Here is a 115,343-nt window from a genome sequence, read left to right as displayed (position 1 = left end):
GTCTGCCCCAGGACGACGCCGCTTTCGAGCGCATCGTGAATATCCCTCCTCGTGGTATCGGCGCAAAGACGCTCGCTCAGATTCGCTCCGAGAGTGCTGCCGGTGGGGGGTCGCTGTGGCAGGCGAGCATCGACCTGCTGCAGCGCGGCGAGATCAAGGGCAAGGCTCAGAAGGGCCTTGCACAGCTGGTTGAGGTCATTATCGAATTACAGCAGTTGTCTACCGAGGTCAGCCTCAAAAAGCTGGTCAAGGCGGCGCTCGACAAGACGGGCCTGCTTCAGTTTCACGCGACAGAAAAAGGTGACAAGGGCGAGATGCGCCGTGAAAACCTGGAGGAAATGGTGAACGCGGTAGCTGAATATGACGAAAGTGCGGACGAGCCGCTGGCTGAGTTTCTCGCCAACGCGGCGCTCGATGCCGGCGAGCAACAGGCCAATGAGGAACAGGATGCTGTGCAGCTCATGACCCTGCATAGCGCGAAGGGCCTGGAGTTTCCGCTGGTCTTCCTGGTAGGCCTGGAAGAGGGTCTGTTTCCTCATGCCATGTCGCTTGAGGAGGTCGGTCGGCTGGAAGAGGAGCGTCGTCTCTGCTACGTCGGCGTGACCCGTGCCATGAGCAAGCTGGTGCTGACCTTTGCTGAGTGCCGACGCTTGTACGGTCAGGACAAATATAATCCGGTATCGCGTTTCGTTCGTGAAATACCCACGGAATGTTTACAGGAAGTCAGACTTCATTCTCTGGTGACCAAGCCGATGTTCGGCCAGCGTACCCGCTTCGACAGCCTGCCCGGTCAGGCTGCGCACATGAGGCCAAGTGTGGATTCGGGCATCTTCGTTCCCGGGCTGGGGAGTCGTGTGCGTCATAGCAAGTTCGGAGAGGGGACCGTACTCAATTTTGAAGGCGACGGTGCTCATGCCAGGATACAGGTGAAGTTCGAGCAGCTGCCCGACGACCAGTCGCGCACGAGCGCGACGAAATGGCTCATTCTGTCGATGGCCAAGCTGGAGCCGGCCTGAGCCAGTCTTCAGCTAGAGCGGGGAACCTGGCGAATTCGCCCGTCTTCGTCAATGGCCACGATAATGAATACACCCTCAGTGACCTTTCGGAATTCCTGCCGATGTTTGTCTCTGGTCCAGGCTTCAACGGAAATGTGAATCGAACTCTTGCCAATTTCAATGACATTGGCGTAGCAGGAGAGTTCACCACCTTTTCTGACTGGCGAAAGAAAATCCGTCTGCTTGATGGCTACCGTGGCGGTTCGACCTCGCGATACCCGGCCTGCGAGACTGGCTGCTGCCAGATCCATTTTCGAAACAACCCACCCCGCAAAAATGTCGCCGTCCTGGTTGGTGTCGCCATCCGTCGCTGTCACCCTGAGGGCGAGATTGTGTTCTGATCTGCTTTGGTCGTGAGGGGCCATTTTATTATCCACTTGTTGGGCATGCTCTAGGTTGCCCGCAGTTTAACCGTCAGACCGGACTACGGCTATGCTGATAAGCGCTCACAGAAAGATCATGGCTTCCGACCGGACTCGCGCAGTTTATGAATAAAAGGGAGTACGGCAGGATTTTTTGTTAGCATGGGCAGCAAACAATTAGCGTGGATTATTCGATGAAAGTTCTCAAAATTCTTGGCTATGTTCTTGCTGTGCTCGTTCTGCTTATTGTGCTGGCACTGGTCTTTATTGATGTCATCGCGAAGTTTGTCGTAGAGCGCGAGGGCAGTAAGCAGGTGAAGGCCAAGGTGGAGGTTGATTCAGTCGATGTCCGTTTCTATCCGGTAGGGGCCACACTCAACGGTCTTGTCGTCACGAATCCCGGTACACCAATGCGCAACGCCTTTCAGGCTGAATTCATCGACGCCAATCTCGATCTGTCTGCGCTTCTGAAAACCAAGATCATTGTAGATACGGCTAACGTCGACGGCATGCGTTTCAATACTGCTCGCGAGACCAGCGGCGCGATTCCTGGCCTGACCCCACCACCGGATGAGAAAGGCTCCCTCGTCGAACAGTTGAAGACAGACTTCAAACTGCCTGTTCTGGAAATGCCGGATCCAAAAGCGCTATTGGAACGAGCCGATTTGCAGACGCCGAAGCTTGCCGAAGCTTTCAAACAGAATCTCGAAGCCAAAAAAGCCGCCTGGCAGGCACGAATCGACCAGCTTCCGGATCAGGAAAAGGTAGACGCCTACAAAGCCCGCCTGAAAGGGGTCAAGAAGCAGAAAGACCCCCTCGGCTTTCTCAATGCGGCTGGTGACGCGCTCGCTGTGAAAAAAGAGGTCGAACAGGATCTTTCACAGATCAAGAACGCGCGCGGTGATTTCAATGCAGATCTTGCGGAATTGCAGGCTCAGTTGAAGGTATTGCGACAGGCGCCTGCGAAGGATGTCGAACGAACCATGGCGATGGTCGGACTGGATCAGGCGTCTGTACAGGACCTGGCAAAAACGCTCTTCGGTGACGATCTGGCCCGCTGGGTTCAGAGTGGTTACACCTGGTACGGCAAGCTACAGCCTTATCTGAATGGTAGCGCGGCTCCAGAGGACACGGGACCTGCGACACCTGATACTACTGATTACAGTGATGGCCTGCCAAAGTTCCTGGTGAAAAAACTCAATATTTCAGGGGAAGTGCCTGCGCCAGGTCAGGCGATCCCATTCTCGGGTGAGTTCACCGATTTGACCGACCGCGCTGACATCTGGGGCAAGCCCGCAAAGCTCTTCCTCGAGAGTCAGCAAAACGCAGCAGGCGGTGTGACCTTTACTGGACTGCTCAATCATGTCGACCCGCAGAACTTCGTCGATACCTTTGGTCTGAAAATGGCGAAGCTGCCGATTTCGGATATCACGTTTTCAGACAATGAAGATTTCCCGCTTACCCTGGCCGAGGCTTTGCTTGAAGTGGCAAGCAAGGCGGAAATACGAAATGGTCAACTGAATCTCGACGTCGACACCGAGTTCTTCGAAGTTCAACTGTCCAATCTTCTGGAAAATGAAAGTGCGCCGCTCAAGGCGGCACTGCTTGATGCGCTGAAGGGACTGGATCGCTTCAGTATGTCGATGCAGGCGACTGGCGATCCGGCCAATCCTCAGGTGAGTCTGCAAACAAGTCTCGACAAGTTGTTTGGCAGCGCCATTCAGGGTCTCGTCGGAAAGAAACAGGCGGAAATTCAGCAGCGGCTCAGAACCGAAGTTCAGGCTCGCCTGGGCAATACGGTGCCGGCACTTGAGGCGCAGCTCGGCGGGTTCGTCGACCTGCAGTCGCTGCTCGGTGAACGTGCAGGCAGTTTCGAGAAGCTGCTTTGACGCTGAAGTGAGCCATATACACATAGCCGGAGTAACGAGAGAAGGTTGAGCGCCTCCGGCTAACTATAGATTGCTTATCCGATTGGCTTTGTCGCTCATAATTTGCAGCAAGCCGGCTGTGTCTCGGACTATACTGCGTTCATGTACAGCAGAGCGCTGAACGAGCTTGGCGTTTCCAATATACGCTTTACCAGGCCAGCTTTTAGACAAACTGAATCCTATGAAGCCTGGCGCTACGGTTAGCCGGACCAACAAAGATAAGGGAGTAACAAATGCCCCATAGCGGAACTGATCACCAGCACCATATTTCACAGCAATTCAACAAGGATTTGACGATGCTGAGGGAGCACCTCATGCAGATGGGCGGGCTGGTTGAGCAGCAGGTTTCTCAGGCGATTACCGCCATGACCGCGAGGGATGTCGAACTTGCTGAAAAAGTCCGTGACCAGGACAAGCAGGTCAATGCTCTGGAAAAGACGATCGACCGTGAGTGGGTCAATGTGATCGCCATGCGGCAGCCAGCCGCGAGCGATCTTCGTCTCGTGGTGGCGTCTGCCAAGATCGTCAACGACCTCGAGCGGGTAGGCGATGAGGCCAAGAAGATCGCCAAGATCAGCATCGCGCTGGCTGGCCTGGATGTCTCGGACTCTGCCAGAGGTTTCGTGGAAGTCCGCAACATCGGTCGTCAGGTGCACGGCATGCTGCATAATGCACTCGATGCCTTTGCCCGTTTTGATACCGAGACGGCCTTTCAGGTCATCAAGGAGGACGAGGTTGTCGATTCGGAGTACAAGTCAGCCATGCGTTCACTGGTCACCGTGATGATGGAAGACCCCCGCACGATTACTCATATTCTGAATATCATGTGGGTGCTCAGGGCACTTGAACGTATCGGGGACCACGCCTGCAATGTTTCACAACACGTGATCTACCTCATCAAGGGGCAGGATGTCAGGCATATCTCGATCAGTGATACAGAAAGCCTGATCGTCAAGTAAACCGTCGCCGGTCAGCCCTGGGATTTAGGGTGGTCGGTGAACGGCGGCCAACCTAGCATCCTGCCTCCAAGCATGTGGAGGTGGATGTGATAGACGCTTTGCCCACCAGCTTCGTTGCAATTCATGACCACCCTGTAGCCATCGTCCGCCACACCTTCGTCTCGCGCAATTTTCCTGGCGATGCTGAACAGGTGGCCGACCAGCGCCTCATGCTCGGGCTCAATGTCGTTGATAGTGGCAATTCTCAGTTTGGGAATGATCAGGACGTGCAAGGGCGCCTGCGGATTGATATCTCGAAAGGCGAGCGCTTGCTCGTCTTCGTAGACGATGTCAGCCTTGATGTCCCGATTGATGATCTTGTCGAATATGGTGTCTGCCATAGGATTGTCTCCTGACGCTAATGGTGGCGAGCAAACAGGCTCGCTAGTGTTCTGTCATTCCGGATACAGCCTGGCCGGTTCCGTTTCGCCCGCTCTTGGTCCAGTGCCTGCAGGCTCGCCCGCCTGGTCGAGCCCAAGCGCATGCTGCAATACCCGGCGCTTTAAGGGGCCAGCCCTGTCGGCAATGGACAATCCAAGTCGTCTGAGTGCCTTCAGTGGTCCTATGTCGTTGCTGAAGGTGTAGTAGAACGCATCGACAGTAGCGGTCATCAACAGGTTCTGAGGCTTGCGCTGGCGCTCGTAGATCGCCAGGGCTCTCTGCAGTCCACCACTGCCTGGCAGCGAGGGGCTTGCCAATTCCGCTCGTAGCGAAGTCGAAAGGGCTTCGGCGTCCTGCAATCCCATATTGAGGCCCTGACCTGCCAGCGGGTTGACAGTATGCGCAGCGTCACCAACAAGCACCACAGAGCCTCGGCTATAGCTGGTGCAGTGCGACTTCACCAAGGGAAAGGCGGCACGACCATAAATCTTTCGAACGCGGGGTAGGCTGGCAGGAAATGTCGTGAGCACCTGCTGGAGAAGCTCTTCAACATCCAGTTGCATGAGCGCCTGTATGCGTTGAGGCGCGTCATACCACACCAGCGACGCATAGGCAGCACAGTGCTCCTCCCCCGCCTCCGTGCAGTCAAACAGAGGCAAGTAGGCAACCGGCCCCTGTGGTCGAAACAGTTGCCAGGTCTTATCCCCTGCCAGTTCATCGAGCTCGACACCGATGACGAGTGCCTTTTGGGCATACCCCTCAGCCATCTGTCGGATGCCTGCCTTGACCCTCACCGAAGAAGCGGCACCGTCGGCGCCGATGAGCAACCTGGCTTTTACAGTTTCTCGCTCGCCGTCGCCACTCTTCAGCTTTGCTTCCACACCCTCCGGCATCAACTGGGTCAGATCGAGCAGCTCAGCCTGCCTGAGTGTGAGGTTTGGCAATTTCGCCATCGCCTGCCAGATCCCGCGCTGAAGCCGATCGTTTTCCAGGATGGTGCCAAGGTGTTGGATGCCTGGATCCTGTAGGTCCTCAATAGAAAAAGTGGTGCCACCGAGCGATTGTTCAGCCGTGGCCTGAGTACCGGAGTCGGGGTTTTCTGCTACCTGCAGGGCCCTGTAGGGCTTGAGTCGGTGTGCCTCGAGGTGAGGCCAGACCCCGATGCTGCGAAGAAATCTTTCTGATTGAAGATTCAGTGCGCTGACTCTCAGACCAGGCGCAGAAAAATCAGGCTCCGTGGCCGGTGAAGTGCTAACAGGCTCGTGAGCCTCTACCAGAATGATTGCGGAGGCCGGGCAGGCGAGGGCAAGGGCCAGGGCTGTAGTAGCACCAGTGATACCGCCACCTATGACCAGCACATCGCATACCGCGACACTTGAAGCTTGATGGGGTTCTGAGGACACAGGGTAATCATCTCGGGCTGGTATCATCGCCCGATTGTAGGGAATGCAGCAGTCAAAATCGACTACTGCTATGTGAGAAAGCCGACTCTAGCCAGTCTGTGCAAGCGGTGGAGCATCATCTGTGGGAATATGGGCACTTCGGATGAACCCCGCATCGAGGATGATGGGTTTGGCTAATCGCTTATAGTCCTGCATGGACATTCTGATGATTTCATCGTGAGTCCCGGCACTGAAGGCAATTTCCGATTGTGCGGCCAGTGACTGGTCAAGGTAGACCGTCATACCAAACAGGGTGCCAAATGGTGGAATTGCTCCCAGCTCACAGCCTGGGAACTGTTCTGCGAATTCCGACTCATCGGCGAGTTCGATAAAATCGGTGCCCATCACTCGGCAGAGCTTGTCCCACCGTATTTTCGCACTGGCGGTCATGACAGCCAGGGCCGATACGCCATCGACGTGCAAAACTACCGTTTTAGCGAGTATGTCTGCTTCGATACCTGTGGCGGCGAGCAAGGTCTTCGCAGTATATGCCGGTTCATGCTGAATCGAGCTATAGTCGATCAGGTGAGAACGCAGCATCTTCTTCAAACATGATGCGGGCATGAGCGCCTCCAGTACATGTCAATAACGGCTGAAGCGTGCCTTGCCGACTTACCAGGCTCTACTAGGGTTCCTGGAAGTAAGGGCACTTAAGTCAGCATAGTCCAGATGACGCCAATGCTGACCCTCTTTTCGGGTTACGAAGTGTATTGAAATGTTGCTCTGCCCATCAATCCATCCAATGGAAATTATTGAGAATCAACCGCATCCCGCAAGGCCATATAGTATCTGCGCCCCATTTCCCTGGCGGCTGACGCGCCAAAGTGGATACAGTCGCCCGCACCGCATGGATAGCCCGGTGGGACAAGGTCATCAAAGTTCGCGAAAGTTGCGTATGAGAGCAGACCCGAGATATTTCTGTGAACACCATCCACCACTGATTTTGCCGGACTGAACTGACTGTAGTCGTTTCGCTCGTCAGCGCCTCGGGACATGGTGCCCATTACAAAGGGGATAGCCGCCTCCGGATCACGCCACTCCGGACCGCGAACGTCTTCAGTAATATTCGTGCGCAGTTCACTGACAAGCAGTCTGATATTCTCGGCGTAGTACTGCACGCAGTCGCGGCCTTTGAATTCATCCGATGCATCTTTTTCACCTTGATGCATGATGATGCCGCGTAAAATTCCGCCACTCTCTTCAATGGCGACCGCTGTTCGCAGCAGTGCGCGTTGATAGAGCAGGGTCTCATTCGAAAGATCTCCGACATTGCGTACTACAGCATTCCAGCTGCCGCGAGGTCTCAGTTCGCGGCAGAACCCTGTGTCACCCCAGGCCGCTGGCACAAGGATGATATTCTGAGTGGTATCTCCAAGTGCGGCTTTGGCAAAGGACAGTCCGGGGCCAATACTGACGCCATCTTTCGATGAGGCGCCTGCCGGCAGAGGTTTGTGGAGGGGGTCCTCCGCACGGACGAAGACTTCAGGCATGACATTGAGCGAACGACTGGTGTGAGCGCCAGGGGTTTCATCGTCACCCTTCACATTGAGCTGTCGAATTCTTGGATGCGGCTCATCGAGCCCGCCCGGGCCTGCATCTTTTCCGCCGCCACTGGAGCCAGACATATTGCTCTGTCCTATCAGCAGGTAAACGTCGGGCCTTGGAACTGGTATGACGTCGATATCGAGTTGCAGACGCTTGGTTGTGGCGCCACTCACCCCTACTACAGTAACACTGCGCTGATGCGGCATGATCGGCAGGGCGCCGACGGCAAGTCGCAGCGTAAGCTCCAGGTTACGTACTTGATTCTCCGAGGTGCCCGGAACGATAGTGGTTTCGGAGAGGGCCAGTGAAAGATCTTCGAGATCGACTGCTCGTCCCTCGACGCTCAAGGATACAGAGCGATCGAAGCCATTGAGAAACTGGGTGCTGACGCCGATCTTGCTTTCAGCGCCTTCGGTAATAGCTAGCGCTGACCCCGGCTCAGCTGAAGCAAGCGCCAGTGTGAAGTCGGGCTCTCCTTCAGGCGCGGCAGGCGTAGACGGCTGCAACGGCGCGTTGGGTTGCTGGGGAATGGCTGGCGTTTCGGGCGTATTTGGAGTGGGACTATCAGCGGTCCTGTCGTTGACACTCGAGCTTCCGTCGCAAGCCGCGAGAAAGAGGGCCATAATCATCGCTAAGAGCGAACGAGCCTGGCTTGGAGCAAACATTTGGTAATCTCGCTGAAACTGCATCACTTCAGTATTCATCCTGGTTATGGAGAGAGGCTGTCACCTCCTAAGTGCCGGTTTTCCTGTTCCGTGCACGCTAGCGCCGCCGAACGCCTGTTCGGATGGCGGGATTCTACCTGATTGTGTGTAAAACGTACAATTATGGACAAATCCTTACGCATTTTCACATTCCAGAGGTGGTCTGTCTCTCGACCTTTCGGCGTAAGGTGGTACCGCAGGAAAGCCGAGACGAAAAAAAGGGCCGCATGGCGGCCCCTGTAACCGCGCCTGCGAGGCGCGATCGTTTACTCGACTTCTTTTTGAATACTACCCTGAGCCGTCACCACAACCCTGCGGTTTGCAGCTCTACCAGCATTTGTGCTGTTATCGGCTAGCGGTCTTGCTTCGCCATAGCCGACTGAAGTGACGCGCGAGGGCTCGATGCCATAGTCCTGAACCACGCGGTCACGTACGGCCTTGGCTCGACGCTCCGACAGTTGCTGGTTGTAGTCTGCCTCTCCCGTGCTGTCAGAATGACCCTCAATGGTCACCTTGGCATCTGGATAGCGCTTCATGAACCTCGCCAGCGCCTCTATTTCAGGCAGATCGGCATCAGCCAGAATGGCCGAGTTGAGCGGGAAGGTTACTCTCAACTGGGTCTCGACGCCCTCTACGGCGAAGATGCGGCAGCCTGTCTCATCTACTTTAGAGCCTTCAACTGTGTCTGGACACTCGTCCTTGCCGTCAGCAACGCCGTCGTTATCCTGGTCCAGAGGGCAGCCCTTATTGTCGACTTCGACGCCTTCAGGCGTGTTGGGGCACTCGTCATCCTCATCCTTTACACCATCGTTATCGCTGTCATCCGGAATGGCGCAGCCTTTCTCGTCAACATCGGCGCCTGCTTCGGTGTCAGGGCATTCGTCGACATCATTGGCAACGCCGTCGTCGTCGTCATCACCGATGACTTCACAACCAACTTCATCGACCTCAGTGTCGTATGGGGTATTGGCACATTCATCTTCGGTATCCACGACGCCGTCGCCATCACTATCCTGCATGGCTCGGGACTTGGCTCCAAACAGATAGTTCAGCGAGACAGTGACCGCGGCATTCATTGATTCAGTGCGCTCGGTATAGATGGTGCGTGCGTCCATCCTGAGATCAGTGAAGTCATCAATTTCATGCTTCACGCCGACGCCGGCGTTGTACATGGTTTCATGTTCGTTATCCGCATTCTTGATCTGATAGGCCTGGTGCCCTGCACCAAGGACCAGATAGGGCTTCATGCTGTCGTAGCCGCTAAAGGTGTAGAGCGCGTCGAGCCGCAACTGGTTCCGGTCGATATCTTGGTTAATGTCATCTCGACCTGTATCCATAGCGCTGCCCACCAGTTCCAGCGCCCAGGTATTGCTGAAGTTGTAGCCAAAACCAAGACCATATTCAGGTCGATTTTCCAGATTCAACTCGTCGTCGAACCAGTAGTATCCGACCTGACCTGTCAGGTAAGCGCCCACATCAGAGTCGCGTGCCTGAACGGCAGGCGCTAGAGAAGCCATACAGGTGGAAAGGGCGACTGCAGTAACGGCAGTCTTCATGCGTATGCTCATGGCGAGTTCCTTTGTTGTTGATTTTCTAATGTACTGCAGCTTTACGCTACTACTTGCGAGCTATGTAGCCCGCGGCCCTATGTCAGGCCGCCGACTGTTTCTGATAGATGTGAACATCTCTCTGGGGATACGGAATGCTGATGTCCATCGCATCAAATGTCAGCTTCACATCTTCCATCATCGAGAAGTAAACGCCCCAGTAATCTGCCGTATTGACCCACACTCTGACGGTAAAATTGACCGAGCTGTCACCAAGTTCAGACAGCACCACGACAGGCGCTGGGTCCTTGAGAATGCGCTCATCTGCCTCGATGAGTTTAGTGAGCTGTTGCTTCGTAAGCGGTATGTCGTCGTCATAGCTGATGCCGAACTTGAAATCGACGCGCCGCGTTGGCTCTGCATTGATATTGACAATAGGATCGGTGACGAGCGATGAATTGGGAATGATGACACGGCGGTTATCGAAGGTGGTCATTACCGTGGTGAAGATCTGTATTTCCTTGATGACGCCACTGTGTCCTGCGCCTTCAATAACGTCGCCAACCCGAAATGGTTTGAAGATCAGGATGATGACGCCGCTGGCAAAATTCGACAGATTTCCCTGCAGGGCCAATCCGATGGCAAGACCTACGGCGCCGAGCACAGCGATGAAGGACGTCGTCTCGATGCCGATCATCGAGGCTACGCTGACCAACAGTAGTGCCTTGAGGATGACTGAACCAAGCGACAGCACGAATTGGCTCAACGTAGGGTCGAAGCGTTTGGCGAGACGAGTTCTGAACAGACTTAAAACGTGGCTGATGATCCAGAGGCCGACGATCAACGTCAGAAGTGCGAGAAGGAGCTGCGGAATGTACGCTATTGCCAGCTCGATGGCATGATCGAGATGCGGTTGAATATTGTCCATGTTTTCCCAGAGATGCTTGAGGTCACTAGACAATATAGACGCTGTTCACAAAAAACGTAATGAATTCAAAGAAAATATATTGATGGTCTACAATCAGGCAATTTTAGACACAACGGAAAAGGGGATGCCGTAGGCATCCCCTCAGAAGTCATTCCCTCAAGCGCACATCCCTGATCCTTGCCTCCCCCCGCTATCCATTTGCATACTCTTTAGAGTTTGCGTGGTGAAACACCTTGCGGGGCAACCATCCTGGCTCTTCCTTATTCCCTGTCGTCCTGACAAGAGACATATTACGCCAATTGCGATGACATTTTCGCGACAAAACTTATGCTTTCCACGAAAAATGTGGCTCAGGAAAATGGCTGAATATTTAATTTTATATAAATCAAATGGTTAGCTAAGAATTTCGAGTGATGACATCTGATTTGAAGGGGCAAAATTTCAGTAATGACCTACAGCGCTGTAAGAGATCTCTTACAGCTTGTGGCTCGGTCGCATCAAGCGTCCGGCCAAAGGAAGGCCGGCGAGGATGCCAGCGGCATCGGCCAGGAGATCGCCGGCACTGGCCATCCGCCAGCTGGTCATCCCCTGCATCAGCTCCATCAGGCCGCCATATGCTAGCAGCGCCAGCGCCAGATAAGCTACGGGAACACTTTGATGGGTCAGTCTGCCGGCAAGGGCAATCAGTAAAAAAAGTAGAAAATGCATGAGCTTGTCGGCGTGCGCGAATCCCTGTTCGCCACTTTGTGGCAGCAGGGCCAGTGTCAGAATGACTGTCAGCGCAATATAGAATCCGTAGCGACTGGGAGGCTTCTGGCCCAGGGCAGTCAGTCTGTCTATCATGTGCAACGAAATTCTCCTCAGTTGTCGCCACAAGGCGGTTACTTTCTGTGCTTACCAAGGGGCGATCAGTTTGAATTCTTCATTTTCCCGCGGCGCCGGTTACATCAGTAGCGGCTTCAAAATCATTCGGCGGCCAGGCCTCAGGCTTTATGTGTGGCTGCCAATCTTTCTCAACCTCATCGTGTTTTCCGTGCTCACCTATGCTGCTGTGACCTATACGGATCTTTGCTTTGCCTGGCTAATGGGGTTTATGCCTGAATGGCTGCTTTTCCTGGAGTGGCTATTGTGGCTGGTGTTCGGCGTTCTATTGTTGCTGGTGTATTCCCAGACCTTCGTATTGTTGGCCACCCTCGTTGGCGCCCCTTTCTACGCCATTCTGGCCGAACGGGTTGAACAGCAGGAGCGGGCCGCTCGAGGTGGTCCAGTTGAAAAGAGCATTACGCAGCCGAATACTGTAGCGCAGTTGGTAAAGGTGTTGCCTCTGGCGCTGGCGAGGGAGACGCGAAAGCTGATGTATTACCTGCCCAGGGCGCTACTCCTGCTGATCGTATCTTTCATACCCGGCATCAATACGGTGGCCCCTCTGTTATGGCTTGCTTTCTCAATGTGGATGCTGGCGGTGGAGATGGTCGATTATGCCGTTGATCAGAATGGTCTTCCCTTCATACGTGTGTTGACGGTGCTGAAGCGAGCCCGGATGACGAGTTATGGCTTTGGAGGCACTGCCTTGGCAGCGACCTATGTGCCGATACTGAATCTCTTCATACTGCCGGCAGCAGTTGCCGGTGGCGTGCTGTTCTGGCTGGATAGTCAGGGTGTGACCGATACCACTCCGGCGACGCCAGCTAGTGCACCTCCAGAGCGACTTCGGGCTCCCTGATACGCTCGATGGGGAACAGACAGGCAAAACAGCTGCCTTCACCAGGGCGGCTGCTGATATCCAGCCTGGCATCGTGGTTGAGCAGTACGTGCTTGACTATGGCCAGGCCCAGACCCGTGCCACCGGTGCCCGTGTGCCGTGATGGATCGGCACGGTAGAAGCGTTCGGTCAGCCGCGGAATATGGATGCTGTCGATGCCTATGCCGGTGTCTGTAACGCTCAGCACCGCATGGCGTTTGGTCAAATGCCACCGGATATCGATACATTTACCCTCGGGCGTGTATTTGACGGCGTTGAGTACCAGGTTCGAGAATGCGCTGTGAAGCTGGGTTTCGTTACCGTACAACCTGGCATCGCTCTCCACCGCCAGGCTTATCTTCAGCACCTTGTCTCCGGCTACCACCTTCGCCGAATCGAGAATACGCAGGAGCAGGTCATGCATGTTCACTGGCAGTTGACGAATTTCGCCGCCTTCATTCTCGATTTTCGACAGCAGCAGCAGGTCGGTCACCAGTGCCTCCATACGTCGTGCCTGGGTCTGCATCTGTGAGAGCGCACGTTGCCGGCGAGGGGCAAGATCGGCCCCGGTATCGATGAGCGTTTCGAGATATCCGCTGATAACGGTGAGGGGTGTCCTGAGTTCATGCGACACATTCGAGATGAACACCTGGCGTACACTTTCAAGTTGCTTGAGCTGGGTCACATCCTGAATCACGATCAGCCGGTCGTCTTCACCGAAGAGGGTGATGTGCACCTTCAGCTGCATCTGTGGTTTTTTGGGTGCGCTGAGCAACAAGGGATCGTCGTAGGCTTTTGAAAAGAAATACTGCTTGAAGCTGGGGTCCCTGACCAGATAGTGAATGGTCTGGCCGGTATCGTTTGGCTTGCGAAGGCCAAGCATGTCTGCCGCAGCGCTGTTCCACCAGTCCATGACACCGTCGCTGTTGGTCAGAATGACCCCGTCTTTCAGGGCATTGGTGGACTGCTGGATACGATTGAGCAGGGCCTGTAATCGGGCCTGCGCTTTGGAGTGTTCGGCCTGAAGGCGAAGGATCGAGTCGAAAATCCGACCCCAGAGGCCGTGACTTTCAGGAGGCTCGGATTCACCTGGCTGCTGAAGCCAGCTAGCCAGGCGATACACCTGGCGCAAGCTCCAGAGCAAGTAGAGCACTATTGCAGCGAAGGTCAGTGCCAAAGGCTGCCCGATGAGCAGGCCCAGTGGCAGGATGACCAGGAAAAAAATGACCAGAGGCTGAACGATCAGCTCAGAAATTTTCAATCGTTACTACCCATAGCCATCGCTGTCCTCATGCCGCCTTTGTCGAGAAGCGATAGCCTGTGCCGCGAACCGTCTGTATCAGTGAATAGTGGTTGGGTTCAAGGGCCTTGCGAAGTCGTCTGATATGCACATCGACCGTGCGTTCCTCGACATACACATTGCCACCCCAGACCTGGTCCAGCAGCTGGCCACGGGTATACACGCGCTCCTGGTGCGTCATGAAGAACTGCAGGAGCTTGTATTCGGTTGGCCCCATCGCAACAGCCTGATCATTGATCGTCACCCGGTGACAGACCGGATCGAGCTTGAGATCATTGATCTCGATCGGAGTTTCCATGCCAGCCACAACGGTGCGGCGCAGTACCGCCTTCAGACGTGCTACCAGCTCACGAGGAGAAAAAGGCTTGGTGATGTAATCATCCGCACCAACTTCCAGCCCCTGAACCTTGTTATCCTCTTCGGTCTTGGCGGTGAGTATGATCAGGGGAATGTCCGCCGTTCCCCCGTCCCGTTTCAACCGGCGCGCAAATTCGATACCGCTCGTTCCAGGCAACATCCAGTCGAGCAGGATGATGTCCGGCCGATGGTCCACGATAATACTATGGGCCTCAGCAGCATCGCCGGCTTCCCAGTAACCGTAATCGGCCATTTCAAGTGCAACAGCAATCATCTCTCGAATTGCAGGTTCGTCGTCGACAATCAGAACATTCTTGTTTGGCATTCCTCGCTCCAGTCAGGCAAAGCAGCTGGGGACCATTACAGCGAGGAAGTATGACACTTTAATGACAGATGCGCCCGTCAGGTGCTGAAACATGGAAAATCATTGCCGTGATCAGCTGAGTGCCACTAGTGTTCCAGCAAAAATAGCGAGACCGACAAAATTATTGTTTTTGAAGGCCTTGAGACACATGTCCCGTTCCCGATAACGTATTAGATGCTGCTGATACACGAACAGGGTGGCCGCGATCACTACCGCGAGGAAATAGGCGGCGCCGAGCGCATTGGTGACACCAATGATGATCCAGACAAGCACGCAGAACGATTGCAGGGCGGCGATGATCATCTTGTCTGCTTCAGCAAACAACACCGCCGTCGACTTCACGCCAATGCGAAGATCATCGTTCCGATCCACCATGGCATATTCTGTATCGTAGGCGACCGTCCAGATGATGTTGCCCAACATGAGCCAGATAGCAGTTTCACCGACAGGGACGCCTTCTGCAGTGAAAGCCATGGGTATGCCAAACGAGAAAGCGATGCCAAGCACCACCTGGGGAAAATGGGTGTAACGCTTCATGAAGGGATACAGCATGGCGACTCCGAGCGCGCCAAAAGCCAGCTTGATGGTGGCTGGGTTGGTCAGGAGCACGAGCAGAAACGCCAGCGCAATGAGCGCGAGGAAGCAGGCCCAGGCGTGATAGCTCGTCAACCGACCTGTGGCCAGAGGGCGTTCTGTCGTGCGCGCCACGTGGCCATCAATGTTGCGATCCGCAAAATCGTTGATGACACAGCCTGCAGATCGCATCAGCGCGACGCCTGCCGTGAAAATCAGGATGTTGGCCAGGGTTGGCTGCCCGTCGCCAGCGAGCCAAAGGGCTGTCAGAGTGGGCCAGAGCAACAGCAGGATCCCCACTGGCTTGTCCAGGCGCATAAGCTGAACAAAGGCCAGGGCCTTGTCACGATTCACAGACGGCTACTCCTCTGTTGTGCAAAAGTTGAAATCCCCGGCGAAGAACTCGGCTACTAAAATAGGTTTCTGGTTCGGGAAAAACAAGGACCTGCGAGCGTGTAGCCTCTCCGATCCTGGCATCGACGTACGGACCTGGGCTACTTCGATGTCGCCTCGTGCCACGCCGCAGCCGCTGAACAACACATCGGCCAACGGTCTTTCATTCAGCGTGAGCAAACGACGATTGCTACCGGCCAGGCTGCTCCAGGGAATGACGGTTCGAGCATAGACGGCTGCGTGACCATCGCAGCAGAGGATGACCTCCCTGACGATGGCCGTATGCACCCGCACATTGCAGGCGCTGGCAAAGATACGGCGCTCATGGTTATAGATACTTCGGGTTTCGGAGGCGAGCCTGATCACCCTGAACGTTTCGGCGCGACGCTTGAGTCTTGCCGTCAGTGAGCCCCGGTCCAGCAACCATCGTAATTCATCGGGGTAGCGATTCCGGTTCGTGATTTGCTGGCCCTGTCGCCAGCGAACGCCAGCGAGGGCCAGCGGAAGAGATGTCGTCAGTTGCAAGTTTCGGCCCCGGAAACAGCGTTAGAGATCGTCCGGATGCACCGCATGGATGCCGCCCGTATTTCGCCAGTAGCCACGATAATCCATACCCGAGCCGAATACATAGCGGTCTGGCACCTGCAGGCCAGTAAAATCACAGCGCTGCCCTGGAAAGGCCTTGCGGTCGTGAGTCTTGTCGACCAGAACAGCGGTATAGACGGCCTGAGCTCCAAGCTCCTGAAGATGTCTCTCCACTTCAGCGAGGGTATGTCCTTCATCGAGAATGTCATCGATAACAACTACGGTGCGATCTTTCACATCCTGCTGCGGCGGCACTTTCCACTGCAGGGTGTCGCCCGAGGTGGTATTGCGATAGCGGGTGGCATGGAGATAGCTGATTTCGAGTGGAAAATCGAGATGTGCGGCCAGTCGGCCAACGAAGACGACAGCGCCGGTCATGACGGTCATCAGCAGCGGGTTACTGTTCGCCAACTCTGCGGTCATCTCGGCAGCAACCCGGACGATAGCCTGTTCGGTTTCGTCGAAAGTAAAAAGACACTCCGCCCTCTGACGTATTGCCATGAAGTGTTCAAGATCTGTCATGATGTGGGCCTGTCGATTGATGTCGAAAACGACGGATTTAAAATGTAGGATTGTCCTACGATTTCGTCCGGGTCTTCTCTGCCTGTCCTGGCTCGGGGCAGTGTAACCAGAGTCACCGGTTAAATACATGATGAAAGCCAACCCTGAATTGAAGAGGGAATGGCAAGTACGGGAGAAACCATGCGTAAGTGGCAGTGTGTCGTATGTGGATTGGTCTACGACGAGGCTGAAGGCTGGCCAGATGACGGAATAGCGCCGGGCACAACCTGGGAAAATGTGCCGGAGGACTGGATTTGTCCTGACTGCGGCGTTGGAAAGGAAGATTTCGAGATGGTGGAAATGTGAACGACCTGCAACGCCAGCAAAGCCCGAGTGACAAGCCGTTGGTGGTGATCGGTAGCGGCCTTGCCGGCTATACCTTTATCCGCGAATTCAGAAAGCTGGATGCCGACAGAAAGATTCTTCTTCTGACCGCAGATGATGGCCATTCCTATTCGAAACCTCTGCTCTCAACTGGCTTTGCGAAGGGTAAGAATGCGGAACATCTATCCATGGCCGATGCCGGCAAGATGGCTAGCCAGCTCGACATAGACATCCGTACGCATACCCGGGTCACTGCCATCGATCCGGAAGCTCGGCGTCTGGACGCAGGTTTCGAAGGCAGCAGCTCATCGGCTGGTGAGACCATTGAATTCACCGAGTTGGTCTTGGCGCTCGGTGCTGAAGTCGTACGTCCGCCTCTGTCAGGATCGGCGGCCGATGAGGTCCTGAGTGTCAACAGTCTCATGGATTATCGCCGTTTTCGCGAGCGGCTCGTGACTGTGGCGCAACAGCGATGTGCGGAGGGAGCTGTCGATCGGCCCATAAGAATCGTCATCATGGGGTCGGGCCTGATTGGTTGTGAATTCGCAAATGATCTGCTGGCTTCAGTAGACACGAAGTTTACCGTCGATGTGATTTCCCCGGATAGCCGGCCTCTGCAGCGCGCCTTGCCAGAGCAGGTGTCATTGGCGCTTGGGCAAGGCCTGGAAGAGGCTGGGGCACGCTTTCACTGGCAAAGTACAGTCGGTTCGGTGGACCATGTCAGCGAGGCTTCTGCCGGTGGAGGGTCAGCATACTTGGTCTCTGTCGACGGCGGCGAACTGCGCACGCTGCAAGCCGATGTGGTGCTGAGCGCTACCGGGCTTCGGCCACACTCCGCATTGGCCGCGGCAGCCGGGCTGGAGGTCAGTCGAGGTATTGTGGTGGATCGGCAACTGCGAACGTCAAAGGCCGATATTTTTGCGTTGGGCGATTGTGCCGAGGTTGACGGCCACCTGTTGCTGTACGTGCAACCGTTGATGCAGTGCGCGCGTCTGTTGGCCGCCAACCTGGCCGGGGGGCATAACGCCGACCTCAGTTACCAGGCCATGCCGGTTATCGTCAAGACGCCGGCCTGTCCACTGGTGCTGGCGCCGCCCCCTGAAGGGCTGGCTGGTGAGTGGACGGTGGCCGAGGCCGACAGGCTTGATGTGAGGGCACTGTTTCACGACACCGAGGGGAGTCTGCGAGGTTTCGCCCTCAGTGGGCGTCATGTCATTGAGAAGCAGACACTGCTGCGGGACCTGCCCCCGCTCCTTGCCTGACGAGCACTTCGATTCGGCGATTGAAGCGCCTCGCATCTGCGGTGTCATTAGCCGCGAGGGGGGCATCCTCGCCGAGGCCTTCTACCTGAATCCGGGCTTTGGCTATACCGGCCTCGCGGCCAACGAAGTCAGCGACGGCCTGAGCCCGTTCGAGCGACAGTCGCCTGTTGTGGTTGGCTCCACCGCTGCTATCAGTATGGCCTGAGAACACCAGCTCACTGGTAGGGAACTGTTCGATGGCATCGATGAGCTTGTTGAGAAGATTCAGGTTGCTACTGTCGAGAATGGCGGAGTCGTCGTCGAAATTGAAGCCATGTGCTCGAATCAGCAGGCTCCCATTCTGAAGCAGAACGACATCAGCTTCGGTGGGTGAGAACAACGATTCGAGCGCCGCCAGTCGATCAAGGGTGATGCCCCTTGGGGCAAGCATATCGAAGCGCTCAGGCGCGGCAGGTGCCCGGGTGGCAGGTGTGGGGGATGAATCCACGGCTACCGAGTTCGTCACTTCCGCTGTGGCGGGGGCCTGTGCGGCCTGTAGTGTCTTGAAGGCATCTGTAAAGCTGGCAATGGCGCCGGTGAGGCCCTTGCTCCAGTCGAGATCAACATCGACGACTGCGCCTGCGCGTTCGAATCCATCTTCGTAGTAGCGCATCACGTCCTCCAGGCTGGCGTCACGCTTGCGCCAGATCTGAATTTGCTGAGCCATCGTCCTGGCGTGGGCCAGATGCCTCATCGCGTTGTCGGCATGAACCCTGGCTTTGCCTTCGCGCGTCCGGTCTGCCTCCAGCGTAGTCGACGCCAGCAGCAATTCTTCTTCGGCGAGACGCAGTGTCCTCGGCGCGTAATTGTCGATATCATCTCGTCGAGCCTTCTCGAGCGCCTGTTCGACTGCCAGCACAATACTGCTTTTCAGGCTCGAAACGGCGAGGCCCTTATATTTGGCGATCAACAGGCCGACGCTGCCAGGACTAAGCGTTGTCGTTCTGTAGAAGCCATCAGCCATGGACTGCAACTGTTTCTCGGCGGCGTCAAATTCAGCCTGCTTCGTGGTGTTTGCCCCGGCCTTCAGTGCGAGCAGGCGTTGGTCGATGAGGGCAGGCGCTGCGGCTGCAAAACTGTCTGCCTTCTGCCGGGCGTTGGACAGATCCGTCAAACCCCGTGTTGCGAGTGACTCTCTTTCGGCGCTGGTCCTGGCTTTCTGGGCCATGACGTATTTCGACTCGGCCTCTGAAAATTGTCCGGCTGCCATGACGGAAGCCTGTGTGGCCGAGGGTTCACGCGCAGCTTCGAGTTCACGATATAGCTGTGCAATCGCAGAGTCGGTCGCGCTGGTCACCGGGGCGGTCGTTGACAGATCTGGTGCTGTGGCGCAGCTGGCAATGAGCAGGGTCAAGCCAAGACAGGCTGACCGAATCGTGATCAGCGCCGCGCGGAGCAGGACGCTGGCGTTCAGTATGAACGCTCCTTCACGGCGGCCTCTTCGACAACGCGCGACGCTTCAATGACCTTGTGCAGACAGGCTTTGCACAGGCAGAGTGGACGCTCAACGACATTGTCTCTGGAGAGGTCCCGTGGCAGCGTGGGTTCAGAAAAGCACCAGCAGACCGAGCGGCCTTCTTCGATCTCACAGCGACTCGCCTTGCTACATTCCGGACAATTGTGCATCACCGACCTCCACGATTATGAACCTGGCAGAACTCGGGCGGGTCGCCGGCCAGAATCCCGTCTGGAGCATGCCTGAGCGCTGGCGCGTCAACCCTTCAGTATAGCGCCACCTTGCTGCACTGCTTGCGTCGCAGTCCCTTCATTATGCATTATGTGACGCTTTTGGCCTAATGGCGAAAGCCATCGCCAGGGCCGTCAAATCAAACCTTGCCAGGATAAACGCCATGACTCACGTCGTAGAGCAGCTGCTCGAACTTCTGGAACTTCGCAAGCTTGATGACTATCTCTATCAGGGCACCAGTGAAGATCTCGGCTTTCCCAATGTCTTTGGGGGGCAGGTGGTGGGCCAGGCGCTCATGGCTGCTTATCGCACAGTCGACTCCGAATTGTCGGCTCACAGCCTGCACGCCTACTTCCTGCGTGCGGGCGATCCCGCACATGACATTATTTATGAAGTCACGCAGCTCAGGGATGGACGAAGTTTTTCGGCGCGACGAGTGGTCGCAAGACAGCACAATCAGGAGATTCTCACGCTCACGGCCTCATTTCAGCGTGAAGAAGCAGGATTCGAGCACCAGTTCGACATGCCCGATGTGGTTGCCCCGGATGGCCTGAAGTCCGAGCTGGAGATGCGGCGTGAGCATGCCGAGTGTATTCCCGAAAGCAAACGCGCGCAGCTGACCAGGGAATCACCGATAGAAATCCGACCGACCTGGCCGATGAACTACGTCAAGCCAGAGCCGCGTCCGCCTTACAAGGACACCTGGTTTCGCGCCATTTCGAATCTGCCGGATGAGCAGTACTGGCACCACTGTCTGCTGGCGTACGCTTCGGATTTCGGCTTGCTGGGCACGGGACTTCTGCCACACGCGAAGTCGTTCTACCAGCGGGACATGCAGGTCGCGAGTCTGGACCATGCGGTCTGGTTCCAGCGCAGCTTTCGCTTTGACGACTGGCTGCTCTATAGTACCGACAGCCCGAGCGCTTCAGGCGGTCGATGCTTCAATAGGGGCACCGTATTTGACAGGCAGGGCCGGCTGGTAGCCACTACGACGCAGGATGGTCTTGTTCGCCACCGGCCGCAAAAGGGCTAGGCTATCACCACGCTAGCTCGCAGCAGCTTGGCGAAAGCTGCCGAGATGCGCCTGCAGCCACTGCTGAGCCTCTTCTGCTGGATCAGTGGACATCATCGCGTCAATCATCAGCATCGGTGCGATCTCAGTAGCCGCGATATCCAGCAGCGCCGCTTGCAGCTGGCGGCCACCACCACAGTAGGTGTCGCCATAGCTGCTGTCACCTAGCGCGACCACGGCGAACGGATAACCTACCAGCATGGGCGGCTCATTGATGAGCCCTGACAGCAGCGGCTGCAGTGGGTCAGGCACGTCGCCGGATCCTGTGGTAGAGCTGACGATGAGCAGCATGGCATCTGGTACGCGAACCACATTCAGGGCGCTACGTTCATGCAGAGTGCACTCGAAGCCTGCCTTCTCCAGCAGTGTTTGTAGCGCGGCCGCCACATCGAGTGCGGCGCCATAGACGCTGCCAGCGGCAATCTGTATCGATTTCATGGTATCCCTTTGAAGTTCTGGCTGTTCTGTAGGCTATAGCAGGTCGTCAAAGCCCTTGAGTTCCAGATCCGAAGCCTGACTCTTTCTGCCAGGTTCGCTGAATTCTGGCGAAACCCGCCGATCTCTGGTCACTTGTGGAATGACGATGTTACGGCCACGCAGCTTGGCCTGATACAGGCTGACATCGGCCTGTCGCAGCAGCGCGCTGAGATCCTTGGCCGAATGAATGGAGCAGACGCCGCAACTCGTGGTGAGTCGAATCGTCTGCTGGCCATAGGTGACCTCCATGCGCGAAATCTTGATCCGCAGGCGTTCGGCCATGGCCAGGGCCTCGAGCAGCTTTGTATCCGGCAACAATATCAGGAACTCTTCACCACCCCACCGTGCGGCTGTATCCATCTTGCGACAGACGTCTCGCAGCGCATCTGCGAATTTTGTCAGCACCACATCGCCCGCATCGTGCCCATAGTTATCATTGATCTGCTTGAAGTGATCGATATCGAGCAGAATGACCGAAAAATGATGGCCATTTCTCTGGTAGCGGGAAAATTCGCTTTCGAGCTGATCGCGCATATCCCTGCGGTTCGGCAGTTTCGTCAGCTCGTCAGTGCGGGCCGCGTACTCATAGAGCTTGCCGATGGTGACCAGCTGACTGATGGCATCGCGTCTCTGCTTGTCTACGATGTAGGAAAATACGATGACGAACATGACCGTGCTGAAAAAACGAATCTGAAAATCGGCACTGTAGCTGGCTACCACGATCGAGAGATTCTCGAAATTGAAAATCAGCAGCATGCCAATCATCAAGGTGGCGACCAGCGACAGACCTGTCTTGAGTCCGGAGATGTAGAAAACGAAGGGCGGGAACACGTAAAACCAGAGAATGCCGGTATTCGACTCGCCACCACTCGCTGCAAGATACAGCAGGATCAGCCCGATCGACCAGAGGAAGAACGACTTGTAAAGATCGTCATCCCTGCTGAAGAACAGTATGAATTCGTTGACGAGCATGGTGGCCGCAAAACTGAAGAGAACAGCTGCGTGTAGCAGGTGATCCAGCATCAGCGAGCGTAAGCCAATCATTACCGCCACCACCGCGCCGCTGGCGGCAATCCAGCGCACGACACGCTTCACAGAAGCCTCGTTACTGGCAATTCCTACGAGCGTCTCGCGTTGCTGGTCGCTCATCGACTAAGCAGAGCCCTGCTTGCGCCTACCTGCCACGGCAGTGCGCTTCTTGTGGCCTGCCGGAGCAGGAGTTCCCTTGCGCGGCGGTAGCCCGGTATGCTGGGTCAGGATGGCACCTTTCGCAGGCTTCCTGGCAGACGTCGGTTTACCAGTACGCTTGGTCTTCGGCGACCAGCCAGCTGGCTGCGTCGGCGGGACCAGATGGCGCTTGCCGAAGCCGATGAGATGGGCTCGCCCCATACTCTGCAAGGTTTCTCTCAACAGGGGCCAGTTGTCCGGATCGTGATAGCGTAGAAAGGCCTTGTGCAGTCGCCGCTGTTTCAGACCTTTGGGAACCACCACGTCATCACTATCTCGTCCGATCCTGTGCAGTGGATCCTTGCCGGTATGGTACATGGTTGTGGCGCTGGCCATGGGTGAGGGGTAGAAGGCCTGGACCTGATCTGCCCGGAAGCCATTGGTCTTGAGCCAGAGCGCCAGGTTGAGCATGTCCTCGTCCCGCGTGCCTGGATGGGCCGCTATGAAATAGGGGATGAGGTATTGCTGCTTGCCGGCCTTGCGACTGAAATGCTCGAACATTTCCTTGAAGCGATGATAGGTCTCCATCCCCGGCTTCATCATTTTCGACAAGGGCCCGGCTTCAGAATGCTCAGGCGCAATTTTCAGATAGCCGCCGACGTGGTGCGTCACCAGTTCTTCGACATATTCGGGATCGCGAACGGCGAGATCGTAGCGCAGCCCCGAAGCAATCATGACCCGTTTCACCCCAGGCAGCGCCCGCGCCTTGCGATAGAGCTGGGTCGTCGCACTATGGTCTGTTTTCAGATTCTTGCAGATGGTAGGGAACACACACGACAGCCGCCTGCAGCCAGCATGAATCTCCTCGGATTTGCAGTTTAGGTGATACATGTTCGCAGTTGGTCCACCGAGATCCGAGATCGTGCCGGTGAAGCCCGGGGTCATGTCACGGATCTTCTCGATCTCTCGCAGCACCGATGTTTCCGAGCGACTCTGGATCCAGCGCCCTTCATGCTCAGTGATCGAGCAGAATGAGCAACCACCGAAACAGCCACGCATGATATTGACCGAGAAGCGGATCATGTCGAAGGCCGGGATCTTCGCGTCGCCATAACTTGGGTGCGGTACCCGCTGAAACGGTAACTCGAACACGTCGTCGAGCTCTTCGGTCGTCAGGGGTATGGCTGGCGGGTTCACCCACAGCCAGCGCTCGCCATGGCGCTGCAACAGCGGTCGTGCGTTGGCCGGATTGGTTTCGAGGTGCAGAACCCGCGAGGCGTGGGCGTAGAGCACGGGGTCATTCTTGACGACTTCGTACGCCGGCAGCTCGATATATTCAGGCTTTGAGGTCGGCGAGGGCAGCAAGCGCAGAATCTGGGCTTCCACCTGCTTGCCAGCCTCGCCCGACACATCAAGCGCCGCCATGGCATCGCTGCGCTTGCCACAGCCACTCGACACATTCAGCCCGAGTTCAGTTTCTGGCGCAGGCGAAATGCCGTCCACCACCTCATTGGCGGCGGTGTCCTGTTCATAGACGTAAGGATTCTTCGGCGCCTCGACCTTGCCGGGACGATCGATATGTGTGGAGTCGCGCGATGCCCAGGCCTGGGGCGGCTGCTCGAGCATTACCGCCGTGCCGCGAATGTTCGACATGGCCCTGAGCGATTCGCCACGTGCCGCACGCTCGGCGATTTCAACGATGGCGCGTTCGGCATTTCCGTAGACCAGCAAATCGGCTTTCGAGTCTGGCAGGACCGATCGCTTCACTTTCTCCGACCAGTAGTCGTAATGTGCAATTCGTCGCAGACTGGCCTCGATACCGCCTAGCAGCACCGGTACCTCGGGATAGGCTTCCTTGCAGCGCTGGCTATACACGGTGGCCGCGCGGTCCGGCCGCTTGCCACCTTCGTTGTTTGGCGTGTAGGCATCGTCATGGCGAATCTTCTTGTCCGCCGTGTAGCGGTTGATCATGGAATCCATGTTGCCCGCGGAGACGGCGTAGAAAAGATTCGGTTTGCCAAGGCGGCGAAAATCGACAGCCGAATGCCAGTCGGGCTGCGCTATGATGCCGACCCTGAATCCCTGGTTCTCCCAGGTTCTGCCGACCACGGCCATGCCAAAGCTCGGATGATCGACATAGGCGTCACCACAGACAATGATGATGTCACAGCTATCCCAGCCGAGTTCAGTCATTTCAGCGACCGACATCGGCAGGAAAGGGGCGATGCCGAAGCATTCGGCCCAATATTTATTACCAGAAAACAGCGGCTTGGCTGCTTGCATACAGGCGTCCAGTTGAAGCGATGCTTCAGAATAGCTGATGGCCATGCGCGCGAAAACGAGCCCGAAGGCACGGCGCTAAACGATCCTGGTTGCCGATCAGCAGAGACTAACGCATTCTATAAATGAATGAACGCGGCATGATAACCTAAAGCAGCTTATTTTTCGACCGTATTCATGGTGTCTCGTCAGGCCCGAAACCCTTGGTTCACGCTACGTTGACGTCCGGTCGAAAAGATCATCGTTTTAAGAGGACAGGTCATAATGAGTTCAGGAGATTCAAAGGAAATCAGCCGCCAGGCCAGAATGATCTCGGAGATGCGGGGTTTCATCAAGAAGGTGCTGGCCGATCCGACCATCACTGCCCGCTGCATGGAGATTGCCAGGCAGCACAGAAACGAGCGAGACGCCGATACGCTCATTGCGCAGGAAATCAGCGCAACCACTACGATCAGGATTCCTGAGGAAATGAGCGATGCCGACCGCTTGTTTATCGAGGTGATCAACGAAGTGCTCGAGGATGAAGAGGCGCTTTATTGAGGTGACGTCCGTCACATTCCGTTACTTCAACTTACGAAGTAAGGCCTTGAAATCGTGAACTTTTACACAGAAAGACAAAAGCGTCACTGATTTTTGCCCTGGTGCCCAGTAAGCTTTCGCCCATTGTTGCGTGTCCGCGCGGCTTCTGGAGATCCTGGGACTCATGATGCTTTATTTAAGATTCGTTCAACTAGCCGCAGTCTGTCTGGCTGCAGCCATGGGTCAGGCTGGTGCGGAAGCTCTGGCAGCTGCACCCCTGAACGCCGTATTGCTATTGGCTGCTTTGCCGCTGGTGCTGTTTGCTCTCGCCATGTTTGGGCAGCTTGGCAAGAACGCTGATCTTGCTGCCACGCTGTTCGGCATCATCGCTGCCGTCGTTGTGCTGCCCAGTCTCATCATGCCGGTGCTGTGGAGTTCAGAAGCTTCTGGTCTTGCAGATCCTATGGGTATGCTGGCGCCGCTGCTGGTGGTACAGACCTTCCTCATCGTTTCAGCAGCCGCCATGGCACATCGTGCGTCGACGAAGCTTGTAGCGCTCGCGCGCTGATCACCTCGCCGGCTATCGGGTCGGCAAGCCTGCTATCAGTCGGCAGTCGCCTTGATCACCAGGAGCGGCTGCAAACCCATAGCGCCATCCGGCGAATCGAGAAGTTCAATATGCACTCTGCTGCCAGACAGCAGTGTCAGTTCGGTACGCGTCTTTTCGCCAGGCAACAGTACGCTGGCCATACTCAGCAATCGCCTCCCCATCATCGACCCCACCAGTGACCGGCCAGGCAGTTCACTGAGGGCTCCGTGAATCAACAATTCCCCTGCGCCTGATGTCTGTTCTGCCGCCTTGATGAACAATCTGGTCGACTCGTTCGTTCCAGCTTGCAAGGTACACCCCTGCAACTCGCTCCAGCTCCGCTTCAGGCGCCAGCCGGGCATTGTCGAGTCCAATAGCTGACCGGGTAGACCAAAACTCTGTAGCCAGGGACGGGGGGTATCAGGCACAGTGCCGGCGCCCAGTTCATGGTAAGCCAGCGCTGCCTTTCCGGCTGGAAACTGCGCAGGCAAACAAAGCGTAAGTACCTGCAGCCGGCCCTTTTCGAGATACTGCAACAGCGTTCGCAGAATGAGAGCTGCCTGCTGTTTCGTCTCGTCAGTCGCCGCCTCGATTTCGTCAGCTTCGTGAGCAAGGAAGAAAAAATGGTATTCAGTGACTGATGGCGTCATGCTATCTGGACTTCATGCCTGCGGGCCTGAAGCTTCCCCCGTGAATTAATGACTGGTAATGGAACAAACAATGACATATTGCGTCGCCATCGCGGTAGACAAAGGTCTCGTCTTCGCGTCCGATTCGCGCACCAATGCCGGTGTTGATCATATCAGCGTCTACCCGAAAATGAACACGTTCGAGATTCCTGGACGTGCCTACTTCGTGCTGTGTTCGGCGGGAAACCTGGCGACCACACAGGCCGTGGTCAAGGCGATTCAGCGCGATCTGGACCATGAGGTCTCCGAGTCTCTGGCCACCTGTCGTGACATGAGTGACGCGGCGCGTTATATCGGTACGCTGAGTGTCCGTCACCGCCTGTATTATCAGAAGGAGCTCGAGCAGAAGGCGACTTTCGATGCCAGCTTTCTGCTGGGCGGGCAGGTGCGCGGTGAGTCACCTGACCTCATGATGATCTATCCTGAGGGTAACTACATCACGTACTCACCCTATAGCCCCTACATGCAGTTGGGCGAAACGAAGTACGGCAAACCCATTCTCGACCGGGTCATCAAGTGTGCAACCTCGCTGGAAGATGCCGCCAAGTGCGCGCTCGTCTCGCTTGATTCCACCATGCGCAGTAATCTCAGCGTCGCGCCACCGATAGACCTGTTGATACTCGAAAAGGACGCTTTCGAGCCGGCTCATCGCTGGCAGCTGAAGCTCAATTCCCCCTATTATGCCTCGTTGCGGAAGCGCTGGGGGGAAGGGCTGCTCGACCTCTTCAACAATCTGCCAGCATTCGACTGGGAAAAGGAATGACAGTCATGCGGCGTTTGCGAACGGGAGCGATATAGGTTTTGAATGAAAGGATACCTGGTCCGCGCCTGCCAGAGCTGAAAGGCCAGCAGCAAAGTCAACAGATGCTCGACCTTCAGGCCTCGGCGTACGCTGGCACGGCTGATGGTTACGACGAGATGGTGGCCGCCGATGGCAGCGTTCGTCCGCACTGGTCGAATCTGGCCAGTCTGCTCACGAAGAATTCGGCCGAGCAGTGGCGAGCGCTGCGACGGGAATCCGAGCGGCGTCTGAGAGACCAGGGCGTCTATTACAACGTCTATACCGATCCGGCGGGTGCTGGTCGAACCTGGCGTCTCGATCCATTGCCAATGATCATCGCGCCGAATGAGTGGGATGTGCTGCAGCCCGCCATACAGCAACGAGCCCGCCTGTTCTCCCATATCCTGCTGGACCTGCAGGGGGAGTCACGCTGTCTTCGCAATGGCCTGCTGCCGCCGGAGCTCGTCTACCTGCATTCCGGTTATTATCCGGCTCTGTTTGGCGGCGCGGCGCAGGCCATGACCCTGTTTGCCTCTGACCTGGCGCGTGGCCCTGATGGCAACTGGTGGGTCGTCAGCGATCGGACCCAGGGGCCTTCGGGTATTGGCTACGTCATGGAGGCCCGGCAGGTCAGTAACCGGGTCATGCGGCCGGAAGTACGTGATATTCAGCCGGCCAGCCTGCTGCCATTCCTGCGCAAGGTGAAAGCGCATCTGGCCGCGCTGGCCCCTCGCAAGACTGAAGATCCTGTCATCGTGCTCATGTCCTCGGGCGTGGGCAACGAAGTGTATTTCGAACATGCGTATCTGGCCAATCACCTGGGTATCACCCTGGCCGAGGGTGGCGACCTCACGGTTCGGGATGGCAACGTCTTTCTGAAGACAGTGGATGGCCTCAAGCAGGTTGACGTCATCATTCGGCGGGTCGACGATTCCTTCTCTGACCCGCTTTATTGCCGTGGAGACTCGGTGCTTGGCGTTGCTGGACTCGTTCAGGCGCAGAAGCTTGGTCGCATTGGCCTGGCCAATCCCATCGGTTCAGCCATTCTCGAGTCGCCGGGTATTCTGCCTTTTCTACCGCGACTCGCGCGCTATTTCCTGAATGAATCCCTGAAAATCAACAATGTGGCTACCTGGTGGTGTGGGCAGCCTGCGGAGCGCCAGCATGTCTGCAGCCGCATCGACGATATGGTCATCAAGCATATCGACAGGGGCAATACCCCTATATTCGGCGGCGCGCTCACGAAAGCCGAACAGGCTTTGCTTATCGGGCGCATCAAGGCCCAACCCTGGCAATATGTCGGTCAGCAGCGGCTTGCCTTTTCGACGGTGCCGACCTTCAATGGCGACGAGCTGATTCCGCGCCATCTGGTGACGAGGCTCTTCACCGTGGGCAATGGCGCGGAGTACGACGTCATGCCTGGTGGCTTGACCCGAGTCTCTGGCGCATCGTCGCAGCCCTTCGTCTCAAGTCAGAAGGGCGGTCTCAGCAAGGATACCTGGGTCATCAGTGAGCAGACCGAGCCTACCGCTGCGCTGATGGCGGAACAGAGCTATCGGCATGAGCAGGCTGAACGTGGGCGCAACAGCCCGCCAGTCCCACTCACCAGCCGGGCTGCTGAAAACATCTACTGGATGGCGCGATATCTCGAACGGTCGCAAACCATTCTTCGGCTCATGAGCAGCTACAGCGAGCTCTATGACCGCCGCTACGAAGAGGATGTGCAAGTTGAAGCCAGGCTGTTGAATACGCTGGCCATCTGCATCTACCAGCATCTGAGCTTTTCGATGGTAGCCTTCGAAAACGAGAGCAAGGCCCGGCTGAGCAAGCCACTCACGGTCGAAAAGCTCGCGCGATGGGTCTATGCAGAAACCGTCAACGGTAGCATCACGAACAACCTGCGATCAGTCATTCGCAGTGGCTATGAGGTGAGGGATCTTTTCTCCGGCGACGGCTGGCGCAGTATCGAGAACCTGGAGCAGACGCTCAAGACGATCGCCAAGCGCTTTAGCGCCGCCGAAGAGGGGTATGGTCTCGATCGCAGCGATATTGACGATATGCAGCGCACGCTGTCCAACACGTCTTTTGCAGTCACTGGCGCCACGGGGGACAGCCTGCCGCTGGATCAGGGTGGACTGTGGCTCAAGCTTGGCCGCGATCTCGAGCGCGCTCATTGCCTGACCTTCCTCGTGGCAAGGTTCATCGGTCAATATCAGATCGAGGGTGAGCATCGTCAGCTTGAAGAGCTGCTGCGCGGCAATGATGCCTACGGCAGTTATCGTCGACGCATGGGGACGCTCATTGAATCTTCCGCTGTGTTCTATCACCTGCTGCTGGACCCTAGAAATCCTCGATCGCTCTACGCCATCATCGACGGTATGGAGCCGCTGACACAGTCGCTCGATGCCAGAAGAAGCAATGCCGCCAGTGGGCAGGATCAACTGGGTGACGCCCTCTTTGCGGCACTCGCCCAGCTCCGGCTGGCGCCCCAGGCGGTCTGGTCCGATCTCCGACATCAGCGCCTGAACGTCGTTGATGTGGTCTTCAGAACGAAGCAGAATCTCAACTTGATCGGGCAGGAAATCGATCAGCGCTTCTTTGCCCAGGTCAAACAGACTTCAAGACGTTAGGCGAGCCAATGACAGTTCCACAGATTTCAGTCAGACACGACACCACCTACGCCTACTTTGCGCCGGCCTCGCTGTCTTATTACCGGGCCTGTCTGCAGCCGCTGAGCCAGGTGCGCTGCAATCATTTCATGCAGAAGCTGGAAAGCTTCACCCTGCATGTCGATCCGGCGCCCCGGCTGACCCTGCGTGAACGCGACGTCTTCGCAAACGTGCAGGCCTACTTCGAAATAGATCAGCCACACGACAGATTGCTGGTGCGTTCTGAGGCAAAGATGTCGCAGACGCCCATCGGCGCGGTGCCACTTGCTGAAACGCCTGAGCTTTTGAAGCCATGGGAATCCCTGCTGCTTCCCGAACTTCGGGCCACGCTGCCAACGAGCGGCTTCATCGCCTGTATCTATCCCAGCCAGCGCGTGCCTGATGCCGCCGATGCTGCTGATATCGTTGAATTCGCCAGGGAAAGTTTCACGCCTGCCCGCTCTATCATTGAAGCGCTGATGGACTTTACCCATCGTATACACGAAGCATTCAGCTACGAAGGCGGCAGTACCCACGTCGATACGCCTGTCACCGAGGCCTGGTCGAACAAGAAAGGCGTGTGTCAGGATTTCAGTCATTTTGGACTGACCGGATTGCGCGGGCTTGGCCTGCTCACTGCCTACGTCAGCGGCTACATGCTGACGGAAGCTCCGGAGGGTGAGGAAAAGCTGGTTGGCTCCGACGCCTCGCATGCCTGGATCGCGCTTTGGGTGCCTGGGTTCGGCTGGTTGCACGCCGATCCCACCAACGATTGCCTGGTTGATGATCGCTATATCGTGACGGCCATTGGCAGAGACTACAGCGACATACCGCCACTGCAAGGTGTGAGTTATGGCGCCGACAGTCAGCCGCCCGTGGTTGGCGTAACGGTATCTAGGGACGGTCTGACCTGATTAGTGAATTGAGGTATTCCGGCCGATCTGGCATGGTTGATGAACTGAATTCCGAATGAAGAACAACAGAGGCAGCAAGCGGTCTCACAAAATTGAGCGGTTTAAGGAAGCTAAACGCTATGGGCATAGACTGGAAGAAGTACACTTATCCTGATTTGTACGACGAACTCATCGATGCGAACGGCAAGCCACGCACCATCGCTGAGCCGCTCGCCAGACAGCTTGCCAACATGGACCCGGAAGACCTTATTCGGCTGAAGCAGACTGCCGAGCTGGCCATCAAGGAGATGGGGGTGAGTTTCACCGTCTATGATGCCGAGGGTGGCTCAATAGACAGGCAGTGGCCCTTCGATATTCTCCCGAGAATCATGGGGAGTCGTGAGTGGACGGTGGTCGACAAGGGCCTGAAGCAGCGTGCCAAGGCCTTGAACATGTTCATCGACGATCTGTACCACGATCAGCGCATCATCAAGGACAAGGTCTTTCCCAAGGAAGTCATCGCCAAGTCGAAGAACTTCAGGAAACAGTGCATAGGCATGAATCCGGCTCACGGCATCTGGGCGCATATCTGCGGTTCGGATCTCGTGCGGCATTCCGACGGTAACATCTATGTGCTCGAAGACAACCTTCGTGTGCCTTCCGGTGTGTCCTACATGCTGGAAAACCGCCAGGTCATGAAACGGGTATTCGCCGATCTATTCAGTGAGTATTCGATTCTGCCGGTTGATGACTATCCATCGCAGCTCTTCGATACACTCGCAGCGCTCTCGCCTCGGCCTGCTGCATATCCTCAGGTGGTCGTCATGACGCCTGGCATATACAACTCAGCCTATTTCGAACACTCCTACCTTGCGCAGCAGATGGGTTGTGAACTCGTGCAGGGCAGTGACCTGATCGTCGACGATGACGACTGCGTCTACATGAAGACCATCGATGGCCTCGAGCGTGTGGATGTCATCTACCGACGGGTAGACGATCTGTTCCTCGACCCCGAGGTCTTCGACAAGACCTCAATGCTCGGAGTCCCTGGCCTCATGAGAGCCTGGTTGGCGGGAAATGTAGCGCTGGCCAATGCGCCCGGTGCAGGCGTCGCCGATGACAAGGTCGTCTATGCCTTTGTCCCGGACATGATCAAATACTACCTGTCTGAAGAGCCGATTCTGCCGAATGTTCCCACCTATCTCTGCATGCGTGATGATGAATGCAAGTACGTGCTGGAGAACCTCGAGAAGCTGGTAGTCAAGCCAGCGAATGAGTCTGGTGGTTATGGATTGCTCGTAGGCCCACAGTCTACGAAGAAAGAGCGCGAAGCCTTTGCCAAACTGATCAAGGCAGATCCGAGAAACTTCATCGCCCAGCCCACCCTTAACCTGAGCACCATTCCCACGCTGTTCGACGGCAAGCCCGAGCCACGCCATGTCGACATGCGGCCGTTCATCCTGTCCAGTGATCAGATTCACGTCACGACTGGCGGATTGACCCGTGTAGCCCTGACCAAGGGCTCCCTGGTGGTGAACTCATCGCAGGGCGGTGGCAGCAAGGATACCTGGATCATTGATGAGGAGAGCATCTGATGTTATCGAGAGTCGCAAGCAATATTTACTGGATGGCACGCTATCTCGAACGAGCAGAAGGTGTCGCCAGGCTCATCAATGTCAATTCGAATCTGTTGCTGGATTTGCCGAAGGGCATTTCGCCGAAGTGGGGACAGCTGGTGTCGATCACCGGCGCCGACGAGCTGTATTCGCAGGAGGCCGATGATAGCGATCGTGATGGTCGTCAAGCCTTGAAGATACTCATCACCGACGAAAAATCGCCAGTCTCGCTGGTGACATCCATCGTCAATGCGCGGGAAAACGCACGTACTGTTCGCGATGTCATGCCCCGTGAAGTCTGGGAAGCGATCAATAGCCTGTTCATCTTTGCAAAGGACGGCTCTGCGCAGGCCCTGGGCAAGCGCGGGCGTTATCAGTTCCTGTCGGATGTCATCGAACAGTGCCAGACCATATCAGGTATCCTGGCAGGCACAATGAATCGTGATGCCGGCTATATGTTCCTTGAAATGGGTCGCCTGATCGAACGGGCCGACATGACGAGTCGCATCATCGACACCCGGTCGGCCAATCTGCTGCCGAACGACCACGAGATGGATGAAGAGTCGCCAGCGTTGCTAGAGGCTGTAAAGCGCCGGACTTACGACAGTCTGCAGTGGATGAGTGTACTGAAATCGCTGACTGGCTATCAGATGTACCGATTGGAAATGCAGGTGCGGATTCAGCGTCAGGAAGTGCTGAAATTCCTTATGCAGTCCACTGTGTTTCCACGATCGATTACACGCTGCATGCTCGAAATCGAAGCGACGCTGGAAATTCTTGAGAACGGTGAGCGGGCTCTGCTGGTGATCAATCGCCTGAAGCGACAGCTGGACCATGCCAACTTCACCAAGCTTAAGCAGACTGAACTCCAGCATTTCGTGGATCAGCTACAGGTCGGCTTCAGCCAGCTGCATGACGAGCTCGGTTACGCCTACTTCGGGCAGATACAGGACGCCAAGCAGACTCAGGCTGCTGGATGAGTCAGCTGGCCGGGTCCATAAAGGCCCGGCCGACACTGTTAAAAGCCTGAGCTAGCCGTTGTGTAGGGCTGCTCAGGCAGCCTTTCTGATAATGACTTCGATCTGTTCCACCAGTTCACGCACTTCAGGTTCGGCGGCTATACCGGACTGTTCCTCAAGCACGCCTCGCAGAATATCCCTTGTCGTCAGTGGGTTCGCCAATACTACCCGAAACACGATGCAGTCCTGATAATCGTACTGCGGCGGGTTAAGACGTGTGCGCGATACAAAGGCCTTGCCACGGTTGCGCTGCGTTTTCTGAATCCGCTTGGTAATCTTGCTCAGCAGTTCATTGATCTCCCTGCATTGCTGCGGTGTACAGTTTCGCATTTGCCGCCTTATGGATTCCGGTGCAAAGCGATAAGTCAGCAGATTGAGTTCAGGCTCCGATATCAGTTCGAATTCAGAGGTCTTCTTGATCTCGGCAGCGAAATACCTCGCTTTCTCAATACCCTGATCGATAAGAATCTCATAGCCGGTACGGCCAATGATCTTGAGCGCCGATTGAATCAGCATGGCCATACCCGGGCGGGAGCCTTCGAGCGTTTTGCTGCCCAAATCCCTTGAACCCTTGCGAATAATGTATTGTGCGTGATGCTCGATGGCGTTCGGTGTCAACGGATCCCTGAACAGGACCAGACCGGAACCCATTGGGACATAAAGCTGCTTGTGGGCATCCAGCGTGACCGAGTCCGCGAGTTCGATACCCTTCAGCAGATGTTTGTGCGTTGAGGAGAACAGGGTAGGGCCTCCCCAGGCAGCATCGACATGGAAATGAATACCGAAACGCTTGGCGATGGCTGCGACTTCAGCAAGATTGTCCACGTTGCCGGTTTCAGTTGTACCGGCCACACCGACGATGGCAATGACCCGTGTGCCCGCCGCCTTCATCTCTTCACAGCGACCGATCAGACGATCCGGACGTATGCGATTGCTGTCGTCGGTGTCTATGGCAATGACCTGGTCGCTGCCGAGTCCCAGCAGGTCTGCTGATTTGCTCAGGCTATAGTGGCCTCGCTTCGAGACCAATACGGCACAGTCATCATAGCCATAATGCTTGAGGGCACGCGCCAGTCCAGCCTTGCGAACACCCTTGAAATCTCCGTCCGCCGGAAAACACTGGTTTCTGGCGACCCACAAGGCCGTCAGGTTGGCAATAGTGCCGCCTGAGCACATGCTGCCGAGCGCAATCGAGTGGTCGTGCAGATTGCGCTCGTAGAAGGCATCGCTGGCGCCATAGACCAGCCGGTGAAGCATGCCGAGCACCTGTCGTTCGAGCGGCGTGAACGCCTTTGAGGTCTCGGTTTTGACGAGGTTCTGGTTCAGCGCGATCATGATGCGCGAGAGTGGCAGCATGAAATAGGGGAGTGCCGACGTCATGTGGCCAATGAAGCTGGGCGAGGCCGTATGCACGGAATGGGCAACGAGCTTGTCCAGAAGATGCTGCGTCTGCTCAGATACGAAAATCGGCTGTTCTGGAATCTCGGAACTGCTGAAGTCCTTTTCGACCTCATCCAGATCCTTTTCGACCGCTACGATATGGTCCTGCAGGAACCCCGCAAGATTGTGCGAGATCTGCTGGTCGATTCGCCCCAGTGTCGATTCGGGCGCTTCGGCGACGGTAAACACCCGGTACATGCTCTCGATGCTGGCACTGGCGGTTTTTTCCGTAGCCATTTCAATGAAATCCTGCTTTGGCATAGACTACCTTGATATTACGCCTGACGTTTTCACAGTGGCGACGAGTGTCCCGTCACGCAGTGCGTGCATCCATGGTACGCGCGCCGACTCACTTTCGACACGCGTACCTAGTATAGCGGAAGTCGGTCCCAGAAAAAGGGCCGGGTTCAGTCTCGGCCGTGAGGCAGTCGGCAATGCCGTGCTCGATTTCAGGGCTTGCCGCTCAATTGGCCAGCAAAGGTCAGCTCGCCAGCCTGCACCAGTTCCCTGATCACCGCTGTGGAAGCTTCGGTACGCCGATTGGCCTCCAGCGCTCGCTTCAGCTCACTTCTTATCTCGGACAGTGGTGCCTTCATCTGTTCTGAATTGTTGTCGTAGAAGCGTTCAACATCGTCATCATTGATCTTCTTGGCGCCGACCCTCGCCATGAGCTCGCTGAATTCTTCGGCACGACTGTCCAGCGTAATGTTTACCGACTGCATTAAGCCGCGCTGATACTGTTCCAGAGCAGCGCGCCAGGCATCATGGAAAACCTTGCGCGCCTCGGGTGGGAGCGTGGCCGGGGTGTAGATGATCCCCTTGAGCTCGAAAAGCGCGATATCCGGATCTGGCAGGGCTTCGGTGGCGAATGCCGGGGGCGCCGACTGCCGTTCCGGACTCTGGGTGTGAATGAGCGTAGCTATGAACATACCCAGCGCAAAAGCACAGAACACGAAGAGACCGGTCGGCAGCCTGGCAAAGGTGCTCGCATGATCTTTCGAACGGAAGAGCATGATCCGGATCCTTTGGGCTGGTGGGTAAATTTGCGAGAGCAGGATTTTACAGAGCAGCTACAATTAAATCCAGAAGCCAGCAAGCGTAGTGTCAAGCTGTCGCAACTGGTCTGACTCCCATCGATCCGGATTCCAAATGGCCCGCACAGACCAGCGCGCGCACCATCGCCACACGATCTCTCGTGATGTTCTCCTTGTTCTGCCCGGACTGGCCCCAGCCAGCGCCCGAATGCTCAATACCTGCATCGGCGGCTGTCTGCTGGGCAACATTCGTGATCGATCCGTCATTGGCGCGCTTCAGGAAGACCCAGGATCACTGGTGGAAGTCTGTCTCTTTGACGAAAACGAAAACATGATTCGCTTGCTCGGACAACAGAGGCGAGCAGCAGACAGTACCCTCGGGGTTCAGTTTCTGGAAGCTCAGGAGCGCTTGGTAGACTACCTCTTGGCGGCGTCTGCCAGGATCAGTCATGACGATCCGGACGGCCAGCGGTCTTCGCCAATATTGGTGAAGAATGGGGGCGCGCAAGCGCAATCGGCTGCCGATCGCAAGTGGTTGCTACAGTTTGGGCGGCAGTTCTTTGCAACCCTCATAGATAATTTCCTGGTGCAATGTTTCGAGCATAAACAGAAGCTTATCCTGCGGGGGGTACACGATGCGCTGGCTCAACGAATCGAAGCAACATACAGGCAGCTGCTGAAACACAAGCTCATGCTGGCGGAAGGTCTGCAGGACAGTTTCGAGGACCTCCTGAGTGGACTCGATAGTCAATCGCCGGTGGCGGCCCGGCCCACCGAAAAGCCATCGGCTGCATTGTCGGATCTACGCCTGCTCGAGAAAGACGAGTTTGAGAACTGGCTGGAGTTTCAGCTGATTGCCGCGGCGCTCGCCGGTTCGCATAATCGTTATCTGTACACGGTTCAGCAGAGGCTCTCCGCCATGCTCGACTCGCCGGTGACTCCTGAAAACAATCCCTTTGGGCCGGCAATGATCGGTCATCTGATGCGGGAGGTTATTCAGCGACTGGACCTCGTATTGGACGCTCGCAGTTTCATGTTCAGCTCGTATCAGGATGCGCTCTCGGCACAGTTGCGCGATGAACTCCCCGTGCTTGACAGCTATCTCAAACGTCAGGGCTATCTCGCCCTGTCTCCAGACCAGATCCGAACCCAATGGCCCCGACCAGCTTCAGGTGGCCCGAATCGGCCGGAAGATGGTTCGGGTCAGATGACGCAGCAGGGGACTACCTATCGCGAACGCGAGATCGCTGAGGCCAATCATTTTAGCTTCGACGACGATATCGTCATTGACAGTCCTCGGCAGATGACCGGAAACAACACCGCTGGCGCCCTGTTCGAGATGCTGTCGCTGTCTCAGAACATGGCTGGTCGTCATGCCGGCATGGATGTGCATCTGATGGCTGCGACCGGCCGCTCCGAGGCCCAGGCCAGAAACGAGACGACGCAGCAGGACATCGACAGTTGTCAGCGCTATCTGGAGCGCCATGGGCCGCGGCTCGGACGAGAGCTGGAAGATTACGATGCTGTGCTGACTACCGTCCTGGAAAACCTGCCGCGCGACGGGTTGACGACGAAGCAGTATGCACTGGTGCATACCAGGGCGCGGCTGGTAGAAAAGCTGTTCGAAGCCATCGATACGCTCGAGCAAGTGCCGCCCAGGCTTCGGCCTCTCATGGCCAGGCTCAAACTGCCAATGCTGAAGATGGTGCTGCAGGACGTTACCTTTTTCGAAGATGCGCAGCATCCCCTCCGCAAGATCATGAACAATTTCATGTCGCTCGCGATCAACGATCGTACTGCGGGCGAAACCCTGCCCGCGCTGCTCGAAGATATCGTCGGGCGGTTGGAGGCCAGCGGTGATAATCAAGGCACCGATCTGGAAGCGATTAACCAGCGACTCAATCAGCTGGTCATTCGACAGGCCCGCGCATTCGAGCGCACCGTCGATCGGGTCGCGAAATTGCACGAGGGCCGGGAGAAGATGCAGCTCGCGCGCGAGTGGGTCCAGCACCAGCTCAGTTCGCTGCTGCAGGATCGCAAGGTGCCTGTGCTGGTCTTGAATATCCTGGCTGCGGGCCTCGAACAGATTATCATTCTCTGCTATCTCCGCCATGGCCCGGCGAGTGCTGAAGTGGCGAAGAAGCTTGAGATCGTGGCGCAGCTTCAGCTGTGGCTGTCGGCCTTGCCTGATGACAAGCCAGCTCTCTTCGAGATGGAACTGGAAGGCCGCAGTCTCGTCGATACCATAGAGCATGCTTTCGAGGATTTCGGGCTGCAGCATCAGGGCAAGGCCGTTATCGATGAGCTGCACGAGCGAATCTTTCGCGGTGGGCGAAGCGAACTGCTGCATATGCAGCAGTATCGGCTGGTGAGTCAGGATTCGCTGTCACGATCGGACGCTTCCCTCCTGCAGGACAAGCCTCTGCCCGCAGCTGGTCCAGCCCTGCCCAAGCGCTGGCATGATCGACTCGAGGAGCTCGAGGTCGGCCAGTGGGTGTCGTACGCCACCGCGGGCTGCGGTGCACAGAAGCTCAAGCTGACATGGATGGATCGCAAGCGCAGTACATTCATTTTTCTGTCGCCCCGAGGAATGACCGAAAAACAGTTCAGCCGAACGGCTGTTCTGAACATGCTGCACACAGGTGAACTGACCCTTCAGCGTGAAGCCGGGCGACCTTTCTCCGATCAGAGCCTGTTCAAGGTTATCGAAGATCTCTATCAGCGCAATGTCAGCGAAGCGGTTCACGACCCGCTCACCGGCTGTATGACGCGTACAGAGTTCGCCAAGCAGCTGGATCAGAAACTGCTGCAAATCAAGAAGGGCGCTGGTCGCGAAGGCGTTGTCATCTTTTTCAATATTGACGCTTTTTCGCTGCTGAACGACAACTTTGGCCTGGAAGTCGGGGACGCCGTGCTCAAAGCCATTCCGAACATCGTTGATGCGGCGGTCTCGGACACAGGCACTGCGGAAGACGCCTCGGGCGGCGAGCGTTTTCTGATGGGTCGTCTCGGTAGCGATGAGTTCTCAGTGCTGATCGCCCCCTGCTCGGTGGCAGAGGGCGAGCGCGCAGCCGATGAGATACTCGAGGCCCTGGCGGCACGCAGTTTTGGCGGCGCCAATGACGGCGCCAGTTTCCACATCGGTGCCAGTATCGGCTTGCTGCCATTGAATCGGAGCAGTGGCGATTCGGCCAGTGTGCTGCAGAACGCAGCATTGGCTTGCAAGACAGCCAAGGCAGCCGGCGGCAGCAGAGTCCACCTGTTTCAGGAAAGCGATGTCGGACAGATTCATCAGCGCACCGTGATGGGCTGGGTCTACAAGATCGACAATGCTATTGCTTCCAACAGCTTCTGGCTTCGCGGCCAGAAAATCGCTGGCATTGGCAGCAATGCCAGAGCCAAGCCCCTGTATGAGCTACTGCTTGGCGTTCGTGACGAGCAGGGGAAGCCGATCTCACCAGGGCCGCTGATAGAAGCCGGTGAGCGCTTCAAGAAGTCGTCACTCATCGATCGCTGGGTGGTAGAGCAGGCCTTGCAGTTCATGGAAAGAAATCCGGCAGCGCTGGAAGCTGCGTCTGGCTATCATATCAACCTGTCCGCACATTCCCTGAACGACGATGCCTTTCTCGACTTCCTGGAACAGCGCCTCGACCATTACAGGCACATCTGCACCAAGATCGTATTTGAAATTACCGAGACGGCGGCCGTGGCTAACACGCACTACACCGCCGATTTCATGTTGCGGTTGAAACGTCTTGGCTGCCGCTTTGCTCTGGATGACTTCGGCACGGGATTTTCCTCTTATACCTACTTGCAGAATCTGCCTGTCGATTACCTGAAGATTGACGGCACCTTCGTCACCGATATTACCCACAACATGGTGAACTACGCCATGGTGAAGTCGATTTCCGAGCTGGGTCGCTTCCTTGGCATGGAAGTAATCGCTGAGTGCGTGGAAGACAAAGCTACTATCGATGCGCTGAAGAACATCGGTGTCGAGTGGGTACAGGGTTATGCCATCTCAGCACCCAAACCGCTCGAACCTGAGAATAACTAGGCCTTTTCGTACCCTCCGCAATACAGAACACTCGTCTCCTTACACGCTGATAACCTCACCGCAAATCTGCAACATCTGCTTACGATCCACTACAAATCTGTATGAAAATACTGCTGGCCTCAGCCCCAACATGATCTATAAATATCGCATACGGAAAGGCCAGCCGTAATCCTCTTGATGAACATGAATGACAGGTGCGAGATGAACGACGAAAAAATGATGGATGACGACGATAATGATGTGGTCGGTTTTGCGGCAGATTCGGCCGAACACGAAGAAAGCAGTAGTGAAGCCGTTGCAGCTTCCGTTATGGCGAAAGTCAGGGCGCGAGCTCAACTCAGCGCAGACATTGAAGCCTTTCTGCAGGCAGGCGGTCGCGTAACACTGGTCGATGACAATGTCCGTTCAGATCCGCCGAAGAAGCCGGACCTGAATTACGGTGCGTCGCCTATCTGATTTGTAAGGGGCATCCAGGCCCAGAGTTCAAGCCTCAGCCACCGATCAGTCTTCGACTCCTGATCGGTGGCTTTTTTGATGAGGGCTGCTGGACTTGAGTCCACTTGATCACCTTGCCGTACTATCTGTCGTTAATTTTGCATAAGTTTGTGAATCAGGTCACACTAATATGCTGTCATCCAGACGGGCTTTGCAGGCAATCGAAAGAGCGAATGTCATGAAGATCTTTGATGGATCAATTCGCTATGCAATAATTCAGCCCGCTGGTCCCCTGAATTTGCAGTGAGGCGTCTTATTTGATCGATTTTCTTCTTTTGTTGATGGGTCTGGCTCTGGTGACATCCGGCTGGTTCCTGTTTTCAGAATTTACCCGGTTTCTGCATTGCATGTACCGCAGCAGAGCCAGGGTTGTTTCCATGGAGGCCGGCGTTGAGCGATGGATGCTCACCTACGATGGCGAATATCGTTCTTTCAGCTTTTTCCCTGTCATTGAATACCGCTATAACGGCGAACCAGTCCGCTTCACCTCGCTAGATCTTGTCAGCATGGGCCAGTTGCAGGTTGGGGAGCAGCTCATGGTGTCCTTCAGCCGTTCACGCAGAAACCGCACCCGTCTTGGTAGAATCGCGCTGTTCCTTTGCGGCTTTGCCTGTGTGTTGCTCGTCGCGGTCATGAGTACCAATGCCCTGGTTCAGAAAACCGGGAGTATGCTTGAAGTGACCTTCGCGTCCTTTGTCGTGGCTTTGAGCCTGTTCATCATTGCGATTTATATGAAGCAACAGGATGAGGCTGCCATAGGTGGGCTCGAAAGCGTGAGAAAGTCGAACATGACCTGTCTGTTTCTGCAGGAACCGACCAATGTCTCGCACTGGCGAGCGATGTTCACCAACGCGAGACAGAAGCGCCGAATCTTCATGAGTCAATTCCTGGGCTGCAGCTTTTTCATAGCTGGCTGCGGGCTCTTCATCATGTCCTTCGGCGTCAACCTCTAAGCCAGCCAGCCCAGTTGAATGACGGTCTGTTGCCAGTCCTGGGCTGGACCCGTGCCGGATCAGCTTCGGCGCCAGGTATGAAACTTCTCCACCCAGGCCAGCAACTTCTCGGGAGCATGAGCCCGCTTCCACTGACCAGCCGCCATCTTGTTAGCCTCTGACATGGTCGGATAGATATGGATGGTGCCGAGCACCTTGTTGAGGCCGATCTTGTGCTTCATGGCCGTGATGTATTCGGTGATGAGGTCAGCAGCATGATAGCCTACGATCGTCACACCCAGGATGGTGTCCTTGCCGGGCACGGTGAGTATCTTCACGAAACCATGGTCTTCGCCGTCCGCAATCGCCCTGTCCAGATCATCGATACCGTAGCGAGTCACCTCAAACTCAATGTCCTGAGCCTTGGCTTCGGCCTCGCTCAGTCCTACCCTGGCCACTTCAGGATCAGTAAAGGTCGCCCAGGGGATGACGCGATAATCGGCCTTGAACCGCTTGGCAAAGCCGAAAAGGGCATTCACCGAAGCGTACCAGGCCTGATGTGAGGCCACGTGAGTAAACTGATAGGGGCCAGCAACATCGCCACAGGCGTAGATGTTGGGCACACTGGTCTGAAGATATTCGTTCACTTCCAGGGTGCCGTTATCTTCGATCCGAACGCCAATGTCTTCCAGTCCGAAGCCCTTTGAGTTCGCAGCTCGCCCGACGGCCAGCAGCAAGGTATCGAACTCGATGTCATGCGCCTGCCCCTGCTGCTCGTAGGTGAGAATCTGGCTGTTGGCATAGGCCGAACCACCCTGGCGTATCGACTTTGCATTAGCACCAAGAATCAACCTGACGCCATCAGCCTCGAGCGCAGCCATGACCAGTTTTGCCGCATCATCATCTTCGCGCGGCATGAGCCTTTGGTCCCTGTCGATCTGAGTGACCTTGACGCCTAGCCTGACGAAGGCCTGGCTGAGCTCGCAACCGATGGGGCCACCCCCGACGATCAGCAGATGCTCGGGCTTTTTGCGAAGCCCCCAGATGGTATCCGAAGTGTAATAGGTCGCTGAATCGAGGCCAGGGATGGGCGGAACAAAGGGACGGCCGCCTGTGGCTACTACAATGTTCTTGCAGGTCAACAGCTGGTTGCCCACCTGCACCCGATAGGGGTCGATGATACGAGCATCACCGGTCACACAGTCGACGCCTAGCTTGGTGTAACGCTCTATGGAGTCGTGCGGCTCGATCATGGTGATCTTGTCCTGAATGCGATTCATTACCGCTGCAAAATCAACCTCGGGCGCCTGCGCAGCAATACCGTAGTGGTCGGATTTACGGATATAGCTGGCGACCTTGGCTGAGCGTAGCAGTGCCTTACTGGGCACACAGCCGGTGTTCAGGCAGTCGCCACCCATCTTGTGTCGCTCGATCAACGCTACCTTGGCTTTCACAGCAGCAGCGATATAGGAAGTGACCAGACCACCCGAGCCAGCACCGATGACGACAACGTTGTAATCGAAACTGCTCGGCTTGTCATACCGGCTCAGCATCTTTCTGCTTTTCACGAAATCGACCAGGAAGCGTGCGATGAACGGAAAGATCGCCAGCAGCACGAAGGACCCGATGAGGGCAGGCGAGAGGATGTCGCCGGTGGACTCGATGCTGGCCAGTTGGGTGCCGGCGTTGACGTAAACCGCCGTGCCCGGCAGCATGCCCAGTTGGCTTACCCAATAGAAAGTACGGGTCTTGATCGGCGTCAGTCCCATCACCAGGTTGATGACGAAGAAGGGGAGCGCAGGTACGAGACGGAGGCTGAACAGGTAGAAGGCGCCGTCTTTTTCAACACCGTTGTTGATAGTTTTCAACCGGCGTCCGAATTTCTTCTGAACCCAGTCCTTGAGCAGCAGTCGGGATATCAAAAAGGCGATGGTCGCGCCGATACTGCTGGCGAAAGACACCAGTACAAGACCAGTCCACAAACCGAAAATGGCGCCAGCGGCCAGCGTCAGAATGGCGGCCCCGGGAATGGAAAGAGCGGTGACCACAACGTAGACTGCGAAGAACCCAGCAATCATGGCAAGCGTATTGTCACGGTAGTAGGCAACGAGCGCATCCTGCCGCGCACTCAACGCATCCAGCGTCAGATACTGCCCCAGGTCAAATATGAAGAAGCTGCCGATGAGCGCGGCGATCACGGCGATGATGACGATATTTCTGGTTTTTACGGAATTACTGGACGACATCCCCTGATCCTTTTTCGATGACGGGTCATAAAGCGTTAACATAGCGGCAGGATACTAGCAGGTTACGACGGCGACCTGCAGACTAGTCTCCTGATATCAGAAGCAGCTTACAGACCCAAGTATCACAGGATGATTTCAATGCAGCAGCGCAAATACCCGACGACACGGCTGAGACGAAGCCGGATGAAACCGTTTTCAAGAATGATGGTGAGGGAAAACACGCTCTCTGCAGATGATCTGATCTTTCCGGTGTTCGTGTTGCCGGATCGGGGACGGGGTGCCGGTGAGCGGGAATCGATCATCTCGATGCCTGGCATCGAGCGCCTGGGCATCGATGCCCTGCTGAGTGAGCTCGATGATATCGTGGCCTCAGGTATTCCCGCCATCGCACTGTTTCCGGTCGTGCCGGCCGAGGCGAAATCGCTCGATGCCTCTGCCGCCTGGGATGACGAAGGGCTCATGCAGCAGACGATCCGTGCAGTAAAGCAGCGTTTCCCTGAACTTGGCGTCATCAGCGATGTTGCACTCGATCCATATACCTCGCATGGACAGGATGGGTTGACCAGTGACAGTGGTGAGATCCTGAATGATCTGACCTGTGAGGCACTGGTCAGGCAGGCACGCTCACATGCCGAAGCTGGTGCCGACATTGTGGCGCCATCCGACATGATGGATGGCCGTATAGGCCTTATACGCGAGGCGCTCGAGCATGATGGTCACCATAATGTGCAGATCATGGCCTATTCTGCGAAGTACGCATCGAGCTTTTATGGCCCGTTCCGCGATGCAGTAGGCAGTGCCGCAAACCTTGGCAAGGGTGGCAAGCACAGCTATCAGATGGATCCGGCTAACCGGCGTGAAGCACTTGAGGAAATCGCGCTCGATATCAACGAAGGCGCCGACATGATCATGGTCAAGCCAGGCATGCCTTATCTCGACATCGTCAGGGACGCAGCGGAGAACTTCAATGTGCCGCTATTCGCTTACCAGGTCAGCGGCGAGTACGCCATGCTCAAAGCCGCCGCGGCTCAGGGCTGGCTCGATGAAAAAGCCTGTGTTCTAGAGGCCTTGCTAGGCTTCAAGCGCGCTGGCTGCAGCGGCATCCTCAGCTATTTCGCACGAGATGTGGCGAAGTGGCTCAAAGCGTCAGGCTGAGCCTGCGCGTAAATCAGCTCATCAGTTATATGGAGTATATAGATGGAAAGTGATGACCAGATCAGTTCGGAAGGCCTAGTGCCAAGTGACAAGCTGGCCTACCTGGAAGATGCGCCCGCCGCAGCTCTCGTGGAAGACAGCATGCCGGGCATTGCCGATTTCAATCAGCCCGAGAACTTCTTCAACCGAGAGCTGAGCCACCTGCAGTTCAACGCCAGGGTGCTACACCAGGTCATCAACGAGAATCATCCCCTGTTGATCAGGTTGTTGTTCTGCTGCATCTATAGCAGCAACATGGATGAATTCTTCGAGATCCGTATCGCCGGTCTGAAGCAGCAGATCAAATACGGCCGCGAGAGCGTTGGGGCAGATGGCAGGTCGCCTGCACAGACCCTGCAGGCTCTGCAGGAACAGATCCACGAGCTGGTCAGCCTGCAGTACGAGCTGCTCAATAACGACCTCATTCCGGCGCTGGCCGACGAACGCATCAACTTCCTCCGTCGCACGGATTGGACGCCCGAACAGCAGGACTGGATCGCAAGCTACTACGAGCGGGAAATTTCGCCGGTCATCTCGCCGATCGGACTTGATCCCAGTCATCCCTTTCCGCGTCTGGTGAACAAGAGCCTGAACTTCATTGTCGAACTCGATGGCAAGGATGCCTTTGGTCGTGAAACAGGGCTGGCCATCGTGCCGGCGCCTCGCTCACTACCGCGCCTGGTCAAGTTGCCTGCGGAGATCAGCAATGGTGACTGCCTGGTCTTCCTCTCTTCCATTATCCATGCCCATGCAGATGACCTGTTCCCTGGTATGGAGGTAAAGGGCCTCTACCAGTTCAGAATCACCAGAAATGCCGACCTCGTGCTGGAAGAGGACGACATGGAAGACCTGGCGCAGGCGCTGCGGGGTGAGTTACTGTCACGTCGCTTCGGTGACGCTGTGCGTCTGGAGGTGGCCGATAACTGCCCTGAGCCCTTGGTCAACTTCCTGCTACAGGAATTCGGGCTGGCGGAAACCGAATGTTACCGTGTGGCTGGGCCAGTGAACCTGACGCGGCTGATGGCGGTAAGTGCGCTCGTCAATCGGCCCGACCTGCAGTATCCAAACTTCAATCCGTCCACCCCGGCCGAACTCCGGCATCAGGACAGCATCTTCGAAGTGATTGCGCGCAAAGACATTTTGCTGCTGCATCCATTTCAGAGTTTCACTCCTGTTATCGATCTGCTTCGGCAGGCGGCAAAAGATTCGAACGTCCTGGCCATCCGCCAGACGCTCTATCGAGTTGGCGCCAAATCCGAGATCGTAGCGGCGCTGGTGGATGCTGCCAGACGCGGCAAGGAAGTCACCGTGGTCGTGGAACTTCGGGCACGTTTTGACGAAGCCGAAAATCTCGAGCTCGCCAGCAAGCTTCAGGAGGCTGGCGTCGTGGTGGTGTACGGCGTAGTTGGCTACAAGACCCACGCCAAGATGATTCTGATCGTCAGGCGCGAAGACAAGGGCCTCAAGCGCTATGTTCACCTGGGCACAGGTAACTACCACGCGGGCAATGCCAGGCTTTACACCGACTACAGCCTGCTCTCCTGTGACGATCAGCTGGCTGAAGATGTTCACCGCATCTTTCTTCAGCTCACGGGTATGGGCAAGGCACTGCGAATCCGAAAACTCTTTCATGCGCCATTCACGCTGCACTCAAAACTCATCGAGCTGATCGGAAGAGAAGCAAAGATTGTTTCTGAGGGCAACGGAAATGGCTATATTCTGGCGAAGTTCAACGCGCTGACCGAGCCTCGGATCATTGCAGCGCTGTATGCAGCATCCTGTGCCGGTGTCAAAATTGACCTCATCATCCGTGGGATCTGCTGTCTCAAGCCCGGGGTAAAAGGTCTGTCCGAGAATATCAGGGTGGTGTCCGTCGTCGGGCGTTTTCTGGAGCACACCAGGGCCTACTACTTCGCCAACGGTTCGGCCGGACCGGAGGGTGGTGAGGTGTATTGTTCCAGTGCAGACTGGATGACCAGAAACCTGGTCAACCGTGTGGAAACCTGTTTCCCCATAGAAGCGCCGGTGCTTGCTCAGCGGGTGAGGGCAGAACTGGAAAGCTACCTCCGCGACAATACGTACGCCTGGTCGCTGCTTGAAGATGGCAGCTACACTCAGGTAAAGGCTGTACGGGGCGAGCCAGCCTTCTCCGCGCAGGACTACCTGCTCGGACAGTTGACTGGTTAGGCGTTACTGTTCTGGTGCTGCCTCGGCGGCCTCGGTCTTGATGTTGCTGATGGCAGATGTGCGGGCCTTGCTGCGTTCGACGCCCTTGTCGATCTGCTCTGAGTAGAGCTCGAGCCAGGTTCTGGATCCTGGCACCATACGCGCCAGGTCAGTAATGGCCTCTTTTGCACCGAGGGCAAACTGCTGTTTGTCCTTTTCCTGCTCCAGAAGGATGTCGGCAAAGCGACCGGTGTTCGTCCGCTGCAGGATCAGTTCCATTCGCGACAGCCGTTCATCGAAGCGGGTCAGGTTTGCGTCCACTTTCTCCGCCATCTGACGTTGATCCAGCGAAAGCGCTGCCTCCGCCGGGGCAACCGGGTCATCGGCGTCCAGCGTGCTGGTCTGCCCGAAAAACAGAATGGCCACGCTCGCTGCCAGTGAAACAACAAGCAACAGGGCCACTACCAGCAGTATAATTCGATTCGTGCCGAGGCTTTTCTCAAGCAGCGCAATGCGCTGCTCCGGGGTCAGCGGCTCAGCAACTTCAGCTTCTGGTGCGGCAGTTTCCGCTTCAGGTTTAGTCTTTGCCATTGGTTTGACCTCTTGCACTCAGGCACGCACCAAGGGGCTGGCGCATGACCTAAGTCTAGAAGTAAAACGGTAGAAATAAAGCGAAGTGGCTCTGGCAAGATACTGATGTCAGGGCTAATGAACGATGAGCTAACCAGTTGCCTTGTGCGTGTCAGCCGTAAGCGCTTCATACTTTTTCATGAGCGCATCCTTCGACTCGACGCGATCAGGATCAAGTGGAATGCAATCGACTGGGCAGACCTGCTGACACTGCGGCTCATCAAAGTGCCCCACGCACTCGGTGCACCGTGAAGGATCAATGACATAGATTTCGTCGCCCTGGGATATAGCCTCGTTCGGGCACTCAGGTTCGCAGACGTCGCAATTGATGCAGTCATCAGTAATGATCAGCGACATAGCCTTTCAATTCCTCAAGGGTTTGGCAGATAAGCAGGGCCGCAGTATATCAGATCGTTACAGCGAACCCCATCGGCCACTGAATGAACAGCCATTCATATGAGCTAGGCTTTGGAGAAGTGATTGATCAGGGCGGAAGAGACGGTTGGCGGGACAAACTCGGACACATCGCCACCCAGGGCAGAAATTTCCCTGATCAGCGATGAAGAAATGTACGAGAGATGGTTCGCAGGGGTCAGAAAAAGGCTCTCCACTTCTGGTGCGAGTTTCCTGTTCATGTCTGCCAGCTGAAACTCGTACTCGAAGTCCGACACCGCCCGCAGTCCTCTCAAAATGATATTGGCGCCTTCCGCCTTGCAGAATTCCGCCAGCAGCGTACTGAAGCCGATCACGGTTACATTCTTGTGAGGCGCGCAGACCTCCTTGATCAGATCGACCCGTTGTTCCAGTGAGAACAGCGGGTTTTTCCTCGCATTACTGGCCACGGCCACGATGATTTCATCGAACATTCGTGCAGCTCGGGCGATGAGATCGGCATGACCATTGGTAATGGGATCGAACGTTCCCGGATAAATCACTCTATTCATGTGCTGTTCCTTTCGCACCAGACTGAAGCAAGCGCTCAAGATTGGATGAAACCAGGAGCGCTTGCAAGCCGCTTGCTAGAACACTAGCGGTTGAAGATCTTGTAGATGATCTGATGAAGCACAGTGCCATGTGGTGGGAAAATTACGCTGCCGGTGTACAGTCGCTGCTTCACATGAACGCCCTTGACGTTGGAGAAGGTCAGGAAACCTTCGTGGCCATGATAGTGGCCCATGCCTGAGTCGCCTACGCCGCCGAAGGGCATGTCGTCCTGCGCGAAATGCACCAGGGTATCGTTCAACGAGACACCGCCGGAATGCGACTGCTGCAGCACCTTCTTCTGCTGTGCCTTGTTGTAGCCGAAGAAATACAGTGCCAGAGGACGCGGCCGCTCATTGACATAGCTCAGCGCCTGGTCCAGTCCCTGAGTCGCCACGATTGGCAGGATGGGGCCAAAGATTTCTTCCTGCATCAACTTCATTTTGTCGGTGGCATTCAGGACCAGGGTCAGTGGCAACTTTCGCGTGCCTCGGTCAAAGACTTCGTTCGCCGGGTTGAGCTGTATGAGCGTTGCCCCCTTTGCCTGGGCATCGGTCAGATAATCCTGCAACCGACGATACTGTCGGTCATTGATGATCGAGGTGTAGTCGCTGTTGTCCTTGATGCTGGGATACATCTTCGCAAAGGCGGCGGAGAATGCTTCCACGAAGGGCGCAATCCGCTCTTCCGGGCACAACACATAATCGGGGGCGATGCAGGTTTGACCTGCGTTGAACGATTTGCCGAAGGCCAGGCGCGTGGCGGCGTCCTCGAGCGGAACGTCGGCCGAGACGATGGCCGGTGACTTGCCTCCCAGCTCCAGCGTAACAGGCGTGAGATTTTCGGCAGCCGCCCTCATGACATGGCGTCCCACGTTCGTCGAACCTGTAAACAGGAGGTGATCGAAGGGCAGGCCGGAAAATTCTGCCGCGATATCCGCTTCCCCCGTGACCACCGTCACCAGATCCGGGGTAAAGGTCTCCGCAATGATTTTTTGCAGAAGGCCCGAAGTTCTCGGCGTGTACTCAGACATCTTGAGCATGGCTCTGTTGCCCGCGGCCAGGGCGCCCGTCAGCGGCCCGATAGCCAGGTTGATGGGATAATTCCATGGCACGATGATGCCGATGACCCCCAAAGGCTGATACATGAGGTGGTTGCGCGCCGGCATGAACAGGGCATGGACACGTCGACTCTTCGGCTTCATCCAGCCCTTGAGATTTTTCAGAGCATAGTTGATGGCCTGAATCGACGGCATGATATCAGCGAGCAGGGTCTCATCCGCAGAGCGGCCAGCGAAGTCGAGGTTGATGGCCTCGATAATGGCATCCTGTTGCCGCAGTAACGCGCTCTTGAGCTTGAGCAGTCGCTCTCGACGCACCTGATAGTCAGGGAAGACGGCATTGTTGAAAGCGTCTCTCTGCGCCTTGAAGCGGGTGTGCATCTGCTCGATATCGGTATTTTTTTCTGGCAGCGCTATGACTGTGGCAACCATGCGTCTTTCCTCATCTGGTGGAGGTTGTCGGAGCTGGGTGAGCGTAGTCAGAAGCGAATCCGTCAAAATGTCCCGCAATCATTCACCTAGCTGGATATTAGAGTATATACTCTAGGGCCAGACGATACACCACACCCTGGCGTTTGGAAAGTAGATCCGGACCAGCGCGTGAGTTCGAGCACGAGCATCAAGAGGCAGGTAGCACCATTAACGATTCGATGACCACCAAGGAGCGGATACTGCTTCGCAGTCTCGAGCTCTTCAACGAGAAGGGCGAGCGGCATATCACTACCAATCACGTTGCCGCAGATCTCTCCATATCGCCCGGCAACCTGTACTACCACTATCGCAGCAAGCAGGCGATCATTTACGAAATCTTCACTCATTACGAGCGTCTGGTAGACCATTACCTCCAGCTTCCTGACAGGGCCCTGAGTGTGCAGGACGAGTTCGACTATCTCGATTCGGTCTTCGACGGGCTCTGGAGCTACCGCTTCCTGCATAGGGATCTGTATCACTATCTCGATGCCGATCCCCGGCTCAAAACCGAGTATGGTCAGTTTACGGGTCGTTGTCTGGACCGTCTGGAAGAGATCATCTCCTGCCTTGAACACAGCGGTATTCTGACATTCGATCCGCGGCCAGGCGCGGCCCATACGACCTCGGCGGCAACGCTCAAGCGTACATTGGCCTTGAACGTATGGCTGGTGGTGACGAACTGGATGTCCTTTCTTGTGTCTTCCATCGAAGTCGAGGGCGGAACCCTGTCGATCCGGCACATGAAAAGCGGGATACATCAGGCCCTGGCGATACAGGAGCCCTACGTGACTGAGGCTTATGCCGAAGAAGTTGCCCGCCTGGCTGCCGACTATCCGAATTACAGCTCGGTTGGCGCCGGCACGTCGAAGATGGTATCGAGAAAGGCCCAGGCTTCGTTCTGACCGGTCGACTCAGTCGATGAGAAGGGTACGATGGTGGCGCTGACGTTTCTCTGTTTGAGCGTAGCGCGCACTTTCGCCGCCGTCTGCTGGGCTGCGTTCCGGCTGAGCTTGTCCGCTTTTGTCAGCAGAATGAGGATGTCCTTGCCAGCGCTGCTCGACCAGTCGAGCATGGCGAGATCGAAAGGCTTCAGAGGGTGTCTGATGTCCATGATGAGAACGATCGCCATCAGCGAGGCGCGGCTTCGCAGGTACAGGTCAAGGTTTTCCTGCCAGCGTGCCTGCACGGCCTTGGATACCTTGGCGTAGCCATAGCCTGGTAGATCGACAATACGTCCGACCTCGTCGTCAAGGACGAAAAAGTTCATCAGCTGGGTTCGTCCTGGCGTCTTGGATGTTCTCGCCAGCTTTTTATGGCCTGTCAGGCTGTTGATTGCGCTGGACTTGCCAGCGTTGGATCGTCCTGCAAAGGCCACTTCCCGGCCGATGTCAGGTGGGCACTGGACCGGGGTCTCGGCACTTGTGAGAAATTCTATATTCTGGTAATTCATATTCCCGCGTTTAGCTGTTCGCATTGTGCTGATATTATGAATATAATGGCCACCTTTTTTCGGGTGTACCGCGTCGGCTTCTGTGTCGTCGCCGTCGCAGTAAAGCTGCGGCGCCTGCCGGGTCAATGATAAGTAAAGGAACAGAATACATGAAATCTTTGTTCAAGGGCTTTGTTTCTATTCCCGACCGATTCGCCTTCGCCGGTGTGACTTTCGGCGTTTCCCTGATGCTGAGCAGTATCGCTGGCCTCGCTCAGGCTGCTGGCGAATTCGTGGAAGGTGATCCCGCTGCAGGCGAGGAGAAGGCCGCCACCTGTGTGGCATGCCACGGTCCGGCAGGTAATAGTGCTGCTCCCATGTTCCCCAAGCTCTCAGGGCAGGTCGCCAAATATACCGATCTGCAGCTTCACCTCATCAAATCGAATGAGCGGCCGGTGCCTCAGATGGCGGGTATTGCCGACAACCTGTCCGATCAGGACATGGCCGACCTCGCCGCTTACTACCAGAGCACCCAGCCGACCCCGGCTGTCGCCTCGCCCGACACGATCGAGCTCGGCGAGCAACTATATCGTGCAGGCAACAGTGCGAAGGGCGTACCTGCCTGTGCTGGCTGTCACGATCCGCTGGGACGGGGCAACATCCCCGCCGGCTTCCCCCGACTAGCCGGGCAGCACACCGACTACATTACTACCCAGTTGCTAGCCTATAGAAACGGAGAGCGCACTGCAGGGCCATATGCTGCCATGATGCAGGGTGTTGCGGCGAATCTGAGCGACAAGGAAATCGCCGCCCTCTCCAACTACATCCAGGGACTGACTGCTGCCAAGTAGCAGCCCCATCAAAAGCAGGATCGATTTATGTCAGAAGATAAAAGAAAGGCGGCGCTTGATTATCACGAGTTCCCGAAGCCCGGCAAACTCAGTGTTGAAATCACCAAGCCTACAGCCACTTCACGTGATCTGGCCCTCGCTTACAGTCCTGGTGTAGCAGAGCCATGCCGTGAGATCGACAAGAACCCGGAAGACGCCTATCGCTATACCAACAAGGGTAATCTGGTCGCTGTCATCAGTGATGGTAGTGCCATTCTTGGTCTCGGCAATCTCGGCCCACTTGCCAGCAAGCCAGTCATGGAAGGCAAGGGTGTTCTGTTCAAGCGCTTTGCCGGCATTGACGTCTTCGACATCGAAGTAAAGTCTGAAAGCCCGCAAGCCTTCATCGATACCGTTGCGCGTATCGCCGATACCTTCGGCGGCATCAACCTCGAAGACATCAAGGCGCCAGAATGCTTCGAAATCGAGCGGGAGCTGATCTCAAAGTGCGACATCCCAGTATTCCATGACGACCAGCACGGCACAGCCATCGTGACTGCAGCTGGCATGATCAACGCCCTCGAGCTTCAGGACAAGCGGATCGAAGACGCCAAGATCGTCTGTCTTGGGGCCGGCGCTGCTGCCGTTGCCTGCATGAAGCTGCTGATCAGCTGTGGTGCGCAATCGCAAAATCTGTATATGCTCGACAGAAAGGGCGTGATTCACACTGGCCGTGACGATCTCAATCAGTACAAGGCCATGTTTGCCATCGAGACTGACAAGCGTACTCTGGCTGATGCCTGTGATGGTGCCGACGTATTCGTAGGCCTGTCTGGCCCGGACCTGTTGACGGCAGATATGCTGAAGTCGATGGCGCCGAATCCAGTCGTCTTCGCCTGCTCCAACCCTGATCCTGAAATCAAGCCGGAACTGGCGCTTGAGACCCGGGACGATCTTATCCTGGCAACGGGCCGGTCTGACTATCCGAATCAGGTCAACAACGTTCTTGGCTTTCCTTTCATCTTCCGCGGCGCACTCGATGTTCGTGCATCAGTGATCAATGAAGAAATGAAGGTGGCTGCGGTACACGCCCTGCGTGAACTCGCTAAAGAGCCAGTGCCTGAAGATGTTATCCAGGCTTACGACGGTGAGCGTTTCGAGTTCGGCAAGAACTACATCATTCCGAAGCCGATGGACAAGCGTTTGCTGACCAACGTCTGTGCTGCAGTGGCCAGAGCTGCTGTGGATAGCGGTGTCGCTCGTCTGCCTTACCCAGCGCATTACCCGCTAGAGTCTATCGACGACATCAAGTAGCGCCGTCAATGGCGGTGGGGTATCCAGACTCTGCCGCCTGATACGGATATGACAAAAAGCCCGGCTGAGAAGCCGGGCTTTTTTATTGGGCGAGTCTTGCTATTTGTTGCAGCTGGCTATCAGAAAATCATCTCAGGCGCGACATACTCGTCTTCTTCTTCAGGCATGATGCCGTCTTCAGCGTCTGGAAAGCCTTCGGGTGCAGCAATAGTATCTGGCGCGTTCTCTTCCTTGAAAAATTCCTCGAACGCATTGGAGGATTCTGCCGCAGCCGGTTCTGCTGTGTCAGCATCAATCCAGGCTTTTACCAGTCCTTCGGGTTGCTCCATGGTGCTTTCAGGCGTGCTTTCGAGCGCCTCACGCATGAAGTCTATCCAGATAGGGAGCGCTGCACGGCCACCGTATTCCTGGCGGCCCAATGTCTGCGGCTGGTCAAAGCCAATCCACACACTGGTGACCAGGTCCTGATTGTAGCCTGAGAACCAGGCATCGACCTGATCATTGGTCGTTCCGGTCTTGCCACGCAGATCACCTCGCTTCAATACCTGGGCGTCGCGGCCCGTCCCTCTTGTAATGACATCTGCGAGAATCGAATCGATGATGAATACGGACCGCGGATCAACTACTGGCTCTGGCTCAGACTCCCTATCGGGAGCAGGCTGCTCGAACATGACGGTTCCCGATGCATCCTCAATCTGTTTGACGATATGAGGTTGAACCAGGCGGCCACCATTCGCGAGCAGGGCGTAGCCAGCAGCCATCTCGACTGGCGTGAAATCAGCAGATCCGAGCGCCAGCGACAGGTCTTTGGGCATGCTCTCCGGACTGAAGCCGAGGCTGCTGATAAATCGAATCGTTGGCATGACCCCCATGCGTTCGAGCAGCCGGACCGACACGAGATTGCGCGAAAGATACAGTGCTTTTCGAAGGCGGGTGGGTCCATAAAAGCGCCCTGAAGAATTCACTGGACGCCAGGCGTCCTCCAGTTTTGGGTCATCAAAGACGACAGGCGCGTCATTGATGATCGACGCTGCCGTTTCACCACTTTCCAATGCCGCCAGATAAATGAAGGGTTTGATGTTCGAGCCGGCCTGCCGGCGCGCCTGCGAGGCTCGATTGAATTTGTTGAGATGAAAATCGTAGCCACCGACAAGCGCCCGGATGGCACCGGACTTCGGTTCCATGGCCACGAGGGCAGCCTGCGCCGCAGGAATCTGTGACAGCACATAGCCGCCAGCGGAGGCTTTCGGGACCTTCTGGTCTCCAGAAGGGGGGGGCATGGTTACCGCCGCACGGGGGCTGATATAAATGAGATCGCCCATGCTCAGGACATCAGATACTGTCATGGGTATTTTGCCCATGCTATCGGCGCCCTTGTAGGCGCGAGCCCAATACACATCCTTGAAGCCGAGTTCAGTGGTCGACCCGTCGGCCAGCAGGAGCTGTGCTGAACCCTGGCCCTCCTTATTCACTCGGCTCACCCAGGCCGGGATGAGATAGAAGTCGCGATACACATTCTGCAGTTCAAGCAGGGCCTGAACCTGCAGGCGCTTGTCGAGCTGAGGATCTGGAGCCTGCAGACGCTTGGCGATTTCCGGCACTTCTTCGTCTGCCAGCTCGGCGCCGATGGGCTCATCACGAGTAGGCTCCGTGAGCTTTTTCCAGGGACCCCGGTACCCGTGCCGCAGCGTATAGTTCAGCAGACCTTTCTTGACCGCCGCCTCTGCAGCCATCTGCAAGCCAGAATCTACAGTGACGTGAACGTTCACGCCATTTTCGTACGCCACTTCACCAAAGCGTTCAATAGCGCCCTGTCTGCCAAGCTCGGCTACGTAAGGCATCGGTACTGTGACATCGGAATGAAGGCGACTGGCAGTCAAAGCTTCGTTTGTGGCAGCACTATGGCTGGCCTCATCGATCACGCCAAGCTCGTGCATTCGGGAAAGAATCCAGTTGCGTCTAAGTTTGGCGCGCTCTGGAGCCACAATAGGGTTATATCGGGAGGGCGCCTTGGGCAAGCCGGCGATCATCGCCATCTGTGCCAGGGTCAGATCCCTCACATCCTTGCCATAGTAGATGCGTGATGCAGCCTGAACACCGTAAGCCCGATTGCCAAGGAAGATCTTGTTGAGGTAGAGCTCGAGAATCTCGTTTTTGCTCAATTCGTTCTCGATCTTCAGCGCAAGCAAAATCTCGTTGAACTTGCGGGTGAAAGTCTGCTCGTTGCTGAGAAAGAAATTCTTCGCCACCTGCATAGTGATGGTACTGCCACCGCTCTGAATTCTGCCCGAAGTTAGCAGTTCGATGCTCGCCCGGGTGAGGCCGAGCACATCGATACCACCGTGCTCGAAGAAACGGCTGTCCTCTGCCGACAGGAAGGCCTGGATCAGTTCTTCGGGCAGCGCATCCAGCGCGACCGGATCCCGCCGAATTTCGCCAAACTCGCCAACCAATTTGTTATCGCTTGTATAAATTCGTAACGGCGTTTGCAGCGCTGTATTACGCAGTGTTTCGACGTCGGGAAGCTGCGGAGAGGTGTAGACATAAAAGCCTGCGGAAACCATCACGGCAGAAGTGAGACCTAGTCCGAGGACCCAGGCCAGTATCAGCAAAAAGCGCAAGAAATAACCCATGTGTCCCCTGACAGAGTTGGAATGACTGTCTACTCTCATAAAAGTTTAGCCCGCCTGTGCCAGCCGACAAGGCGTTACAGGTTACATAACAGATACATCCGGCTGACATTTCAGGCAACGCAGTATACGGCTTTTCCAACCCGGATTTCAGTAAATAGAAATCATTGACTATGCTTTCCGGTACGTTGAAGAAGCGCACAGCCCTGCCGCTACAAGCGGTTGGTCATGGTCATTTTAAGGTAGGCGACTCTGTCATGGGGTTATTCGGAAAGAAGAAACAGGCAGTACTCGGAGTCGACATCAGCTCGACGTCCGTCAAGGTGCTCGAGCTGAGTCAGCAAGGGACCCGTTTCAGAGTCGACAGCTATGCCGTCGAACCTCTGCCGGCGAATGCTGTTGTCGAGAAGAACATTAACGATGCTGAAGCCGTCGGCGCAGTGGTCGCTCGAGTCGTGGACAAGTCCCGATCAGGTGCCAAGCATGCTGCGGTGGCAGTAGCAGGCTCAGCTGTTATCACCAAGGTGATACAGATGAGTGGCAATCTGCGCGAGCAGGATCTGGAATCGCAGATACAGCTCGAAGCTGACCAGTACATCCCGTATCCGCTGGATGAAGTCTCGCTTGATTTCGAAATTCAGGGCCCCAATGCCCAGAACGGCGAAATGAACGATGTGCTGCTGGCCGCCTGCCGAAAGGAAAACGTCGAGCTTCGCGAGGACGCCCTCGAGATCGGCGGACTCGATACGCGCATCGTTGATGTCGAAGCCTACGCCATGGAACGCGCGATGAGCCTCATCATGAGCCAGCTGCCTGGTAATGGTGCAGATCAGACCATCGCTGTCATCGATATTGGTGCCACCATGACCACGTTGAGTGTGATGGTGGATGGCAAGACTATCTATACACGCGAGCAGTTGTTCGGCGGTCGTCAGCTGACTGACGAGATCCAGCGGCGCTACGGCCTGTCGCAGGAAGAAGCCGGTCTTGCCAAGAAGCAGGGCGGTCTGCCGGATGACTACGATCAGGAAGTGCTCGAGCCCTTCAAGGAAGCGGTCATACAGCAGGTCTCGCGATCGCTGCAGTTCTTCTTCGCTTCAACCCAGTATAACGATGTCGACTATATCGTGCTGGCGGGTGGCTCTGCGTCTATCGCCGGTATCGCCGATCTCGTCCAGGCTCGGGTGAACACCCCTGCCATGATCGCCAATCCATTTGCAGACATGACGATTGCGCCACGGGTCAACGCCTCGGCGCTGAGCAATGATGCGCCGTCGCTCATGATCGCCTGCGGCCTGGCTATGAGGAGTTTCGACTGATGGCACGCATTAACCTCAGGCCCTGGCGCGAAGAGCTCAGGGCAGAACGCCAGAAAAGTTTCGTCACCGTGCTGGTTGGTGTGCTGATCATCAGTGCCGGCCTGTCCTTCCTGTGGTATCGCTACATGGAAGGTCAGATTGAAACCCAGAACAATCGCAACTCGTTCCTGACCACCCAGATCTCTCAGCTCAATGAGCAGATCAAGGAAATTAACGAGCTGAAAAAGCGGCGTGAAGCGCTCATTGACCGTATGCGGGTCATCCAGGACCTGCAGGGCAAGCGCCCAGTAATCGTCCGGCTCTTCGATGAGCTCGTGAGGATAACGCCAGATGGCGTGTTCCTTGAGAAGCTGTCTCGCACCAATGATGCCGTCGCAGTCACTGGCGTAGGCGAGTCGAACAGCAGAATCTCTACTTTCATGCGCAACCTCGACCAGTCGGACTGGTTCAAGGATCCGAGTCTTTCAAACGTGAAAACAAAGCCCGATTCTGACTCACTGCGTCAGTTCGATCTGCGGGTCACGGAAGAATCGCCTGCGGTGAAGGAAGAAGGTGACAAGTCATGAGCTTTGCAGATTCGTTAGAGAAATTGAAGGAGTTCGACGTCAATGACCTCGACTTCAATAATGCCGGCGAATGGCCTGTTGCGGCCAAGGTCGTTACCAGTCTCGTCCTGCTTGCGGCAGTACTCGGTGGTGTCTACTACTTCCTGATACAGGATATGGAAGCCACTTATGCAGCCAGCCAGCAGAAGGAAGTCGAGCTGCGACAGGAGTACGCCTCCAAGGCTGCCCAGGTCGCCAACCTTGAAGAGTACAAGACACAGATGGTCGAGATGCAGCAGACCTTCGGCGCACTGCTGAAGCAGTTGCCATCGGAGACTGAAGTGCCTGGTTTGCTTGAAGATATATCCGGCGTGGGTTCGACGGCAGGGCTTCAACTGGACTCGATCCAGCTCAATCCTGAAATTTCGAGAGAGTTCTATGTGGAGCTGCCAATCACGATAGATCTGACTGGGGAGTACCACGACATTGCAGCCTTCGTGTCTGGTGTTGCTGGTCTGCCGCGAATCGTGACCCTGCATGATTTCACTATTACGCGAAACGCAGGGCAGGATTCTGCTGAAGCAGACAGACTCAGCATGAGAATACTCGCCAAAACCTACCGCTACAGTGGAGGAGATCAATAATGTTCACTAACGATTTTCTTCCAGGCGCAGGTTTGCGACTGATGCGAGCGGGCTGTGTGGGTGCGCTGTCACTCACACTGCTGGCTGGTTGTGCTGACGACAAGGGCTTCGAGGATCTGCGCGAGTTCATAGCAGCCGAACAGGCAAAGCCGAAGCGTGCCATTCCGCCACTGCCAGAGTTTCAGACCTATCAGGCCTTTTCCTATTCAGCTGCTGATCGGCGATCGCCTTTCCAGCCGCCAAGGGAAGTTCAGTTGGCTGATGTCGAGCAGACGAAGCCGAAAAGCGATGTCAAGCCTGATGAGAACAGACCAAAAGAGCCGCTGGAGAGCTTTTCCATCGGCAATCTGGACATGGTCGGCACCCTGAACAGAGCAGGACAGCAGCAGCTGTTCGCACTGGTCAGAGACAGGGACGGTGGTATTCATCGTGTCCAGCTCGGCCAGTACATGGGCACCAACCACGGTCGGGTCGTTTCAATAACACCTGACCAGATCGAACTGATTGAAATCGTTCCAGACGGCCAGAATGGCTGGTTCGAACGGCCGCGAGTGCTTGCCTTGAAGGAGCCAGTCTGATGAATCATTCATTGCCATCCACGCGCGTATCTGCAGCCCGTTTGCAGGGTCGAGTCAGCGATATTTTCAAGTCACCGGAGAAATTCATGCTTTTAAACGCTAAAAGCGCATTAATAGGAACCGCAGCGCTATGCATGAGCGGTTGGCTGCAGGCTGCGAGCCTCACTGGTATCGATTTCGGCTCACTGCCGGGCGATAGGACTGAAGTGCGTTTGAGTTTCGATGAAGCGCCGCCAGAGCCAAAAGGCTATGCAATCTCAGATCCGGCCCGCATTGCCATCGATCTGCCTGGTGTCGATAGCGCGTTGTCTGAGCGGTATCACCAGCTCTCAAAAGGTAACACCCAGAGTGTCACCATACTGGAAGCGAGCGGTCGTACCCGGGTCATCGTGAATCTGCTCGACCTCGTGCCTTACGCGACCAGCGTGGTGGGAAATCAGGTAGTCATCCAGCTGGGTGCTGCCGCTGGTTCAGATCTGGAAATGGGCGCAAGTGCAAAGACCTCTTCCGTAGCCAGTACGAATTCAGGTGCCGCCTCGTCGAAGGCCTCGAAAGGCGCTCCATCGATTGAAGGCATTGACTTCCAGCGTGGCGAGAAGGGCGACGGCCGTGTCATCGTCAACCTGAGCAACAAGAATATCAGCGCTGACATGTCTGAGCAGGGTGGCAACATCCGTGTCGTATTCAGAGGCGCAGATCTGCCTCAGGACCTGCGTCGCCGGCTCGATGTCACCGATTTTGCCACCCCAGTGAATACCATTGACACTTTCCGGGAAGACGGCAACGTGGTCATGCTGATCAAGCCGCAGGGCGACTACGATTACATGGCCTATCAGACCGATAACAGTTTTACCGTCGCCATAGAGCCAGTCAGCAAGGCTGAAGTCGATGATCGCCGCAAGGAACAGTTTCCGTTCTCTGGCGAAAAGCTCTCTCTCAATTTCCAGGATATAGAAGTGCGCTCGGTGCTGCAGCTCATCGCTGACTTCACCGGCCTCAACCTTGTGGCTTCAGATACGGTTGATGGACGTATTACGCTCCGTTTGCAGAATGTGCCGTGGGATCAGGCGCTCGAACTCGTGCTGAAGACCAAGGGTCTGGACAAACGCAAGGTCGGCAACGTTCTGCTCGTCGCGCCAGCTGCAGAAATTGCTGCCCGCGAACGCCTTGAATTGGAAGCCAACAAGCAGGTACAGGCGCTGGCGCCGGTCCGCCTTGAAATGCTGCAAATCAATTATGCCAAAGCAGGCGATATCGTCGCACTGCTGCAGGCCGACTCAGAGCTGGTCTCGAGCCGTGGCTTCATCTCCTCTGACGGCAGAACGAATACCATCAGTATTCGTGAGACGGCAGACAAGATTCAGCAGGTTCGTGAGCTGATTGCGACTTGGGACGTGCCTGTATCACAGGTATTGATCGAAGCGCGTATCGTCAGAGCCAGAACAGATGCCATTGAAGATCTGGGTGTTCGATGGGGTGGCGGTGCAGCCAAGACGAAAGGCCGTAACGGCTTCCTCGTTGGTGGCTCGCAGACTACGAACACAGAACTCAATGACGGCTTTGGTTCCGATGCAAGCGGCGATGCCGTGTTCACGCCTGGCGATGTCACCATCGGGTTCCCGGATGCACTGGCAGTCGACCTCGGCGTCACCAGAACAAATGCCTCGTCTTTCGCAGTCGGTTTCCGTCGCAGCAACATCTCGCTGGATCTGGAACTGTCCGCCTTCGAGCTCGACGGCAAGGGTGAAATCGTCGCCCAGCCCAAGATCGTGACTGCTGATCGTCAGACGGCCCGAATCGAGTCGGGTGAAGAGATTCCGTATCAGGAAGCATCTTCAAGTGGTGCGACTTCGATCAGCTTCAAGAAGGCCGTACTGGCTCTGGAAGTGACGCCGCAAATCACGCCTGATGACAACATCATCATGGATCTGCACATCATGCAGGATTCGCGCGGTGTGGTCACGGCAGGTATTCCGAGCATCGATACCAACGAAATCCAGACCCAGGTTCTGGTGGGTAATGGTCAGACGATCGTTCTGGGCGGTATCTTCTCGTCGGAAGCCTCCGAAACCACTACGAAGACACCTTTCCTTGGCGATCTGCCATACATCGGTGCCCTGTTCCGTAAAACAGAAAGGAACGATCAGCGTTCCGAGTTGCTTGTCTTCATCACGCCGCGTCTCATCCGTAGCGGTCTGGTCGATACCCGATAAGCACCCGCCTCTGAAGCGTGCCCCGGCACGCGGATGCCGACTGAAGCCACGAGTGTCCCTCGTGGCTTTTTTGTTGATCTGCATGGTATTCTTTCGATATGAATGCCAACCCCGGACACACCACAGAACACGCCCCTGACAGCGCCGCCGAAGTGCCCTTGCGCAACCTCGTGCTTATCGGTCCCATGGGCACTGGAAAGACCACCATCGGTCGTCTCGCCGCGAGCGAGCTTGGCTGGGTTTTTGTCGATACCGACAAGGAAATCGAGGCCCGATGCGGCGCTGATATTCCCTGGATTTTCGATGTCGAAGGTGAGGCCGGATTCCGTGCCAGGGAGACCGCTGTACTGGCGGAAATGCTCGGCAGGGAGCAGGTCGTCATCGCAACTGGCGGCGGCGTAGTGAGTCAGGCCTGCAATAGAGAGCTTCTGGAGCATGCCGGCCATATCGTCTATCTCCATACCTCAGCGGAGCAGCAGTACGAACGTACTCGGCAGGATACCCGTCGTCCGCTTCTGCAGACGGCGGATCCGCTCAGAACCCTGCGTCGCCTGATGGCCGAGCGCGAGCCACACTACCGCGCCCTGGCGCATTTTACGGTTGATACCGATCGCAAGCGTCCGCGCAACGTCGCAAAGGATATTGCGGGTTCGGTCCGGCTCCACTTCAACATGAGTTGCAGCGCATGAAAACTTTGACAGTCGGTCTCGGTGATCGAAGCTACCCCATTTACATCGGTGATGGCGTCATGACCGCCGATCGCCTGGCAGCGCACATTGGTGGCAAACAGGTCATGATCGTCACCAATGAAACCGTAGCGCCCCTTTACCTGGAAAAGCTGATCGCCCAGCTCGACGGCTTTGAAGTCGATGTGACGCAGCTGCATGATGGCGAACAGTTCAAGACGCTGACCGCTATCGATCAGGTCATCGATCATCTCCTGACGCAGCGCCACAATCGTAGCACCACGCTCATCGCGCTCGGTGGCGGGGTCGTTGGCGACATTACCGGTTTCGCAGCCAGCTGCTACCAGCGCGGGGTCGATTTCATACAGGTGCCAACTACACTGTTGTCTCAGGTTGACTCTTCTGTCGGGGGCAAGACCGGTGTCAACCACCGGCACGGCAAGAACATGATTGGTGCCTTCTACCAGCCACAGGCTGTGTTGATCGATACCAGTACGCTGCAGTCACTGCCTGCACGCGAGTTGTCGGCGGGGCTTGCAGAGGTCGTCAAATATGGACTTATAGATGATCCGGAGTTCCTCGACTGGCTGGAGGCCAATGCCGATGCGCTGGTCTCAGCTGAGCCGTCGGCGCTGGTTCATGCCATCGAAGCGTCCTGTGCGTGCAAGGCACGCGTGGTCGAAGATGATGAGCTGGAGCAGGGTCGAAGAGCCATCCTCAATCTTGGTCACACCTTCGGTCACGCTATAGAAGGGTACATGCAATACAAGCAGTGGCTCCATGGTGAGGCGGTCGCCGTCGGCATGGTCATGGCCGTGGCCATGTCAGTACGCTGTGGGTATCTGCAGCCGGACGCTGTCGAGCGTGTCTCCAACCTGCTCAGCAGGATGAACCTGCCGGTCAGACCACCTGTCGCCATGACGCCAGATGATTTCATGCAGTACATGGCCGTCGACAAGAAGAATGTCGGTGGCAGCCTGCGACTGGTCCTGCTCCAGGCCATGGGCGACGCCATCGTGACTGACCAGTTTGACGGTGACGCACTCGTCAGAACCCTGATCGAATACACCACGCATTGATTGAATCACTCGCCATGATCTGCTTTGCCGAGAATCGCTGCAGTGGCCTGGCCGCTCGCTGGGAGGCATGGTCATAGTCAGTCCCATGTTTCAGCTGCCAGAGCGCAAGGAATTTCTCGATAACCTGCGCCATCTCGCCCACTTCAGCGAAAAGGCCATCCTGCTGTCTGCCGACTCCCGGGGCAGCGTCGGACATCTGGTGTCCGCGCTATCGGCTGCTGAGGGTGACAGTCTCTTTCTGGTCGATGTCGACCTTGCCGAGCATGAGTCGGTATCACAGGCGCTCCGGGCCAGCCTGAGGCGTCTACAGGGTGATGCGACGCTTGCTGCAGTTGATCATGACGAGCAGCTGCTCGGCCAGATGCAGCAGTACGCCAGCAGAATGGCTGCGGCAGGCCAGCGGGTTCTGCTGATATTCAGGTCCGCTGATGTTTTCGGTGAAGAGCGCTCAATTGCGCTCGTAGCAGCTTTGCAGGCAAGCCATGACCAGGAAAGTCGCTGGGGCGTCATACTGGCTTCCGTACCTGAGTTTGCAAGGGCGTTGCGGCAGGAGCCGCAGGCTCAGAGTCTGCTGCTCCCGCTGCACCTCAAGCCATTGTCCAGGACTGAGTTTGGCGATTATGTGGCGCTTCAGCTAGGCGCGCTCGTGCCATCCGAAAAAATGCTGGATAAACATCACAAGCATCTAGGCGGTCTGCCAGAAAAGATAGACGCTTTTATATTGGGGCAGCGCGCGCAGGCCGGAACTGCGCAGGCTAAGGCCAGTCCCCTGCACGCCTCGCCTGAGAAGCCCTCACCTGCCAAGGTCGGCGCGACCCCTGCAAGGAGCGATGCAGCAGCCGTGAAAGCCACAACAAGGCCCGCCCCCACGACGGCAGGCTCCGCATCGCCCGGTGCTCCGCCCCCCGCATCTGCTGCTACCAGGATGCCTGCTTCAGATGCGCCAGCGCCCCGCCAGAGCCTGTTGCGCAACAGGATGCTAGTGCTGCCGGTGGTCGTCGCCACGCTAGGTACAGCTGTGATGGCTGCGCTCTTTCTGTATGACGCAGATAAGTCCGCCTCGGTATCAGAAGAAGCACAGGTGTCAGCCGAACCTGAAGTCTCGCCGGTCGCTTCCGAGGCGCCTGCTCCGGTGACGCCGGACGGGCCAGTCATCACATTGGATGAAGCATCGGGCCCGAGCTCGGAAGTTGCAGTTGATTCTCCAGCCGCCCCAGGCAGTGGCAGAGCGTCTTCGGCCGATCTCGTCGATCGGATTCAGGAGCAGTTCGTCCGCCAGCGGGCGTCTGGGGGGTTTGCGCCTGAAGAGCTAGCGGCGGCGGATGCCGAAAACGCGCCGCTCCCCGCAGAGACTGTTGAGCAGGCGCCGACAGCGCCCGCATTGGCGGACCGGGGCCAACTGGCTGCGCGGCTGCTTGACGGCGGCGAGCGCTCGCAGGCCGATTTGCCGCCAGAGTCCATGCCGTCGCCGTCAGACCCTGCGCCAGAGCCTCCATCGGAACCGCCACCAGAGCCAGGTACTGGCGAAGTGGAGCGGGTAGATGTAGAATCGGCTCCGATCGATGCAAAGCCGGAGGCGACATCAGCTTCAGGTAGCGATCGATTTCGCTCCGCGGAGTGGCTTGCACAGCAGCCGAGTGAGCACTGGACAATCCAGATGCTTGGTAGTTATTCTGAGAGCCTGGTTGTTCGTTTTCTGAACACTCGAGCTGGGCTGGAAAAAGCAGTCTATATTCGGAGCACCTACAAGAATAAACCCTGGTTCATCGTATTGAATGGTAGTTATGCGACCAAAGCAGAGGCGCAGCGCATCGTTCAGGCCTTGCCTGGTAGTCTGAAGAAGGAAGATTTCTGGATTCGACAAATCGGTGGGCTGAAGTAGTTCAGGCACTGTCCTCGCCCCTGAGATGCCACAATGCATCTGCTTGTTCCACGGCCGCATTATCCCGTTCTGCGCGAGTTCTACTGCTTCGCGCTTAGGTAAAAGCCCTGATCGTAATCGCTATTTTATTTGAGTAGCCATGTGCTGCTGTGTAAAATGGCCGGCCCTTTTTCAGCGAATCCCTCTAAGGAGGCATTAAACGCTGCATTTGTTAGTGAGAGATTGCCATGAACCGTTTGACAAGTTCTGCGATGAGCCCTGCGGCAGAGAAGCCTGCACAGGAAGTGGGCCAGGTCCAGCACCGGCTTTACGAAAACGGCGAATTCCGTGATAACTGCGGATTCGGCCTGATTGCGCATATGGAGGGCGAGCGTAGTCATAAGCTGTTGCAGACGGCGATCGAATCACTCACCTGCATGACGCACCGTGGCGGTATTGCCGCTGACGGCAAGACCGGCGACGGCTGTGGTCTTCTGCTGCAGATGCCTGTCGGCTTCATGCGTTGTGTTGCTCAGGAAGCCTTCGGCAAGGCCCTTGGCAAGAAATTCGCCGTCGGTATGGTGTTTCTCAATCCTGATGAACAAAAGGCCGCGCAGTCGCGGACAGAGCTCGAGCAGCAGATTGAGACCCAGGGCCTGACAGTCGCTGGGTGGCGAGTCGTACCGACGAATACCGGCTGTCTGGGGCCCATGGCCCTGGCTAACCTGCCGCGTATCGAACAGATTTTCATTGAAGCCGCGGAAGATCTTGATCACCAGGCGCTGTCGCTCAAACTGTTTGTCGCCCGACGTAAAGCCGAAATCGCCCTCACTGGCGATCGTGAATTTTATATCTGCAGTCTCTCCGATCAGGTCGTGTCTTATAAAGGCCTGATGATGCCGTCGGATCTGCCAGTGTTTTACACCGATCTCGGCAGCGCCGAACTGGAAACGGCCATCTGTGTCTTTCACCAGCGCTTCTCTACCAATACCGCGCCGCGCTGGCCGCTGGCCCAGCCCTTCCGATACCTGGCCCACAATGGCGAAATCAACACCATTGAAGGCAACCGCAACTGGTCGCTCGCTCGTGGCTCAAAATTCAAGACCGATGCACTGCCGAATCTTGACGAGTTGCAGCCCATCGTCAACCGTACTGGTTCAGACTCCTCTTCCATGGACAACATGCTCGAGGTTCTGCTGGCTGGCGGTGTAGATCTCTTCCGTGCCGTGCGGATGATGGTGCCCCCTGCGTGGCAGAACGTCGACACCATGGACGCCGATCTCAAGGCCTTCTATGAATACAACTCGATGCATATGGAGCCATGGGATGGACCGGCAGGCATCGTACTGACTGACGGCCGCTACGCCGTGTGCCTGCTGGACCGAAATGGCCTGCGGCCTGCGCGCTGGGTCACTACGACCGATGGGTTCATTACGCTGGCTTCAGAGATCGGTACCTACGCCTATGAGCCGAAGAACGTCATTGCCAAGGGCAGGGTAGGGCCGGGTCAGATTCTGGCGATCGACACCCTCAAGGGTGAAGTGCTGCATACGGACGACATCGACTCTCGTCTGAAGGTCAGGCACCCCTACAAGAAGTGGCTGCGCGAAAACGCCGTCCGTGTTGAAACCAAGCTGCATCAGGGTGCATCACCCTTTGCGCTGTTCAATGCCGACAAGTTGAAGTACTACCAGAAGATGTTCAACGTCAGCTTCGAAGAGCGGGATCAGATTCTTCGGCCGCTCGCTGAAACAGGCCAGGAAGCTGTCGGTTCCATGGGTGACGATACACCGATGGCCGTTCTGTCGGAGCGCATACGCAACGTCGCCGATTATTTCCGTCAGAAGTTCGCGCAGGTCACTAATCCGCCAATCGATCCGCTGCGGGAAACCATCGTGATGTCGCTGGAAACCTGCATCGGTGCGGAGCGCAATATCTTCGAAGAGTCGCCTGAGCACGCGCGCCGTCTCATACTCAGCACGCCCGTTCTATCGCCCGCGAAATTCAAGCGAATTCAGGAGATGGAAGACTCTGGCTATCCGCCCGTCATGATCAGGCTGGCCTTCAAGGCTGAAATGGGGCTGAAAGCCGCCGTTGAAGCCGTTGCCGATGAGGCCGAGCGCCATGCTCGCGACGGCAAGGTTGTGCTGGTCCTGTCCGACGCCGGATTGAAGGATGACGAGCTGCCAGTGAATGCCTTTCTCGCCACGGGTGCAGTTCACCATCGGCTGGTGAGCAAGGGGCTGCGCTGTAATTCGAATATTATCGTTGAGACTGCCTGGGCTCGCGATCCGCACCACTTTGCTGTGCTCTTCGGCTTCGGTGCCACTGCGGTCTACCCATATCTGGCCTATCAGTTGCTGAACGGTCTCATCAATTCCGGTGAAGTGCTGATCAGTCCTATCGATGCCAAGAACAACTACCGTCGCGGCATCAATAAGGGTCTTCTGAAAATTCTGTCGAAGATGGGTATCAGTACCATCGCGTCCTATCGCGGTGCACAGTTGTTCGAGGCCATTGGTCTCGCCGATGAGATAGTCGATCTTTGTTTCAAGGGTGTGGCCAGCCGAATTCAGGGTGCAGGATTCTTCGATTTGCAGCTTGAACAGGAACTGCTCGCGAAGCATGCCTCGCAACGTCGCAAGTCCATTTCGCAGGGCGGTTTGCTCAAGTTCATTCATGGCGGTGAATATCACGCCTATAACCCGGATGTGGTCAAATTGCTGCAGTCTGCAGTGATGGAAGGCGATTACGGCCTTTATCGTGAATATGCTGCCCTCGTCAACGAGCGCCCGATTACGACGATTCGCGATCTGCTCTCGCTGAAGCTGGCAGAGACACCGCTGCCGCTTGAGGAGATCGAGCCACTGGAGTCTCTGTACACCCGCTTCGACAGTGCGGCGATGTCCATTGGTGCGCTGTCGCCTGAAGCGCATGAGGCGCTTGCGGTCGCCATGAACCGGCTAGGTGGACGCTCCAATTCGGGTGAAGGCGGCGAAGATCCTGCGCGCTACGGCACCGAAAGGCGATCGAAGATTCGCCAGGTCGCCTCTGGTCGTTTTGGCGTCACACCGCATTATCTGGCGACAGCAGATGTTCTGCAGATCAAGGTGGCGCAGGGCGCCAAGCCGGGGGAGGGCGGCCAGCTGCCGGGTGGCAAGGTCAACGCGCTGATTGCACGTCTCCGCTTTGCGGTGCCAGGCGTTACGCTAATTTCGCCTCCGCCGCATCACGATATTTATTCTATCGAGGATCTGGCTCAGCTGATTTTCGATCTCAAGCAGATCAACCCTGAGGCCCTCGTTTCGGTCAAGCTCGTGTCCGAACCTGGTGTTGGTACCATCGCTGCTGGCGTAGCGAAGGCCTACGCCGATCTGATCACGATTTCCGGCTACGATGGTGGCACGGCGGCCAGCCCGCTCACGTCTATCAAATATGCTGGCTCACCATGGGAATTAGGTCTCGTAGAAGCTCAGCAGGCACTCCGTGATAATGGGCTGCGTGGCATGATTCGTCTCCAGACGGATGGCGGACTCAAGACCGGCCTCGATGTGATCAAGGGTGCTATTCTCGGTGCTGAAAGCTTTGGTTTTGGTACCGCGCCCATGGTCGCTCTCGGCTGCAAGTATCTGCGAATCTGTCATCTCAACAATTGTGCGACGGGCGTCGCTACACAGAATGACGAGCTTCGAGAAGATCACTTCAAGGGCACAGTCGAGATGGTCATGAACTTCTTCCGCTTCGTCGCCGAAGAAACGCGCGAGTGGCTCTCTCTTCTGGGCGTTCGTTCGCTGGATGAACTGGTGGGGCGTACCGATCTGCTCGAGCGTCTGCCGGGCCGGACAGAAAAACAGAAGCAGCTCGACTTGCGTCCCTTGCTGGATAACTCGCACATCGATCCGGCTGCGCCGCATACCTGTCAGCAGGAGCGAAACCCGCCTTACGACAAGGGTGCACTGGCAGAAGCTATGTTGGCGAAACTCAAGGACGCCATCGAAAACAAGCTTGGTGGCGAGTTTGAGTTCAAGGTCACCAGCAGTGATCGTTCAATAGGCGCCAAGCTCTCCGGCTCCATTGCGCGTTTGCATGGCAATCAGGGCATGGCCGATGCACCGGTTACCTTGCGCCTCACAGGCACCGCTGGCCAGAGTTTTGGTGTCTGGAACGCTGGCGGTCTGGATATGTATCTGGAAGGTGATGCCAACGACTACGTAGGCAAGGGCATGACTGGTGGCAAGCTGGTCATCAGACCACCATCTGAAAGCCGCTTCTCCTCGCAGGAGACAGCTATCATCGGCAACACCTGTCTCTATGGCGCAACGGGCGGCCAGTTGTATGCAGCAGGCACCGCCGGTGAGCGTTTTGCTGTACGTAACTCAGGCTGTAACGCCGTAGTCGAGGGCGCCGGCGATCACTGCTGTGAATACATGACTGCAGGTGTCGTCACTGTACTCGGCCGCACCGGCTACAACTTCGGCGCGGGTATGACCGGCGGTTTTGCCTACGTCCTCGACGAAGACAAGACCTTTGTCGACCGCTATAACCACGAGCTCGTTGAGATACAACGCATTACTTCGGAAGCCACTGAAGGATACAGAAACCACCTTAGAGAGGTGATTCAGGAGCATATCGCTCATACAGGCTCTGTCTGGGCAGAGAACCTGCTGGATAATTTTGACGATTATCTCAGCCGATTCTGGCTGGTGAAACCGAAGGCCGCCAGTCTTGGCAGTCTGCTCGCTTCCACCCGGGCTCGTCCGGAATAAGATTTGGTATCCAAGAGGTAATTCGAATGGCAGAGCGATTGAACAACAACTTCCAGTTTCTGGACGTTGGTCGGGAAGATCCGGAAAAAGTCCGGGTCTCCAAGCGCAAGAAAGACTTTGCTGAAATCTATAAACCTTTCGAGGATGATTCAGCCCAGGATCAGGCGCACCGCTGTCTGGAGTGTGGTAACCCATACTGCGAGTGGAAGTGCCCGGTACACAACTATATTCCGAACTGGCTGAAGCTGATTTCCGAAGGCAATATCATGGGAGCGGCAGATCTCTGTCACGAGACCAACACGCTGCCGGAAGTCTGTGGTCGAGTCTGTCCACAGGACAGGCTCTGTGAAGGCGCCTGTACCCTGAATGACGGGTTCGGTGCGGTGACTATCGGCTCGATCGAGAAATATATCGCCGATACCGCTTTCGCACTTGGCTGGCGGCCAGATCTCTCCAACGTCGTGATGACGGACAAGCGTGTCGCCGTCATTGGTGCGGGACCGGCCGGTCTGGGCTGTGCCGATATCCTCATACGCAACGGCGTGAAGCCAGTCGTGTTTGACCGCTACCCTGAAATTGGCGGCCTACTGACCTTCGGTATTCCTGAGTTCAAGCTCGAGAAGAATGTCATGGCGCTTCGCCGCGAAATTTTTGAAGGCATGGGCATGGAGTTCCGCCTGGATACGGAGATCGGCAAGGACATCGCATTCGCCGATATTCTGGAAGAGTTCGATGCCGTGTTCATGGGCATGGGTACCTATAACTTCATGAAAGGTGGCTTTGCCGGTGAAGATCTGCCGGGTGTCTACGATGCGCTGCCCTACCTGGTCAGCAACGTCAATCGCAGACTCGGTTTTGAGAAAAACAACGCCGACTTTATCGATCTCAAAGGCAAGCGAGTTGTAGTCCTCGGTGGCGGCGACACGGCCATGGACTGCAACCGCACCGCCATTCGACAAGGCGCAAAGACTGTGCATTGTGCCTATCGTCGTGACCAGGCCAACATGCCGGGATCACGCCGCGAAGTGGCGAATGCCAAAGAGGAGGGTGTCAAATTCCTCTTCAATCGACAGCCAGTGGCCATCATTGGTGAAGATCGCGTCGAAGGCGTCAAAGTGGTCAAGACCCAACTCGGCGAACCCGATGAAAATGGTCGTCGTCGACCGGTCGTTGTGCCTGGTAGCGAAGAGATCATACCTGCCGATGCAGTCCTGATTGCTTTTGGATTCAGGCCAAGCCCCGCCGAGTGGTTCGATGAGCACAAGATCAGCGTTGACGATAGTGGACGAGTCGTCGCACCAGAGAAGCAGCAGTACATCTTCCAGACCAGCAATCCGAAGATATTTTCTGGCGGTGACATGGTCCGTGGCTCGGATCTGGTAGTCACGGCTATCTGGGAAGGTCGACAGGCGGCTGAAGGCATACTCGACTATCTGGAACTCTGATGGCTCATCTCGAGAACGATATCTTTCTACGGGCACTGCTTCGGCAGCCGGTAGAGCGGACGCCCGTGTGGGTAATGCGCCAGGCTGGTCGATATCTGCCTGAGTACAGAGCCTCACGCGAGCACGCAGGCAGCTTCATGGATCTGTGTCGAAATGCCGACCTCGCCTGCGAAGTTACACTGCAGCCCCTCGCTCGTTTCGATCTCGATGCCGCGATTCTGTTTTCTGATATCCTGACTATTCCGGATGCGATGGGCCTCGGTCTGTATTTCGAGACAGGGGAGGGGCCGAAGTTCAAGCATACCGTTCGCTCAAAGGCTGATGTGGATGCCTTGCCGGTTGTTTCCTCGGGCGACCTCGATTACGTGATGAACGCTGTCCGTACTATCCGTGGCGCACTCGCTGGCCGGGTGCCGCTGATAGGTTTTTCCGGCAGTCCCTGGACACTGGCCACCTACATGGTCGAGGGCGGGAGCAGCAAGGATTTCGGTACCATCCGCCGAATGATGTTTTCGCAGCCTGAGATACTTCATGCACTGCTCGGCAAACTGGCAGACAGCGTGATCAGCTATCTCAACGGGCAGATCGAGGCTGGTGCCCAGGCGGTGCAGATATTCGATACCTGGGGCGGCATACTCTCGCCTACGGATTATGCGGCCTTTTCCCTGCAGTACATGAGCAGGATTGTCGCTGGCCTTAAGCGCGAACATGACGGCCGCACAGTACCAGTCATACTGTTTACCAAAAACGCACAGTTCAACCTTTCAAAGATGGCTGACAGCGGGGCTGATGCGCTCGGCGTCGACTGGACAGTCGATCTCAGCAAGGCGCGTGAACTGGTTGAGGATAAAGTGGCTTTGCAGGGAAACCTGGACCCGGCCATATTGCTTGGCAGCAAGGACACCATTCGTTCGCGAGTGGCGGCTGTACTTGACAGTTACGGCCAGGGCCCAGGACATATCTTCAATCTCGGTCATGGCATTACCCCAGCGGTAGACCCGGACCATCTGAAAGTCATGGTCGATGCCGTGCACGAGATAAGCCCCGCTTACCACAAATGACAGCATCGTTTGCGAGGCTGAAGGTGCTGCATGGCTAAGGCCAAAATCCATTACGTCTGTTCCGATTGTGGCGCGAGCCACAGCAAGTGGCAGGGGCAGTGTAGTCAGTGCCTGGAATGGAACACCCTTCAGACCTTCCGTGAAAGTCCTGCTGCAGCTCAGCATGCTGGTCAAACGGCCGCGGCGTTTACCAAAGCGGCGGGTTACTCCGGCCAGCAAAGTCAGGTGCAGTTGCTGGGCGAGGTCGAAGTCGGCGAGATACCTCGAACGAGTTCAGGCAGCGATGAGCTCGATCGCGTGCTCGGTGGTGGAATCGTGCCCGCCTCGGTCATTTTGTTGGGGGGCTATCCCGGCGCTGGTAAAAGTACCCTGTTGCTGCAGTTGGCTGGCCGAATGTCCGCGCATCAGGAAGTGCTCTACGTCACCGGTGAAGAGTCACTGCAACAGTTGGCGATGCGTGCGCAGCGTCTAAAAATTGATGTGAGTCGACTACAGGTCATGGCAGAAAGCGATCTGCACGAAGTCATGGCGCAGGTGAGCTCGCGAAAGCCCCAGATGCTGATTATCGACAGTATCCAGGTCATGTTCCTCAGCGAGCTACAGGCCGCGGCCGGCGGCGTGACCCAGGTCCGGGAGTGCGCAGCACTGTTGACCCGTTATGCCAAGCAATCCGGCACGTCAATCCTCATGGTTGGCCACGTGACCAAAGAAGGCGCGCTCGCCGGCCCCAAGGTACTCGAACATATCATCGACACATCTATCCTGCTCGAAGGCACGGCAGATAGCCGGTTTCGCCTGCTCAGGGCAACCAAGAACCGCTTTGGCGCGGTGAATGAGCTTGGTGTCTTCGCCATGCTCGACTCGGGACTGAAGGATGTGAAGAACCCCTCGGCGATCTTTCTTGACCAGACAGGTGAGGAAGCGGCCGGCAGCCTCGTTACCGTGGCCTGGGAAGGCTCACGGCCACTCCTGATAGAAGTTCAGGCGCTGGTTGACAATGCGGCTGGCAGTTCACCCCGTCGCCTCGCAGTAGGGACGGACCCACAGCGCCTGGCCATGCTGCTCGCCGTTCTGCACAAGCATGGCGGCCTTCAGTGTCACGATCAGGATGTATTTATCAACGTGGTTGGTGGAGTCAAGATCGCTGAAACCGGATCGGATCTTGCGCTGGTACTGGCCATCGCTTCAAGTTTCCGTAACAGGGCCATCCCCCGCTCCACAATCGTCTTTGGTGAGATAGGGCTTGGCGGAGAGATACGGCCGGTCAGTAGTGGCACCGAGCGAATCATCGAGGCAAGGAAGCATGGTTTCGAAAGATTTATCGTCCCAAAGGCAAATTTGCCCAAGTCAGGCTCGGCGGCCGCTCGTCAGCTGGAAGGTCAGTCCGTGATTGGTGTTCGCACGCTGGCAGAGGCACTCGACCAGCTCTGAGAAGGAGTTGCTTATTCAGTCTGCTTGTAATAATCGATCAGACTGGCGAACTCCCGCTGAAGCAGGAAGGGGTCACCAACATTGAGCTCGATGAGCCTGCGCAAATTGGTGGCGCTTTCGATGCTGATCTGGTCACAAACAAAGCCAATGAGCTCATCGGTCTCATGGCTACAATGACCGATCATTTCGATGGCCCTGTCTGAATCAGGCAGGCTCAGCACCAGCAGATACTGATGCGCGCTCCCGTCCCAGTCCACCGGCTTCGACACCAGCAAACCTTTGAACGAGACGTCGACCAGTTCGGCTTCCCAACAGGTGCCGATATAATCACGGGTCGAATCAAAATGGCGGATCAACACTTCGGCATCAAACTCGATGCGCTTGAAGTTTCGCCGGTCCTCAGACATGTTCTCCCCATCATCTTGCATTGAATTTTGCATCGCCTGTCCCTTACGGCCGTCAACCAGTCTGCCAGATCATACTTAACTTATAGGCGACTATGCGTCGAAAAGCTGCAGTTTTGCCTCAAAAACTTGCGCCAGGCCTCTGAAAAAGCGTCAATCTTGCACTCAGGCGATCTTGAACTGGCCCACACCATCGCGAATACTGCCAGCCATATTGCTCACGTCACGGGCTGCCTCGTGCGTATCATGAGCGACTTCGTTGGACATCTGGGTCTGCGCATTGAGTTCCTGAAGATTCCTGTTGATCTCATCAGTCACCGCCGTTTGCTCCTCAGTCGCAGTGGCGGTCTGAATGGACATCTCTTCGACCCGGCCAATGACTTCGAGGGTATTCGCCAGCAAGCTTTCAGTTTCCTTGGCCAGTTCGACGGAGCTGCTAACGCGCCCGAAGCCGTCTTCGATCATGTCGACCACATTCTGCACGCCACTCTGGACTGACTCGATCATCTGTCGAATACTGTTTGTGGACTCCTGCGTTTTCCCTGCCAGTGCGCGCACTTCGTCGGCGACGACAGCAAACCCACGGCCCTGCTCACCCGCTCGCGCCGCCTCGATGGCTGCGTTGAGTGCAAGCAGATTGGTCTGCTCGGCAATGCCGGTGATCACTTCCAGGAAGCCGTTGATCTTGCCGGACTCTTCCGCAAGCGTCTTGGCACCTGTGGCCGCACCTTCAATACTTTGATACAGCGCCTGAATCTGTGTGACGGAGCGATTGATCAGGATCACGCCCTGAGCCGAGAAGGTCTTGGCTTGCTGCGTTTCATCTGCAGTCTGGTGAGCCAGCCCGGACATCTCCTTCGTGGCAATGCTCATTTCATGCACTGCGCTCACGATCATGTCAGAAGCAGAACTCTGTCTGGAACAAATGGTAGATGCTTTCTCTGCCGACTGATTCAGAACATCTGAGCTTCGATTCAACTGACCAACGTCGTTTCTAACAGCGGTGATCAAATCGTGCAGACTCGTGACGAAACGGTTGAACGAGAGCCCGAGCTCGCCAAGCTCATCATGATGCTTCACTTCTATCTTTCGAGTAAGGTCTCCGCCACCTGACGCGATGGAGTCTATACCCTTGTTGAGCTCCCGGATCCGTCGAAGCAACATCGTCTGGCTGGTGAAAGCGATGATGCTCACCAGTACAGTTATCAGCAGCGCCACGGTCCAGCTGATGAGCTGGCTGGTGTCGACCGCTTCGGCTACTTCACCGCGCACCACGGCACTGTGTGCCAGGGCCGCTTCTCCGGCAACATTATAAATATCCCGCAGGGTAGTAAATGCTGCATTCGATTCGCCCAGGGCTAGCGTGATAGCTCCCTCTTGGTCACCGCTATCCATGGCAGCGAGTACGCGCTTGACGGCGGCCAGCCACTCCCCATATACCCGGTCGAAGCCAGTGAGCTGCTTGAGGACATCCGGGTAGGGCGCCATCAAATCCTTGAAACTGTTGAAGCGATCCAGGGCCTGGGTAGCATTTTCTTCAAAATCGGCTCTGAGCGGTGCCCTGTCATCGGCTTCATCGTAGACGTAACGCAGCTCAGCCACTCGCGCCTGATAGAGATCACGATCTGCGTTGAGCACCTCGCTGACGGCGGGCGTGAATCGATCAGGGAAGACACTCATGTCTTGTTCAAGCTCGCGCGTGCGGTGACTACTGAACACCATGATCAAGAGCAGGGCAGCTACGGCGATAGCGAGCGGTATTGAGGTTTTGACGCGAAGACTGAGGGTGGGCATGAGAGCCTCCAGAACGGCGGGAATAATTAAACTGCATTAATATTAAACTGCAGTATAGACCCTGCCAGAATAGTGTGCGTTATTTCGCCCGCACACTATTCGGGCTTGAAGTTCAGAGAGGCTAACCGATCCTGAGACGACTGCCTCAGGCGAGGCGTTTGTACTTCACACGTTCGGGCTTGAGGGGGCCGCTGCCGAGGCCATGTCGCTTTTTATAATCCTCCTCGTAATCCGAGTAATTGCCCGAGAAGAATTCGACATGAGAGTCGCCTTCGAAGGCCATGATGTGCGTGGCGATTCGGTCGAGGAACCAGCGATCGTGCGAAATGACCACCGCGCTGCCAGGGAAGGCCAGTATGGCTTCCTCCAGCGCTCGCAGGGTTTCGATATCGAGATCGTTAGTGGGCTCGTCAAGCAGGAGCACGTTGCCGCCCTGCTTGACCAACTTGGCCAGGAACAGACGGTTGCGCTCGCCACCGCTGAGATCACCAACACGCTTCTGTTGATCGCCGCCGCGGAAGTTGAAACGTGAAAGGTAGGAGCGCGATTGGGTCTTGTAGTTGCCGACCACGATCAGATCCTGGCCCTCGCTGACTTCCTCCCATACCGTCTTGGAGTCGTCGAGCTCGCGCATCTGACCCACGTAGCTTAACTGCACGCTGTCACCCAGACGAACCTCTCCGGAGTCAGGCGTTTCCTGGCCGGTAATGATCTTGAAGAGCGTCGATTTACCCGCGCCATTACCGCCAACCACGCCGACTATGCTGCCTGGCGGGATTTCGAAACTGAGATTCTCGAACAGCACCTTGTCTTCAAAGCGCTTGCTGATGTTCTTCGCTTCGATAACCACGTCGCCCAGTCTGGGTCCCGGTGGAATGTAAATCTCGTTGGTCTCGTTGCGGCTCTGAAACTCCTGTGAATTCAGATCTTCGAATCGAGAAAGACGGGCCTTGCTCTTGGCGTGGCGGCCCTTCGATTGCGTGCGAACCCACTCCAGCTCCGATCTGATAGCTTTCTGCCTGGCGGCTTCACCGCGTTCTTCCTGTGCCAGACGCTGATCCTTGGCTTCCAGCCAGCCAGAGTAATTCCCCTCAAACGGAATGCCCTGCCCACGGTCCAGCTCGAGAATCCAGCCAGCGACATTATCGAGGAAGTAGCGATCGTGGGTAATGGCGACCACGGTGCCGGCATATTCATGGAGAAATTGCTCCAGCCAGGCGACGCTTTCGGCATCCAGGTGGTTGGTCGGCTCATCGAGCAACAGCATCTCGGGCTTCGCCAGCAACAGCTTGCAAAGGGCGACCCGGCGGCGCTCACCCCCTGAGAGATTGCGCACCGGCGCATCCCAGGGTGGAAGACGGAGCGCATCCGCGGCCACTTCAAGTGTGCGCTCGAGGTTGTGGCCGTCGTTTGCCTGCACAATCGCTTCCAGCTTGGCTTGCTCGGCGGCAAGTGCGTCAAAGTCCGCGTCTTCAAGTGCGTAGGCGGCGTAGACGTCGTCCAGCCGCAGTAACGCATCTCTCACTTCCTGCACGCCAGCTTCGACATTCTCACGAACGGTCTTGTCTTCCTCGAGCTGGGGCTCCTGCGGCAGGTAGCCGATGTTCAGATCTGGCTGCGGGCGGGCCTCTCCAAGAATGTCCTGATCAAGACCTGCCATGATGCGCAGCAGCGTGGACTTGCCCGAGCCGTTGAGGCCGAGTACGCCGATCTTGGCGCCAGGGAAGAAGGAGAGCGATATGTTTTTGAGTATTTCCCGCTTCGGAGGCACGATCTTGCCGACGCGGTTCATGGTAAAGACGTACTGGGCCATTGAGTGATTCCAGATGCTGCACGTGGGTTGAGAAGCTGCTCTGGGCGAGCTGTCTGGACTGTACTGCAAGCTGCGCCAAGTTACCAGAAGCCACAGGGTCGGGCAGGGCTCGGGCGTAAGGTAACATGAAGATAGGCGGGGAAAATCCAGTCTGGTATACTGCGCCGACCAATTTTCACTCAAATGGCGGTCCCAGGTTGTGCGCCCCACCTCGCGCAGTTGCCAGGCCCCCTCCTTATTTTCGATGGAGTCATGCCGTATGTTTTCCCGCAACACCAAACTTGCAGATTTCGATCCAGAGATCTGGCGCTGCATGCAACAGGAATCAGCGCGTCAGGAAGCGCATATCGAGCTGATCGCCTCTGAGAACTACACCAGCCCCTTGGTCATGGAAGCCCAGGGCTCCGTGCTGACCAACAAGTATGCCGAAGGCTATCCAGGCAAGCGCTATTACGGCGGCTGCGAATATGTCGACGAAGCAGAGACGCTGGCTATCGACCGTGCGAAGCAGCTGTTCGGCGCCGACTATGCCAACGTCCAGCCACACTCCGGCTCCCAGGCAAACGCAGCTGTTTATATGGCATTGATGCAGCCCGGCGAGACAGTGCTCGGCATGAGCCTTGCCCACGGCGGACACCTGACGCATGGTGCCCAGGTCAGCTTCAGCGGTCGCATTTACAATGCGGTTCAGTACGGACTGAGCGACGAAACTGGCGAAATTGACTACGATCAGGTGCAGGCCCTGGCTACCGAGCACAAGCCACGAATGATCGTCGCTGGCTTCTCTGCCTATTCCAGAATTATTGACTGGCAGCGTTTCCGTGATATTGCCGATTCGGTTGGTGCCTATCTGCTTGTCGACATGGCGCACATCGCTGGTCTGGTCGCTGCGGGTGTCTACCCAAGCCCTGTACAGATCGCCGATGTCACTACGACCACGACTCACAAGACGCTGCGCGGACCCCGCGGCGGCCTCATTCTGGCGAAGGCCAATCCTGAGCTCGAAAAGAAGCTGAATTTCGCAGTGTTCCCGGAAAGCCAGGGCGGGCCGCTGATGCACGTTATCGCGGCCAAGGCCATCGCTTTCAAGGAGGCGATGAGTGACGAATTCCGCACCTACCAGAAGCAGGTCGTCGAGAACGCCCGAACCATGGCGAAAACCATGCAGTCGCGTGGTTACGACATCGTTTCTGGCGGCACGGACGATCACCTGTTCCTGCTCGACCTGGTCGCCAAGGACATCACCGGTAAGGACGCCGATGCAGCGCTCGGGCGGGCGAACATCACCGTCAACAAGAACGCCGTGCCTAATGACCCACGCTCACCCTTCGTGACCAGCGGATTACGCATTGGCACGCCGGCACTGACGACGCGCGGCATGAAGGAGCGCGAGGCCGAGATGGTGGCCGGCTGGATCTGCGATGTCCTCGACGACATCAGCAATGAAGCGGTGATCGACAAGGTGCGTGAGCAGGTCGTGGCTCTCTGCAATGACTTCCCGGTCTATAACGACTGACATCTACCATGGCCTTCTGCGTGCGGAAGGCCTGGCTGAGGAGCTGCTTAGATGCACTGTCCATTTTGTGCAGCAAACGATACCCGCGTCATCGACTCAAGACTGGTCTCTGGTGGCGGCCAGGTGAGGCGTCGACGCGAGTGCCTCTCCTGTAACGAACGTTTCACGACTTTCGAAATCGCTGAGCTGGTCCTCCCCAGGGTGGTTAAACAGGATCTCACCAGCGAACCTTTCGACGAGCGCAAGTTGCGTAGCGGTCTGCAGCGTGCGCTTGAGAAGCGTCCAGTCGGCCAGGAGGCGATCGAAGCAGCTATCGATAGAATCAAGTCGCTGCTGAGAGCCACCGGCGAGCGTGAAGTGCCCTCACGGATCATCGGCGAAGCTGTCATGAACGAGCTCCGCCAGCTCGACAAGGTCGCTTACGTACGATTCGCCTCTGTTTATCGTAGCTTTGAAGACGTTGAAGAGTTCCGCCGTGAGATCGAGAGTCTTTCAGATGATGCGCTGACAGTGGATAAACACCCTGGTCTGGTGGAAATTGCCAGATCGAAAGCACTGGACGGCTCTCATTCTGACAAAGGCTGACCGGTCCATGACGTCTGACGAACTGTTCATGCAGGCGGCTCTGCAGGCGGCCCTGAAGGGTCGCTTCACGACCAGTCCGAACCCCAGGGTCGGCTGTGTATTCGTGAGAAATGCCGAGATCATCAGCACGGGCTGGCACATGCGTCGGGGCGGTGCTCACGCAGAGCTGGCTGCAATGCAACAGGCTCGTGATCGGGGTGTAAGCCTCGAAGGCACGACTTGTTTTGTCACGCTTGAACCGTGTTCCCATTTTGGAACCACGCCGCCCTGTGCGAATGCATTGATAGAGGCCGGCGTCGCGCGAGTAGTGGCGGCCTGCGAAGACCCAAACCCTCTGGTCTCAGGGCGGGGCTTCAATGTTTTGCGGGCTGCCGGTGTTGATGTCACAACGGGCGTGCTGGCGGCTGAGGCCCGGGCGCTCAATCCGGGCTTTTTCAGCCGTATGCAGCGAAACAGGCCGTACGTCAGGGTGAAGATCGCCGCTAGTCTCGATGGTCGAACAGCGCTGTCGAACGGCGCGAGCAAATGGATCACTCAGTCCGCAGCGAGAGAGGATGTTCATCGTCTCCGCGCGCTGAGCTCAGTAGTGCTCACTGGCGCCGGAACTGTTCGCGCCGATGATCCGATGATGACCGTGCGCTCCGAATTCGTGGCGCGCGAAAGTGAGGGAGAGGTCAGGCAGCCACTTCGGGTGGTTCTGGCAGGACAGCAGCCAGTCCCCTTGACGGCAAAGATATTCCAGCCCACGGAGGCAGCAACGCTGCTGGTCCGCTCGCCCGGCTCAGCAGTGGACAGTGCAGAAGCGGGCCGCGTCGCGGTGATGGAATGTGCGGCCGCCGGGGGGGGAGTGGATCTCACCGAACTGCTGAACAGGCTGGCGCTGGAGCATCATTGCAATGAGTTGCTCGTCGAAGCCGGGCCTATGCTTGCCTCACGGTTTCTGGCAGAAGGGCTCTGTGACGAGTTATGGTGGTATAGCGGTGCCATCCTGCTCGGCGCCGACGCGCGGGCAGCCATCGAGCCGCTCAATTATCAGGACATGGCCGCCGTCGATCGGCTCAGTCTCCGCGCGGTGACGCGTGTAGGCAACGACACCCGCACTATCCTGAGCCCCGACTCAGACCAGGCTGCAGCTGCCAATGATCTGCAGACAGACCTTTACCACTGGACAATAGAAGACTGAATGATGGCTTTAAATACGATTGAAGAGCTCGTTACTGATATTCGTGGCGGACGCATGGTCATTCTCATGGATGACGAAGACCGGGAAAATGAAGGCGATCTCATCATGGCTGCCGAGCTGGTGCGCTCTGAAGACATCAATTTCATGGCGAAGAATGCCCGCGGTCTCATCTGTCTGCCGCTGACGCGAGAGCGGGCGGAACAGCTCGATCTTCCACTGATGGTGCAGATCAATAAAGAGCAGCACAAAACCAAGTTTACTGTCTCCATCGATGGCGCGACTGGCATAACGACGGGCATCTCGGCAGCCGACAGGGCAAGAACCATCCAACTGGCCGCCAGCCGGAACGCGCGCCCTGAAGACCTCGTGCAGCCGGGCCATATTTTCCCTCTCGTGGCCCAGCCAGGTGGTGTGCTCAGCAGAGCCGGGCATACTGAGGCCGGTTGCGATCTCGCCAGACTCGCTGGTCTCGAGCCGGCTGCCGTCATCGTTGAGATCATGAACGAAGATGGCACCATGGCACGACGTCCGGAGCTGGAAAAGTTCGCCGAAGTCCACGGGCTCAAGATCGGCACTATCGCCGACCTGATTCATTACCGAACCCTCAATGAGCACACCGTGCAACGCGTCGATGAGCGCGATATCGAAACCCGCTACGGCACCTTTCGTCTGGTCACCTATAAGGATTCGATCAACGGCGCCACTCATTTGGCCATGGTCGCTGGTGCGCCCGTGCCAGAAGAACCTACGCTGGTTCGTGTGCATTTTGCGGATGTGTTCCGGGATCTCTTAGGCGCCATCAGGCCCGGCTCACAAAGCTGGCCAATAGGCAGCGCGCTGGAGCAGGTCGCTGCCACAGGCAAGGGCGTCGTCGTGCTACTTGATACCGAGCAGGGCGAAGACAATGTGGTCAAACGTCTGGACGACTTCTTCGCGCCGCCTCGTGCAGAGCGAAAGTCGCCAGGTCAGTCTGGCGCCTATTTGACGATAGGCACCGGCTCGCAGATACTGCGCGACCTGAATATTGGCAAGATGATCGTGATGAGCGCCGAGATGAAATTCTCCGCCCTGTCCGGCTTCGACCTCGAAGTCGTCGACTATCTGCCTTTCAATCCTGAATCTGCTTCCTGATAATCTGAATTGGAGATCTATATGACTGTGCGTACTCTGGAAGGCTCTCTGATCGTTGCCCCGGAGGCTCGTTTCGTCATCGTTGCCGGGCGCTTCAACCATTTCGTAGTCGATAGCCTGGTACAGGGCGCCATCGACACCCTTCGCAGGCACGGTGTAAAAGAGGAAGCCATTACAGTCGTCAAGGTGCCTGGCGCCTATGAAATGCCGCTGGTGGTAAAGTCGATAGCCGAACACAGAAAGCCAAGCGCCATCATTGCGCTCGGCGCTGTTATTCGGGGTGGGACGCCGCATTTTGATTTTGTGGCAGGTGAGTGCAGCAGTGGACTTGCACGCATCGCCCTGGATTCTGGTGTCCCTGTGGCCTTTGGCGTATTGACCGTAGACAGTATCGAGCAGGCCATAGAGCGCAGTGGCACCAAGGCTGGCAACAAGGGTGAAGAAGCCACACTGTCTGCTCTGGAGATGGTGTCGCTGTTACCGATGATCAGGGAATCCAAGTAGTGAAAGCAGGCAAGACCAGTCAGCTTCGTCAGGAAGCCAGGCGCCTGCTGCTGCAGGCACTCTACCAGCGCATTCTATCCAATGACCCGGTGTCAGCCATTGAAAGCCAGTTCATGGCCGATAATGATCTCAAGAGTTTTGATACGGTATACTTCCACGAGGTGTTCATCGGCATCAGTCAGAATGCGAAAGCCATAGACGAAGCCTTTGAAGCGTTGCTGGACCGGCGTATCCAGGATCTGGATCCGGTTGAACTGTCTGTGCTGCGGCTGGCATGCTATGAATTGAAGTTCAGGCTGGACGTGCCTTACCGGGTGGTGATCAACGAAGCGGTCGACCTGGCAAAAAGTTTCGGTGGCACTGATGGTCACAAGTATGTCAACGGTGTGGTCGACAAATTGGCGGCTCGCCTTCGCGGCGAAGAAGTCAGGGCGCACCGGAGCTGATGAACGAGTTCGATCTGATCGAACACTATTTTCTCTCGAATACTGAAAACCGTCGGCGTACCGGCAGTGTTACTGATGTTGGCAATGGTGATGACTGCACTGTGCTCAGTCATCTTGCAGGCCGCCTGGCCATCAGCACGGACACGGTCGTCCACGGTCGCCATGTCCCAGCAAGTGCGCCGGCCGGATGGCTCGCGTCCCGCGGGCTGGGTAGCAGTGTCAGTGATCTCGTCGCCATGGGTGCTAAGCCGCTTGGTTTTACTCTGGCGCTCACTTTACCCAAGGTGTCTAGCGGCTGGCTGAAGGGCTTCTCAGAGGCACTCTTTCGTGCAGCCGATCTGTACGGCATTGCGCTGCTTGGCGGTGACGTAACCAGAGGACCGCTGACAGCCTCTTACACCGTATTTGGGGAGCTTCCGAAGACCGGTCGTCTGCTAACACGAGCTTCAGCACAGCTTGGAGACAAAGTCTGGGTCAGTGGGACCCTGGGCGCAGCTGCAGGAGCGCTGCCGCTCTTCGACCAGCCGCTGCGATCAGCTGACCGAAGTTACCGCGCGCGTCTGCAGCTGCTTCAAGCCTATGTGTATCCAGCGCCACCCGTAGAACTGGGTGTTCGGCTGCAGGCTGACTCCAGGGTGCATGCAGCCATCGATATCTCAGACGGTTTACTGGCCGACCTCGCTCACATTGCCAAAGCCAGCCAGCTCGATCTCAATCTGAATGCTAGCGCCATTCCTGTGGCGCCCGCGCTGTCAGAATTGTATAGCCGGCCTCATGCGCTCATGCATGCCATGAGCGGCGGTGACGATTATCAGGTCGGATTCACTGCAGATCCCACATGGTCTATCGATGATCGTATGGTCAGTCAGATTGGCGAAGTAATGGCAGGGACTGGCCAGGTGTTTATCGACCATACGCCAGCTGACAGGTGGCTGGAGCGCCTGGCTACCACACTACCAGGCGGAATGTCCCTCGCCACCGGCTACCAGCATTTCGGGTGAGCCTGACCGGGCGGTATCAGTAGACGCGGTGGGCTCGCATCATCGTGCCGATCTGACCGCCTGATGGCAGGAGCTGCGCGACTTTGAGAAAACGGCGCAGACCCTCCGCGGCGCGGTCCTTATTTGCGTAAGGCCCGCTATCGAATCCTTCACGAGTCGAGAAATACCACTTCTCACTGACCGAAAAAAATCGGTCAGTCCGGAAAGGCACAACACCGCCTTCCCCATTTCTATTATCCATGGCCATGATTTTCTCCATCAAGCCAGTTTGCGCGTAAAAGCTGCTCCTGCAGGCCATGCACAATCCGTATGTACTGCTTTAAGCAGTTCGGCTACACACGGTACTCAGCCTGCAACGAGATAAGCTACCAATTTGGAATTCAGTGTCTTCATCGTAATCCAGCAGTTCAGGAGAGTCTGGCCATGATCCCTATAGATGGCGGCACATGGCTTGTCTTTCGCGAGGAGGATTCTTATAGTTGAGCCCCGTCGACATACAGCCTTGGCGGTAACCAATACGACTTTACAAGGCCGATATTGGCGGACCATGATCATGAAATTCCAGCGCTCCCGCAGAGCTGCTCATCTTCAAAACATTTTATTATTGTAACGACTTGCGTATTGTTTTTTCGAAGTGTACAGCTTTTGTTCTGTTAGTGTAGAAGACATTAGTCGGCATCGCTAAATTTGTGATCGATAACACCATGTGGCTTGCGAGAGGTCACAAAATCATGCCGTAGTTCAGTATCTGAACGCGTCGGTATCGAAACCTCACGCGCCTTTTTCCCGCAAACATCACTACACCGAGAGGTTCTCTGCTTGTCATATAGTCCCGCTATTCTGCGCACTTTGCTCAGCCTTGTACTCGCCAGCCTCGTGGTCGCCTGCTCGGCATCCTCCCGGGTTGTCAGGATCTACGACGGCAGTAGCCAGGATGAATCTCAGGTCGCCCGAATTGAAACGCCAGCCACCATTAAAGTCCTCAGCATCGATGGTCAGCGTCAGAAAACCTATCTGACTGACAGTATCAGCATGACCTACGAGCTGCTGCCTGGCGAACACACCATCGTTTACCAGTACGCTTCCATCTGGTCGGTGCCTCGTGGTGTCCAGCGCGAAGATTTTTCGGAAGATACCGCCAAAGTTCAGAACGTCGACTCAGCGCCGATCAGCGCTGTGATAAACCTGGAGCCGGGTGGGCGCTATAAGATTACGCACCGTGACGCGAAAAATGTTCGCGATGCCCAGACGCTCGCAGCCAATTTTACAGCTGACATTGTCAGCGAAACAGGCGAGCACGTGGCCCAGCGGAGCAGTCGGATGACGACGGAGGACACCACAAGCCCGGCCTCTATTGCCATGGAGCCTGGAGAGCGTCCCGCAGCCGGTGCGCCGAAAGCACCGGTGCCTGTGTCGGTCAATGCTTCTGCGGTTGAGGGCGCGCCTGCGCTACCGACCACAGCTGAGTCAGAGGCTGCGCCTGCCGCTACTTCGGGAACTGATGTTGGCGAAGGCGTGAGCCGACTCGAAGGGCTGAAGGTGTTGTGGGGCAAAGCCAGCAAGGAAGACAAGAAAGAGTTCCTTCGGTGGGCATTCCAATAGGTTCGGGCGCGTTACGCGCCTGAGCCTGGGTATCGGTCGGTCGGCGGCCAATCTACCGCTCGCTGTCCTCTCCGTGGAGCACGTCTCTCGGCGGCTCTGCTGAGGTGGTCTCCGATGTGTCGGCTTTGGCCTGACGCTGTTTCTTTACCATCGCCTCCGCCAGCGAGTTGCGTGCGAGTCCCTGGAAAATTCGCTTGAGATCGCCTATCAGACCCGCCAGTCCACTGGCTGCGGCAGGGTGGGTGTCTTCAGCCTGGTCCGGCGCGAGCGCAGGTGGTGTCGCGGCCGATAGAGAGTCATGCAGCTGGACTATGGCCGTTTCAAAGAGCGTCGACAGCTCTCCAAGTGGTGGCATCAGGTCCTGGCAATAGTGCAGGGTGAAATTCATCTTGCCATTATAGCTGATGACCACCACCGCCAAACCGAGGTTGTTGTAAAGCGGCGTCAGGCCAAGCTTGTCCGGCACTGGGAAGTCGCCAAAGTAGAGTGGAGCGGCTGGCCCGGGAATGTTGGTAATCGGCAGGTTGAACAGTGGTTTGTGCTGCTGGGCGAGTTGAAATTCCCCATACACCCGTGCCGCCAGACCCAGCATGGCGGATGGTGCTGTCCCTCTGAGTCTGGAAGCTGAAATGGCCTGCTGATATATCTTGGACGCCAGGGCGTTGTTGTGAATGGTCTCCAGGCGATCGGCAGGCACTGTCTGTTCCAGACTGAGATCGATCAACATGGCAGTCAGCTCTGAGCCGACCGGCGTGTTGATTCTGGTGCTCCGTACCGAAACCGGTTCGAGGGCAATCAGGGAGTTTCGCCGGCGGCGCTCAGCAGTGCCTTGTTCGGTCACGGGGGTATCATGTGTCTCAGGTGCATCACCCTGTTTCTGCCACAATTCGATGACGAGAGATATCAGCGTGAGAATGACGTCATTGAGCGTAGCCTTCGAGGATAAGGCTTTCAGGCTTTGCAAACGTTGCAGGTCGCACTGAAAGTTGCTCGCGGTTCTCGCGCTAGTAACGGGATTGTTGAAGCCAGCAGGTCTGGATCGAAGCAACCTGCCGGGAAACGGCAGCTTCTCGAGGCGCTCCATCAGGAGCTGATAAAACATTGACGCTGCAGTGTCCTTGACGCGCCCCACCAGGCGGAATGGCACTTGAAGCAGGCTCATCGGGGATCGACCGAGCATGACCAGCGTGCCCGGCACAGGTTCTGGATTAAAGGGGCGCGGCTCTATGGTCCGTTGCTCATCGGGTGTGAAGTCGAGCAGCCAGTCCAGGACCTGTTCTCCGGATGAATCTTCAATCAGCACTTCGTGAATGACGACCAGAATCGCTGCGGTCAGCTCAGGCTTGTCTTTCAATCGCAGGCCGTCGAAGAACACGACCTGCCAGAGCGGGCGGTCTCGAGGCAGGGGTCGAGCGGCCAGCTCGGCGCTCAGCTTCAGCAGGCCATTGACCGAACGGACGCCCGACTGATCCTGATGCGTGACGTGACGCTGAATGGAAAAGTGCTCATCGTCGATCCAGTAAGCCTGCTCCGGCTGCATCGGCGCCTGGACCAGCCGCTGGCGACCGTGGGCAGTGGCTGGCACGCGCTCCCCCAATACTTCAAGCACGTGGGCTAGCGTAATGGTCTCGCCATTCGCGCTTGGGCCGATGAGATTGAGGCTGGCTATCTGACAGGGCGCCTCTTCGGTCTCCCTGAAGAGGATGTCGATATTGGCTTCGTCGAGAGGCTGCATGGAGTCAGCCTCCCATTGGGGGAGGGGCGATATCAGGCATCTCGGCTGACCGCGAGATGACACAGACTGCGCAGGGCTCGACGAGCCTCTGAGTCTGCCAGTCCTTCCAGGCGGGCTTCAGCAGAGTCGGCATAATTCCGCGCCAGAGTCCGGACGTGGTCGAGGGCTGCCGTTTCTCTGATAATACGCATGACTTCGCCCATATTTTCGCCGCCGCCGCTGCGAATAGCCTTGCGAACGAGCTGGACGTCTTCTGGCGGCGCCCGCCGCATGGCTTCGATAAGTGGCAGGGTGACCTTGCCTTCGGCCAGATCATCGCCCACGTTCTTGCCAATCTTGTCGGCATCACCAGCGTAGTCCAGTACGTCGTCTATGAGCTGAAACGCCATGCCAAGGTTGCTACCGAAATCCCGCAATTCTGTCTGCATGGCCTTGTCTGCGCCAGCCAGCACTGCGGCAGCCTGCGCAGCCGCCTGGAACAGCATGGCGGTCTTGGCATGAATGACCCGTCGATAGTCCGCCTCCGACAAGTTCGGATTGCGCACGTTGGTCAGCTGCAGCACTTCACCCTCGGCAATGACGTTGGTTGCACCAGCCAGAATGGCCATGACCTCGAGGTTGCCCAGGGTCACCATGAGCTCGAATGATCTGGAGTAGAGAAAGTCGCCCACGAGCACGCTTGAGGCATTGTTCCATCTTGCGTTTGCCGTGGCTCGACCGCGGCGCATGCCAGAGTCGTCGACCACGTCGTCATGAAGCAGCGTTGCGGTATGCAGGAACTCGATGACGGTAGCGAGTCCGACCCGCTGGGGGAAGCGCTCATCACCAACGCCAAAGTCGTCAGAATCCGTTCTGCGAGCAGCGGCCGAGGTAGATTGCAGTGCCCGGGAAATGAGCAGAACGAGCAGGGGGCGCATGCGCTTGCCGCCTGACTCGACAATATACTTGCCGATGGTTTCTACAAGCGGAACCCGGGAATGGAGCTGGTTGAGAATGAGTGCGTTTGCGCGCTCGAAATCTGCTTCGACTGGAGCGAATATATCGCTCACCATATTGATCATGACTCGTCTTCACCGCGCTATGGGAACTGGGTGGACAGGTGTCTGATCAGAGGACTTCCTGTCGCCTTACCAGTCCGTTCTGCAAAATATGCCTTGTTGAATATGCCGCCGTACCTGCGCCTGAAGGTCTGTCTCGTCCAGGGAGGCGGAAGCGGCGAGTATGTTGACGTCGCATGATCGTGCTGACACCGGCTCCATGCTAGGTAGCCAGCGATTTCGTGTCAAGCAGGCAGTCATAAGCTGCCACAACTATTGCCTCGGAACTGCGGCTCTTGTATAATCCGCGCCCTCTGCGAGTCCCCTCTGCTACAGAGCGCCAGCAGGCGTTCATGGAAGCAGGATCAGGAGAGCACTGGTTGCATGGCAACGTGTTCGGATACCAAGTGGGCAGTACAGACGAGATCGTCACTGCGTTTCAGTGGCGTAGTACGGCAGGCGGCGCTTCACCTTCACAGGTCGATTGCAGTCTGAAGTACATTACATCAGCTAGTCCAGCCTCTCGCGATTGCGGTCGTGATGAAGGTCAGTTCAGGAACATTATTATGTACGCTGTAATAGAAAGCGGTGGCAAGCAACACAGAGTCGTTGAAGGCGAAACTCTGAAGCTTGAAAAAATTGAAGTCGCTACTGGTGAGTCGCTCAACTTCGAGCGCGTACTCATGATTGGTGGTGCAAACATCCAGATCGGTGAGCCGACCGTGCCGGGTGCTGTGGTGACCGCTGAAGTCATTTCTCATGGTCGTCACAAGAAAGTGACCATCATCAAATTCCGTCGTCGCAAGCACAGTATGAAGCGTGCTGGCCATCGTCAGTGGTACACCGAAGTCAAGATCACCGGCATTTCTGCCTGATCGCCTGATCCCATTTGAAGGAGTTTTGTCATGGCACATAAAAAAGCCGCCGGTAGTACCAGAAACGGTCGTGATTCCGAGTCTAAACGACTTGGCGTCAAGAAGTTTGGTGGTGAGCTGGTGAAAGCCGGTAACATCCTCGTGCGTCAGCGCGGCACTGAGTACCATCCAGGTGAGAACGTCGGTCTTGGTCGCGATCATACCCTGTTCGCGACTTCAGATGGTCACGTACATTTCGCTGTCAAAGGTCCACTCAAGCGTCGTACTGTCAGCATTCTGGCTGTAGAAGCCTGATTTGACGAGGGCCGACCAACGCGTCGGCCTTTCGGAGCGAAAAAGCTTTGCTATGATGGTGAAGCTTTTTTTTTGCCTTCGATTCTGTCATATCATGGTCTTGAAAGTTATTTTTCAGTTAAGCGGATTCCAGCGAAATGCGATTTGTAGATGAAGCCGAAATTCAGGTCATAGCAGGCAAGGGTGGCAATGGCTGTCTGAGCTTCAGGCGTGAAAAGTACGTGCCCCGTGGCGGGCCTGATGGTGGTGATGGTGGCGATGGCGGTTCAGTGCTGCTGCAGGCTGACGAGTCCATCAATACCCTGATCGATTTCCGCTATACCCGGCGATACACCGCGGAAAGCGGAGAAGATGGGCGCGGCGCCAACTGCACTGGCCAGAAGGGGGAAGACCTCATCATTCCAGTTCCGGTGGGAACCACTGTCATTGATGCTGATACCGATGATCTGGTAGGGGATCTGGTGGAAGTGGGTCAGGTACTCCGAGTGGCGCAGGGCGGCTTCCACGGTCTCGGCAATACCCGCTACAAATCCAGCAAGAATCAGGCGCCCCGCCAGACCAAGCCAGGGCAGCCCGGTGAGATTCGCGCGTTGCGACTGGAGCTCAAGCTACTGGCCGATGTTGGTCTCTTGGGCTTGCCAAACGCAGGCAAGTCCACGCTGATCCGCTCGGTATCTGCCGCACGACCAAAAGTCGCGGACTATCCCTTTACGACGCTGGTGCCTAATCTCGGTGTCGTGCGAACTGAGCAGCACAAGAGCTTCGTTATGGCTGACATTCCAGGCCTGATCGAGGGTGCGGCGGATGGTGCAGGGCTCGGTATCCGCTTTCTCAAGCATCTTGTCCGAACCCGTTTGCTGCTGCACCTGGTCGATCTTCAGCCGCCCGATGGCTCCGACCCGATCGATGCCTTCAGACAAATCGAAGGTGAGCTGCAGCGTTTCAGCCCTGCGCTCGCCAGTAAGCCGCGCTGGCTGGTGCTGAATAAGTTCGACCTGGTCTCAGGTGGCGAAGAGAGTGAATTTGAAGCGCGTAGCCAGGCGCTCATCGAAGATGTCCGCAGCAAGCTCGACTGGAGTGGTCCGGTTTACGTGATCTCTGCCGTTTCGGGGCTTGGAACCCAGCGGCTATGCCAGGATATTCAGAACTGGCTTGGCGAGATCGAAACGGCCGCCGGCGAAGATGAGGCCTTCGCAGCAGAGCTTGAAGCCGCGCAGCTGCGGCTTGATGCAGAGCTCCGCGAACGCATTGCACTGCTGGCCGGGCAGCGCAAGATACAGCGCGCGGCAGCCAGAGAGGGCATGACGGTGGAGGAGTATATCGAAAGCCACCGCTATGAAGACCTTGGCGATGATGATGACGACGAGGATGGTGTGGAAGTTGAGTATGCGCCCTGATTCATCTGCGTCAGCAAGATATTCGGTTGAGCAGTCCCGTGAGGCCCGTGCTGGGCTGGTAGGCGCTCAGCGCGTTGTAGTGAAGATCGGTAGTGCCCTGCTGACAAGGGATGGCGCTGGGCTCGATCGTGAGGCCCTGGCGCCCTGGGTCGATCAGATGAATGCGCTGGACCCATCTGTGGTAGTTGTATCCTCAGGCTCTGTAGCCGAAGGTATGCTGCGGCTCGGCTGGAAAACCCGCCCGCAACAGCTTCATGAACTCCAGGCCGCTGCGGCCATCGGTCAGATGGGTCTGGCGCAGGCCTGGGAGACCGAGTTCAAGCGACATAACCGCCTCACAGCCCAGGTGCTGCTCACTCACGATGACCTGAGCAATCGACGGCGCTATCTGAATGCCCGGACCACACTGCGCACGCTGACCAGGTTGGGTGTTACACCTGTCATCAACGAAAACGATACGACAGCCACTGATGAGATCCGCTTTGGCGACAATGATCGCCTGGCAGCGCTTGTGGCCAATCTCGTAGAAGCGGATCTGCTCATCATACTCACCGATCAGCTCGGCATGTTCACCGACAACCCCAACACCAATCCGAATGCGTCACTTATCTCCTTTGCGCATGCCTCCGATACTGGCCTGGATGCCATGGTGACTGGGCCGGGCGGCTTATTGGGTCGCGGCGGGATGCAGACTAAGCTCGCTGCTGCGCGCCTGGCAGCGCGCTCGGGCACTTCTACCGTGATAGCGAGTGGGCGCGTCGACAGGGTGCTGGAGCGCGTTCTGGCCGGCGAAGAAATAGGCTCGCTCCTGGTGTCGGACAAGGAGCGCTTGCTGGCACGAAAGCAGTGGCTGGCCGGTCATCTGCAGACCAGGGGAAAGCTGACGCTTGATGCTGGTGCAGTCAGGGTGCTGGTTGAGCAGGGAAGAAGCCTGCTCGCAGTCGGAGTAAGCAAAGTGCAAGGCACCTTTGACAGCGGTGACATGGTGCTTTGTTGCAATGAGCAGGGTGCTGAAATCGCGAGAGGCCTGATCAACTATTCTTCTGCTGAAGCGACCAAAATCGCTGGTCACAGTAGTGCCAAAATAGCCGAGTTACTTGGGTACACTTATGCTCCGGAGCTTATCCACAGAGACAATCTTGTCCTGACGGATATTTCCGCGCAGACACTCTAGACATCACAGAACCGACGCTCATCAGTGTCAGGAGCCAAATTCTAGCTACGAAAAAAGGCGCTCACGGCGCCTCCTTTTATGTCCTGTCCATCAGTGCTTCAACGGATCGGGCGATCTGCCAAAGCGTGAGGATCAGGCTGCGTTCATGGCCTTGATGCGGGCATTCAGTCTGCTCTTGGTACGAGCAGCCTTGTTCTTGGTGTAAATGCCTTTGTTGACCATCGAGTCGATGATAGGTGCTGCGTGCTTCAGTGCCGCTGCCGCCTGCTCCTGGTTGCCTGCTTCAATACTGGTGATCACTTTTTTGGTCTGTGTTCTGACCATTGAGCGGATGCTCATATTGTGCGCGCGACGCTTGACCTGCTGGCGAGCGCGTTTTTTGGCTGATGCGATATTCGCCACGGTAAACACTCCTTAAGGATTCTTTCGGAACAGGCAAGGGCAGCTCTACGAGTCGCTTGAATACCTGTAAAAATGACGCGGAATGATGATGCTTTGAAGCGCTGTTGTCAATAATTACCCGCAAAGATTTTGCTTGTATTGAGCGTACAATGGATTAGCATCACCCGCCAGACAGCGCATGTACATCAGCCCGGAGGTGGCCAATTCAGAACGCGAAGGAAACACCGCCCGTGAGGCCCGGCGACAAGGCGATAAAACGTCCACCGTCTCTGCTGCGCTCCAGCGGCGTAGTCGGTGCAATGACCATGATCTCGCGTGTGCTGGGTCTTGCCCGTGACATGGTCATTGCGAACCTGTTTGGCGCAAGCGCTGGCGCTGATGCGTTTTTCGTCGCTTTCAAGATCCCCAACTTCATGCGCAGGCTCTTCGCAGAAGGAGCCTTTTCCCAGGCTTTCATTCCGGTGCTGAGCGAATACAAGACGCGGTACACCCTGGAAGAGGTGAGGCGATTGGTGAGTCGGGTTGGGGGTACACTCGGCCTGGTTCTGCTGGCGGTGACCCTGCTTGGTGTGGCTGGCGCCGATGTGCTGGCCTTCCTGTTCGCGCCTGGCTTCTCCGATGATGCCGAAAAACTGGCGCTGACGGTCGAGCTGCTGCGGCTCACCTTTCCCTACCTCTTTCTGATATCAATGACCGCCTTTGCGGGATCCGTGCTCAACAGTTACGGATACTTTGCTATTCCGGCCATCACCCCCGTGTTGTTGAATATCAGCCTGATCATGTCGGCCATCTTTCTCAGCGCCAGCATGGATGAACCGATAGCGGCGCTGGCTTGGGGGGTGCTCATCGCTGGCGTGGCGCAGTTGCTGTTCCAGTTGCCATTTCTCCGCCGAATTGGCCTGCTGCCCGCTCCGATGCTGGATATCAGGCACGAAGGCGTGCGGCGAATCGGCAGGCTCATGCTGCCGGCCCTGTTCGGCGTCAGTGTCAGTCAGATCAATTTACTGCTGGATACCGTGCTGGCTTCGTTTCTTCAAACAGGCAGTGTGTCCTGGCTGTATTACTCCGACAGGCTTACCGAGCTTCCCCTCGGTGTATTTGGCATTGCTGTCGCCACGGTCATCCTTCCCAGTCTTTCCAGCAGGCATGCCAGCAATTCCACCGTGGAATTCTCGCGTACGCTAGATTGGGGTGTTCGTACTGTACTCATCATTGCCCTGCCGGCTACTCTGGCCCTCACCTGGCTGGCGGAACCGCTTATAGCCACATTGTTTCAACATGGCGCACTCACTGATTACGATGTCCTGCAGTCGTCGAGAAGTTTGCAGGCATACGCCATGGGCTTGCCATTCTTCATGCTCATCAAGGTGCTCGCGCCCGGTTTCTTCTCGAGGCAGGATATCCGTACGCCGGTAAAGATCGGTATCATTGCCATGGTGGCCAACATGATCATGAACCTGATGCTCATTCTGCCGCTCGCCCATGTCGGTCTGGCGGCCGCCACCAGCCTTTCAGGCGCGCTCAACGCGGGTTTTCTGTGGTACACCCTCCACAAACAGGGTGTCTACCACCGACAACAGGGGTGGGGGCTGTTTTTTCTCAAGCTGCTTGCGGCTCTGATCGGTCTGGGCCTGCTGTTGTTCCTGGCTACCCCTGATGATGCGTTCTGGTACAGTGCGAACTGGTATGCAAAAGGCGGGTGGATGCTTGGGATTGCAGGCGCCGGTGTCGCTATTTACTTCGCGCTACTGTATCTGATGGGCTTTCGCCTGAGTCAGTATTTGCACAGTCAGTGAGCAGACGCTGGCTTCAGGGTGCTTCGCTATCCTATAATCTGGCGTTTTGCCGGATTCGCTTGCCCGCAATTTATTCGTTACGCTATCCCGAAGAGCTCTGAATGATCCTGATTCGAGATACTACCAGTGATCTGGCGCGCCGACTGACGGCCCATGGAAGCGTCGCTACGATAGGCAATTTTGACGGAGTTCATCTCGGTCATCAGGCGTTGCTGAAGCGCGTTATTGATCGTGCTGAAGCTTTTGCTGGCGCCGCGCGTATCGCCATCGTATTCGAGCCGCAGCCGAAGGAGTTTTTCGAGGGGCCTCGGGCGCCCGGTCGAATCATGGATCTGCGGGAGAAATTCCAGGCCATGCAGGGCTTCGACCTTGATTGCCTCTATTGTCTGCCGTTCAACCGCTCGCTGCAGCAACGTTCTGCGAATGACTTCGTGAGCGATGTCCTGGTCAAAGGGCTGGGCTTGAAGTACCTGGTCATTGGCGACGACTTCAGATACGGCAGCGATCGAGCCGGCAGTTTCTCGCACCTGGCGTCCTATGGGCAAAAGGCCTTGTATCCCGATGGCAGCGGATTTGGTGTCGAGGCCAGTGAGACAATCACTCATGCGGGGCAGCGGGTGTCCAGCACTCGGATCAGGTCGTTATTTGCCAATGGTCAGCTGGATGCCGCAGCCGCACTATTGGGACGGTCTTATCGCAAGCTGGGGCGTGTGAGTTTTGGTCGCCAGCTGGGACGAACGATCGGTGCACCGACTGCGAATATCGTCCTGCAGAAGCGCCCTGCGCTCACCGGGGTATTCTGTACCAGAGTCAGGCTACCTGATTCGGCAACATGGCACGCGGCCGTGGCGAATATCGGTAGCCGTCCAACTGTGGACAAGGCGCGGGCAGACGGCGCCCAGCACTACTATCTGGAAGTTCACCTGCTGGACTGGACCGGTGATCTCTACGGCAAGATGATCGAGGTGGAGTTCTGTAAAAAACTGCGAAGTGAAGCAGCCTTCGACAGCATCGAACAACTGAAACAGCAGATCGCGCTGGATATAGCCAGCGCGAAAGCATACTGGAAGCAGGCGGCCAATTGTTATGAGTGATTACAAACACACGCTGAACCTCCCTGACACGGAGTTCCCCATGCGCGGAAACCTGCCGCAGCGTGAGCCCGAGCGGCTTGCGGAATGGGCGCGTATTGGACTTTACCAGGCCATGAGAGATCGCGGGCAGGGGCGCCCACGTTTTCTGCTGCACGACGGCCCGCCGTATGCCAACGGGAGCATCCACCTGGGTCATGCCGTCAACAAGATCCTCAAGGACATCATCGTAAAAAGCAAAGGCTTTGCCGGCTTCGAAAGTCCCTATATCCCTGGTTGGGACTGTCATGGCCTGCCCATTGAGCACAAGGTCGAGACCATGATCGGCAAGGCTGGCGACAAGGTAGACCACGCCAGTTTCCGCCAGCACTGCCGGGAGTACGCAAGCAAGCAGATCGAGGGACAGAAGAAGGATTTCATCAGGCTCGGTATTTTTGGTGAATGGGATAATCCCTATCTCACCATGGATTTCGGTACTGAGGCCAACATCATTCGCGCGCTCGGTCGCATCGCCGTCAGTGGACACCTGCAGAAAGGTTTCAAGCCGGTATACTGGTCAGTCGTCGGTGGTTCAGCGCTTGCCGAAGCCGAAGTCGAATATCAGGACAAGACTTCCAACACCATCGATGTCGCGTATCCCGCGCGCGTCTCTTCAAGCGTGTTCGAAGCTTTCGCAAAGTCCAGCCTCGCTGAGCCTGATAGGCTCGGGCCCGAAAATATCGATGCGGAAAAGACGCCGGCCGTCGTGATCTGGACAACGACGCCATGGACCATCCCGGCCTCGCTGGCTGTTTCAATTCATGCCGACATCGAATATGGCTTGTATGAGGTGCTCGAGAAGGATGCCGACAAGTCCCGCTACCTCATTTTCGCCACTGGACTGGAAGCCGCAGTCAACGCGCGCTGCGGATTCGTCAGTATGACGCTGAAAGGTCGCTGTCTCGGTGCCGATCTGGCTGGCCTGATCTTCAGTCACCCGCTTTATGATCGGGACATTCCGGTACTGCTGGGCGACCACGTCACGCTCGAAGCCGGTACCGGTATCGTTCATACGGCGCCTGATCACGGCGTTGACGACTTCAACGTCTGCCGAGCCTATGGCATCGAGACAATCAATCCGATCGATGATAAAGGCTATTACCGTGATTCGGTTGAGCGTTTCGCGGGGATGCACGTCTACAAGGTTGATGACGCTGTCATCGGTGCACTCCGCGAGGAAGGCAATCTTCTTCACAATGGCAAGGTCACGCACAGCTACGCGCACTGCTGGCGCACCAAGACGCCGCTGATCTACCGGGCGACACCGCAATGGTTCATCAGCATGGACAAGGCCGGTCTGCGAGCCGCCGCGCTTGAAGAAATCAAGCACGTCAAATGGGTGCCGGGCTGGGGGCGCAACCGCATTGAAGGCATGTTCGAGCAGAGCCCTGACTGGTGTATTTCCCGTCAGCGCACCTGGGGCACGCCGATCACTTTCTTCGTGCACAAGGAAACGCAAGAGCTGCACCCGGACACCGAAGCACTCACAGAGGCTGTCGCAAAGCTTGTAGAGGAGGGCGGAATCGATATCTGGTGGAAGCTCGATCCCGCGACCCTGCTTGGCGACGATGCAGGCGACTATGAAAAAGTGACTGATACGCTTGATGTCTGGTTTGATTCCGGAGTGACGCACACCGCCGTCATCGAGGCCAGAAAGGAACTCGGTGGACTTCCGGTCGACATGTACCTGGAAGGCTCTGACCAGCATCGAGGCTGGTTTCAGTCTTCGTTGAAGACAAGCGTCGCCATGCGCGGTAGTGCACCGTACAAGCAGGTACTCACTCACGGCTTCACCGTCGACGAGCAGGGCCGGAAGATGTCCAAGTCGCTCGGCAACGGCATAGAGCCCCAGGAAGTGTACGGCACGCTAGGCGCCGATATTCTCAGGCTCTGGGTAGCGGCTACTGACTACAGTGCCGAAATGGCTGTTTCGAAAAATATTCTCAATAGAACTACGGACGCCTACCGGCGCATTCGCAACACTGCCCGTTTTCTTCTGGCCAATCTCAATGGCTTCGAGCCCGAACAGCACTTGCTGCCCCTTGATGAATTGGTAGCGCTCGATCGCTGGATCGTGGGTGAAGCACATCGTGTTCAAACCGAGATACTTGAGTCCTACGCTCAATACAATTTTGTGCAGGTGTATCAGAAGATGCACAACTTCTGTGCGATCGAGTTAGGCAGCTTCTACCTCGACGTGGTCAAGGATCGCCAGTACACAACGGCCAGTAACAGTCAGGCTCGTCGTTCGGCTCAGACGGCGCTGTATCACCTGGCCCAAGCCCTGGTGCGATGGATGGCCCCGATTCTTTCGTTTACGGCTGATGAGCTCTGGGCCTTCTTACCGAAGACAGCTGAAGATTCGAGCGTTGCCAGCGTGTTCCTTACTGATTATTACACTGGGCTGTCTTCGCTTGAGGACGCTACCGGAGAGTCTTCTGAAGCTGCCAGTGCGGACTTCTGGCAACGGGTTCTTCAGATCAAGTCAGCAGTAAACAAAGCGCTTGAAGACAGCCGAAAACAGGGGCTCATCAAAGGCTCACTCACGACCGAGATCGATCTCTATTGTGCATCCAGTGAATTCGCTCTGTTGGAGCCTATCCTTTCGGAACTGCGCTTCGTGCTGCTGACCTCTGAGGTGCGACTGCATACTATAGAATCGTTGTCATCCAGCGAGCTCGAAGCTCAGACCATGGCTACAGATTATGCTGGCCTGCGCGTAGCCATTCGCCCGAGCGAATATGAAAAGTGCGCGAGATGCTGGCACCATCGTCCGGAAGTCGGCAGTAAGGGTCGGAGTGAGGTGCCTGGAATAGAGGACGCCAGTGATCTGTGCAACAGATGTATTGAGAACGTCAAAGCCGATGCTGGCGATGGGTCAGGAGAGCACCGTCATTATGCCTGAGGCACAAGCCCAACATCCGGAAGCCGAACGACAAATGAGTCAGCGTCGCTGGCTCTGGCTTACGCTCGTCGTTATCATCCTTGATCTGGCGACCAAAGCCATGGCAACGGCGTGGCTCGACTATGCCATTCCGGTGCCTGTCATACCCTACTTCAACCTGACCCTGTTGCATAACACAGGTGCTGCCTTCAGCTTTCTGGCAAGCGCAGGCGGCTGGCAGCGCTGGTTCTTTATTGTGCTGGCCATCGTCATCAGTGCGGTACTGCTCACCTGGCTCGGTCGTCTGAAGCGTCACGAGACCTGGCTGGCCATCGCGCTGGCCCTGGTGCTGGGTGGCGCAATCGGTAACGTTTACGATCGCATTGTGCATGGTTATGTGGTGGACTTCATTCATCTCTATTATGGGTCCTATAGCTGGCCAGCCTTCAATATTGCCGATTCGGCGATCTCCATCGGCGCAGTCATGATGGTGATAGACGTCTTCAGAGGTGGGTCAGGTGCAGGCGAGCCTGAGCAGGCCGACGAACCGCGAACCTGAGCCCGTATGCTGCGCCTCGACAGGGTTTGCGCCAAAAGTTTGAAAATGGTGGACGTATGAATGAGCAATATGTAAGCGAAGGTAGGCGAATCACGATGCATTTCGAGCTGGCGCTTGAAGATGGTCAGCTGATTGACTCGACCTTCGATTCGCGCCCTGGGGTATTTGTATTTGGCGATGGCACCCTGCCAGAGGGTTTCGAAAGTCTTATCAGGGGTATGCAGGCAGGCGAACAGAAATCTTTCCGGGTTCCGCCGGAGAAAGCCTTTGGCATGCGGAACCCCAATAACCTCCAAACCTTCAGCCGCTCCCACTTCGATCAGCTGGGCGCCACCGTCCTGCCAGATGACTCAGAGCCTGCGCAGGATGGCGAAGACGCCGTACTCCGGCCAGGCATGGTGCTGTCATTCGCAGACGCCGCGAAAGCCGAAGTGCCAGGCGTGGTGAGTGAAGTTCGCGACGAGGAAGTGGTGATCGATTTCAATCACCCGCTGGCTGGACAGACATTACAGTTTCGCGTCGATATTCTGCATATCGAAGCCGAGGGATCGAGCGGACAGACGCTCAACTAAACCACGGTTATACGGCATCAACGAGGTCATCATGGATATCAAGTTAGCGAACCCCAGGGGGTTCTGTGCCGGGGTTGATCGGGCGATTGAAATCGTCAACCGGGCACTCGAGGTGTTTGGCGCCCCCATCTATGTGCGTCATGAAGTGGTGCATAATCGTTTCGTGGTTGATGATCTCAAGAAGCGAGGCGCCATATTCGTCGACGAACTCGAAGAAGTTCCAGACGATGCGCTGGTGATCTTCAGCGCCCATGGTGTTTCGCAGGCCGTCAGGCAGGAAGCCGACAAACGGCAGCTGAAAATTTTTGATGCTACCTGTCCCCTCGTCACCAAAGTTCATATCGAGGTCACCAAGTACGCTCGCGATGGTTTCGAATGCATCCTGATTGGACACGAAGGGCATCCTGAAGTCGAAGGCACCATGGGGCAGTACGACACATCTCAGGGAGGCGCCATCCATCTCGTGGAGAGCGAAGCTGATGTTGCGAAGCTTCAGGTGTCCCAGCCGGACAAGCTCGCCTATGTTACCCAGACTACGCTCTCCATGGACGATACCGCTCGGATCATCGATGCACTGCGAGTGCGCTTCCCCCTCATACACGGCCCTCGCAAGGATGACATCTGTTATGCCACGCAGAATCGACAGGACGCCGTGCGATCGTTGGCAGAACGTTGCGATCTCGTGCTCGTGGTAGGCTCGGTCAACAGCTCCAACAGCAATCGTCTGCGAGAGCTGGCCGAACGTAGCGGCACCCAAGCCTATCTTATCGATGGCCCCGACGAAATTCAGGCGGCATGGGTGAATGGCAAGGAGGCGATAGGTGTTACTGCCGGCGCGTCTGCTCCGGAAATTCTCGTTCAGGCCGTTATCAAGCGTCTGATCGAGTTGGGTGGCAGTGCACCAGTGGAATTGCAGGGCAAGCCTGAAAACATTGTATTTTCAATGCCGAAAGAGCTTCGTCTCACTGAGGTCGAAGACTGAGGCTGAGGCGACCCCACCCTTATTCCAGATTCAGCTTCTTGAGCCGATATCGGAGTGCACGAAAGCTGATGCCAAGCTGTTTCGCTGCCGCCGTCTTGTTCCATCGGTTAGCCTCCAATGCTTTCTCGATTTCCCGACGCTCCAGTTGCTCAAGGTAGGCCTCCAGATTGTCGGTAGCATCGATGTCCGGAACAGGCCTGCCGGCAGCGGCCCTGCCAATACTGTCTGAGGACACTGACACTTCGACAGGCTTCTCTGCTTGGAGCGCCTCCTCACGTGGCGTTTGAGGCGACTCGGCCACGGTCGCGTCTACGGCGTGATTAAAATGAATGTCATTGGCATTGATCACGTTGCCTTCGCACAGCGTTGCCGCCCGCTCCAATAAATTCTCCAACTCCCTCACATTGCCTGGATAGGAATAAGCACAAAGTTTCTCGAGTGCATTTGAAGAAATTTTCGGCGCCTTGCTACCATGCAGGGCCGAAATCTTGTTCAGCAGCGCATTGGCGAGTAGGGGAATATCGCTTTTACGCTGACGCAGGGGGGGAACGTGTAGCTCGATAACGTTGATGCGATAATAGAGGTCCTGGCGAAACCGCCCCCGCTCGACTTCAATGTGTAGCGCTTTATGTGTGGCGCTGAGTATGCGTATATCAACAGGGATCTCGGTCTGTTCACCGATCTTCCTGATAGCCTTCTCCTGAATGGCGCGCAGTAATTTGACCTGCATGCTGAGTGGTAGGTCCGCCACTTCATCAAGAAATAGCGTACCACCATGAGCCGCCTGAAATAGACCCTCTTTCGAATCCATCGCGCCAGTGAACGCGCCTTTGCGATGCCCAAAGAATTCACCCTCCATGAGGTCCGGCGGAATCGCGCCACAGTTCACTGGGACAAAAGGACCGTCGGCCCGCGGGCCGAGATTATGCAGTGCGCGTGCGACCAGTTCCTTTCCGCTACCACTTTCACCACTGATATACACAGGCGCCTGGCTTCGCGCCAGTTTCTGTATCTGCGCATTCAGTCGCAGGATATCCGAGGACTCGCCGAGAATCCCTGAACCCCTGGGAGAATCTTTCTTCTGATCCGAGTTCAGTGTCAGCGCCTGTTCCACAAGCGTGCGCAACCGTGAGAGTTCAACCGGCTTCGATACAAAGTCGAAGGCGCCAGCCTTGAGTGCGAGAATGGCTGTGTCAACACTGCCATAGGCCGTAATCACCGCTACCGGCAATTTCGGATAGCTGCCAGTAATATGCTCTACCAGGTCCAGTCCACTGCCGTCAGGCAGGTTCATATCGGTCAGACAGGTGTCAAAAGTCTCTTCAGCCAGAAACTGCCGCGCATCATGAAGGTTCGCCGCAGCACGAGTCTCCAGACCCATACGGCTCAGCGTGATTTCCAACAGGGCCCGAATATCGGGCTCGTCATCGACGACGAGAATGCGGCCCTTCATTCAGCACTGACCTTGCGCTTGGGGTGAGAGAGGGTGAGGCAGAATCGTGCGCCGCCCTCCGGCAGGTTGCTGAAGGTGAGCTGCGCCTGATTGGCCTGGCAGAGTTCGCGGCTGAGATACAGGCCGAGCCCGGTGCCATTCTTGTCGGTGGTGAAAAATGGCTCGAAGACGTTCTGCTGCTGGGCAGGCGTCAGCCCCGGGCCTTTGTCTTCCACACAGATTCGGGCCTGTCGGCTCGTTTGTAGTTCGCTGAGAATCACTTTGCAGTAGCCCTCTCCTGAATGCAGCTTGGTAAACTTCACTGCGTTGTTCATCAGGTTAGACAATATTTGATGAAGGTGCCCGGAGTCGAACTGGCCTGAAATCACATGTTCTGCGTCCACGCCACTGTCCACCTCGAACTCGATGACCGCATCAGGCGCCATGAAGCGTCTGTATTCATTGACGAATTCCTTCAGCCAATCGTTGAGCTCGATCCTTTCAATATTGCTGCTTCGACTCCGTGAGAGTTGCAAAATGTTTTCCACAACCCGGTTCATGCGGCTCGCATGACGCAGAACGATCTCGTTCAGGCTCTTGTCCTGTTCACTCAAAGTCTCGGATTCGCTCAGCAACTGAGCTGCGTGAGACGCCGCTCCCAGCGGGTTGCGAATTTCATGAGCGATGCTGGCCGTCAATCTGCCCAGCGAAGCCAGTTTGAGATGCTGCGCTTTCATGACGACCTTGCTGGTGTCCTCGATAAAGATGAGTACATCCTGATTATGATTCTTCGCAAGGTAGGCAAAGCTGAGCTGCAGTGGCGCCTGACCACTGTCTGCCGTAGATGGCAATAAGGGCTCCGTACTGACTTCAGAATTCTGCTTCCATTGCATCAGACGTACGGCAATTTCCTGAGGCAGGCGTTCGGGTATGCGCTGGTTCTGAATGCCGAGCATGGCCCGGGTCGACTCGTTCATCAACTTTACTTCCAGAGACTTGTTGGTAACGATGATGCCCGTCAACATGCGCTGAATGATCAAATGATTCAGTGTCTGCAGTTCAGTAATTTCGTGCGCTCGCTTTTGTGCCAGCGTTTCAGAGCTGATGAGGCGTGAAGAAAGATTCTGGATCACGACCGCTGCGGTGAAGTAGGCGATGCCAAAGACGCCGGACTCCACCACCGAATCGAGCTCACTTTCCGATAGCAGGAAGCGATAGATTTCCTGCGCCATCACGACCAGCGTGCCAGTGGCTGCCAGCAGCAAGCCCTTCCTGCCGGGATGGAGCATGCAGCCTGCCGCAACGTTGATCACGATCAGACTTGCCACGCCGCCGTTTACGCCTGAACTGAAAAAGAGCATGCCGCCCAGCAGTCCAATCTCCAGAAGCAGCGAGGCCAGCACATGTACCATGCGAGGCCTGAGACCTGCGAGTAGAAGGAGGGCTACGAAGACGTGGATAGCAAGATAGCTGGCTACCAGGATCTGGTAGTACAGCGGGTTCAGGAAGCTGCGTGTGCCTGTATTAAACTGAAAAAGGAGTGTCGTGAGGAGAATCAGGCCCACAACGACACGGTAATTGTTGTAGACCCTGAAGAGCTTTCTATAGGCCGCCGAGTCTACAGTCCCGGCGTTGCCGATATAGAAACCGCCCAGCGACCTGGGCAAGTCAGCCATCTAGTCGAGGTTCAGAACGCTAAAGATGTCCCTGTCTTCTTCGACCAGTTGGTCACCTTTGAACCGCATCCTGCTGTCAAATGCCGAGCTGTCTGGATAGCTGGCCGCTAGAACGGCCAGCGTATCCGCTGCCTGGGTATCCAGGCCCAGCTTTCTCAATACTTCAACCTGAAGTACCAGGGCATCTTCGACGGCCTGGGTCTGGGGCAGATTCTCAATCACGTAAGCGGTCCTCGCAGCAGCAGCGACAAAGGCCTGACGCCGAATGTAATAGCGCGCTACAAACAGCTCATGCTGGGCCAGGCGCTCCTTGATGGCGATCATGCGCTGACGTGCGTCGGCGGCATAATCGCTGGCTGGAAAGCGTTCAACCAGGGTAGAAAAGTCCTGGAACGCCTCTCGAGCCTTGCCGGGGTCCCTCGAGCTCGGATCCACTGGCAGGTATCGCTGCCCAAGACCAACATCAGCATAGAAATTTGTCAGGCCTCTCAGATAATAAGCATAGTCCACCTGATCACTGTCCGGATGCAGTCGGATGAAGCGATCGGCCGCGCTTGCTGCCAGTTCAGGCTGCAACGAATTATAGCGGGCGTAGATCAGATCCAGCTGCGCCTGTTCTGCATAACGTCCGAAAGGATGATAGGTCTCGAGATCTTCGAGAAAGGCCGAGGCCTCAATGAAATTACCGGCGTCTATGGCACGCTTAGCCCGCTCGTAATATTCCTTCTCACTCAACACCTCGACAGGCGCAGTGGCGCATGCCGAGAGCAATCCGATACAAATGAGTATGACGCTTACCGCACGAAAGCCGTTCAAAGAGGCTTGCCGCTTGCGGCGGAGGTTTTGCAACAAAAGAGATAACATGAAAAGTCCGCTTCAGGATTAGCAGGATCAGGCAATGGTCCAGGCGGTATGCTTACCGCTCGCAACCCGATACCATTAGTATTGCATAACCACATCTTACACGCATAGCAGAGAGACCAGGGGATCCACCCGCCACCATGACAAATATGACATCAGAGGAAGAGCTAGATCTCGACGACGTCACGGCTCAACCGACCCAGCTGGAGCTGGATGACACCTGTACCGTCGAACTGGGTGGTCAGCGATTCGATCTGGTAGCCCTTGCCATGATCGGCCAGCATTATGACGGGATCTCCCGCGCCAAGGTCCAGCAATGGATCGAAGACGGCACCTGCCTTCTCAATGGCGAAACCTCTCGTTCGAAACAGAAGGTCTATGCAGGCGACCAGCTCACGCTCAAAGTTACGCTGGCGGCCGAGGGTGACTGGGTAGCGCAGGATATCCCGCTGACCATAGTTTACGAAGACGAGCATCTGCTGGTAATCGACAAACCAGCTGGCATGGTCGTGCATCCGGCGCCGGGTCATCCGGACGGCACGCTGGTCAATGCCGTGCTCCACCATTCGGAAGCGCAGCGTTTACTGCCGCGGGCGGGCATCGTGCATCGGCTCGATAAGGACACCAGCGGCCTGATGGTCGTGGCCAAGACCCTTCTGGCTCAGAGTAGCCTCATAGAACAGCTCAGAACGCGCTCGATGGGTCGTCATTATTACGCTATCTGCAAAGGCGTTCCAATTTCGGCAGGGAAAGTCGACGCGCCGATCGGACGCGACCCGGCTCACCGGCAGCGTATGGGTGTAGTGGGTGGCGGCAAGCCGGCCGTGACGCATTATCGAGTCATCACCAGACATCATTACTGTGCGGAACTCATGCTCAAGCTGGAAAGCGGCCGCACCCACCAGATCAGGGTGCACATGCAGCATGCTGGCTTCGCCCTCGTGGGAGATCCGCTCTATGTGAAGATGCGCGGCAGCTGGCTTCGAGGAATGGATTCGGTGCTGAAGCAGACGCTGAACGATTTTCCGCGACAGGCGCTTCATGCTACCGAGCTCAACCTGATCCATCCTGCTACCGAAGAGCCCATGTCCTGGACCTCAGCGCTGCCAGACGACCTTGTCGCCTTGCAGAAAGCGCTTGAGGCCAGTGATAAGGCTGCCAAACTGGCCTCGCAGATTCAATGACAGTGGTTGCATAGGTGGTAGAGCCACTGGAAGTGATGGCTGCTGACTGGAGCGCACCCCACGGGGTGCATGCCTTTACCACCTGGCGTGCCGGCGGCGTCAGCCTCCCGCCCTACAACAGCCTGAACCTTGGAACACATGTCGGCGACGATCCAGAGGCCGTTGCAGAGAATCGCCGTCGGCTCTGGTCGGAGATCCAACGTCAATCGCCGACGATGATTGATGTCACATGGCTGACCCAGGTGCACGGCACACGGGTGGCGGAGCCTGGCCCGGACCTCGCAGAAGCCGACGCCTTGTTCACCCGTAGCAAGGGCAGGGCGCTCGCTGTCATGACTGCAGATTGCCTGCCCGTGTTCCTGACTGCAGCCGACGGCAGCGAGATCGCAGTGGCGCATGCCGGCTGGCGAGGCCTGGCTGACGGCGTGATCGAGGCCGCCGTCGAGCGCTTTGCAAATAAACCAGCGTCGATACTTGCTCATCTAGGTCCAGCCATAGGGCCGACAGCGTTTGAAGTAGGAGAGGACGTCCGCGCAGCTTTCATTGCCAGGGATTCGCGCCATGCAGGCGCTTTTCAACGAGCGCCAAAGCGAGATGATCGGAAGTACTGGTGTAATATCTACCTCCTTGCCTCACAGATATTGCAGAGTAATGGCGTCACAACAGTGACCGGCGGCAAGGGTTGCACTTACACTCAGCCAGATCGATACTTCTCTTACCGCCGGAATGGGCCGACGGGTCGTATGGCCAGCATTATCTGGCTTGATTAAAAAGTCTTCACCCCCATAACTGATTCAGAACCGAATTTTCGGTAAGCAACAGTTTCAAGGGGCACTCTCATGCGTTTCGACAAGTTTACCAGTCGTCTTCAGGCCGCCCTGGCGGAGGCGCAATCCCTCGCGCTCGGTCGCGACCACAATTTCATCGAACCCGTTCACCTGCTCAGTGTGCTGCTGAGCCAGCAGGGCGGCAGTGCCCGGCCGATATTGCAGCAGGCAGGCGTCAATGTCGCCAGCCTCAAGCGCGATGTCGATCAGGCGCTTGATGATCTACCAAAGGTGCAGTCCAGCGATGGTGATGTTCATGCATCCAACGATCTCGGTCGCCTGCTGAATCAGACCGACAAGCTCTCGCAACAGAAAGGCGATCAGTTCATCTCAAGTGAGTTGCTCTTGCTCGCCGCCATGCAGAACAGCGGCAAGCTCAAGGACATGCTCGAGAAGAATGGTGCGACCAAGCAGGGCCTCGAAAAGGCCATAGAGACCATTCGAGGGGGCGAGTCGGTGCAGGATGCCAATGCCGAAGAAAGCCGGCAGGCACTCGACAAATACACTATCGACCTCACTGCCAGCGCTCGAGCCGGCAAACTCGACCCTGTCATCGGGCGAGACGACGAGATTCGCCGAACCATTCAGGTGCTGCAGCGGAGACGCAAAAATAATCCCGTCCTCATCGGGGAGCCTGGCGTTGGTAAAACGGCCATCGTGGAAGGCCTGGCTCAGCGGATTGTCAATGGTGAAGTACCTGAAGGCCTGAAAGACAAGCGAGTCCTGTCGCTTGATATGGGCTCACTCATTGCCGGTGCAAAGTTCCGTGGTGAATTCGAAGAGCGTCTGAAAGGCGTGCTGAACGAACTGTCCAAGCTGGAGGGGCAGGTCATTCTCTTCATAGACGAGCTTCACACCATGGTCGGCGCCGGCAAGGGTGAAGGCGCCATGGACGCGGGCAACATGCTCAAGCCAGCGCTCGCCCGTGGAGAACTCCATTGCGTAGGCGCTACCACACTCAATGAGTACCGGGAATTCATCGAGAAGGACGCAGCGCTCGAGCGACGCTTTCAGAAAGTGCTGGTCAACGAGCCGAGCGTGGAAGACACCATCGGCATTCTCCGCGGACTCAAGGAGCGCTACGAGGTCCACCACGGCGTCGATATCACCGACAGCGCGATTCTGGCAGCTGCGAAACTGTCGCACCGGTACATCTCTGATCGCCAGTTGCCGGACAAGGCCATCGATCTCATCGACGAAGCCGCTAGCCAGATCCGCATGGAGATTGACTCCAAGCCAGAGCCACTCGACCGGCTCGAACGCAAGCTGATCCAGCTGAAAATGCAGCGTGAAGCTTTGAAGAAAGAAAGCGAGGAGTCGTCACGTCGTTCGCTCAGGGAGCTTGAAGAGCAGATCGACGTCATGGAGCGCGAATTCGCTGATCTCGAGGAAATCTGGAACGCAGAAAAAGCCTCGGTACAGGGGGCCCAGCATATCAAGAGCCAGCTGGAGCAGGCGCGGGTCGATCTGGATCAGGCGCGTCGCAGTGGCGACCTCGCCTTGATGTCAGAGCTGCAGTACGGCCGAATTCCGCAGCTTGAGAAGCAGCTGTCGGCCGCCTCTGAGGCGGACCTGACCGAACTGAAACTGCTCAGAAACCGTGTGTCCGAAGAGGAAGTGGCGGAAGTCGTCTCAAAATGGACCGGCATCCCGGTCAGCAAGATGCTCGAGGGCGAGCGCGACAAGTTGCTTCGCATCGAAGAAGCCTTGCACAATCGTGTCATAGGTCAGAATGAAGCGGTGGAAGCCGTAGCCAATGCCGTGCGCCGTTCGCGAGCCGGACTGAGCGACCCCAACAGACCCAATGGATCCTTCCTCTTCCTTGGCCCCACTGGAGTAGGCAAGACCGAGCTCTGCAAATCGCTCGCGCAGTTCCTGTTCGATAGCGACGACGCCATGGTCAGGATCGACATGTCAGAATTCATGGAGAAACACTCGGTCGCCAGGCTGATTGGCGCCCCCCCAGGCTATGTAGGCTATGAAGCGGGTGGCTATCTCACCGAAGCCGTTCGCCGTCGTCCTTACTCGGTGCTGCTGCTGGACGAAGTCGAAAAGGCCCATCCGGATGTCTTCAACATTCTCCTGCAGGTGCTGGAGGATGGCCGATTGACTGACGGGCAGGGCAGGACGGTCGATTTCCGCAACACGGTCATCGTGATGACCTCGAATCTCGGTTCAGACATCATTCAGGCCATGGGCGGTCCGGGCGTCGACGCAGATAAGGATTACGCAGCCACCAAGGAGGCGGTGCTCGAGGTGGTCGGGCGTCACTTCAGGCCCGAATTCGTCAACAGGATCGATGAGGTTGTAGTCTTCCATCAGCTGACGGCGAAGCAGATTTCAGGCATTGCAGCCATACAGCTTGAGAATCTCAATCGACGACTTGCCGAGCAGGACATCCGTCTTGAAGTCAGTGACGAAGCGCTCGAGTTTCTCGCCGAAGCCGGGTTCGATCCGGTCTACGGTGCAAGGCCGCTCAAGCGTGCGATTCAACAACGGCTGGAAAACGCCCTGGCTCAGGGTCTGCTCGAAGGTCGCTTCCAGAGAGGTGATGTGATTACGGTGAACAGAGAGGGTGGCGAGCTCAGGTTTGGCACTGCCGCTTAATGTAGGAAATGGAGAGACCGGTGCCTGCCGCCGGTCTCGTACTCCTTACCCGCCGCAGTTTTCCTTGATGTCCGTGGCGATCTTCTGGCGTTTTTCAACAATTTCTTCTGCAGTCAAGTAGCGCCGCTCACCTTCTTCCTCGACCTGAATCCGCGCGTTTTCTTCAATCGTCTGCATATTGCTACGAAGGGACTTGCAGCGCTCCTGATTCTTGTTCATCTCTTCCGCAGTCTCAGCATCTATCTTCGCTTGCACCTCATCGACTTGCTGTTTCTTTTCAAGCTCGTCGATCTGCGACTGCAGCTCAGGCTTGACCGTGTAAGCGTCCTCATTTCCGTCGCCTGCCTGACTGTTCTGGTTGCCAGGTTTGCTCGCCGTGGTGCCGACCTTCAGTTTGGTAGCACCCTTGGATGGCTCCTTGTCGGAATAGTGGATCACCCCATTCTCATCCGTCCATTTGTACACACTTCCGGCGATGGCCAGAGAGGCATTCGAAAGGGCAGCTGCACTCACGACAATGGCCATGATCCGAAACTTCTGTCCGAGAGCGTGGCTCGAAAATAGCCGCATTTCGGAATCCTCCTGCAAAATGTTGCGCCGTCACAACGACGGTATCAATAACGATGTCAATTCAGCATAGGTCACGCTTTGACCTGCCGCCACGGGGCAGTGAAGGCTATTTGCGTTCGATTTAACGCTTAATTAAGGAATTGTGGCCCAATTAACACCACGTCAGGCTTGACTGTGGAAATTCAGCTGGCAGAATTACAGATTGCTCGGTAGTCGGTTTCAGGCGGACACAATCTGCCTCAAAACGCGTACTGCCGACCACACATCTCAAGATCAAAGCTATCTGAACTTATGGTCTTCCGCAAAATGCCGAACTGGCAGTCGCGTAGGGAACTCGACAGATTCAAGGTTTGTCGGCCGCCCTGCGTGTGGCAACAGTCGATTCACTCACGGTGTCGGCTGAGTGCTTCAGGCAGCGATGTTAGGCTGACCTGTGCCTGATTTGGCAGACAGTAACAATTCTGACGCTTCCCAAAGCCCACCAGCAATTGCCGCTGACAGTGAAACGAATGGCTTCGGCCACTGAGACACACTTTCATTAGAGGAAACCAGGATGGCAGAAATGTTGTCTGGCGCCGATATGATCGTCCGCTTTCTGCAGGACGAAGGTATCGAATATATCTACGGCTACCCAGGTGGAGCTGCCCTGCACATCTACGATGCGCTTTTCAGGCAGGACAAGGTCAAGCACATACTGGTGCGGCACGAACAGGCGGCCACTCACATGGCCGACGGCTATGCTCGCGCCTCCGGTAAAGCAGGTTGCGTGCTCGTGACCTCCGGCCCTGGCGCCACGAATACCATCACGGGTATCGCCACCGCCTATATGGACTCGATCCCAATGGTCGTGCTCTGTGGCCAGGTCGCATCGCACCTGATAGGTGAGGACGCCTTTCAGGAGACTGACATGATGGGTGTTTCACGCCCCATCGTTAAGCACAACCTGAGCGTGCGCAGTCCCGAAGAAATTCCGATGGTTCTGAAGAAGGCTTTCCACCTGGCCCAGACTGGTCGTCCCGGTCCCGTGGTTGTGGATATTCCAAAGGATATGACCACGCCCAACGAGAAGTTCGCTTACGAATATCCCAAGCGAATCAAGCTGCGGTCCTACTCGCCACCTACCAAGGGCCATGCCGGACAGATCCGCAAGGCCATGGAGATGCTGCAAAGCGCGCGTCGGCCTGTGGTCTATGCGGGCGGCGGCGTAATACTCGGCAAGTCGAGCGAACTGTTGGTCCGACTGGTCAGGGAGTTGAATATTCCTATCGTCCAGACCCTGATGGGGCTTGGTTGCTATCCTGCCAGTGATCGTCAGGCCCTCGGTATGCTCGGCATGCACGGCAGCTATGAAGCCAACATGACCATGCACAACAGCGATCTCGTTCTTGCGCTTGGCGTCCGCTTCGACGACCGGGTCACCAACGGCACCGAAAAGTTCTGTCCCGGTGCGCGAATCGTTCATGTCGATATCGATCCGGCATCGATCTCGAAAACCGTGCAAGTCGATGTGCCTATAGTAGGGCCGCTGTCGTCAGTTATCCCCGACATGCTCGAAGCCCTCAAGGAAGTTGGTCCGCACAAGGATAAGGATGCCCTGGCAGCCTGGTGGAAGCAGATCGATACCTGGCGCAAGCACCATGGCGGACGCTTTGTGGAGCAGGTTGGCGAGATCATCAAGCCACAGTACGCCATACAGATGCTGCACAAGGTCACGAACGGTGATGCGTACATCACGTCCGACGTTGGCCAGCACCAGATGTTTGCTGCGCAGTACTATGGCTTTGACAAACCAAATCGCTGGATCAACAGCGGCGGCCTCGGCACTATGGGCTTTGGTCTTCCCGCAGCGATGGGCATCAAGCTTCACTATCCCGAGGCAGAAGTCGCCTGCGTGACCGGTGAGGGCAGCATCCAAATGAATATTCAGGAGCTCTCCACCTGTAAGCAGTTCGATTTGCCAGTCAAGATCATCAACATCAACAACCAGCGTCTCGGCATGGTCAAGCAGTGGCAGGACATGAACTACGAAGCCCGTCATTCGCACTCGTATATGGAGTCGCTGCCGGATTTCATGGCGCTCGCACGAGCCTATGGTCACGAGGGCATCACCATCCGCAAGGCCAGTGAACTCGAAGCTGGCCTGGAGCAGGCTTTTGCGATGAAGGACAAGCTCGTCTTCGTCGATATCTACGTCGACCCAGAGGAGCACGTCTATCCGATGCAGATTGCACGTGGCGCAATGAAAGATATGTGGCTCAGCAAGACGGAGAGGGTGTAGCCGGATGCGCAGAATATTGGCAATGCTGCTCGAAAACGAACCAGGCGCGCTCTCGCGAGTTGTCGGTCTGTTCTCACAGCGGAACTACAACATTGAAACCCTGACCGTAGCCGCGACCGAAGATCCGACCCTGTCGCGTCTCACAGTCACGACCGCAGGGTCGGACAAGGTCATCGAACAGATCACCAAGCAGCTCAACAAGCTGATCGAAGTGGTCAAGATCGTCGACCTGACGGAAGGCGCCCACATCGAGCGTGAGCTCATGCTCATCAAGATGAAGGCCACCGGCTCGCATAGAGCCGAAATCAAGCGCGTGACCGACATCTTCCGCGGTCAGATCGTCGACGTGACCAGCACGGTCTACACCGTGCAGCTCGTCGGCGACAGCGACAAGCTCGATGCCTTCATCCAGGCCATTGGCGCAGCCTCCGTCATCGAAGTCGTTCGTTCAGGCGTCTCCGGTGTCGCACGCGGCGAAAAAACTCTGTCGCTCTAGCGGCAAACGATCACACCATTATTGATAATCAGTACAGAGGAGTTACACATGCAGGTTTACTACGATAAGGATTGCGATCTCTCGATCGTCCAGGGCAAGAAAGTCGCCATCATCGGCTACGGCTCACAGGGCCATGCCCACGCAAACAATCTCAAGGACTCGGGTGTCGATGTCGTGGTTGGTCTGCGCAAGAGCTCATCTTCCTGGAAGAAGGCTGAAGAAGCCGGTCTGCGCGTCAGCGAAGTGGCTGATGCCGTCAGCTCCTCCGATATCATCATGATCCTGACCCCCGACGAGTTCCAGTCGCAGCTGTACCGTGACGAAATCGAACCAAACCTGAAGCAGGGCGGCACACTGGCCTTTGCGCACGGCTTTGCGATCCACTATAACCAGGTCGTGCCGCGCAAGGATCTCGACGTCATAATGATCGCGCCAAAAGCGCCAGGTCACACTGTTCGTTCCGAGTTCGTCAAGGGCGGCGGTATCCCTGATCTGATTGCGATCTTCCAGGACGCATCAGGGAATGCCAAGAATGTAGCACTGTCATACGCCTCCGGCGTTGGCGGCGGCCGTACCGGCATCATCGAAACCACATTCAAGGATGAGACCGAAACTGATCTGTTCGGCGAGCAGGCCGTACTCTGTGGTGGTGCCGTTGAACTGGTCAAGGCAGGTTTCGAAACACTGACCGAAGCTGGTTATGCACCGGAAATGGCTTACTTCGAGTGTCTTCACGAGCTCAAGCTGATCGTCGATCTCATGTATGAAGGCGGTATCGCCAACATGAATTATTCGATCTCCAACAACGCCGAGTATGGTGAATACGTCACTGGCACCGAAATCATTAACGACCAGTCTCGTGCAGCCATGAAGAATGCGCTCAAGCGTATTCAGGAAGGCGAGTATGCGAAGATGTTCATTCAGGAAGGTGCGGCAAACTATCCTTCAATGACTGCCCGTCGTCGCCTGAACGCCGAGCATCCTATCGAGAAAGTTGGCGAGAAGCTGCGTGGCATGATGCCATGGATCGCGTCCAACAAGATCGTTGATAAGAGCAAGAACTAACACTAGGCTGTGTCCTGTAGCCCACCCCTCGCCACGAGCGGGTGGGCAGTGGTTCAAGCCTTGAATAGGGACGAATTAGCCTATGTCTGTAAATGGAACGCCAGAAGATCAGCCGATAGATTCTACGGTGACTAATACAAATGATCCTGACGATGTCTCCGAAATAAAATCCCGTCGTCGTGGCGTCTATCTTTTACCAAATCTCTTAACCACAGCCTCTCTGTTTTCAGGCTTTTACGCCATCGTTGCAGGCATGAACGGCCATTTCGATAATGCAGCGATCGCCATCTTTATTTCCATGGTTCTGGACGGCCTTGACGGCCGCGTCGCCAGAATGACGAATACTCAAAGTGCCTTCGGTGCAGAATACGACAGCCTCTCGGACATGGTGGCGTTCGGTGTCGCGCCAGCGCTGGTAGCCTTCTCCTGGGTGCTTTCCGATCTCGGCAAGCTGGGCTGGATAGCCGCCTTCATTTACGTTGCCGGCGCCGCACTGCGACTCGCGAGATTCAATACCCAGATTGGCTCGACAGACAAGCGCTATTTTGTCGGTCTGCCCAGTCCGTCGGCTGCAGCCATAGTGGCCGGCATGGTGTGGGTCTTCCACGATACGGAGATATCGCCCACCCTAACAGGCATCGCCGCTATTGTGGTGGCCTCTGCTGGTGCGCTTATGGTCAGCAATGTGCTGTACTACAGTTTCAAGGATCTGGATCTGAAGGGTCGCGTCCCGTTCGTGAACGTATTGATCATAGTCGGCCTGTTTGCTCTGATTGCCATAGCACCTGCGCAGATTCTGTTTGCGACATTTCTGCTATATACACTGTCTGGACCAGTCATCTCGCTGAGACGCCGGCTCAGTAAGTCCTGAGTCTTTCAATCGTCTCCGGCGCGCGCAGGCCTGGCCAGTCGTGCCATTTAGCCTCGGCTCACTGGGGCGTCGAGGGATGAGCCAGGCGGCTGAGTATAACGTGCCAGATGGCCAATTTGACGCTTTCCAAGTGCCCACAAATCGGCCTAAAAATCAGCCAATTACCAGCGCTAGAAATTTCTTTAAAACTTTTTGATTTAGCCTGTTGACTTGGGCGCCCAAAAGCGTAGAATTGCGCTCCTCTTCAAGGCGAACACGAAACACCGGACGCCAAGAAGACCGCTCTTTAACATAGAT

Annotated in this window: 98 protein-coding genes (1 of these 98 running past the window's edge); 59 read left to right on the top strand and 39 right to left on the bottom strand. The window is 56.4% G+C overall.

Features of this window, described 5'->3' with window-relative positions:
• Window positions 1–1,016, top strand: the 3' end of a protein-coding gene (gene uvrD / locus ABD735_RS15565; protein WP_344808090.1) for a DNA helicase II. The gene continues 1,195 nt to the left of window position 1, outside the view; 1,016 of the gene's 2,211 nt are visible here — the last part of the coding sequence; its start codon lies off the left edge, out of view; the stop codon is at window positions 1,014–1,016.
• 8 nt (window positions 1,017–1,024) lie between these two features.
• Here the strand turns inward: uvrD and ABD735_RS15560 are convergent, their stop codons facing one another.
• A complete protein-coding gene (locus ABD735_RS15560) occupies window positions 1,025–1,420 on the bottom strand; it encodes an acyl-CoA thioesterase (protein ID WP_344808087.1) in 396 nt (131 codons plus the stop codon).
• Window positions 1,421–1,611: 191 nt separating this feature from the next.
• Between ABD735_RS15560 and ABD735_RS15555 the strand changes: the two genes are divergently transcribed.
• Both ABD735_RS15555 and phoU read left to right on the top strand, forming a co-directional pair.
• A complete protein-coding gene (locus ABD735_RS15555) occupies window positions 1,612–3,306 on the top strand; it encodes a TIGR03545 family protein (RefSeq protein WP_344808085.1) in 1,695 nt (564 codons plus the stop codon).
• Between the two features lie 272 nt (window positions 3,307–3,578).
• Window positions 3,579–4,304, top strand: coding sequence for a phosphate signaling complex protein PhoU (gene phoU, locus ABD735_RS15550; RefSeq protein WP_344808083.1), 726 nt, complete (start codon window positions 3,579–3,581; stop codon window positions 4,302–4,304).
• Window positions 4,305–4,315: 11 nt separating this feature from the next.
• Here the strand turns inward: phoU and ABD735_RS15545 are convergent, their stop codons facing one another.
• From ABD735_RS15545 to ABD735_RS15515, 7 genes are all read right to left on the bottom strand, one after another.
• On the bottom strand, window positions 4,316–4,684 hold the full coding sequence (locus ABD735_RS15545) for a histidine triad nucleotide-binding protein (protein WP_344808081.1): 369 nt from the start codon (window positions 4,682–4,684) through the stop codon (window positions 4,316–4,318).
• Between the two features lie 54 nt (window positions 4,685–4,738).
• Entirely contained in the window at window positions 4,739–6,127 is a 1,389-nt protein-coding gene (locus ABD735_RS15540) for an FAD-dependent oxidoreductase (protein WP_344808079.1), read from the bottom strand.
• 87 nt (window positions 6,128–6,214) lie between these two features.
• Entirely contained in the window at window positions 6,215–6,730 is a 516-nt protein-coding gene (locus ABD735_RS15535; protein ID WP_344808077.1) for an aminoacyl-tRNA deacylase, read from the bottom strand.
• Window positions 6,731–6,915: 185 nt separating this feature from the next.
• A complete protein-coding gene (locus ABD735_RS15530) occupies window positions 6,916–8,334 on the bottom strand; it encodes a sialate O-acetylesterase (protein WP_344808075.1) in 1,419 nt (472 codons plus the stop codon).
• 347 nt (window positions 8,335–8,681) lie between these two features.
• Window positions 8,682–9,983 (bottom strand): OmpA family protein, encoded by a 1,302-nt coding sequence (locus ABD735_RS15525; protein WP_344808073.1) that lies wholly within the window; start codon window positions 9,981–9,983, stop codon window positions 8,682–8,684.
• An 82-nt stretch (window positions 9,984–10,065) separates the two neighbouring features.
• On the bottom strand, window positions 10,066–10,890 hold the full coding sequence (locus ABD735_RS15520) for a mechanosensitive ion channel family protein (RefSeq protein ID WP_344808071.1): 825 nt from the start codon (window positions 10,888–10,890) through the stop codon (window positions 10,066–10,068).
• Between the two features lie 474 nt (window positions 10,891–11,364).
• Window positions 11,365–11,733, bottom strand: coding sequence for a VanZ family protein (locus ABD735_RS15515; RefSeq protein ID WP_344808069.1), 369 nt, complete (start codon window positions 11,731–11,733; stop codon window positions 11,365–11,367).
• A 70-nt stretch (window positions 11,734–11,803) separates the two neighbouring features.
• Between ABD735_RS15515 and cysZ the strand changes: the two genes are divergently transcribed.
• Entirely contained in the window at window positions 11,804–12,613 is an 810-nt protein-coding gene (cysZ, locus tag ABD735_RS15510) for a sulfate transporter CysZ (protein WP_344808067.1), read from the top strand.
• On the opposite strand, the gene phoR is transcribed toward cysZ, so the two are convergent.
• The 5 genes from phoR to ABD735_RS15485 all read right to left on the bottom strand — a co-directional run bounded on the left by phoR (window position 12,579) and on the right by ABD735_RS15485 (window position 16,725).
• Complete coding sequence (phoR, locus tag ABD735_RS15505; protein WP_344808065.1) at window positions 12,579–13,892, bottom strand: phosphate regulon sensor histidine kinase PhoR; 1,314 nt, start codon at window positions 13,890–13,892, stop codon at window positions 12,579–12,581. The two genes, cysZ and phoR, sit on opposite strands and share 35 nt — an antisense overlap.
• Window positions 13,893–13,920: 28 nt before the next feature.
• A complete protein-coding gene (gene phoB / locus ABD735_RS15500) occupies window positions 13,921–14,613 on the bottom strand; it encodes a phosphate regulon transcriptional regulator PhoB (RefSeq protein WP_344808063.1) in 693 nt (230 codons plus the stop codon).
• 111 nt (window positions 14,614–14,724) lie between these two features.
• On the bottom strand, window positions 14,725–15,579 hold the full coding sequence (gene ubiA, locus ABD735_RS15495; RefSeq protein ID WP_344808061.1) for a 4-hydroxybenzoate octaprenyltransferase: 855 nt from the start codon (window positions 15,577–15,579) through the stop codon (window positions 14,725–14,727).
• Between the two features lie 6 nt (window positions 15,580–15,585).
• Window positions 15,586–16,143: a chorismate--pyruvate lyase family protein gene (locus tag ABD735_RS15490; RefSeq protein ID WP_344808059.1), complete on the bottom strand. Its 558-nt coding sequence runs from the start codon at window positions 16,141–16,143 to the stop codon at window positions 15,586–15,588.
• A gap of 21 nt (window positions 16,144–16,164) precedes the next feature.
• Window positions 16,165–16,725: a hypoxanthine-guanine phosphoribosyltransferase gene (locus ABD735_RS15485; protein WP_344808057.1), complete on the bottom strand. Its 561-nt coding sequence runs from the start codon at window positions 16,723–16,725 to the stop codon at window positions 16,165–16,167.
• A 180-nt stretch (window positions 16,726–16,905) separates the two neighbouring features.
• Between ABD735_RS15485 and ABD735_RS15480 the strand changes: the two genes are divergently transcribed.
• Together ABD735_RS15480 and ABD735_RS15475 are read left to right on the top strand one after the other, a co-directional pair.
• Window positions 16,906–17,070, top strand: a complete 165-nt coding sequence (locus tag ABD735_RS15480) for a rubredoxin (RefSeq protein WP_344808294.1) — start codon at window positions 16,906–16,908, stop codon at window positions 17,068–17,070.
• Window positions 17,067–18,350, top strand: coding sequence for an FAD-dependent oxidoreductase (locus tag ABD735_RS15475; RefSeq protein ID WP_344808055.1), 1,284 nt, complete (start codon window positions 17,067–17,069; stop codon window positions 18,348–18,350). Before ABD735_RS15480 ends, ABD735_RS15475 begins: the two co-directional genes overlap by 4 nt.
• Here ABD735_RS15475 and ABD735_RS15470 read toward each other — a convergent pair.
• Complete coding sequence (locus ABD735_RS15470; protein ID WP_344808053.1) at window positions 18,301–19,743, bottom strand: OmpA family protein; 1,443 nt, start codon at window positions 19,741–19,743, stop codon at window positions 18,301–18,303. The genes ABD735_RS15475 and ABD735_RS15470 overlap by 50 nt on opposite strands.
• 56 nt (window positions 19,744–19,799) lie before the next feature.
• A complete protein-coding gene (locus ABD735_RS15465) occupies window positions 19,800–20,015 on the bottom strand; it encodes a cysteine-rich CWC family protein (protein ID WP_344808051.1) in 216 nt (71 codons plus the stop codon).
• A gap of 224 nt (window positions 20,016–20,239) precedes the next feature.
• Here ABD735_RS15465 and ABD735_RS15460 point away from each other — a divergent pair, with 224 nt between their 5' ends.
• The gene (locus tag ABD735_RS15460; protein WP_344808049.1) at window positions 20,240–21,109 is read left to right on the top strand and encodes an acyl-CoA thioesterase; all 870 of its coding nucleotides are present in this window, start codon (window positions 20,240–20,242) and stop codon (window positions 21,107–21,109) included.
• A gap of 12 nt (window positions 21,110–21,121) precedes the next feature.
• Here ABD735_RS15460 and ABD735_RS15455 read toward each other — a convergent pair whose 3' ends face one another.
• The 3 genes from ABD735_RS15455 to ABD735_RS15445 are packed head-to-tail and all read right to left on the bottom strand — an operon-like array spanning window position 21,122 to window position 25,075.
• Window positions 21,122–21,586 (bottom strand): flavodoxin domain-containing protein, encoded by a 465-nt coding sequence (locus tag ABD735_RS15455; protein ID WP_344808047.1) that lies wholly within the window; start codon window positions 21,584–21,586, stop codon window positions 21,122–21,124.
• Between the two features lie 33 nt (window positions 21,587–21,619).
• Window positions 21,620–22,774, bottom strand: coding sequence for a GGDEF domain-containing protein (locus ABD735_RS15450; protein ID WP_344808045.1), 1,155 nt, complete (start codon window positions 22,772–22,774; stop codon window positions 21,620–21,622).
• Between the two features lie 3 nt (window positions 22,775–22,777).
• The gene (locus ABD735_RS15445; RefSeq protein WP_344808043.1) at window positions 22,778–25,075 is read right to left on the bottom strand and encodes a YgiQ family radical SAM protein; all 2,298 of its coding nucleotides are present in this window, start codon (window positions 25,073–25,075) and stop codon (window positions 22,778–22,780) included.
• Window positions 25,076–25,336: 261 nt separating this feature from the next.
• Here ABD735_RS15445 and ABD735_RS15440 point away from each other — a divergent pair, with 261 nt between their 5' ends.
• Entirely contained in the window at window positions 25,337–25,612 is a 276-nt protein-coding gene (locus ABD735_RS15440) for a hypothetical protein (RefSeq protein ID WP_344808041.1), read from the top strand.
• A 163-nt stretch (window positions 25,613–25,775) separates the two neighbouring features.
• Window positions 25,776–26,159, top strand: coding sequence for a hypothetical protein (locus ABD735_RS15435; RefSeq protein WP_344808039.1), 384 nt, complete (start codon window positions 25,776–25,778; stop codon window positions 26,157–26,159).
• A gap of 35 nt (window positions 26,160–26,194) precedes the next feature.
• Here ABD735_RS15435 and ABD735_RS15430 read toward each other — a convergent pair whose 3' ends face one another.
• Window positions 26,195–26,830 carry a hypothetical protein gene (locus ABD735_RS15430; protein WP_344808037.1) on the bottom strand — a complete coding sequence of 212 codons (636 nt, stop codon included), beginning with the start codon at window positions 26,828–26,830 and terminating at the stop codon, window positions 26,195–26,197.
• 70 nt (window positions 26,831–26,900) lie between these two features.
• On the opposite strand from ABD735_RS15430, the gene ABD735_RS15425 reads away from it, so the two are divergent.
• From ABD735_RS15425 to ABD735_RS15405, 5 genes are all read left to right on the top strand, one after another.
• Window positions 26,901–27,632, top strand: a complete 732-nt coding sequence (locus tag ABD735_RS15425) for a proteasome-type protease (RefSeq protein ID WP_344808035.1) — start codon at window positions 26,901–26,903, stop codon at window positions 27,630–27,632.
• Between the two features lie 38 nt (window positions 27,633–27,670).
• On the top strand, window positions 27,671–30,280 hold the full coding sequence (locus ABD735_RS15420) for a circularly permuted type 2 ATP-grasp protein (RefSeq protein WP_344808033.1): 2,610 nt from the start codon (window positions 27,671–27,673) through the stop codon (window positions 30,278–30,280).
• Window positions 30,281–30,288: 8 nt separating this feature from the next.
• Complete coding sequence (locus ABD735_RS15415; protein ID WP_344808031.1) at window positions 30,289–31,212, top strand: transglutaminase family protein; 924 nt, start codon at window positions 30,289–30,291, stop codon at window positions 31,210–31,212.
• 119 nt (window positions 31,213–31,331) lie between these two features.
• Entirely contained in the window at window positions 31,332–32,786 is a 1,455-nt protein-coding gene (locus ABD735_RS15410) for a circularly permuted type 2 ATP-grasp protein (RefSeq protein ID WP_344808029.1), read from the top strand.
• Entirely contained in the window at window positions 32,786–33,787 is a 1,002-nt protein-coding gene (locus ABD735_RS15405) for an alpha-E domain-containing protein (RefSeq protein WP_344808027.1), read from the top strand. The genes ABD735_RS15410 and ABD735_RS15405 overlap by 1 nt, the downstream gene beginning before the upstream one ends.
• Before the next feature lie 72 nt (window positions 33,788–33,859).
• Here ABD735_RS15405 and panP read toward each other — a convergent pair whose 3' ends face one another.
• Window positions 33,860–35,503 (bottom strand): pyridoxal-dependent aspartate 1-decarboxylase PanP, encoded by a 1,644-nt coding sequence (gene panP / locus ABD735_RS15400; protein WP_344808025.1) that lies wholly within the window; start codon window positions 35,501–35,503, stop codon window positions 33,860–33,862.
• A gap of 212 nt (window positions 35,504–35,715) precedes the next feature.
• Window positions 35,716–36,279 carry a hypothetical protein gene (locus ABD735_RS15395; RefSeq protein WP_344808023.1) on the bottom strand — a complete coding sequence of 188 codons (564 nt, stop codon included), beginning with the start codon at window positions 36,277–36,279 and terminating at the stop codon, window positions 35,716–35,718.
• Between the two features lie 136 nt (window positions 36,280–36,415).
• Between ABD735_RS15395 and ABD735_RS15390 the strand changes: the two genes are divergently transcribed.
• From ABD735_RS15390 to ABD735_RS15380, 3 genes are all read left to right on the top strand, one after another.
• Window positions 36,416–40,357: a DUF1631 family protein gene (locus tag ABD735_RS15390; protein ID WP_344808021.1), complete on the top strand. Its 3,942-nt coding sequence runs from the start codon at window positions 36,416–36,418 to the stop codon at window positions 40,355–40,357.
• A gap of 201 nt (window positions 40,358–40,558) precedes the next feature.
• The gene (locus ABD735_RS15385) at window positions 40,559–40,813 is read left to right on the top strand and encodes a hypothetical protein (protein WP_344808019.1); all 255 of its coding nucleotides are present in this window, start codon (window positions 40,559–40,561) and stop codon (window positions 40,811–40,813) included.
• Window positions 40,814–41,109: 296 nt separating this feature from the next.
• Window positions 41,110–41,805: a DUF3592 domain-containing protein gene (locus tag ABD735_RS15380; protein WP_344808017.1), complete on the top strand. Its 696-nt coding sequence runs from the start codon at window positions 41,110–41,112 to the stop codon at window positions 41,803–41,805.
• Window positions 41,806–41,864: 59 nt separating this feature from the next.
• Here ABD735_RS15380 and ABD735_RS15375 read toward each other — a convergent pair whose 3' ends face one another.
• On the bottom strand, window positions 41,865–44,030 hold the full coding sequence (locus ABD735_RS15375) for an FAD-dependent oxidoreductase (RefSeq protein WP_344808015.1): 2,166 nt from the start codon (window positions 44,028–44,030) through the stop codon (window positions 41,865–41,867).
• A 138-nt stretch (window positions 44,031–44,168) separates the two neighbouring features.
• Here ABD735_RS15375 and hemB point away from each other — a divergent pair, with 138 nt between their 5' ends.
• Window positions 44,169–45,185 (top strand): porphobilinogen synthase, encoded by a 1,017-nt coding sequence (hemB, locus tag ABD735_RS15370; RefSeq protein WP_344808013.1) that lies wholly within the window; start codon window positions 44,169–44,171, stop codon window positions 45,183–45,185.
• Window positions 45,186–45,227: 42 nt separating this feature from the next.
• Window positions 45,228–47,411, top strand: a complete 2,184-nt coding sequence (ppk1, locus tag ABD735_RS15365) for a polyphosphate kinase 1 (protein WP_425548622.1) — start codon at window positions 45,228–45,230, stop codon at window positions 47,409–47,411.
• Window positions 47,412–47,414: 3 nt separating this feature from the next.
• Here the strand turns inward: ppk1 and ABD735_RS15360 are convergent, their stop codons facing one another.
• The 4 genes from ABD735_RS15360 to ABD735_RS15345 all read right to left on the bottom strand — a co-directional run bounded on the left by ABD735_RS15360 (window position 47,415) and on the right by ABD735_RS15345 (window position 50,493).
• Window positions 47,415–47,981: a hypothetical protein gene (locus ABD735_RS15360; RefSeq protein ID WP_344808011.1), complete on the bottom strand. Its 567-nt coding sequence runs from the start codon at window positions 47,979–47,981 to the stop codon at window positions 47,415–47,417.
• Window positions 47,982–48,110: 129 nt separating this feature from the next.
• Entirely contained in the window at window positions 48,111–48,377 is a 267-nt protein-coding gene (locus tag ABD735_RS15355) for a YfhL family 4Fe-4S dicluster ferredoxin (protein ID WP_344808009.1), read from the bottom strand.
• A gap of 104 nt (window positions 48,378–48,481) precedes the next feature.
• On the bottom strand, window positions 48,482–48,964 hold the full coding sequence (coaD, locus tag ABD735_RS15350) for a pantetheine-phosphate adenylyltransferase (RefSeq protein ID WP_344808007.1): 483 nt from the start codon (window positions 48,962–48,964) through the stop codon (window positions 48,482–48,484).
• An 83-nt stretch (window positions 48,965–49,047) separates the two neighbouring features.
• Entirely contained in the window at window positions 49,048–50,493 is a 1,446-nt protein-coding gene (locus ABD735_RS15345; RefSeq protein WP_344808005.1) for a coniferyl aldehyde dehydrogenase, read from the bottom strand.
• A 143-nt stretch (window positions 50,494–50,636) separates the two neighbouring features.
• On the opposite strand from ABD735_RS15345, the gene ABD735_RS15340 reads away from it, so the two are divergent.
• Complete coding sequence (locus tag ABD735_RS15340; RefSeq protein ID WP_344808003.1) at window positions 50,637–51,434, top strand: TetR/AcrR family transcriptional regulator; 798 nt, start codon at window positions 50,637–50,639, stop codon at window positions 51,432–51,434.
• Here the strand turns inward: ABD735_RS15340 and yihA are convergent.
• Window positions 51,371–51,982, bottom strand: coding sequence for a ribosome biogenesis GTP-binding protein YihA/YsxC (yihA, locus tag ABD735_RS15335; RefSeq protein ID WP_344808001.1), 612 nt, complete (start codon window positions 51,980–51,982; stop codon window positions 51,371–51,373). The genes ABD735_RS15340 and yihA overlap by 64 nt on opposite strands.
• 149 nt (window positions 51,983–52,131) lie before the next feature.
• Between yihA and ABD735_RS15330 the strand changes: the two genes are divergently transcribed.
• Both ABD735_RS15330 and ABD735_RS15325 read left to right on the top strand, forming a co-directional pair.
• A complete protein-coding gene (locus ABD735_RS15330; RefSeq protein WP_425548621.1) occupies window positions 52,132–52,812 on the top strand; it encodes a c-type cytochrome in 681 nt (226 codons plus the stop codon).
• Window positions 52,813–52,839: 27 nt separating this feature from the next.
• The gene (locus ABD735_RS15325) at window positions 52,840–54,105 is read left to right on the top strand and encodes a malic enzyme-like NAD(P)-binding protein (RefSeq protein WP_344807999.1); all 1,266 of its coding nucleotides are present in this window, start codon (window positions 52,840–52,842) and stop codon (window positions 54,103–54,105) included.
• Between the two features lie 119 nt (window positions 54,106–54,224).
• Here the strand turns inward: ABD735_RS15325 and ABD735_RS15320 are convergent, their stop codons facing one another.
• Window positions 54,225–56,738 (bottom strand): penicillin-binding protein 1A, encoded by a 2,514-nt coding sequence (locus tag ABD735_RS15320; protein WP_344807997.1) that lies wholly within the window; start codon window positions 56,736–56,738, stop codon window positions 54,225–54,227.
• Window positions 56,739–56,992: 254 nt separating this feature from the next.
• Between ABD735_RS15320 and ABD735_RS15315 the strand changes: the two genes are divergently transcribed.
• From ABD735_RS15315 to radA, 12 genes are all read left to right on the top strand, one after another.
• Window positions 56,993–58,054: a pilus assembly protein PilM gene (locus ABD735_RS15315; protein ID WP_344807995.1), complete on the top strand. Its 1,062-nt coding sequence runs from the start codon at window positions 56,993–56,995 to the stop codon at window positions 58,052–58,054.
• The gene (locus ABD735_RS15310) at window positions 58,054–58,620 is read left to right on the top strand and encodes a PilN domain-containing protein (protein ID WP_344807993.1); all 567 of its coding nucleotides are present in this window, start codon (window positions 58,054–58,056) and stop codon (window positions 58,618–58,620) included. The genes ABD735_RS15315 and ABD735_RS15310 overlap by 1 nt, the downstream gene beginning before the upstream one ends.
• Complete coding sequence (locus ABD735_RS15305; protein ID WP_344807991.1) at window positions 58,617–59,243, top strand: type IV pilus inner membrane component PilO; 627 nt, start codon at window positions 58,617–58,619, stop codon at window positions 59,241–59,243. The genes ABD735_RS15310 and ABD735_RS15305 overlap by 4 nt, the downstream gene beginning before the upstream one ends.
• Window positions 59,243–59,821, top strand: coding sequence for a pilus assembly protein PilP (locus tag ABD735_RS15300; RefSeq protein ID WP_344807989.1), 579 nt, complete (start codon window positions 59,243–59,245; stop codon window positions 59,819–59,821). Before ABD735_RS15305 ends, ABD735_RS15300 begins: the two co-directional genes overlap by 1 nt.
• Window positions 59,821–62,034, top strand: coding sequence for a type IV pilus secretin PilQ (locus ABD735_RS15295; RefSeq protein ID WP_344807987.1), 2,214 nt, complete (start codon window positions 59,821–59,823; stop codon window positions 62,032–62,034). Before ABD735_RS15300 ends, ABD735_RS15295 begins: the two co-directional genes overlap by 1 nt.
• A gap of 98 nt (window positions 62,035–62,132) precedes the next feature.
• Window positions 62,133–62,723: a shikimate kinase gene (locus tag ABD735_RS15290; protein WP_344807985.1), complete on the top strand. Its 591-nt coding sequence runs from the start codon at window positions 62,133–62,135 to the stop codon at window positions 62,721–62,723.
• On the top strand, window positions 62,720–63,799 hold the full coding sequence (gene aroB, locus ABD735_RS15285; protein ID WP_344807983.1) for a 3-dehydroquinate synthase: 1,080 nt from the start codon (window positions 62,720–62,722) through the stop codon (window positions 63,797–63,799). Before ABD735_RS15290 ends, aroB begins: the two co-directional genes overlap by 4 nt.
• Before the next feature lie 85 nt (window positions 63,800–63,884).
• Window positions 63,885–65,681, top strand: coding sequence for an SPOR domain-containing protein (locus ABD735_RS15280; protein ID WP_344807981.1), 1,797 nt, complete (start codon window positions 63,885–63,887; stop codon window positions 65,679–65,681).
• Between the two features lie 251 nt (window positions 65,682–65,932).
• Window positions 65,933–70,426 (top strand): glutamate synthase large subunit, encoded by a 4,494-nt coding sequence (gene gltB / locus ABD735_RS15275; protein ID WP_344808288.1) that lies wholly within the window; start codon window positions 65,933–65,935, stop codon window positions 70,424–70,426.
• Window positions 70,427–70,452: 26 nt separating this feature from the next.
• A complete protein-coding gene (locus ABD735_RS15270; RefSeq protein WP_344807979.1) occupies window positions 70,453–71,871 on the top strand; it encodes an FAD-dependent oxidoreductase in 1,419 nt (472 codons plus the stop codon).
• Entirely contained in the window at window positions 71,871–72,932 is a 1,062-nt protein-coding gene (gene hemE / locus ABD735_RS15265) for a uroporphyrinogen decarboxylase (RefSeq protein ID WP_344807977.1), read from the top strand. Before ABD735_RS15270 ends, hemE begins: the two co-directional genes overlap by 1 nt.
• Before the next feature lie 30 nt (window positions 72,933–72,962).
• Window positions 72,963–74,363 carry a DNA repair protein RadA gene (gene radA / locus ABD735_RS15260; protein WP_344807975.1) on the top strand — a complete coding sequence of 467 codons (1,401 nt, stop codon included), beginning with the start codon at window positions 72,963–72,965 and terminating at the stop codon, window positions 74,361–74,363.
• An 11-nt stretch (window positions 74,364–74,374) separates the two neighbouring features.
• Here the strand turns inward: radA and ABD735_RS15255 are convergent, their stop codons facing one another.
• From ABD735_RS15255 to ettA, 3 genes are all read right to left on the bottom strand, one after another.
• Entirely contained in the window at window positions 74,375–74,791 is a 417-nt protein-coding gene (locus ABD735_RS15255) for a PilZ domain-containing protein (protein ID WP_344807973.1), read from the bottom strand.
• Window positions 74,792–74,932: 141 nt separating this feature from the next.
• A complete protein-coding gene (locus tag ABD735_RS15250; RefSeq protein WP_344807971.1) occupies window positions 74,933–76,561 on the bottom strand; it encodes a methyl-accepting chemotaxis protein in 1,629 nt (542 codons plus the stop codon).
• 145 nt (window positions 76,562–76,706) lie between these two features.
• Window positions 76,707–78,374 (bottom strand): energy-dependent translational throttle protein EttA, encoded by a 1,668-nt coding sequence (gene ettA, locus ABD735_RS15245; RefSeq protein WP_344807969.1) that lies wholly within the window; start codon window positions 78,372–78,374, stop codon window positions 76,707–76,709.
• 259 nt (window positions 78,375–78,633) lie between these two features.
• Between ettA and glyA the strand changes: the two genes are divergently transcribed.
• From glyA to thiL, 7 genes are read left to right on the top strand one after another with little or no spacing between them, the layout of a single operon-like run.
• Window positions 78,634–79,890, top strand: coding sequence for a serine hydroxymethyltransferase (gene glyA / locus ABD735_RS15240; protein WP_344807967.1), 1,257 nt, complete (start codon window positions 78,634–78,636; stop codon window positions 79,888–79,890).
• A gap of 51 nt (window positions 79,891–79,941) precedes the next feature.
• Window positions 79,942–80,475, top strand: a complete 534-nt coding sequence (nrdR, locus tag ABD735_RS15235; RefSeq protein ID WP_344807964.1) for a transcriptional regulator NrdR — start codon at window positions 79,942–79,944, stop codon at window positions 80,473–80,475.
• A 7-nt stretch (window positions 80,476–80,482) separates the two neighbouring features.
• Window positions 80,483–81,658: a bifunctional diaminohydroxyphosphoribosylaminopyrimidine deaminase/5-amino-6-(5-phosphoribosylamino)uracil reductase RibD gene (gene ribD / locus ABD735_RS15230; RefSeq protein WP_344807962.1), complete on the top strand. Its 1,176-nt coding sequence runs from the start codon at window positions 80,483–80,485 to the stop codon at window positions 81,656–81,658.
• Between the two features lie 3 nt (window positions 81,659–81,661).
• Window positions 81,662–82,789, top strand: a complete 1,128-nt coding sequence (ribBA, locus tag ABD735_RS15225) for a bifunctional 3,4-dihydroxy-2-butanone-4-phosphate synthase/GTP cyclohydrolase II (RefSeq protein WP_344808286.1) — start codon at window positions 81,662–81,664, stop codon at window positions 82,787–82,789.
• Window positions 82,790–82,810: 21 nt separating this feature from the next.
• Window positions 82,811–83,293, top strand: coding sequence for a 6,7-dimethyl-8-ribityllumazine synthase (gene ribH, locus ABD735_RS15220; RefSeq protein ID WP_344807960.1), 483 nt, complete (start codon window positions 82,811–82,813; stop codon window positions 83,291–83,293).
• Entirely contained in the window at window positions 83,293–83,739 is a 447-nt protein-coding gene (nusB, locus tag ABD735_RS15215; RefSeq protein WP_344807958.1) for a transcription antitermination factor NusB, read from the top strand. The genes ribH and nusB overlap by 1 nt, the downstream gene beginning before the upstream one ends.
• A complete protein-coding gene (gene thiL, locus ABD735_RS15210) occupies window positions 83,739–84,740 on the top strand; it encodes a thiamine-phosphate kinase (protein WP_344807956.1) in 1,002 nt (333 codons plus the stop codon). The genes nusB and thiL overlap by 1 nt, the downstream gene beginning before the upstream one ends.
• Window positions 84,741–84,756: 16 nt before the next feature.
• Here the strand turns inward: thiL and ABD735_RS15205 are convergent, their stop codons facing one another.
• On the bottom strand, window positions 84,757–84,987 hold the full coding sequence (locus ABD735_RS15205; RefSeq protein WP_344807954.1) for a DUF6316 family protein: 231 nt from the start codon (window positions 84,985–84,987) through the stop codon (window positions 84,757–84,759).
• Between the two features lie 572 nt (window positions 84,988–85,559).
• Between ABD735_RS15205 and ABD735_RS15200 the strand changes: the two genes are divergently transcribed.
• Window positions 85,560–86,342 (top strand): DUF2057 family protein, encoded by a 783-nt coding sequence (locus ABD735_RS15200; protein WP_344807952.1) that lies wholly within the window; start codon window positions 85,560–85,562, stop codon window positions 86,340–86,342.
• 52 nt (window positions 86,343–86,394) lie between these two features.
• Here the strand turns inward: ABD735_RS15200 and ABD735_RS15195 are convergent, their stop codons facing one another.
• Window positions 86,395–88,077 (bottom strand): wax ester/triacylglycerol synthase domain-containing protein, encoded by a 1,683-nt coding sequence (locus tag ABD735_RS15195; RefSeq protein WP_344807950.1) that lies wholly within the window; start codon window positions 88,075–88,077, stop codon window positions 86,395–86,397.
• 32 nt (window positions 88,078–88,109) lie between these two features.
• Complete coding sequence (locus ABD735_RS15190) at window positions 88,110–89,138, bottom strand: polyprenyl synthetase family protein (protein ID WP_425548620.1); 1,029 nt, start codon at window positions 89,136–89,138, stop codon at window positions 88,110–88,112.
• Window positions 89,139–89,680: 542 nt separating this feature from the next.
• On the opposite strand from ABD735_RS15190, the gene rplU reads away from it, so the two are divergent.
• From rplU to proB, 4 genes are all read left to right on the top strand, one after another.
• The gene (rplU, locus tag ABD735_RS15185) at window positions 89,681–89,989 is read left to right on the top strand and encodes a 50S ribosomal protein L21 (RefSeq protein WP_344807948.1); all 309 of its coding nucleotides are present in this window, start codon (window positions 89,681–89,683) and stop codon (window positions 89,987–89,989) included.
• 30 nt (window positions 89,990–90,019) lie between these two features.
• Window positions 90,020–90,283, top strand: a complete 264-nt coding sequence (gene rpmA / locus ABD735_RS15180) for a 50S ribosomal protein L27 (protein WP_344807946.1) — start codon at window positions 90,020–90,022, stop codon at window positions 90,281–90,283.
• A gap of 137 nt (window positions 90,284–90,420) precedes the next feature.
• Window positions 90,421–91,680: an Obg family GTPase CgtA gene (gene cgtA / locus ABD735_RS15175; protein WP_344807944.1), complete on the top strand. Its 1,260-nt coding sequence runs from the start codon at window positions 90,421–90,423 to the stop codon at window positions 91,678–91,680.
• Window positions 91,670–92,854, top strand: a complete 1,185-nt coding sequence (gene proB / locus ABD735_RS15170; RefSeq protein ID WP_344807942.1) for a glutamate 5-kinase — start codon at window positions 91,670–91,672, stop codon at window positions 92,852–92,854. The genes cgtA and proB overlap by 11 nt, the downstream gene beginning before the upstream one ends.
• A gap of 132 nt (window positions 92,855–92,986) precedes the next feature.
• Here the strand turns inward: proB and rpsT are convergent, their stop codons facing one another.
• Entirely contained in the window at window positions 92,987–93,256 is a 270-nt protein-coding gene (rpsT, locus tag ABD735_RS15165; RefSeq protein ID WP_344807939.1) for a 30S ribosomal protein S20, read from the bottom strand.
• Between the two features lie 230 nt (window positions 93,257–93,486).
• Between rpsT and murJ the strand changes: the two genes are divergently transcribed.
• The 6 genes from murJ (at window position 93,487) to ispH (ending at window position 101,179) form a co-directional block, all read left to right on the top strand.
• Window positions 93,487–95,052 carry a murein biosynthesis integral membrane protein MurJ gene (murJ, locus tag ABD735_RS15160; protein ID WP_344807937.1) on the top strand — a complete coding sequence of 522 codons (1,566 nt, stop codon included), beginning with the start codon at window positions 93,487–93,489 and terminating at the stop codon, window positions 95,050–95,052.
• 101 nt (window positions 95,053–95,153) lie between these two features.
• Window positions 95,154–96,146: a bifunctional riboflavin kinase/FAD synthetase gene (gene ribF, locus ABD735_RS15155; RefSeq protein ID WP_344807934.1), complete on the top strand. Its 993-nt coding sequence runs from the start codon at window positions 95,154–95,156 to the stop codon at window positions 96,144–96,146.
• Complete coding sequence (ileS, locus tag ABD735_RS15150; RefSeq protein ID WP_344807932.1) at window positions 96,139–99,087, top strand: isoleucine--tRNA ligase; 2,949 nt, start codon at window positions 96,139–96,141, stop codon at window positions 99,085–99,087. Before ribF ends, ileS begins: the two co-directional genes overlap by 8 nt.
• Complete coding sequence (lspA, locus tag ABD735_RS15145) at window positions 99,080–99,625, top strand: signal peptidase II (protein ID WP_344807930.1); 546 nt, start codon at window positions 99,080–99,082, stop codon at window positions 99,623–99,625. Before ileS ends, lspA begins: the two co-directional genes overlap by 8 nt.
• A gap of 56 nt (window positions 99,626–99,681) precedes the next feature.
• Window positions 99,682–100,197, top strand: coding sequence for an FKBP-type peptidyl-prolyl cis-trans isomerase (locus ABD735_RS15140; RefSeq protein WP_344807928.1), 516 nt, complete (start codon window positions 99,682–99,684; stop codon window positions 100,195–100,197).
• Window positions 100,198–100,228: 31 nt separating this feature from the next.
• Window positions 100,229–101,179 carry a 4-hydroxy-3-methylbut-2-enyl diphosphate reductase gene (gene ispH / locus ABD735_RS15135; RefSeq protein WP_344807926.1) on the top strand — a complete coding sequence of 317 codons (951 nt, stop codon included), beginning with the start codon at window positions 100,229–100,231 and terminating at the stop codon, window positions 101,177–101,179.
• A gap of 19 nt (window positions 101,180–101,198) precedes the next feature.
• On the opposite strand, the gene ABD735_RS15130 is transcribed toward ispH, so the two are convergent.
• The 3 genes from ABD735_RS15130 to ABD735_RS15120 are packed head-to-tail and all read right to left on the bottom strand — an operon-like array spanning window position 101,199 to window position 105,151.
• Window positions 101,199–102,632, bottom strand: a complete 1,434-nt coding sequence (locus tag ABD735_RS15130; protein WP_344807924.1) for a sigma-54-dependent transcriptional regulator — start codon at window positions 102,630–102,632, stop codon at window positions 101,199–101,201.
• The gene (locus ABD735_RS15125) at window positions 102,629–104,287 is read right to left on the bottom strand and encodes a sensor histidine kinase (protein ID WP_344807922.1); all 1,659 of its coding nucleotides are present in this window, start codon (window positions 104,285–104,287) and stop codon (window positions 102,629–102,631) included. The genes ABD735_RS15130 and ABD735_RS15125 overlap by 4 nt, the downstream gene beginning before the upstream one ends.
• Window positions 104,288–105,151 (bottom strand): outer membrane protein assembly factor BamD, encoded by an 864-nt coding sequence (locus tag ABD735_RS15120; protein WP_344807920.1) that lies wholly within the window; start codon window positions 105,149–105,151, stop codon window positions 104,288–104,290.
• Between the two features lie 137 nt (window positions 105,152–105,288).
• Between ABD735_RS15120 and ABD735_RS15115 the strand changes: the two genes are divergently transcribed.
• The 3 genes from ABD735_RS15115 to clpB all read left to right on the top strand — a co-directional run bounded on the left by ABD735_RS15115 (window position 105,289) and on the right by clpB (window position 109,766).
• Window positions 105,289–106,332, top strand: coding sequence for an RluA family pseudouridine synthase (locus ABD735_RS15115; protein WP_344807917.1), 1,044 nt, complete (start codon window positions 105,289–105,291; stop codon window positions 106,330–106,332).
• A 14-nt stretch (window positions 106,333–106,346) separates the two neighbouring features.
• On the top strand, window positions 106,347–107,102 hold the full coding sequence (gene pgeF, locus ABD735_RS15110) for a peptidoglycan editing factor PgeF (protein ID WP_344807915.1): 756 nt from the start codon (window positions 106,347–106,349) through the stop codon (window positions 107,100–107,102).
• 69 nt (window positions 107,103–107,171) lie between these two features.
• The gene (gene clpB, locus ABD735_RS15105; RefSeq protein ID WP_344807913.1) at window positions 107,172–109,766 is read left to right on the top strand and encodes an ATP-dependent chaperone ClpB; all 2,595 of its coding nucleotides are present in this window, start codon (window positions 107,172–107,174) and stop codon (window positions 109,764–109,766) included.
• A gap of 45 nt (window positions 109,767–109,811) precedes the next feature.
• On the opposite strand, the gene ABD735_RS15100 is transcribed toward clpB, so the two are convergent.
• A complete protein-coding gene (locus ABD735_RS15100; RefSeq protein ID WP_344807910.1) occupies window positions 109,812–110,336 on the bottom strand; it encodes a DUF4124 domain-containing protein in 525 nt (174 codons plus the stop codon).
• Between the two features lie 562 nt (window positions 110,337–110,898).
• Between ABD735_RS15100 and ABD735_RS15095 the strand changes: the two genes are divergently transcribed.
• From ABD735_RS15095 to pssA, 4 genes are all read left to right on the top strand, one after another.
• Window positions 110,899–112,614, top strand: a complete 1,716-nt coding sequence (locus ABD735_RS15095; RefSeq protein WP_344808282.1) for an acetolactate synthase 3 large subunit — start codon at window positions 110,899–110,901, stop codon at window positions 112,612–112,614.
• Window positions 112,615–112,618: 4 nt separating this feature from the next.
• On the top strand, window positions 112,619–113,110 hold the full coding sequence (gene ilvN, locus ABD735_RS15090; protein WP_344807908.1) for an acetolactate synthase small subunit: 492 nt from the start codon (window positions 112,619–112,621) through the stop codon (window positions 113,108–113,110).
• Window positions 113,111–113,158: 48 nt separating this feature from the next.
• On the top strand, window positions 113,159–114,175 hold the full coding sequence (ilvC, locus tag ABD735_RS15085; RefSeq protein ID WP_344807906.1) for a ketol-acid reductoisomerase: 1,017 nt from the start codon (window positions 113,159–113,161) through the stop codon (window positions 114,173–114,175).
• A 127-nt stretch (window positions 114,176–114,302) separates the two neighbouring features.
• Window positions 114,303–115,046: a CDP-diacylglycerol--serine O-phosphatidyltransferase gene (pssA, locus tag ABD735_RS15080; RefSeq protein WP_344807904.1), complete on the top strand. Its 744-nt coding sequence runs from the start codon at window positions 114,303–114,305 to the stop codon at window positions 115,044–115,046.
• Window positions 115,047–115,343 lie beyond the last annotated feature (297 nt).

The organism is Allohahella marinimesophila, assembly GCF_039538005.1.
In the GTDB taxonomy this organism is placed as follows: Bacteria; Pseudomonadota; Gammaproteobacteria; order Pseudomonadales; family Oleiphilaceae; genus Allohahella; species Allohahella marinimesophila.
This window is presented reverse-complemented; position numbering and strand designations above follow the sequence as displayed.

What these genes read in the sequence shown, in the direction of transcription:
- ABD735_RS15560 (WP_344808087.1), bottom strand. Translation starts at nt 1,420, where the DNA reads ATGGCCCCTCACGACCAAAGCAGATCAGAACACAATCTCGCCCTCAGG.
- ABD735_RS15555 (WP_344808085.1), top strand. Translation starts at nt 1,612, where the DNA reads ATGAAAGTTCTCAAAATTCTTGGCTATGTTCTTGCTGTGCTCGTTCTG.
- phoU (WP_344808083.1), top strand. Translation starts at nt 3,579, where the DNA reads ATGCCCCATAGCGGAACTGATCACCAGCACCATATTTCACAGCAATTC.
- ABD735_RS15545 (WP_344808081.1), bottom strand. Translation starts at nt 4,684, where the DNA reads ATGGCAGACACCATATTCGACAAGATCATCAATCGGGACATCAAGGCT.
- ABD735_RS15535 (WP_344808077.1), bottom strand. Translation starts at nt 6,730, where the DNA reads ATGCCCGCATCATGTTTGAAGAAGATGCTGCGTTCTCACCTGATCGAC.
- ABD735_RS15530 (WP_344808075.1), bottom strand. Translation starts at nt 8,334, where the DNA reads ATGGCCCTCTTTCTCGCGGCTTGCGACGGAAGCTCGAGTGTCAACGAC.
- ABD735_RS15525 (WP_344808073.1), bottom strand. Translation starts at nt 9,983, where the DNA reads ATGAGCATACGCATGAAGACTGCCGTTACTGCAGTCGCCCTTTCCACC.
- ABD735_RS15520 (WP_344808071.1), bottom strand. Translation starts at nt 10,890, where the DNA reads ATGGACAATATTCAACCGCATCTCGATCATGCCATCGAGCTGGCAATA.
- ABD735_RS15515 (WP_344808069.1), bottom strand. Translation starts at nt 11,733, where the DNA reads ATGATAGACAGACTGACTGCCCTGGGCCAGAAGCCTCCCAGTCGCTAC.
- phoB (WP_344808063.1), bottom strand. Translation starts at nt 14,613, where the DNA reads ATGCCAAACAAGAATGTTCTGATTGTCGACGACGAACCTGCAATTCGA.
- ABD735_RS15485 (WP_344808057.1), bottom strand. Translation starts at nt 16,725, where the DNA reads ATGACAGATCTTGAACACTTCATGGCAATACGTCAGAGGGCGGAGTGT.
- ABD735_RS15480 (WP_344808294.1), top strand. Translation starts at nt 16,906, where the DNA reads ATGCGTAAGTGGCAGTGTGTCGTATGTGGATTGGTCTACGACGAGGCT.
- ABD735_RS15465 (WP_344808051.1), bottom strand. Translation starts at nt 20,015, where the DNA reads ATGCACAATTGTCCGGAATGTAGCAAGGCGAGTCGCTGTGAGATCGAA.
- ABD735_RS15460 (WP_344808049.1), top strand. Translation starts at nt 20,240, where the DNA reads ATGACTCACGTCGTAGAGCAGCTGCTCGAACTTCTGGAACTTCGCAAG.
- ABD735_RS15455 (WP_344808047.1), bottom strand. Translation starts at nt 21,586, where the DNA reads ATGAAATCGATACAGATTGCCGCTGGCAGCGTCTATGGCGCCGCACTC.
- ABD735_RS15450 (WP_344808045.1), bottom strand. Translation starts at nt 22,774, where the DNA reads ATGAGCGACCAGCAACGCGAGACGCTCGTAGGAATTGCCAGTAACGAG.
- ABD735_RS15445 (WP_344808043.1), bottom strand. Translation starts at nt 25,075, where the DNA reads ATGCAAGCAGCCAAGCCGCTGTTTTCTGGTAATAAATATTGGGCCGAA.
- ABD735_RS15440 (WP_344808041.1), top strand. Translation starts at nt 25,337, where the DNA reads ATGAGTTCAGGAGATTCAAAGGAAATCAGCCGCCAGGCCAGAATGATC.
- ABD735_RS15435 (WP_344808039.1), top strand. Translation starts at nt 25,776, where the DNA reads ATGATGCTTTATTTAAGATTCGTTCAACTAGCCGCAGTCTGTCTGGCT.
- ABD735_RS15430 (WP_344808037.1), bottom strand. Translation starts at nt 26,830, where the DNA reads ATGACGCCATCAGTCACTGAATACCATTTTTTCTTCCTTGCTCACGAA.
- ABD735_RS15425 (WP_344808035.1), top strand. Translation starts at nt 26,901, where the DNA reads ATGACATATTGCGTCGCCATCGCGGTAGACAAAGGTCTCGTCTTCGCG.
- ABD735_RS15415 (WP_344808031.1), top strand. Translation starts at nt 30,289, where the DNA reads ATGACAGTTCCACAGATTTCAGTCAGACACGACACCACCTACGCCTAC.
- ABD735_RS15410 (WP_344808029.1), top strand. Translation starts at nt 31,332, where the DNA reads ATGGGCATAGACTGGAAGAAGTACACTTATCCTGATTTGTACGACGAA.
- ABD735_RS15405 (WP_344808027.1), top strand. Translation starts at nt 32,786, where the DNA reads ATGTTATCGAGAGTCGCAAGCAATATTTACTGGATGGCACGCTATCTC.
- panP (WP_344808025.1), bottom strand. Translation starts at nt 35,503, where the DNA reads ATGGCTACGGAAAAAACCGCCAGTGCCAGCATCGAGAGCATGTACCGG.
- ABD735_RS15395 (WP_344808023.1), bottom strand. Translation starts at nt 36,279, where the DNA reads ATGCTCTTCCGTTCGAAAGATCATGCGAGCACCTTTGCCAGGCTGCCG.
- ABD735_RS15390 (WP_344808021.1), top strand. Translation starts at nt 36,416, where the DNA reads ATGGCCCGCACAGACCAGCGCGCGCACCATCGCCACACGATCTCTCGT.
- ABD735_RS15385 (WP_344808019.1), top strand. Translation starts at nt 40,559, where the DNA reads ATGAACGACGAAAAAATGATGGATGACGACGATAATGATGTGGTCGGT.
- ABD735_RS15375 (WP_344808015.1), bottom strand. Translation starts at nt 44,030, where the DNA reads ATGTCGTCCAGTAATTCCGTAAAAACCAGAAATATCGTCATCATCGCC.
- hemB (WP_344808013.1), top strand. Translation starts at nt 44,169, where the DNA reads ATGCAGCAGCGCAAATACCCGACGACACGGCTGAGACGAAGCCGGATG.
- ppk1 (WP_425548622.1), top strand. Translation starts at nt 45,228, where the DNA reads ATGGAAAGTGATGACCAGATCAGTTCGGAAGGCCTAGTGCCAAGTGAC.
- ABD735_RS15360 (WP_344808011.1), bottom strand. Translation starts at nt 47,981, where the DNA reads ATGGCAAAGACTAAACCTGAAGCGGAAACTGCCGCACCAGAAGCTGAA.
- ABD735_RS15355 (WP_344808009.1), bottom strand. Translation starts at nt 48,377, where the DNA reads ATGTCGCTGATCATTACTGATGACTGCATCAATTGCGACGTCTGCGAA.
- coaD (WP_344808007.1), bottom strand. Translation starts at nt 48,964, where the DNA reads ATGAATAGAGTGATTTATCCGGGAACGTTCGATCCCATTACCAATGGT.
- ABD735_RS15345 (WP_344808005.1), bottom strand. Translation starts at nt 50,493, where the DNA reads ATGGTTGCCACAGTCATAGCGCTGCCAGAAAAAAATACCGATATCGAG.
- yihA (WP_344808001.1), bottom strand. Translation starts at nt 51,982, where the DNA reads ATGAATTACCAGAATATAGAATTTCTCACAAGTGCCGAGACCCCGGTC.
- ABD735_RS15330 (WP_425548621.1), top strand. Translation starts at nt 52,132, where the DNA reads ATGAAATCTTTGTTCAAGGGCTTTGTTTCTATTCCCGACCGATTCGCC.
- ABD735_RS15325 (WP_344807999.1), top strand. Translation starts at nt 52,840, where the DNA reads ATGTCAGAAGATAAAAGAAAGGCGGCGCTTGATTATCACGAGTTCCCG.
- ABD735_RS15320 (WP_344807997.1), bottom strand. Translation starts at nt 56,738, where the DNA reads ATGGGTTATTTCTTGCGCTTTTTGCTGATACTGGCCTGGGTCCTCGGA.
- ABD735_RS15315 (WP_344807995.1), top strand. Translation starts at nt 56,993, where the DNA reads ATGGGGTTATTCGGAAAGAAGAAACAGGCAGTACTCGGAGTCGACATC.
- ABD735_RS15310 (WP_344807993.1), top strand. Translation starts at nt 58,054, where the DNA reads ATGGCACGCATTAACCTCAGGCCCTGGCGCGAAGAGCTCAGGGCAGAA.
- ABD735_RS15305 (WP_344807991.1), top strand. Translation starts at nt 58,617, where the DNA reads ATGAGCTTTGCAGATTCGTTAGAGAAATTGAAGGAGTTCGACGTCAAT.
- ABD735_RS15300 (WP_344807989.1), top strand. Translation starts at nt 59,243, where the DNA reads ATGTTCACTAACGATTTTCTTCCAGGCGCAGGTTTGCGACTGATGCGA.
- ABD735_RS15295 (WP_344807987.1), top strand. Translation starts at nt 59,821, where the DNA reads ATGAATCATTCATTGCCATCCACGCGCGTATCTGCAGCCCGTTTGCAG.
- ABD735_RS15290 (WP_344807985.1), top strand. Translation starts at nt 62,133, where the DNA reads ATGAATGCCAACCCCGGACACACCACAGAACACGCCCCTGACAGCGCC.
- aroB (WP_344807983.1), top strand. Translation starts at nt 62,720, where the DNA reads ATGAAAACTTTGACAGTCGGTCTCGGTGATCGAAGCTACCCCATTTAC.
- ABD735_RS15280 (WP_344807981.1), top strand. Translation starts at nt 63,885, where the DNA reads ATGTTTCAGCTGCCAGAGCGCAAGGAATTTCTCGATAACCTGCGCCAT.
- gltB (WP_344808288.1), top strand. Translation starts at nt 65,933, where the DNA reads ATGAGCCCTGCGGCAGAGAAGCCTGCACAGGAAGTGGGCCAGGTCCAG.
- ABD735_RS15270 (WP_344807979.1), top strand. Translation starts at nt 70,453, where the DNA reads ATGGCAGAGCGATTGAACAACAACTTCCAGTTTCTGGACGTTGGTCGG.
- hemE (WP_344807977.1), top strand. Translation starts at nt 71,871, where the DNA reads ATGGCTCATCTCGAGAACGATATCTTTCTACGGGCACTGCTTCGGCAG.
- radA (WP_344807975.1), top strand. Translation starts at nt 72,963, where the DNA reads ATGGCTAAGGCCAAAATCCATTACGTCTGTTCCGATTGTGGCGCGAGC.
- ABD735_RS15255 (WP_344807973.1), bottom strand. Translation starts at nt 74,791, where the DNA reads ATGCAAGATGATGGGGAGAACATGTCTGAGGACCGGCGAAACTTCAAG.
- ABD735_RS15250 (WP_344807971.1), bottom strand. Translation starts at nt 76,561, where the DNA reads ATGCCCACCCTCAGTCTTCGCGTCAAAACCTCAATACCGCTCGCTATC.
- ettA (WP_344807969.1), bottom strand. Translation starts at nt 78,374, where the DNA reads ATGGCCCAGTACGTCTTTACCATGAACCGCGTCGGCAAGATCGTGCCT.
- glyA (WP_344807967.1), top strand. Translation starts at nt 78,634, where the DNA reads ATGTTTTCCCGCAACACCAAACTTGCAGATTTCGATCCAGAGATCTGG.
- nrdR (WP_344807964.1), top strand. Translation starts at nt 79,942, where the DNA reads ATGCACTGTCCATTTTGTGCAGCAAACGATACCCGCGTCATCGACTCA.
- ribD (WP_344807962.1), top strand. Translation starts at nt 80,483, where the DNA reads ATGACGTCTGACGAACTGTTCATGCAGGCGGCTCTGCAGGCGGCCCTG.
- ribBA (WP_344808286.1), top strand. Translation starts at nt 81,662, where the DNA reads ATGGCTTTAAATACGATTGAAGAGCTCGTTACTGATATTCGTGGCGGA.
- ribH (WP_344807960.1), top strand. Translation starts at nt 82,811, where the DNA reads ATGACTGTGCGTACTCTGGAAGGCTCTCTGATCGTTGCCCCGGAGGCT.
- thiL (WP_344807956.1), top strand. Translation starts at nt 83,739, where the DNA reads ATGAACGAGTTCGATCTGATCGAACACTATTTTCTCTCGAATACTGAA.
- ABD735_RS15205 (WP_344807954.1), bottom strand. Translation starts at nt 84,987, where the DNA reads ATGGCCATGGATAATAGAAATGGGGAAGGCGGTGTTGTGCCTTTCCGG.
- ABD735_RS15195 (WP_344807950.1), bottom strand. Translation starts at nt 88,077, where the DNA reads ATGCAGCCTCTCGACGAAGCCAATATCGACATCCTCTTCAGGGAGACC.
- ABD735_RS15190 (WP_425548620.1), bottom strand. Translation starts at nt 89,138, where the DNA reads ATGATCAATATGGTGAGCGATATATTCGCTCCAGTCGAAGCAGATTTC.
- rplU (WP_344807948.1), top strand. Translation starts at nt 89,681, where the DNA reads ATGTACGCTGTAATAGAAAGCGGTGGCAAGCAACACAGAGTCGTTGAA.
- rpmA (WP_344807946.1), top strand. Translation starts at nt 90,020, where the DNA reads ATGGCACATAAAAAAGCCGCCGGTAGTACCAGAAACGGTCGTGATTCC.
- cgtA (WP_344807944.1), top strand. Translation starts at nt 90,421, where the DNA reads ATGCGATTTGTAGATGAAGCCGAAATTCAGGTCATAGCAGGCAAGGGT.
- proB (WP_344807942.1), top strand. Translation starts at nt 91,670, where the DNA reads ATGCGCCCTGATTCATCTGCGTCAGCAAGATATTCGGTTGAGCAGTCC.
- ribF (WP_344807934.1), top strand. Translation starts at nt 95,154, where the DNA reads ATGATCCTGATTCGAGATACTACCAGTGATCTGGCGCGCCGACTGACG.
- ileS (WP_344807932.1), top strand. Translation starts at nt 96,139, where the DNA reads ATGAGTGATTACAAACACACGCTGAACCTCCCTGACACGGAGTTCCCC.
- lspA (WP_344807930.1), top strand. Translation starts at nt 99,080, where the DNA reads ATGCCTGAGGCACAAGCCCAACATCCGGAAGCCGAACGACAAATGAGT.
- ABD735_RS15140 (WP_344807928.1), top strand. Translation starts at nt 99,682, where the DNA reads ATGAATGAGCAATATGTAAGCGAAGGTAGGCGAATCACGATGCATTTC.
- ispH (WP_344807926.1), top strand. Translation starts at nt 100,229, where the DNA reads ATGGATATCAAGTTAGCGAACCCCAGGGGGTTCTGTGCCGGGGTTGAT.
- ABD735_RS15130 (WP_344807924.1), bottom strand. Translation starts at nt 102,632, where the DNA reads ATGAAGGGCCGCATTCTCGTCGTCGATGACGAGCCCGATATTCGGGCC.
- ABD735_RS15125 (WP_344807922.1), bottom strand. Translation starts at nt 104,287, where the DNA reads ATGGCTGACTTGCCCAGGTCGCTGGGCGGTTTCTATATCGGCAACGCC.
- ABD735_RS15120 (WP_344807920.1), bottom strand. Translation starts at nt 105,151, where the DNA reads ATGTTATCTCTTTTGTTGCAAAACCTCCGCCGCAAGCGGCAAGCCTCT.
- ABD735_RS15115 (WP_344807917.1), top strand. Translation starts at nt 105,289, where the DNA reads ATGACAAATATGACATCAGAGGAAGAGCTAGATCTCGACGACGTCACG.
- clpB (WP_344807913.1), top strand. Translation starts at nt 107,172, where the DNA reads ATGCGTTTCGACAAGTTTACCAGTCGTCTTCAGGCCGCCCTGGCGGAG.
- ABD735_RS15100 (WP_344807910.1), bottom strand. Translation starts at nt 110,336, where the DNA reads ATGCGGCTATTTTCGAGCCACGCTCTCGGACAGAAGTTTCGGATCATG.
- ABD735_RS15095 (WP_344808282.1), top strand. Translation starts at nt 110,899, where the DNA reads ATGTTGTCTGGCGCCGATATGATCGTCCGCTTTCTGCAGGACGAAGGT.
- ilvN (WP_344807908.1), top strand. Translation starts at nt 112,619, where the DNA reads ATGCGCAGAATATTGGCAATGCTGCTCGAAAACGAACCAGGCGCGCTC.
- ilvC (WP_344807906.1), top strand. Translation starts at nt 113,159, where the DNA reads ATGCAGGTTTACTACGATAAGGATTGCGATCTCTCGATCGTCCAGGGC.